This is a genomic window from Pseudomonas sp. F007 (assembly GCF_057814275.1).
Window position 1 is genome coordinate 513,263 of sequence record NZ_JBVATA010000004.1, and the last position, 84,127, is coordinate 597,389.

78 protein-coding genes and 1 tRNA gene (1 of these 79 only partly in view) are annotated in these 84,127 nt (G+C 62.5%); 40 read left to right on the plus strand and 39 right to left on the minus strand.

Annotated features, from left to right (window positions below; translation table 11 throughout):
* The 7 genes from ACZYR5_RS12620 to ACZYR5_RS12650 form a co-directional block, all read left to right on the plus strand.
* A protein-coding gene (locus ACZYR5_RS12620) for a PAS domain S-box protein (protein WP_489089614.1) crosses the window boundary here: on the plus strand, nt 1-2,775 show its 3' portion. Its footprint begins 516 nt before the window's first position; 2,775 of the gene's 3,291 nt are visible here — the last part of the coding sequence; the start codon falls outside the window, past its left edge; the stop codon is at nt 2,773-2,775.
* Nucleotides 2,776-2,978: 203 nt separating this feature from the next.
* A complete protein-coding gene (locus ACZYR5_RS12625) occupies nt 2,979-3,602 on the plus strand; it encodes a CDP-alcohol phosphatidyltransferase family protein (RefSeq protein ID WP_489089613.1) in 624 nt (207 codons plus the stop codon).
* 10 nt (nt 3,603-3,612) lie between these two features.
* A complete protein-coding gene (locus ACZYR5_RS12630; protein WP_489089612.1) occupies nt 3,613-5,370 on the plus strand; it encodes a bifunctional alpha/beta hydrolase/class I SAM-dependent methyltransferase in 1,758 nt (585 codons plus the stop codon).
* A complete protein-coding gene (locus ACZYR5_RS12635) occupies nt 5,367-6,710 on the plus strand; it encodes a phosphatase PAP2/dual specificity phosphatase family protein (protein WP_489089611.1) in 1,344 nt (447 codons plus the stop codon). Before ACZYR5_RS12630 ends, ACZYR5_RS12635 begins: the two co-directional genes overlap by 4 nt.
* Nucleotides 6,700-7,155, plus strand: a complete 456-nt coding sequence (locus ACZYR5_RS12640; RefSeq protein ID WP_489089610.1) for a hypothetical protein — start codon at nt 6,700-6,702, stop codon at nt 7,153-7,155. The genes ACZYR5_RS12635 and ACZYR5_RS12640 overlap by 11 nt, the downstream gene beginning before the upstream one ends.
* Before the next feature lie 9 nt (nt 7,156-7,164).
* A complete protein-coding gene (locus ACZYR5_RS12645; RefSeq protein WP_489089609.1) occupies nt 7,165-7,788 on the plus strand; it encodes a lysophospholipid acyltransferase family protein in 624 nt (207 codons plus the stop codon).
* A gap of 1 nt (nt 7,789) precedes the next feature.
* The gene (locus ACZYR5_RS12650) at nt 7,790-8,722 is read left to right on the plus strand and encodes a phosphatidate cytidylyltransferase (protein ID WP_489089608.1); all 933 of its coding nucleotides are present in this window, start codon (nt 7,790-7,792) and stop codon (nt 8,720-8,722) included.
* Nucleotides 8,723-8,866: 144 nt separating this feature from the next.
* Here ACZYR5_RS12650 and ACZYR5_RS12655 read toward each other — a convergent pair whose 3' ends face one another.
* A complete protein-coding gene (locus ACZYR5_RS12655) occupies nt 8,867-9,538 on the minus strand; it encodes a Bax inhibitor-1/YccA family protein (RefSeq protein ID WP_027620659.1) in 672 nt (223 codons plus the stop codon).
* A gap of 124 nt (nt 9,539-9,662) precedes the next feature.
* Between ACZYR5_RS12655 and ACZYR5_RS12660 the strand changes: the two genes are divergently transcribed.
* From ACZYR5_RS12660 to ACZYR5_RS12685, 6 genes are all read left to right on the plus strand, one after another.
* Nucleotides 9,663-9,750 (plus strand) — tRNA-Ser (locus tag ACZYR5_RS12660).
* A 272-nt stretch (nt 9,751-10,022) separates the two neighbouring features.
* Nucleotides 10,023-11,807, plus strand: coding sequence for a DUF1538 domain-containing protein (locus ACZYR5_RS12665; RefSeq protein ID WP_489089607.1), 1,785 nt, complete (start codon nt 10,023-10,025; stop codon nt 11,805-11,807).
* The gene (locus ACZYR5_RS12670; RefSeq protein ID WP_489089606.1) at nt 11,804-12,166 is read left to right on the plus strand and encodes a P-II family nitrogen regulator; all 363 of its coding nucleotides are present in this window, start codon (nt 11,804-11,806) and stop codon (nt 12,164-12,166) included. The genes ACZYR5_RS12665 and ACZYR5_RS12670 overlap by 4 nt, the downstream gene beginning before the upstream one ends.
* On the plus strand, nt 12,163-12,537 hold the full coding sequence (locus ACZYR5_RS12675; RefSeq protein ID WP_489089605.1) for a hypothetical protein: 375 nt from the start codon (nt 12,163-12,165) through the stop codon (nt 12,535-12,537). The genes ACZYR5_RS12670 and ACZYR5_RS12675 overlap by 4 nt, the downstream gene beginning before the upstream one ends.
* A gap of 84 nt (nt 12,538-12,621) precedes the next feature.
* Nucleotides 12,622-12,945, plus strand: coding sequence for a hypothetical protein (locus ACZYR5_RS12680; protein ID WP_489089604.1), 324 nt, complete (start codon nt 12,622-12,624; stop codon nt 12,943-12,945).
* A 120-nt stretch (nt 12,946-13,065) separates the two neighbouring features.
* Nucleotides 13,066-13,788, plus strand: a complete 723-nt coding sequence (locus tag ACZYR5_RS12685; protein ID WP_489089603.1) for an SOS response-associated peptidase family protein — start codon at nt 13,066-13,068, stop codon at nt 13,786-13,788.
* Here the strand turns inward: ACZYR5_RS12685 and ACZYR5_RS12690 are convergent.
* The gene (locus ACZYR5_RS12690) at nt 13,691-14,140 is read right to left on the minus strand and encodes a GNAT family N-acetyltransferase (protein WP_489089602.1); all 450 of its coding nucleotides are present in this window, start codon (nt 14,138-14,140) and stop codon (nt 13,691-13,693) included. The two genes, ACZYR5_RS12685 and ACZYR5_RS12690, sit on opposite strands and share 98 nt — an antisense overlap.
* Before the next feature lie 145 nt (nt 14,141-14,285).
* On the opposite strand from ACZYR5_RS12690, the gene ACZYR5_RS12695 reads away from it, so the two are divergent.
* Together ACZYR5_RS12695 and ACZYR5_RS12700 are read left to right on the plus strand one after the other, a co-directional pair.
* Nucleotides 14,286-14,999: an SOS response-associated peptidase family protein gene (locus ACZYR5_RS12695; RefSeq protein WP_489089601.1), complete on the plus strand. Its 714-nt coding sequence runs from the start codon at nt 14,286-14,288 to the stop codon at nt 14,997-14,999.
* Between the two features lie 93 nt (nt 15,000-15,092).
* Nucleotides 15,093-15,293 (plus strand): hypothetical protein, encoded by a 201-nt coding sequence (locus ACZYR5_RS12700; RefSeq protein ID WP_489089600.1) that lies wholly within the window; start codon nt 15,093-15,095, stop codon nt 15,291-15,293.
* A 35-nt stretch (nt 15,294-15,328) separates the two neighbouring features.
* Here the strand turns inward: ACZYR5_RS12700 and ACZYR5_RS12705 are convergent, their stop codons facing one another.
* Nucleotides 15,329-15,520, minus strand: coding sequence for a DUF2188 domain-containing protein (locus ACZYR5_RS12705; RefSeq protein ID WP_489089599.1), 192 nt, complete (start codon nt 15,518-15,520; stop codon nt 15,329-15,331).
* Nucleotides 15,521-15,839: 319 nt separating this feature from the next.
* Here ACZYR5_RS12705 and ACZYR5_RS12710 point away from each other — a divergent pair, with 319 nt between their 5' ends.
* Nucleotides 15,840-16,268: a GNAT family N-acetyltransferase gene (locus ACZYR5_RS12710; RefSeq protein ID WP_489089598.1), complete on the plus strand. Its 429-nt coding sequence runs from the start codon at nt 15,840-15,842 to the stop codon at nt 16,266-16,268.
* A gap of 3 nt (nt 16,269-16,271) precedes the next feature.
* On the opposite strand, the gene ACZYR5_RS12715 is transcribed toward ACZYR5_RS12710, so the two are convergent.
* The 7 genes from ACZYR5_RS12715 to ACZYR5_RS12745 form a co-directional block, all read right to left on the minus strand.
* The gene (locus ACZYR5_RS12715; protein WP_489089597.1) at nt 16,272-17,801 is read right to left on the minus strand and encodes a DHA2 family efflux MFS transporter permease subunit; all 1,530 of its coding nucleotides are present in this window, start codon (nt 17,799-17,801) and stop codon (nt 16,272-16,274) included.
* Between the two features lie 66 nt (nt 17,802-17,867).
* Nucleotides 17,868-19,070 carry an EmrA/EmrK family multidrug efflux transporter periplasmic adaptor subunit gene (locus ACZYR5_RS12720; RefSeq protein WP_489089596.1) on the minus strand — a complete coding sequence of 401 codons (1,203 nt, stop codon included), beginning with the start codon at nt 19,068-19,070 and terminating at the stop codon, nt 17,868-17,870.
* Nucleotides 19,071-19,080: 10 nt separating this feature from the next.
* Nucleotides 19,081-20,544, minus strand: coding sequence for an efflux transporter outer membrane subunit (locus ACZYR5_RS12725; RefSeq protein WP_489089595.1), 1,464 nt, complete (start codon nt 20,542-20,544; stop codon nt 19,081-19,083).
* A gap of 2 nt (nt 20,545-20,546) precedes the next feature.
* Complete coding sequence (locus ACZYR5_RS12730; RefSeq protein ID WP_489089594.1) at nt 20,547-21,020, minus strand: MarR family winged helix-turn-helix transcriptional regulator; 474 nt, start codon at nt 21,018-21,020, stop codon at nt 20,547-20,549.
* A 248-nt stretch (nt 21,021-21,268) separates the two neighbouring features.
* Nucleotides 21,269-24,940 (minus strand): translocation/assembly module TamB domain-containing protein, encoded by a 3,672-nt coding sequence (locus ACZYR5_RS12735; protein ID WP_489089593.1) that lies wholly within the window; start codon nt 24,938-24,940, stop codon nt 21,269-21,271.
* Nucleotides 24,937-26,664 (minus strand): autotransporter assembly complex protein TamA, encoded by a 1,728-nt coding sequence (locus ACZYR5_RS12740; RefSeq protein WP_489089592.1) that lies wholly within the window; start codon nt 26,662-26,664, stop codon nt 24,937-24,939. The genes ACZYR5_RS12735 and ACZYR5_RS12740 overlap by 4 nt, the downstream gene beginning before the upstream one ends.
* Before the next feature lie 65 nt (nt 26,665-26,729).
* A complete protein-coding gene (locus tag ACZYR5_RS12745; protein ID WP_489089591.1) occupies nt 26,730-27,380 on the minus strand; it encodes a GNAT family N-acetyltransferase in 651 nt (216 codons plus the stop codon).
* Between the two features lie 293 nt (nt 27,381-27,673).
* Here ACZYR5_RS12745 and xthA point away from each other — a divergent pair, with 293 nt between their 5' ends.
* The 4 genes from xthA (at nt 27,674) to ACZYR5_RS12765 (ending at nt 31,178) form a co-directional block, all read left to right on the plus strand.
* On the plus strand, nt 27,674-28,486 hold the full coding sequence (gene xthA, locus ACZYR5_RS12750) for an exodeoxyribonuclease III (RefSeq protein ID WP_489089590.1): 813 nt from the start codon (nt 27,674-27,676) through the stop codon (nt 28,484-28,486).
* A gap of 94 nt (nt 28,487-28,580) precedes the next feature.
* On the plus strand, nt 28,581-29,927 hold the full coding sequence (locus tag ACZYR5_RS12755) for a substrate-binding domain-containing protein (protein WP_489089589.1): 1,347 nt from the start codon (nt 28,581-28,583) through the stop codon (nt 29,925-29,927).
* A 155-nt stretch (nt 29,928-30,082) separates the two neighbouring features.
* On the plus strand, nt 30,083-30,634 hold the full coding sequence (locus ACZYR5_RS12760; RefSeq protein ID WP_489089588.1) for a chalcone isomerase family protein: 552 nt from the start codon (nt 30,083-30,085) through the stop codon (nt 30,632-30,634).
* Between the two features lie 19 nt (nt 30,635-30,653).
* Nucleotides 30,654-31,178 (plus strand): DUF3833 domain-containing protein, encoded by a 525-nt coding sequence (locus ACZYR5_RS12765; RefSeq protein ID WP_489089587.1) that lies wholly within the window; start codon nt 30,654-30,656, stop codon nt 31,176-31,178.
* 1 nt (nt 31,179) lies between these two features.
* On the opposite strand, the gene ACZYR5_RS12770 is transcribed toward ACZYR5_RS12765, so the two are convergent.
* From ACZYR5_RS12770 to ACZYR5_RS12805, 8 genes are all read right to left on the minus strand, one after another.
* On the minus strand, nt 31,180-31,665 hold the full coding sequence (locus ACZYR5_RS12770; RefSeq protein WP_489089586.1) for a DUF2878 domain-containing protein: 486 nt from the start codon (nt 31,663-31,665) through the stop codon (nt 31,180-31,182).
* A gap of 14 nt (nt 31,666-31,679) precedes the next feature.
* Complete coding sequence (locus tag ACZYR5_RS12775; RefSeq protein WP_489089585.1) at nt 31,680-32,948, minus strand: class I SAM-dependent methyltransferase; 1,269 nt, start codon at nt 32,946-32,948, stop codon at nt 31,680-31,682.
* The gene (locus ACZYR5_RS12780) at nt 32,935-33,726 is read right to left on the minus strand and encodes a DUF1365 domain-containing protein (protein ID WP_489089584.1); all 792 of its coding nucleotides are present in this window, start codon (nt 33,724-33,726) and stop codon (nt 32,935-32,937) included. The genes ACZYR5_RS12775 and ACZYR5_RS12780 overlap by 14 nt, the downstream gene beginning before the upstream one ends.
* On the minus strand, nt 33,723-34,970 hold the full coding sequence (locus ACZYR5_RS12785) for an NAD(P)/FAD-dependent oxidoreductase (protein WP_489089583.1): 1,248 nt from the start codon (nt 34,968-34,970) through the stop codon (nt 33,723-33,725). The genes ACZYR5_RS12780 and ACZYR5_RS12785 overlap by 4 nt, the downstream gene beginning before the upstream one ends.
* Nucleotides 34,967-35,728: an SDR family NAD(P)-dependent oxidoreductase gene (locus tag ACZYR5_RS12790; protein ID WP_489089582.1), complete on the minus strand. Its 762-nt coding sequence runs from the start codon at nt 35,726-35,728 to the stop codon at nt 34,967-34,969. Before ACZYR5_RS12790 ends, ACZYR5_RS12785 begins: the two co-directional genes overlap by 4 nt.
* On the minus strand, nt 35,725-36,147 hold the full coding sequence (locus ACZYR5_RS12795) for a nuclear transport factor 2 family protein (protein WP_489089581.1): 423 nt from the start codon (nt 36,145-36,147) through the stop codon (nt 35,725-35,727). Before ACZYR5_RS12795 ends, ACZYR5_RS12790 begins: the two co-directional genes overlap by 4 nt.
* A gap of 349 nt (nt 36,148-36,496) precedes the next feature.
* Nucleotides 36,497-37,264: a precorrin-6A synthase (deacetylating) gene (cobF, locus tag ACZYR5_RS12800; RefSeq protein ID WP_489089580.1), complete on the minus strand. Its 768-nt coding sequence runs from the start codon at nt 37,262-37,264 to the stop codon at nt 36,497-36,499.
* Nucleotides 37,261-37,848 carry a histidine phosphatase family protein gene (locus tag ACZYR5_RS12805; RefSeq protein WP_489089579.1) on the minus strand — a complete coding sequence of 196 codons (588 nt, stop codon included), beginning with the start codon at nt 37,846-37,848 and terminating at the stop codon, nt 37,261-37,263. Before ACZYR5_RS12805 ends, cobF begins: the two co-directional genes overlap by 4 nt.
* A 198-nt stretch (nt 37,849-38,046) precedes the next feature.
* Between ACZYR5_RS12805 and ACZYR5_RS12810 the strand changes: the two genes are divergently transcribed.
* A complete protein-coding gene (locus ACZYR5_RS12810) occupies nt 38,047-39,063 on the plus strand; it encodes an arginine N-succinyltransferase (protein ID WP_489089578.1) in 1,017 nt (338 codons plus the stop codon).
* Nucleotides 39,060-40,058, plus strand: a complete 999-nt coding sequence (gene astA, locus ACZYR5_RS12815; protein WP_489089577.1) for an arginine N-succinyltransferase — start codon at nt 39,060-39,062, stop codon at nt 40,056-40,058. Before ACZYR5_RS12810 ends, astA begins: the two co-directional genes overlap by 4 nt.
* A gap of 156 nt (nt 40,059-40,214) precedes the next feature.
* Here the strand turns inward: astA and ACZYR5_RS12820 are convergent, their stop codons facing one another.
* Nucleotides 40,215-41,111 (minus strand): LysR family transcriptional regulator, encoded by an 897-nt coding sequence (locus ACZYR5_RS12820; protein ID WP_489089576.1) that lies wholly within the window; start codon nt 41,109-41,111, stop codon nt 40,215-40,217.
* Between the two features lie 150 nt (nt 41,112-41,261).
* On the opposite strand from ACZYR5_RS12820, the gene ACZYR5_RS12825 reads away from it, so the two are divergent.
* The 3 genes from ACZYR5_RS12825 to ACZYR5_RS12835 are packed head-to-tail and all read left to right on the plus strand — an operon-like array spanning nt 41,262 to nt 43,864.
* On the plus strand, nt 41,262-41,960 hold the full coding sequence (locus tag ACZYR5_RS12825) for a CoA transferase subunit A (protein WP_489089575.1): 699 nt from the start codon (nt 41,262-41,264) through the stop codon (nt 41,958-41,960).
* Nucleotides 41,961-41,996: 36 nt separating this feature from the next.
* On the plus strand, nt 41,997-42,656 hold the full coding sequence (locus tag ACZYR5_RS12830) for a CoA transferase subunit B (RefSeq protein ID WP_489089574.1): 660 nt from the start codon (nt 41,997-41,999) through the stop codon (nt 42,654-42,656).
* 26 nt (nt 42,657-42,682) lie between these two features.
* A complete protein-coding gene (locus ACZYR5_RS12835; RefSeq protein ID WP_489089573.1) occupies nt 42,683-43,864 on the plus strand; it encodes an acetyl-CoA C-acetyltransferase in 1,182 nt (393 codons plus the stop codon).
* Nucleotides 43,865-44,097: 233 nt separating this feature from the next.
* On the opposite strand, the gene ACZYR5_RS12840 is transcribed toward ACZYR5_RS12835, so the two are convergent.
* Nucleotides 44,098-44,634, minus strand: a complete 537-nt coding sequence (locus tag ACZYR5_RS12840) for a DUF4174 domain-containing protein (RefSeq protein WP_489089572.1) — start codon at nt 44,632-44,634, stop codon at nt 44,098-44,100.
* Between the two features lie 488 nt (nt 44,635-45,122).
* Between ACZYR5_RS12840 and ACZYR5_RS12845 the strand changes: the two genes are divergently transcribed.
* Nucleotides 45,123-46,169 carry a class I SAM-dependent methyltransferase gene (locus ACZYR5_RS12845; RefSeq protein ID WP_489089571.1) on the plus strand — a complete coding sequence of 349 codons (1,047 nt, stop codon included), beginning with the start codon at nt 45,123-45,125 and terminating at the stop codon, nt 46,167-46,169.
* 43 nt (nt 46,170-46,212) lie between these two features.
* On the opposite strand, the gene ACZYR5_RS12850 is transcribed toward ACZYR5_RS12845, so the two are convergent.
* The 4 genes from ACZYR5_RS12850 to ACZYR5_RS12865 all read right to left on the minus strand — a co-directional run bounded on the left by ACZYR5_RS12850 (nt 46,213) and on the right by ACZYR5_RS12865 (nt 49,066).
* On the minus strand, nt 46,213-46,998 hold the full coding sequence (locus ACZYR5_RS12850) for a sulfite exporter TauE/SafE family protein (RefSeq protein WP_489089570.1): 786 nt from the start codon (nt 46,996-46,998) through the stop codon (nt 46,213-46,215).
* Between the two features lie 262 nt (nt 46,999-47,260).
* Complete coding sequence (locus ACZYR5_RS12855; RefSeq protein WP_489089569.1) at nt 47,261-47,971, minus strand: tellurite resistance TerB family protein; 711 nt, start codon at nt 47,969-47,971, stop codon at nt 47,261-47,263.
* Between the two features lie 85 nt (nt 47,972-48,056).
* Nucleotides 48,057-48,368: an AzlD domain-containing protein gene (locus ACZYR5_RS12860; protein WP_489089960.1), complete on the minus strand. Its 312-nt coding sequence runs from the start codon at nt 48,366-48,368 to the stop codon at nt 48,057-48,059.
* The gene (locus ACZYR5_RS12865) at nt 48,368-49,066 is read right to left on the minus strand and encodes an AzlC family ABC transporter permease (protein WP_489089568.1); all 699 of its coding nucleotides are present in this window, start codon (nt 49,064-49,066) and stop codon (nt 48,368-48,370) included. Before ACZYR5_RS12865 ends, ACZYR5_RS12860 begins: the two co-directional genes overlap by 1 nt.
* A 244-nt stretch (nt 49,067-49,310) precedes the next feature.
* Between ACZYR5_RS12865 and pcsA the strand changes: the two genes are divergently transcribed.
* The gene (pcsA, locus tag ACZYR5_RS12870; protein ID WP_489089567.1) at nt 49,311-50,030 is read left to right on the plus strand and encodes a phosphatidylcholine synthase; all 720 of its coding nucleotides are present in this window, start codon (nt 49,311-49,313) and stop codon (nt 50,028-50,030) included.
* Between the two features lie 6 nt (nt 50,031-50,036).
* Here pcsA and ACZYR5_RS12875 read toward each other — a convergent pair whose 3' ends face one another.
* On the minus strand, nt 50,037-51,608 hold the full coding sequence (locus ACZYR5_RS12875) for a L,D-transpeptidase family protein (RefSeq protein WP_489089566.1): 1,572 nt from the start codon (nt 51,606-51,608) through the stop codon (nt 50,037-50,039).
* A 145-nt stretch (nt 51,609-51,753) separates the two neighbouring features.
* Here ACZYR5_RS12875 and ACZYR5_RS12880 point away from each other — a divergent pair, with 145 nt between their 5' ends.
* The 3 genes from ACZYR5_RS12880 to ppnN all read left to right on the plus strand — a co-directional run bounded on the left by ACZYR5_RS12880 (nt 51,754) and on the right by ppnN (nt 54,420).
* Complete coding sequence (locus ACZYR5_RS12880; protein ID WP_489089565.1) at nt 51,754-52,467, plus strand: murein L,D-transpeptidase catalytic domain family protein; 714 nt, start codon at nt 51,754-51,756, stop codon at nt 52,465-52,467.
* 54 nt (nt 52,468-52,521) lie between these two features.
* Nucleotides 52,522-52,923, plus strand: coding sequence for a hypothetical protein (locus ACZYR5_RS12885; RefSeq protein WP_489089564.1), 402 nt, complete (start codon nt 52,522-52,524; stop codon nt 52,921-52,923).
* 123 nt (nt 52,924-53,046) lie between these two features.
* Nucleotides 53,047-54,420 carry a nucleotide 5'-monophosphate nucleosidase PpnN gene (gene ppnN / locus ACZYR5_RS12890; RefSeq protein WP_489089563.1) on the plus strand — a complete coding sequence of 458 codons (1,374 nt, stop codon included), beginning with the start codon at nt 53,047-53,049 and terminating at the stop codon, nt 54,418-54,420.
* A 46-nt stretch (nt 54,421-54,466) separates the two neighbouring features.
* Here the strand turns inward: ppnN and ACZYR5_RS12895 are convergent, their stop codons facing one another.
* Entirely contained in the window at nt 54,467-55,036 is a 570-nt protein-coding gene (locus ACZYR5_RS12895; protein ID WP_489089562.1) for a YceI family protein, read from the minus strand.
* Between the two features lie 110 nt (nt 55,037-55,146).
* Here ACZYR5_RS12895 and ACZYR5_RS12900 point away from each other — a divergent pair, with 110 nt between their 5' ends.
* Nucleotides 55,147-56,085: a class I SAM-dependent methyltransferase gene (locus ACZYR5_RS12900; RefSeq protein ID WP_489089561.1), complete on the plus strand. Its 939-nt coding sequence runs from the start codon at nt 55,147-55,149 to the stop codon at nt 56,083-56,085.
* Nucleotides 56,086-56,111: 26 nt separating this feature from the next.
* On the opposite strand, the gene ACZYR5_RS12905 is transcribed toward ACZYR5_RS12900, so the two are convergent.
* On the minus strand, nt 56,112-57,314 hold the full coding sequence (locus ACZYR5_RS12905) for an NAD(P)/FAD-dependent oxidoreductase (RefSeq protein ID WP_489089560.1): 1,203 nt from the start codon (nt 57,312-57,314) through the stop codon (nt 56,112-56,114).
* Nucleotides 57,315-57,584: 270 nt separating this feature from the next.
* Between ACZYR5_RS12905 and ACZYR5_RS12910 the strand changes: the two genes are divergently transcribed.
* Nucleotides 57,585-58,154 carry an RrF2 family transcriptional regulator gene (locus ACZYR5_RS12910; protein ID WP_489089559.1) on the plus strand — a complete coding sequence of 190 codons (570 nt, stop codon included), beginning with the start codon at nt 57,585-57,587 and terminating at the stop codon, nt 58,152-58,154.
* Between the two features lie 6 nt (nt 58,155-58,160).
* Here ACZYR5_RS12910 and ACZYR5_RS12915 read toward each other — a convergent pair whose 3' ends face one another.
* The gene (locus tag ACZYR5_RS12915; RefSeq protein ID WP_489089558.1) at nt 58,161-60,725 is read right to left on the minus strand and encodes an EAL domain-containing protein; all 2,565 of its coding nucleotides are present in this window, start codon (nt 60,723-60,725) and stop codon (nt 58,161-58,163) included.
* A 535-nt stretch (nt 60,726-61,260) separates the two neighbouring features.
* Entirely contained in the window at nt 61,261-62,235 is a 975-nt protein-coding gene (locus tag ACZYR5_RS12920; protein WP_489089557.1) for a GlxA family transcriptional regulator, read from the minus strand.
* A 109-nt stretch (nt 62,236-62,344) separates the two neighbouring features.
* Here ACZYR5_RS12920 and inhA point away from each other — a divergent pair, with 109 nt between their 5' ends.
* A complete protein-coding gene (inhA, locus tag ACZYR5_RS12925; protein ID WP_489089556.1) occupies nt 62,345-63,037 on the plus strand; it encodes an isonitrile hydratase in 693 nt (230 codons plus the stop codon).
* A 268-nt stretch (nt 63,038-63,305) separates the two neighbouring features.
* On the opposite strand, the gene ACZYR5_RS12930 is transcribed toward inhA, so the two are convergent.
* Entirely contained in the window at nt 63,306-63,764 is a 459-nt protein-coding gene (locus ACZYR5_RS12930; RefSeq protein ID WP_489089555.1) for an SRPBCC family protein, read from the minus strand.
* A 173-nt stretch (nt 63,765-63,937) separates the two neighbouring features.
* Here ACZYR5_RS12930 and ACZYR5_RS12935 point away from each other — a divergent pair, with 173 nt between their 5' ends.
* Nucleotides 63,938-64,348, plus strand: a complete 411-nt coding sequence (locus tag ACZYR5_RS12935) for a GFA family protein (RefSeq protein WP_489089554.1) — start codon at nt 63,938-63,940, stop codon at nt 64,346-64,348.
* 33 nt (nt 64,349-64,381) lie between these two features.
* Nucleotides 64,382-64,777: a lysozyme inhibitor LprI family protein gene (locus tag ACZYR5_RS12940; protein ID WP_489089553.1), complete on the plus strand. Its 396-nt coding sequence runs from the start codon at nt 64,382-64,384 to the stop codon at nt 64,775-64,777.
* A 39-nt stretch (nt 64,778-64,816) separates the two neighbouring features.
* Here ACZYR5_RS12940 and peaD read toward each other — a convergent pair whose 3' ends face one another.
* From peaD to peaA, 4 genes are all read right to left on the minus strand, one after another.
* On the minus strand, nt 64,817-65,935 hold the full coding sequence (peaD, locus tag ACZYR5_RS12945) for a quinohemoprotein amine dehydrogenase subunit beta (protein WP_489089552.1): 1,119 nt from the start codon (nt 65,933-65,935) through the stop codon (nt 64,817-64,819).
* A 24-nt stretch (nt 65,936-65,959) separates the two neighbouring features.
* Nucleotides 65,960-66,283, minus strand: coding sequence for a quinohemoprotein amine dehydrogenase subunit gamma (gene qhpC, locus ACZYR5_RS12950; protein ID WP_008016081.1), 324 nt, complete (start codon nt 66,281-66,283; stop codon nt 65,960-65,962).
* Between the two features lies 1 nt (nt 66,284).
* A complete protein-coding gene (gene peaB / locus ACZYR5_RS12955; protein ID WP_489089551.1) occupies nt 66,285-67,715 on the minus strand; it encodes a quinohemoprotein amine dehydrogenase maturation protein in 1,431 nt (476 codons plus the stop codon).
* 79 nt (nt 67,716-67,794) lie between these two features.
* The gene (gene peaA, locus ACZYR5_RS12960; RefSeq protein WP_489089550.1) at nt 67,795-69,375 is read right to left on the minus strand and encodes a quinohemoprotein amine dehydrogenase subunit alpha; all 1,581 of its coding nucleotides are present in this window, start codon (nt 69,373-69,375) and stop codon (nt 67,795-67,797) included.
* Nucleotides 69,376-69,688: 313 nt separating this feature from the next.
* Here peaA and ACZYR5_RS12965 point away from each other — a divergent pair, with 313 nt between their 5' ends.
* The 5 genes from ACZYR5_RS12965 (at nt 69,689) to ACZYR5_RS12985 (ending at nt 76,156) form a co-directional block, all read left to right on the plus strand.
* A complete protein-coding gene (locus tag ACZYR5_RS12965) occupies nt 69,689-70,357 on the plus strand; it encodes an HAD family hydrolase (protein WP_489089549.1) in 669 nt (222 codons plus the stop codon).
* Between the two features lie 99 nt (nt 70,358-70,456).
* On the plus strand, nt 70,457-70,978 hold the full coding sequence (locus ACZYR5_RS12970; protein WP_489089548.1) for a sigma-70 family RNA polymerase sigma factor: 522 nt from the start codon (nt 70,457-70,459) through the stop codon (nt 70,976-70,978).
* Nucleotides 70,975-71,940 (plus strand): FecR family protein, encoded by a 966-nt coding sequence (locus ACZYR5_RS12975; RefSeq protein WP_489089547.1) that lies wholly within the window; start codon nt 70,975-70,977, stop codon nt 71,938-71,940. The genes ACZYR5_RS12970 and ACZYR5_RS12975 overlap by 4 nt, the downstream gene beginning before the upstream one ends.
* A gap of 76 nt (nt 71,941-72,016) precedes the next feature.
* The gene (locus ACZYR5_RS12980) at nt 72,017-74,497 is read left to right on the plus strand and encodes a TonB-dependent siderophore receptor (protein WP_489089546.1); all 2,481 of its coding nucleotides are present in this window, start codon (nt 72,017-72,019) and stop codon (nt 74,495-74,497) included.
* A gap of 168 nt (nt 74,498-74,665) precedes the next feature.
* Nucleotides 74,666-76,156 carry an aldehyde dehydrogenase family protein gene (locus ACZYR5_RS12985; RefSeq protein ID WP_489089545.1) on the plus strand — a complete coding sequence of 497 codons (1,491 nt, stop codon included), beginning with the start codon at nt 74,666-74,668 and terminating at the stop codon, nt 76,154-76,156.
* Between the two features lie 37 nt (nt 76,157-76,193).
* Here the strand turns inward: ACZYR5_RS12985 and qhpG are convergent, their stop codons facing one another.
* The 5 genes from qhpG to mrdA form a co-directional block, all read right to left on the minus strand.
* The gene (qhpG, locus tag ACZYR5_RS12990) at nt 76,194-77,489 is read right to left on the minus strand and encodes a flavin-dependent monooxygenase QhpG (RefSeq protein ID WP_489089544.1); all 1,296 of its coding nucleotides are present in this window, start codon (nt 77,487-77,489) and stop codon (nt 76,194-76,196) included.
* Nucleotides 77,486-78,163, minus strand: a complete 678-nt coding sequence (gene qhpE, locus ACZYR5_RS12995) for a subtilisin-like serine protease QhpE (RefSeq protein WP_489089543.1) — start codon at nt 78,161-78,163, stop codon at nt 77,486-77,488. Before qhpE ends, qhpG begins: the two co-directional genes overlap by 4 nt.
* On the minus strand, nt 78,153-79,871 hold the full coding sequence (locus tag ACZYR5_RS13000) for an ABC transporter ATP-binding protein (protein WP_489089542.1): 1,719 nt from the start codon (nt 79,869-79,871) through the stop codon (nt 78,153-78,155). The genes qhpE and ACZYR5_RS13000 overlap by 11 nt, the downstream gene beginning before the upstream one ends.
* Nucleotides 79,871-81,775 (minus strand): sigma-54-dependent Fis family transcriptional regulator, encoded by a 1,905-nt coding sequence (locus ACZYR5_RS13005; RefSeq protein ID WP_489089541.1) that lies wholly within the window; start codon nt 81,773-81,775, stop codon nt 79,871-79,873. Before ACZYR5_RS13005 ends, ACZYR5_RS13000 begins: the two co-directional genes overlap by 1 nt.
* Nucleotides 81,776-81,987: 212 nt before the next feature.
* The gene (gene mrdA / locus ACZYR5_RS13010; RefSeq protein WP_489089540.1) at nt 81,988-83,880 is read right to left on the minus strand and encodes a penicillin-binding protein 2; all 1,893 of its coding nucleotides are present in this window, start codon (nt 83,878-83,880) and stop codon (nt 81,988-81,990) included.
* Nucleotides 83,881-84,127: the final 247 nt, after the last annotated feature.

An 84,127-nucleotide genomic window follows, 5' to 3' on the forward strand; every position in this document is an offset into this window, starting at 1 on the left:
AACATGGTCCTGCTGACGCGCCAGGAAGACGGCCTGATCACCGAAGCCAACCAGTACTTCGAAAGCCTGTTCGGCTGGCCGGTGCAGGACGCCATTGGCCGCACCACCCTGGAACTGGGCCTGTGGGTGCACCCCGAGCAGCGGGCAAAACTGGTCAAGGCGACCAAGGCCAAAGGTGAACTGATCAGCATGGAGGTGCAGTTTCGCGCCAGCAACGGCCAGGTGCATGACGGCATCCTCAGCGCGCAGAAGGTCGAGCTCGAAGGTCAGCCTTACCTGCTCAGCACCTTCCTCGACACCACCGAACGCAAGCTCGCCGAGCACGCGCTCAAGGACAGCCAGGAGCGCCTCGACCTGGCGCTCGACTCGGCCCAACTCGGCACCTGGGACTGGCACATTCCCAGCGGCATGCTCTACGGCTCGGCGCGGGCCGCGCAACTGCATGGCCTGGAACCCATCCCCTTTCATGAATCCTTCGATGAGTTCTTCGAGGGCGTGCCGGGGGAAGAGCGCGACAGCATGCGCGACGCCTACCGCAGCCTGCGCGAAGGCCCGGCCGGCAACTACCAGCTGACCTATCGGGTGCAACTGGCCGACGGCAGCTCACGCTACCTGGAAAGCCGCGCCCGCCTGTACCGCGACGCCGACGGCCTGCCGCTGCGCATGGCCGGGACCTTGCTGGACATCACTGAACAGGTCGAGCGCGAACAGCGCCTGGTGGCCTCCGAAGAGAAGTTCGCCACCCTGTTCCAGGTCAGCCCCGACCCGATCTGCGTGACCCGCCAGGACAGCGGCCAGTTCATCGAAATCAACTCCAGCTTCACTCAGACCTTCGGCTGGAGCGCCGCCGATGTGCTGGGCCGCAGCGCCGACGATATCGGCCTGTGGGACGCCTCGGCGCAAAGCCTGCAGCGGATCGAACAGGTAATCCGCGAACAGGGCCTGAACAATGTCGCACTGCTGGTCCGGCACAAGGACGGACAATCCCTGACCTGCGTGATCTCCAGCCGGCAGATCAACGTCGGCAACCAGCCGTGCATCGTCACCACCTTGCGCGACATTACCCAACAGCAACGCTCGGAAGCCGCACTCAAGGCCAGTGAAGAAAAGTTCGCCAAGGCGTTTCATTCCAGCCCCGATGCGATCACCATCACCGAGCGCGACACCGGGCGCTACCTGGAGGTCAACGACGGATTCTGCCGCCTGACCGGCTATCGCGCCGATGAGGTGGTCGGCAGGACGGTGTATCAGGTCGGTATCTGGGCCGAAGAAAAACAGCGTTCGATGCTGCTCGCCGAATTGCAACTCAAGGGCCGGGTGCACCACCTGGAGATGCTCGGGCGCAATAAAAGCGGGCAACTGCTAACCGTCGAAGTGTCGGTAGAGCCGATTACCCTCAACGAGACCGCCTGCCTGCTGCTGACCGCGCGCGATGTCAGCCTGCTGAAGAACGCCGAAGCGCAGATCCGTCACCTGGCCTACCACGACCCGCTGACCAACCTGCCCAACCGCGCGTTGCTGATGGACCGCCTGAGTCAGCAGATTGCCCTGCTCAAGCGCCACAATCTGCGCGGCGCCCTGCTGTTCCTCGACCTCGACCACTTCAAGCACATCAACGACTCCCTCGGCCATCCGGTCGGCGATACGGTGCTGAAGATCATCACCGCCCGCCTCGAAGCCAGCGTGCGCATGGAAGACACCGTAGCGCGCCTGGGTGGCGACGAATTCGTGGTTCTGCTCAGTGGCCTGGAAGGTTCGCGCAATGAAGTCAGCGAACAGGTTCGGGAGTTGGCCGACACCGTGCGTGAATTGCTCTCGGAACCGATGTTCCTCGATGGCCACCGCCTGCAGGTCACGCCGAGCATCGGCGTGGCGTTGATTCCCGACCACGGCTCGACACCCACCGACCTGCTCAAGCGTGCCGACATTGCCCTGTACCGGGCCAAGGATTCCGGGCGCAACACTACGCAGATGTACCACAACACCATGCAGAAGGCCGCCAGCGAACGCCTGCGCATGGAAACCGACCTGCGCCTGGCCCTGTCCCGGGGCGAGTTTCGCGTGCATTACCAGCCGCAGATCGACGCCCGCGGCGAACGTATCGTCGGCGCCGAGGCCCTGGTGCGCTGGACTCACCCACAACTGGGCGCACAGTCACCCAGCGAGTTCATCAAGGTGCTGGAAGACAGCGGACTGATCCTCGAAGTCGGCACCTGGATCCTCGATGAAGCCTGCCTGGCCTTCAAGCAGCTGATCGCCAAGGGCAAGGTCGACCCGTTGAACTTCAGTCTTTGCGTCAACATCAGCCCACGGCAGTTCCGCCAGAACGACTTTGTCGAGCGCATCGAGCACAGCCTCACCAGCCATGGCCTGCCGTGCTCGCTGCTGAAGCTGGAAATCACCGAAGGCATCGTGATCCAGAACCTCGAAGACACCATCAACAAGATGCGCCGCCTGAAAAAACTGGGTGTCAGCTTCGCCATGGACGACTTCGGCACTGGCTACTCCTCACTGACCTACCTCAAGCGCCTGCCGGTCGACACCCTGAAAATCGACCAGTCGTTCATCCGCGACGCCACCAGCGACCCCAACGACGCCGAAATCATCCGCGCCATCGTCGCCATGGCCCTGAGCCTGGAACTGGAAGTGATCGCCGAGGGCGTGGAAACCGCGGAACAACTGGAGTTCCTGCAGGGGCTGGGCTGTCATTTGTATCAGGGGTATTTGCATAGTCGGCCGTTGCCGGTGGAGGAGTTTCAGTTGTTGCTGATGTGAGGGGCGATGGAATTGCCGCGCTCTTGCGAAATTGACTACAGCCTTTCAGGAAAAGTCTTATTCCCGACGGCATAGGGGCTCGCTAGGCTTCTGCATCCTGCGGCCCCGCCCCCAAGTGGTCCGCCGAGAAGCCATCTACACTGGGAACATCGTCTTTCCCGGCTGTTGAACGGCGCCTATCCATTGGCAGAGAGCACCTCCCCGTGCCCAGCATCTACCAGCTCAAGCCTGCGTTTCAAAATCTCCTGCGTCCATTGGTGCGACGGCTGTTTGCCAATGGCACGACGGCCAACCAGATCACCGTGCTGGCCGGTGTCGGCTCGCTGCTGGTGGGCCTGGTCATCGCCTGCTTCGCCGAGCATGCCTGGGTGTTTGCCCTGGTGCCGCTGTGGATGATCCTGCGCATGGCGCTGAATGCCATCGACGGCATGCTCGCCCGCGAATTCAACCAACAGTCGCAGCTGGGCGCCTACCTCAACGAGCTCTGCGATATCACTGCCGATTGCGCACTGATCCTGCCATTCGCACTCCTTCCCGGCGTCAACCTGTGGCTGGTCCTGCTGCTGACCCTGCTTGCCCTGTTCAGCGAGTACGCCGGCGTGCTGGGCCCGATGGTCGGCGCTTCGCGGCGCTATGACGGCCCCATGGGCAAGAGTGACCGAGCGTTCGCCCTGGGTGTGCTGGCATGCGCTATCGCCCTGGGCTGGATCAGCGCTCTGTGGATCAACGCCATATTGACGGTCATCGCCCTGCTACTCGTGGTCACGCTGTGCAACCGAGTTCGCCAGGGATTGCGCCAGGTACAGGAAAACACCCCATCTGCATAAGGAAGTTGCAATGCGCGAAGCCCAGCCCCAGACCTTCACCACCCACGACGGCGTCCAACTGTTCTATCGCCATTGGCCGGGTACCCCCCCGGCGGGCGAACCCCGCCAGGCCGTAATGCTGTTTCACCGCGGGCACGAACACTCGGCACGGATTGCCCATCTGGTGGATGAGCTGGATCTGCCTGAATTCGACTTCTTTGCCTGGGACGCCCGAGGTCACGGCCTGTCACCGGGCGAACGGGGTGACAGCCCGAGCTTTGCCACCAGCGTGCGCGACGTGCAAACGTTCTGCGATCACTTGCAGCACGAGTACCAGATCGACGAATCGGACATCGCGGTCATTGCCCAGAGCGTTGGCGCGGTGATCGTCGCCACCTGGGTTCACGATTACGCGCCGCACATCCGCTCGCTGGTGCTCGCCTCGCCGGCATTCAAAGTCAAACTCTACGTACCGTTAGCGCGCCAGGGCCTGGCGCTGATGCGCAGGTTTCGCGGCAACTTCTTCGTCAACAGCTACGTCAAGGCGCGCTTCCTCAGCCACGATCCAGAGCGGGTTGCGTCCTATGACAACGACCCACTGATCACCAAGGCCATTTCCGTCAACGTCCTGCTCGGTCTGTACGAGGCCGCCGAACGGGTGGTGGCTGACGCCCAGGCCATCCAGGTCCCGACCCAACTGCTGATTTCTGCGGCAGACTTCGTCGTGCATCGCAAACCCCAGCAACAGTTCTTTGAGCGCCTGGGTAGCCTGCAAAAGGAACAACACCTGCTGCCCGGCTTCTTCCACGACACCCTGGGCGAAAAAAATCGCGCCCACGCGGTCGCCAGCGCCAGGCGGTTTATCCTGCAGAACTTTGCCCAAGCGCCTGAGCGCCCTTCGCTGCTGGCAGCCGATCGCCTGGGCCTGACCTGCGCCGAGTCCGAATCCCTCGCCGCGCCATTGCCGCACAACTCGCTGCGCGATCTTTACTGGCGCATGACCCGCGCCAGCATGCGCCTGGGCAGTCGACTGTCCACCGGGGTCAAGCTGGGCTTCGACACCGGCTTCGATTCCGGCAGCACCCTGGATTACGTCTATCGCAACAACCCGAGCGGCACCTCCGCCATCGGGCGCATGATCGATCGCAATTATCTCGACTCCATTGGCTGGCGTGGGATACGCCAACGCAAGCTGCACGTCGAAGAACTGCTGCGCCTGGCCATGGCACGGTTGCGCGAGCAAGGTCATGAAGTGCGCATCGTCGATATCGCCGCCGGTCACGGCCGCTACATTCTCGAAGCGCTGCAAGGCGTCGACCCACTGCCCGAGTCCATTCTTCTGCGTGACTACAGCGACATCAACGTGCGCGACGGCAGCACATTGATTCGCGAAAAAGGCCTGGAACACATCGCCCGCTTCATCAAGGGCAATGCCTTCGACCGCGATGACCTTGCCGCCCTCGAGCCAAAACCGACGCTGGCAGTGGTTTCGGGGCTATACGAACTGTTCGCCGACAACCGCATAGTCAGCGACTCGCTGGCCGGGCTGGCCGCCGCCGTGGAGCCCGGCGCTTACCTGATCTATACCGGCCAGCCCTGGCACCCGCAACTGGAACTGATCGCCCGCGCCCTGACCAGCCACCGCGAGGGCCAGGCCTGGGTGATGCGCCGGCGCAGCCAGGCAGAAATGGACCAGTTGGTGGCAGCGGCGGGTTTTCGCAAGATCAGCATGCGCGTCGACGAATGGGGGATTTTCAGCGTCAGCCTGGCGCAACGGGTGCCTGAATGAGCCTTGCTGCGACCCAGCCTCGCGAACCCGGTCTGCTGAAGCCGGCGCTGCTGTGGTTGTTGCTGTTGGCGCCGACGTTTTTTGCCACCTACGGTTTTGCCACCTGGGTCACGACTCAGCGCAGCGACGTCGGAACGCTGGTATTCGACTGGGAAAGTCAGCTGCCGTTCTGGGCCTGGACGATCGTGCCCTATTGGTCGATCGATCTGCTGTACGGCCTGTCGCTGCTACTACCCAGCAGTCGCGAAGAGCTCAAGCGCCATGCCTTGCGGCTGCTCACTGCGCAATTGATCGCGGTCAGTTGCTTCCTGATCTGGCCGTTGCGATTCACCTTTGTGCGACCGGAACTGGACGGGCTGTTCGGCTGGCTGTTCGAGGTGCTGGCCGGCTTCGACAAGCCGTTCAACCAGGCGCCATCCCTGCATATTGCGCTGCTGGTGGTGCTCTGGGCCTGTTACCAGCGCCACCTGCAAGGGTTCTGGCGCGGCCTGATGCACCTCTGGTTCACGCTGATCGGCATCTCCGTGCTGACCACCTGGCAACACCACTTCATCGACTTGCCCACGGGTGCGCTGCTGGGTTGCCTGTGCGTCTGGCTCTGGCCGCTGGATCGGCCAAGCCCGCTGCGCAAGGCGCGCCTTACCACCGATCGCAAGCGCTGGAAGCTGGCGCTGTGCTACGCCTTGGGCGCACTCATCGCCAGCCTTCTGGCGGTCGGCTTCAAGGGCATCTGGCTGTGGTTGTTCTGGCCGGCAACTGCGTTGCTGCTGGTGGCCCTGAATTACGCGCTGCTCGGTGCCAGCGGCTTCCAGAAACGTCGCGACGGGCGTCTCTCTGGTGCGGCTCGCTGGTTATTGGCGCCCTACCTCGCCGCCGCCTGGCTCAACTCACGCCTGTGGACGCGCCAGCATCCACAACCCGATCCAGTGCTGGACGGCATCTGGCTCGGACGCATTCCGACCCTCCGTGAACTCAGTGCCAGCCGATTCAAGGCAGTGCTCGACCTGTGCGCCGAGCTGTCACTGGACCCTGACCCGCGTGCCTACCACGCCCTGCCGGTACTCGACCTGATCGCCCCCACACCATCGCAATGCCTGGAAGCCGCGCAGGCCATCGAACGCCTGCGACGCCATGGGCCGCTATTGGTGTGCTGCGCCCTCGGCTATTCGCGCAGCGCCACCGCTGTTGCCGCCTGGCTGCTGCACAGTGGCCGGGTGGCCAACGTCGACCAGGCAATCAGCCAATTGCAGCAGGCCCGCCCGGGTATCGTCCTGCACCCGGCGCATCGAGCTGCCTTGCAAGGACTGATGGCGAACAGGGAGCCCGTGCATGGTCAGTGACATGGAGTTGCACACCACCGCCAGCCTGTTGAGGCGTGGCGCGTCCCTGGACGCTCTCTCCACCGGTATCACCTTATTGGGCGCCGCACTTGGCTTGTGCCAATACCTGTTTACCGGTCTCGGCGGCTGGGCCGTCACCGGCAGCGCTGCCCTGCTGTTGCTGGGCGTACTGCAAAAGTACTGGGCCCTGCGCGTGGCCTTCGATGCCGAGCTGTTCGAGTGTGTCGCCAACCTTGCACTTCCCTTGGCTCAACGCAGTGAAGCGCTGGATCAAGCCTTAGCCGCTCTCGGTCTGCAACCCGAGGAACGCGGTGGTCGCCCATGGCACGAGCGCATTCGCGGCGCCGTCAATCTGCTGCGTCGACAAGCCCTGCTGGTTGGACTCCAGGTGTTGCTGGTGCTGGGTTTGATCCTGGCGGGGCCCTGGCTGACTGTCACTGGATAAGGAGAATTCATGCTCGAACCTCTGGTCGCCACCCTCATCACTTCCGCCGCCCGCCCCCTGACCGGAGCCCGCAGTCTGTGGCTTGGCTGTGCGCCCGAGGCGGTGCAACGCATCTACTACGCCAACCACAGCAGCCACGGAGACTTCGTATTGCTCTGGGCCTCGTTGCCACCGGCCCTGCGCAAGATGACCCGGCCGGTGGCAGGCGCCGATTACTGGCAAACCAGCGCACTGCGGCGCTACATCATCAACCGCGTGTTCAATGGTGTGCTGATCGACCGCGAGCGCAAGGAGTCGAGCGACAACCCCTTGCAGCCGATGCTCGACGCCCTGGGCCATGGCGATTCGCTGATCATCTTTCCAGAAGGCACGCGCAATCTCGAAGAAAGTGGTTTGCTGCCGTTCAAAAGCGGGATCTATCACCTGGCACAGCAGCATCCCGACGTGGAGTTGGTGCCGGTATGGATCGCCAACCTCAATCGCGTCATGCCCAAGGGACGCGTCCTGCCGCTACCGCTGCTGTGCACCACACGTTTCGGCGCGGCCCTGACCCTGGCGCCCGGCGAGAGCAAGGAGCAGTTCCTCCAACGTAGCCGTGCAGCCTTGCTGGAATTAGCCGAGGAGCATTGCTGACATGGACAGACAAACGCTGATGTTGTTCGGCGGGATTGGCGCATTCCTGCTGCTGGCATCCCTGATCGGCTGGCTGCTCAAATGGCGCAGCCGTGGCACCGCCAATCCGGTGATCGACAACCTGAACGCGCGAATCAATGCCTGGTGGGTGATGGTAGCGGTGATCGGCATTGCGTTCTGGCTCGGGACCACTGCAGTGATCCTGCTGTTCTACGCGGTCTCGTTCTACGCCCTGCGGGAATTCATGACCCTCACACCCACCCGGCGCAGCGACTACCCGGCGCTGGTGGCGGCTTTCTACCTGGCGTTACCGCTGCAGTACCTACTGATTTACTACGATTGGTATGGGCTGTTCTCGATCTTCATTCCGGTCTATGTATTCCTGCTGCTGCCGATCCTCGCCTCATTGGGAGGGGACAGCACGCACTTCCTGGAACGCGCCTCCAAGGTCCAGTGGGGATTGATGATCGCGGTGTTCTGCGTGTCCCACGTCCCCGCCCTGTTGACCCTGGACATCAGCGGCTACGAAGGGCGTAACCTGCTTTTGATTGCCTTCCTGGTGATCGTGGTACAGATGTCGGACGTGTTGCAGTACGTGTGCGGCAAACTGTTCGGCAAGCACAAGATCGCGCCCAATCTGTCGCCGTCCAAGACCATCGAAGGCTTCGTTGGCGGCGTACTGCTCGCCTCGCTGATTGGCGCTGCACTGTACTGGATAACCCCGTTCACTGCCGGACAGGCATTCCTGATTGCGCTGTTGATCAATCTGTTGGGATTCGCCGGCGGGATCGTCATGTCCGCCATCAAGCGTGATCGTGAGGTGAAGGATTGGGGACACATGATCGAAGGCCACGGCGGCATGCTCGATCGGCTGGACTCGGTGTGCTTCGCCGCACCGATCTTCTTTCACCTGGTGCGGTATGGCTGGACCTGATTGATATTCAGCCCGGTTGAAAAATCCTGGGTCGCTGTCGGCCATAAAAAAATGCTCCGTACCTTTCGATACGGAGCATTTCCATTTCGCGCCAGGCAGAGTCTGCAGGGCGGCTCTCCTGACTTCTACTTCACGGCGAACCGATCAGTCATCGCGGCCCATGATGCCGAACAGCTGCAGCAGGCTGATGAACAGGTTGTAGATCGATACATACAGGCTGATGGTCGCCATGATGTAGTTACGCTCACCGCCGTGGATGATGGCGCTGGTCTGGAACAGGATGCAGACCGAGGAAAACAGCACGAAGCCCGCGCTGATTGCCAGTTGCAGACCGCTGATCTGGAAGAACATGCTCGCCAGCACCGCGCCCAGCAGGACGAAGAAACCGGCGGTGATGAAGCCACCAAGGAAGCTCATGTCCTTACGGGTGATCAGCACGTAGGCCGACAGGCCGCCGAACACCAGGGCGGTCATGGCGAAGGCCGAGCTGACCACTTCAGCGCCGCCCTGCATGCCCAGGTAACGGTTGAGGATCGGGCCCAGCAGAAAACCCATGAAGCCGGTCAGGGCAAAGGCAGACACCAGGCCCCAGGCCGAATCACGGAGTTTGTTGGTCAGGAAGAACAGACCGTAGAAACCGATCAGCACCACGAAGATATTCGGGTAGCCGACCCGCATCTGCTGAGCAACAAAGGCCATCACCCCACTGAAAGCCAGGGTAAGGGCCAGCAAGCCGTAAGTGTTGCGCAGGACGCGGCTAACCTCTAGCTGCTCGACCTGCACGCTGTTGTTAACTGCGTAATCCTGTTCGCGCATGGCGACACTCCTGTAGTTTTGAAACGTTCAGACGCAAAGATCATAACAGACGCTCTGTAACAAGCTATGCAGAGAGTTTGACAGTGTGTTTCATTCGGGTATTATGGCGCCCGCAAAGCAGTTTGGAAGCGTGGCCGAGTGGTTTAAGGCAACGGTCTTGAAAACCGTCGATGGGCAACTATCCTAGAGTTCGAATCTCTACGCTTCCGCCACATACTTACGTTAGAGCCCTGATTATTCAGGGCTTTTTCGTTTCTGGGGTTTGCCAAAGGCTTCCTCGCAACCGAAGTATTACTACACTTTCCTGCCTCGTCCCCTCCCCGCCACACCCACCTGCCAATACCCTGACAAAACTCAGCATCACGCCTGCCACGGGTTAACTACACTGCATCCGGCTGAGCACGATTAAAGCGATTGACACGTGTCGCGCCAGAACCAGACCACCGCCGCTCATCCATCGATTACCCCCTGAGCACCCGCCCCCATGAAAGAACCCATCCGCTACGCCGACTACCTGCACAAGATTGGTTCCGGTCGCCGCGAGATCCCCATGCGCGACCTGGTTTCAGCACCGGTTCGTGACGCCGATGGCCAGTGGCAGGCCGCGCCGCACAAAGCCGTGAAGTTGCACGCCGGCGAGGTCATGGCGATTCTCAAGCCCTATTTCAGCGCCCGGTTCATGGAGCAATTTCGCGCCGTGGTGCCGCTGGCGTTGTACCTGGCGCTGTTCCAGATTGTCATCCTGCGCCAGTTGGTGGAGGACTCCTGGCTGGTCACAGGTGGCCTGTTCGCCGTGATTGTCGGGCTGATGCTGTTCATGGAGGGCTTGAAACTCGGCTTGATGCCCTTTGGTGAAGTCATCGGCAACAACCTGCCCCGCCGGTTATCGCTGCCGGTGGTGCTGCTGGTGACCTTGCTGCTGGGCATCGGCGTGACCTTTGCCGAACCCGCCATCGGTGCGCTGCGAGCCGCCGGACAGAACGTCTCGGTCGAGCGCGCGCCCTACCTCTGGGCGCTGCTCAACCAGTGGACCAGCGAGCTGATCCTGGTGGTCGGCGTCTGCGTCGGCCTCGCCGCGGTCATCGGCACGCTGCGCTTCCTCTACGGCTGGAGCCTGAAGCCGCTGATCTACCTGTCGCTGGCGCCAGTCCTGTTGCTGACGCTGTATCTGCACAGTGACCCCGAGTTGGCCAAGGTGATCGGCCTGGCCTGGGACGCCGGCGCGGTGACCACTGGACCGGTCACCGTGCCGCTGGTGCTGGCTTTGGGCATCGGTATCGCCGCGGCCGCCGGCAAGGGCGGCTCCGGGTTGTCCGGGTTCGGCATCGTGACCCTGGCCTCGCTGTTCCCGGTGATCGGTGTGATGCTGCTGGGCCTGTATGTGGCGAATGCCTCCTCGCCCGCCGAAATCATCGCCGCCGCGCACGCCGCCAGCGGTGCCGCGCAGACGGCTGCGCAATGGCATGAAGTCAGCCCTGGGCTGGACATTGTCTCGGGGATACGGGCCATCGTGCCGCTGGTGATCTTCCTGCTGATCGTGCTGAAACTGTTGCTACGCCAGAGCCTGCCGCGGCGCCGCGAAATTTTCCTCGGGATTGGCCTGGCCGTGGCCGGCATGTGCGTGTTCAACCTCGGCCTGACCTACGGCCTGTCGAAACTGGGTGGCAGTGCCGGGGAGTTGATTCCAGCGGCGTTCATGCAAACGCCGGGCGTCGCCGAGTCGCCACTCTATCTCTATCAAGTAGGCCTGATCCTGGCTCTGGTCTTCGCCTGGGTGCTCGGCTATGGCGCGACAGTTGCCGAACCGGCACTGAACGCCCTGGGTGTCACTGCTGAAACCCTGACCAATGGCTTCATCCGCAAGCGCAGCCTGATCCGTGCGGTCTCCATCGGCGTCGCCAGCGGGATTGCGGTAGGTGTCGCCAAGCTGGTGTTCGACCTGCCGCTGGTCTGGCTGGTGGTGCCGCCCTACCTGCTCGCGGTGCTGCTGACGGTTTTTTCCAGCGAAGAGTTCGTCAACGTCGCCTGGGACAGCGCGGGTGTCACCACCGGCCCCATCACCGTACCGCTGGTGCTGGCCATGGGCTTGGGGCTGGGTAACGCGACCAACGCGGTCGAGGGCTTCGGCATTTTGTGCATGGCCTCCGTCGGCCCGGTGATTACCGTGATGCTGCTCGGGCAGTGGGCGCGCTTGCGCGTGTGGAAACAGGAGAAGGCCGCCATCGAGCAGCCAGGGACTCAATTAGTGGGCACGGGAGAATCACAATGAGCGCTGAAGGCATCACCTACTTGACTGACGTTGCCCTGATCACCTGCATAGTTGCCGTCGGCCGTGCCGACCTGGTGATCAGCGCGGCCCAGGGCATGGGCGCGCCGGGCGCGATTGTGTATCACGCCCAAGGCCTCGGCCCGCGCGAGCGGCTGGGTCTGCTGAGTATCGCCATCGATGCGGAGAAAGAGGTGGTCAGCCTGCTGGTCGCCGCCGACTATCAGGATGCGGTACTTGAAGCCATCTATCACGCAGCCAATCTGCATGTTCCGGGGGCAGGCATGATCTACGCAACGCCGGTGGAAAAAGTCGCCACCTACATCCCTCGCGAACTGCTCGCACAAGGTAAAACCTCGTGAGCGTGGCGACTGCCGGCATACCCGGCGGCGCGGCCAAGCTGATCACCTGCGTACTGCCCGACGATGGTACCGAGCGCAAGTTACTGCTGCTGTTGCGCGAAACCCATGGCATCACCCGCGTGGACAGTGTCAGTTGCCGTGGCGTGAATGTGCTGCAGGCCGCCAAGGCACCACGCAACCAGGTCCCGGAAGCCGTGCTCTGCCGAGTGGTCAATGTGGTGGTGGATGAGGCCCAGGCAGACGCAGTGTTCGACTTCATCTGCGAACACGCCGGGCTGAGCGGACCGGGCGGCGGATCGGTGTACCGGGTTGCCTTGAATTTCGCGACACCGTTGGCGATGCCGCCGGGGGTCGCGCAGGAACCGGATTAAGCACCCTTTTGCGCAACAGACCTGCTTTCTGCGATCATTGCGCACTGCTCACACTGCAGTGCTTTTGATAAGGAAATCATCAAGTTGCAACCATCAGAAAAACGCTGCCGGTTCTGCGCGGAGAGCATCAAATCTGCCGCTATCCGTTGCAAGCACTGCCAGGCTGACCTGCGACCCAGAGGCAAACGCCTGCTGACCCGACTGGCAGTGACTGCCGCCATCGTGCTGGCAGCCTACCTGCTCTTCGGCGACTCGGATGACAAGGCAGAGACCGCTGCTCTGGCGGACATTGCGGTTTGCCAGGACCAGGGGTCCTCGGTGGCCTCCCCCCTGGCACGCAGCATCATTGCCAACGCCTGTCGTCAGATCGAGGACGATGTGCGCCCGCACACCAGCCCCTTGCCCTAGTGTGCGCTCATACGCACGGTTTCCTGCAAACCTTGGCCCTGGACTTGCATTGCCTGTCACCGACCTGTCGCACAAACACTGTAGGTATCGGGCAGGCAATCACTGACAGGGAGCGGGATTATGTGCGGTCATTTCATTCAAGGCGAAGGGATGGCGGCCTTCATGGCCGAGCTGCAACCGCGAGGAGACTGGCCAACAGGCTATGACACTGGGGCCGCCAGCGCGCTGAGCGTGGTGCCTGCGCACCGTGCGCACATTCTGCACAGCGCTGAGGACGGGCTGCATATTGATGCAGTTCGCTGGGGCTGGGCGCCTTTTGGCGCACAGGGCAAGCAGGCCGATGCCTTGGCGATGCCAGTGGAAACAGTAACCGCGCCGACCCTGTTCAAGTTGCTCTGGCCCAACAGCCGGGCGCTGGTGCCGTGCGACGGCTGGTTCGAGCGGGCCGCCGATACGCAGCTGTACTTCGTGCGTTTGAAAAGCCGCAAGACGATGTTCTTCGCCGCCCTGGCCCATGTTCATCGTGGCACCGCCGCTCAGCTGGGCGGAGGCTTCGTGATCATGACCAGCGCCGCCGAGGGAAAAATGGCCGCGCTGCATGCCCAAAGGCCAGTGGTGCTGACGCCCGAACAGGCCAACGAATGGCTCGACCTGGACCTCTCGCCGCGTCGCGCCGAACAGATCGTCACCCACCTGCGCCTGGACACCACGGCCTTCGAATGGCTCAGGGTCATGCCTGCCGCGACTACAACAACGGCCTGCGTTTCTCGTAGCGCACATCCTGGGTATCGACCCGCTCGGCCACAGTCCAGCCAAGACGCTGGTAAAAGCCATTGGCCCTGATCTCCTGCCGGCCGTCGGTAACCAGCACAATCCGTTCATGGGCCTTGAACAGTTCGGCCTCGGCAGCGGCCATCAACAAACGGCCCAGGCCTCGATTCTCGTAGGCGGGACGCACGAACATGGCAAACACCTCGCCCTCGGCGCGGTCGATCATCGAGAATGCCACCGGTTGCCGGTCGACTTCGGCGATCCAGATGCAAGGCCCCTCATTGATCGCCGATCGCAGCACCTGCGGGGTGATGCCCAGGGCGTCCATCTGCTCGCGGCTGAGGTGGTTCTGCACCACTGAAGTGCGTATTTCGAACAGACTCTCGACATCATCGACCGTGGCCATGCGCAGCGACACACTCATCATTCCAGCTCCCGAAGATCATCGGCCATTGTAGAAAGCCGCGGGCAGGCGAATAAACAGCTCGATTGTTGGAGATCTGTAAGCTGATTCGAAATGGTCCGGGCGCCCGTGGACTAAGCTGAAGGTTCCAGCGGAGGGCTTTCCCATGTGCGGAAGACTTTCACAATACCGAGGCATTCACGACTTCGTCGCGGCCCTGGGCATGCCCAATGCCCTGGTCAACAGCGTCGGTGATGAGCCGCTGGCGCATTACAACGTCGCCCCGACAACCGCGGTCGCATTGATTCACCTCGAAGGCGAAACCCTGCACGCCGACCGAGTTCGCTGGGGCTGGCGTGCGCACTGGTCGACCGATCGCACCCTGCCGATCAATGCCCGGGTCGAGAAAGTCGCCCACGGTTCATACTTTCGCGCCATCTGGCCACATCGCGCCATCGCGGCCGTCGACAACTGGTTCGAATGGGTCTACGAAGGCGGCCCGAACAAGCAGCCTTACCTGATCCGCCGTCGCGACCACGCGCCGATCCTCTGCGCCGCCATCGGCCAATACCCGGCGGGTGGCCGCGAACCTCGGGCCGATGACGGCTTCGTGATCATCACCGCCGACAGTATCGGCGGCCTGCTGGATTTGCATGACCGGCGCCCGGTGGTGCTGGCGCCGGAACTGGCACGCGAATGGCTGAACCTCGGCATGCCCAAGGAACGCGCCGAGCAGATGGTGCTGCACGAGGGCGAGCCGGCCGAGACCTTTGAATGGTTCAAGGTCGACCCTGCTGTCGGCAACGTGCGCCACCAGGATCGGGAATTGATTACGCCTATCGGCAAGATCCGGCGCGGCGACGAAAGGCCCCCCAACTGATCCGTCGTGCCTGGCGAGCGTGGATTTTCTCGACTAGCCTGAGCGCGGCAAGTCACCCGCCCTGCCCTGAAACATCTTGTCTGGGAGACGAAGATGAATCCGATTCAACAGGCTGAACGGACCTACCGCACCTGGTCCAACCCGATCTTGCTGGAGCTCAAGGAACGGCGCCATCAACTAGCCCCCAGCGACCGTCAGGCACTGGAGAACGTACTGCTGGAACGCCGGCTGTTCGACAGCGGCAACCCTTCGGGGCTCGAGCGACGCACCTCGAACGCTGATGAGCCGCTGTAGCGAGAGCGCCTGGCGCCCTCGCCGTATTGCCTCACTTACTGATTGTTGCCAGCCTTTGCAGGCCTGGCCTTGTAGCCCGGCAGCGCTGCCGCAAACGCCAGCGCTTCTTCGCGAGTGGCAAAGGTGCCGTACCGGTCACGCTGGGTACAGACCCGCCACGGGCCGCTGTTCACGCTGACCACGTCATAGCCGTTCATATGCATTTTGTTCAACATCGCAATGCTCATAGCCACCTCCGTCGAAGACGTTAAGCCCAGGCTCAACTTACACCCACTGACCACCCTCCGGGCCACCGAGGGGTGAACGGTCTCCTGGGCCTTGTCGGTTTGATCCGTTGACCGCGCCAAGGTGCGCACGGCTGGACGAACGGCAGATGACAAATCCTTCACTGTGCCGGCGCCACGGAGCCCTTATAGTCACCCCGCTCATTCAAGGAACATTTAGCCCGCACTCCCCGCGCGGGCTTTTTTTTGCCTGGGTTTCTGCAACGTCCAGGCACATCGGTTAATCTCGCGACTCCCCTCAGTCGACACCAGGACGTCGCCCATGCCATTGCGCATCGATCTCACCGAAGACCCGCAACCCGAGGAATACCAGGCCATCCTCGCCCCCCTGCGCGCCCACAACATCGCCAACGCCGGCGATGGCCACTATCAGGAGATCGCCCTGCTGGTGCGTGGCGAAGACAGCGACGAAGTGCTCGGCGGACTGTATGGCAAGTTGTTCTACGAATGGCTGTTCATTGACCTGCTGTCGGTGCAACCCCACTTGCGCGGCCAGGGCATTGGCGAACGCCTGATGCGCATGGCCGAGGAACTGGCGCGGGAAAAAGGCTGCATCGGCATGTACCTCGACACCTTTGAATTCCAGGCGCCGGCGTTCTACAGCAAGCTGGGCTTTGTCGAGGTCGGGCAGATTGCCGACTATCCGCGCGGCAGCAGGCGCTTCTTCATGCAGAAGCGCCTGGCTGCTTAAGCCTTAATGGCCGCTCGCCTCTGGCCCGGCCTTCGCCGCAAACGGTGGCTTGGCCAGCCACACCAGCAGGATCAGGCCGACAAAACCCCAGCCCAGCAGCGTGAAGTAGTCCACGGTGGAGAGCATGTAGGCCTGGCTGGTCAGCACGTGATCGAGCTGGGCGTACGCCGGGGTGCCGGCACCGCCCAGGCTGTTGAGGGCGTCGCGGGTAGCCGGCTCGTAGGTGCTGATGCTTTCGCTCAGATAGGCATGATGCTGGTCGGCGCGGCGAATCCAGATCCAGGTGGTCAGCGACGCCGCGAAGCTGCCGCCCAGGGTCCGCAGGAAAGTCGCCAGTCCGGCGCCATCGGCAATCTGATGGGGCGGCAGGTCGGACATCAGGATGCTCAAGGTCGGCATGAAGAACAGCGCCACGCCAATCCCCATGAACAGTTGCACCAGCGCCACGTGCTGGAAGTCGACCTCGTTGGTGAAACCGGCGCGCATGAAGCAGCTCAAGCCGATCGCCAGGAACGCCAGGCCGGCGAGCAGGCGCAGGTCGATCTTGTGCGCGTACTTGCCGACAAAGGGCGACATCAATACCGGCAGGATGCCGATCGGCGCCACCGCCAGTCCGGCCCAGGTCGCGGTATAGCCCATCTGGGTCTGCAACCACTGCGGCAGGATCAGGTTGATGCCGAAGAACCCGGCGTATCCCAGCACCAGCACGATGGTGCCGATGCGAAAATTACGGTAAGCAAAGAGCCGCAAATTGACCACCGGATGGCGGTCGGTCATTTCCCAGATCACGAAAACGGCCAGGGCAATCACCGAAATTGCCGCCCCCATCAGGATGAAGTTCGATTCGAACCAGTCCAGGTCGTTGCCCTTGTCTAGGATGATCTGCAGCGCGCCGACGCCGACGATCAGGCTGATCAGCCCGACATAGTCCATCGGCTGGCGACTGGTCTCCACTGGCCGCGCCTTGAGCTGTTGCTTGACCACCATCACCGCGAAGATGCCGATGGGCACGTTGATAAAGAAGATCCACGGCCAACTGTAGCTGTCGGTGATCCAGCCGCCGAGGATCGGCCCGGCAATCGGCGCCACCACCGTGACCATCGCCAGCAACGCCAGGGCCATGCCGCGCCTGGCCGGCGGATAGACGGCAATCAGCAGGGTCTGGGTCATTGGATACAGCGGCCCGGCCACCAGGCCCTGGAGCACGCGGAAGCCGATCAGCTCCGGCATCGAGGTGGAAATACCGCAGAGGAACGAGGCCAGCACGAAGAGCATGGTCGCCCAAAGGAACAGTTTCACCTCGCCGAAGCGCCGGCTCAGCCAGCCGGTCAGCGGCAAGGCAATTGCGTTGCTCACGGCAAACGAAGTGATCACCCAGGTGCCCTGCTCCGAACTCACGCCGAGGTTGCCGGAAATGGTCGGCAAGGCGACGTTGGCGATGGTGGTGTCGAGCACTTGCATGAAGGTCGCCAGCGACAGGCCAATAGTGCTGAGCACCAGGCTGGGCGGCGCGAACGAGGCGTTGTTACTCATCGCAAATCCTTGGAAACGAGGCGAGCGTTGCGCCGCTTGCACGGCGCAACGAGCGGATTGGCGAACTCAGCGCTGGGCGGTCTTGCTCAGGGCTGAACTGTTGTCATGGATCAGCCGGGCAATCATCGCGTCGGCGTCGGCCAACTGTCGGTCATAGATGCTGGTGCTGAAGCTGGCCTTCTGCGGCGGCTGCTGGGCCAGCACCGGGCCACTCTGGTCGCGCAGGTCGACATTGACCAGGGTCGACAGGCCGACCCGCAATGGATGCTTGGCCAGTTGCTCGGCGTTGATGTGGATGCGCACCGGCACCCGCTGGACGATCTTGATCCAGTTACCAGTGGCGTTTTGCGCCGGCAACAGGGCGAAGGCGCTGCCGGTACCGGCGCCGAGGCTGTCGATGGTGCCGCTGTACTTCACGGCACTGCCATACAGGTCGGCCTCGATGTCCACCGGCTGGCCGATGCGCATGTCACGCAGCTGGGTTTCCTTGAAGTTGGCGTCGATCCACAACTGATCCAGCGGGATCACCGCCATCAGCGCAGTGCCGGGCTGGACCCGCTGGCCCAGTTGCACGGTGCGCTTGGCGACATAGCCGGTGACCGGTGCGATCAAGGTGCTGCGGGCATTGTTCAGGTAAGCCTGGCGCAACTGCGCGGCGGCGGCCTGGACGTCCGGGTGCGACGACACTTCGGTGTCATCCACCAGCGCGCTGCTGGTCTTGAATTGCTGTTGAGCGTTGGCCAGGGCGTTTTGCGCCGAGGTCAGGTCGTCCCGGGCGTGGGACAGTTCTTCCTGGGAAATCGCCCCACCGGCGGCGAGATTTTTCCGCCGATTGAAGTTTTCCTGGGCCTTCTGCACTTCGGCTTTCTGCGCGTTGACCTGGGCTTTCATGCCATCGACGTTGCTGTACAGACCACGCACCTGGCGCACGGTACGCGCAAGGTTGGCCTGGGCACTCTGCAAGCCGACTTCGGCGTCGTTGGGGTCGAAGTTGACCAGCACCTGGCCTTCCTGGACCAGGTCGCCATCGTCGGCGCCAATGCTCACCACCGTGCCGGTCACCAGCGGGGTGATTTCCACCACGTTGCCGTTGACGTAGGCATCGTCGGTGCTCTCGTTCCAACGCCCGTAAAAATGATGCCAGCCCCAGACGGCGAGGCTCGTGACAATCACCAGGATTGCCAGCAGGGTCAGCATGAACTTGCGTTTGCCGGGATTGCCCGTGTCGGGGGTATTTTCTGTTGTCGAGGTGTTCTGCACGTTGGCCATGACCAATACCTTAATTATGGGTGCGCGTGGCGGGCGCTGGAGATGGGCTGGCCATGGCCAGGTTGTCGCTCTGGAATCCGCCACCCAGGGTCTGCATCAATTGAATCGACAGATCGATCTGCTCGGCGTTCAGACTGGCTAGCTGGCGTTGCGCGCCGAGCAACTGCTGCTCGATGCTCAGCACGTCCAGGTAGTTGCCGACGCCGGAGCCGTAGCGCTCGAGCACGGTGTTGTAGGACGCCTGGGCGATATCGGTGGAATGCTGCTGCGCGACGATCTGCCGACCGACATCACGCAATTGGCCAATGCTGTCGCTGACATCACCCAGGGCCTTGACCAGGCTCTTGTTGTATTGCGCCACCGCCAGGTCGTAATCGGCGTCCTTGGCGTCGAGGTCGGCGCGCAGGCGGCCGCCGTCGAAGATCGGCAGGGAAATGGTCGGCGCGACATTGAAAAAGCGCGAGGTCGAGCCAAATACCGCGCTCCCCATCAGCGACTCGAAACCGGCTGCGGCGCTGAGGTTGAGGTTGGGATAAAAGGTGGTCTTGCCGGCATCGATGCTTTTGCTCGCCGCCTCCACTCGCCAGCGCGCCGCCACCAGGTCCGGGCGACGACCGAGCAACTCGGCGGGCAATACCGAAGGCAGGGCCACGGCGCTGGCTTGCAGGATGTTCGGCCGGGCGATCTCGTTACCGCGATCCGGGCCTTTGCCCAGCAATACCGCAAGGGCAATTTTCGCGCTCTGCAGGTTTTTCTCGGCGTCAATCAACGACGCCTGGGAGCTGGCTTCGAGGCTCTGGTTTTGCTGGTACTGGTAGAGGCTGTCGATGCCCGAACTCAGCCGGCGCTGGCTCAGGCTGAGTAACTGCTGAGTGCGTTTGAGGTCTTCGCTGGCCAGGTCGTGGACGATATAGGCCTGGCCCAGGTTGCTGTAGGCGCGGGCGACATCGGCGGCCAGGGTCAACTGCGCGGCCTGCTGGTCGATCTGCGCCGCGCGGGCCAGGCCCAACGCTGCTTCCCAGGCGTCGCGCTGACCGCCCCACAGGTCAAAGGTGTAGTTGAACGTGGCGCCGATGCTGCGCATGGTGTCGTAACGATCGCCCTGCAAGGTCGGATCCTGGTACTGCGCCAAGCGCTCACGGCGAATTCCGGCGCTGGCATCCAGGGTCGGCATCCGCGCCGCATCGGCGGCACCGGCGGCTGCGCTGGCCTGGTGGGCACGGGCGCTGGCGATCTGCATGTCCGGGCTGTCGCGCAGGGCTTCACGAATCAGGCCGTCGAGCTGCGGGTCGCCAAGGCTGGTCCACCAGTCGCTTTTCGGCCAGGCCGCCGGCGACAGGGTCACGCCATTCAGGGATTGCCCAGCCTGCAGCGATTGCGCCTGCAGGCTCGTGCCCTCGGTGTTCAAGCCGCTGTAGTTGGCGCACCCGGCCAGGCTCATGGCCATCAGCACCAGGCCAAGCCGCGTGGTCATGTTCATTGGTCACCTACCCGCAGCACGGTGATCGGATCGCCGGCGGCCAACAGGATTTTCTTCAGGATCGCTTGCAGGGTCTGCAGCTCCTCGCTGTCGAGGGCTCCGGCCAACTGGTTCATCGCGTTGACGCCGATTTCCGGCAGCTTGTCGGCCAGCGCCTGGCCGTCCTCGGTCAAGGCCAGGCGCACCAGGCGTCGGTCATCCGCGCAACGCTTGCGCAGCAACAGGCCCTTCTGCTCCAGGCGGTCGAGCATGCGGGTCATCGAGCCACTGTCCAGGGACAGGTGACGGCACAGCTCGGCCGGGGTGTCGACGCCAAACTGGGCAATGATGATCATCACCTTGAACTGCGCGGCCGTGATGCCGTGGGGTTCCATGTGGGTGTCGATGATCCGGTCCTTGAGCAAAGCGGCGCGACCCAGCAATAGACCGAGGTGGCAATTTTGAAAGTTGTCCGGCGAGAAATGTTTCATCTGGCGATCCGATAGCTGCCTAGGCAGTGAATGTATGTCGAGATGTTACTGCCTAGGCAGTGAATGTCAAATGAATTAGTTAGCTAGCTTCGTAATTGGCCGACAATCGGCCACACTGAAACGCCAACGGGCCCGGGTTCAATGGAAGGAAGTTCCGTTGAACCAGGGCCCGTTGGGAGTGCATGTAGTCAACACAGGCGCGTTATTGTTGACGATTTTCGCGAGCAAGCTCGCTCCTACGAAAGCCGTTAGAAATCGCGCTTGTAGAAGATATCCAGGGAACTGGCGATGCCGCTGGCAGCCTCCAGGTAGACCTTCTTGCTCAGCTTGTAGCGCAAGGCAATGGTGTTGGCCGGCTCGAAAACCCCAACGCCGTAACGCAGGCTGAGTTTCTCGGTGATCTCACCGCTGGCAACCACGCTGGTGGTGGTGCCGCTGCCTTCGGTGTCGAGCTGGAAGTCCTGGATCCCGAGGTTTTTCGCCAGACTGCCGGTCAGGTCGGAACTGCCCATCAGGCCCAGGCCCAGGGCGGCCTGCGCCAGCATGTTGTTGTCTTCACCGTTGGTGCTCAGCGGACGCCCGAGCACCAGGTACGACAGCGCCTGCTCCTGGCTCATGGCCGGCTCGGAGAAGATCTGCGTGGTCGGCTGTTCGGCACTGCCGCTCAGGCGGATCCCGGCAATCACGTCGTCGGTCTGGCGCACGGCTTCGATGTCGAGGTACGGCTGGTCGATCGGCCCGGCGAACAGCAGCCGCGCGCGACGCACCGTCAGGCGCTGGCCGTAGGCACGATAGCGACCGTCGTTGAGCCACAGCTCGCCACGGGTGTCCATGTTGTCGCCGATGTGCACATGGCCCTGCAGATTGGCGGTGAGACCGAACCCGGCAAAGCTCAGTTTGTCTTCGCCGACTATGACGTCGATGTCCATGGCCATCGCCATCGGCGGCTTGCCCTCCTCGGTCTGGTGACCGACGATCACTGTGTCGTCGGAGACCTTGACCGTCGACGGCGGCAGCTCGCGCACGGTGATCTCGCCCTTGGGCACCTGCACCTTGCCGGTGATTGCCAGCTTGTCTTCCTTGATCGAGATCTTCAGGTCCGGCGCCACTTCCAGGGCGGCGTAGGGTTCGACGCTGACCGGCAACTGCGCGCCCTTGAGGTTCAGGTCCACCACCAGCGCCTGGCCCCAGGCGATGTGACCGTCCAGACTGCCCTGCCCGGTCTTGCCGCCTTTCCAGCCGCCCTTGAGCTGCACGCTTTCGCCGGCGATCTGTGCCTGCAATTGCAAGGCCTCGAAGCGCGTCGGCAGTTGCGGTCCGGAAATTTCACCGTCGCTCAACGCCAGGTTGCCATTGACCTGTGGCGCCAGCAGCCCACCGGACAAGGTGCCACTGCCGTTCAAGTGGCCGGAGAGTTTCTCCACCATCGGCACGAACGGGCGCGCCACCGACAGATCCAGGCCGCTGAGGCGGAACGAGCCGCTCAGGGGTTTGTTCTTCGGCAGCGGATTGATCTGCGCCTGGACCATCAGCTCGCCAAGCTTGCCGCCGACAAATTCCAGCTGGCTGTCGATGCGCTTGGGGTTGAGGGTGCTGCTGAGTTTCAGGGTCTGGTACGGGAAGTCCAGCCACTGGTCCTTTTCCTTGATGCGCAGGGTGCCGCCACTGGCATCCACCAGCACCTGGCCTTTCGGGCCGCTGGCCGGCAAGTCCAGCTGCACGTCGGCGTTGAGCTTGCCCTGCCAGGCGAAATCCTTGGGCAGCCATTGTGCCAGGCTGTCGATGGGGAATTGCTTGAGGTGATAACGCAGTTTCGGCTCGGGCATCAGCCGCTGATCCTCGCCACACAGACTGGCCGCCCCGGACATCCAGCAGTGGGCGCCGAAGGTCAGCTTGCCGTCGGCCAGGCGTTCGATTTTCGCCGGGCCTTGCAGTTGCCAATCCTGGCCACCGGCCTTGATGTCGCCACTGGCCAGGCGCCCGCGCCAGTTACCCTGGTCGAGGCTGCCGTCCAGGCTCAGGGCCAATTGCAGCAACGGGCCTTGCAGGTCCAGTTGCAGCTTCTGGTTCTTCAGCGTGCCCTCACCGCTGGCGGTCAAGGTGCCCAGAGCGTTGTCGCCGACTTCGATGCCGCTGCCCTTGAGCTCGATCTTCGCCCGTTGCGCGCTGTCGAGGGTGGCATCGAGGTTGAGGCTTTTCAGCCGGTTGTCGTCGAATGCCAGTTGCACACCCTGCAGATTGGCCTTGCCCTGGGGCGCTTGCAGCGTGCCGGCGACCTCGACCCGGCCATTGAGTTGGCCGCGCAATTGCGGCCACAACTGACCGAGGCGCGGGGCCTTGATGTCGATCTGGCCGCTGAGTTTGTCTTGCAGGCTGCCGCTGCCATCGATGCGGTTGTCTCCCAGGCGGATCTGCAGCGCGTTGAGGTTCCAGCGTTCGCCGGCACCATCGGCCTTGGCATGCAATACCGCCGGCTGACCGCGCAGCTTGCCCTTGAGATCGAGGTCGGCGTTGAGGCTCAGGCGTTCATTCTTCATTTCACCCTTGCTGCGCAGCGGGCCAGCCAGGGTGCCCGGTAATTCCGCCAGCCAGTACGCCGGGTTGATCGCCGACAGGTCGAGGGCAGTGTCCCAGGCAATGCCGTCGGCAAACTGCACCTTCACATGACCTTCGGCCTTGCCCTGCCCGGCCTCCAGCTTGAACTGCGGGAGGAAGATCTGACCGAGGTCGCCACTGAACGGGCTGCTCAGGCTGAACGCACCGGCGGGACCGTCCAGCGCGGCCTGGAAATTGCCCAGGTAGTTGCCGTCGCGGTAGGACACTTCGCCATTGAAACTGCGCAGCGCCACCTCGGGCTCATCGATCAGCGGATAGAGGCGATGCCAGGGGAAATCCAGCCAATCGATTTTTGCTTCGGCACTCAGGCCTTCGGACCAGTCGAGCTGACCGCTGAGCTTGAGGTTCTGCTTGTCGTTGGCCGTCAGGTCGAGGGCGGCAATCTGCGCGCCCTTGGCGTCGACCTGGCCTTGCAAGAGCAAGGCGACCGGGCCGTCTTCGGCGCGCAGGCTGGCCTTGCCGAGCAGTTGATAGCCGTTTTTCAGGTCGCCATTGCCGGTGAGCTCCAGCTGATTGAGTTGCAGGGTGTCCGGCAGGTCGGCGCTGGCCTTGAAGCCATCGGCGGTGATGCGCACCGTGGCCGGCAGATTGTCCACCAGCGGTTGCAGCTCACCCGTGAGGCGCCCTTGCAGGTAACCGCTGCTGTCGGCCGTCAGGTTGAGGGTTTTCAGCAGGTCGCCGTCGACCTTCAAGGCCAGCGCCCACGGCTGCTCACCCGGTGCTGGCAGCGTCAGCAGGCCGTTGGCGCTGAGGGGCCAGTTGCCGGTGGGTTGCAGCAGGCCGGACAACTCAAGCCTGAGGTCGTCCCGTTGCAGGTGCAGGGATTCGATCTGCAAGCCCTGTGCGGTCCAGTGCGCGGCCAGTTGCAGGTCCTTGAGTTGCTCGCTGCCGTCGAGGCGCAGGCTGCCGATCTGCACTTCACCCAACTCGATGGCCAGCGGCAGTTTCAATTCAGGCAAGCTGATCGGCCCGCTGCTCGACTCCGGGCTCGGGGCGAACTGCAGGATCACCTGCTCGGCTTTCAGCTGTTCGATGCACAGGGCCATGCGCGTCAGGCACAAGGGTGACCAGGCCAGCAGCGGCTTGACCAGCTCGACCCGATCGTCGCCCTGTTGCCACAACAGATGATCGGCGCTCCATTGGCCGGCCAGGCGGCCGTGGAAATTCTCTACCTTGAGGCCCGGCACCTGATTCAACGCCCAGCGACTGCCAGCCTCGGTCCCCAACAAGGCGCCGACGCTCAATACGACCACGACTACCAGCGCAACCAGCGCCAGCAGGGTTATTTTTACAGCACGCTTCACAGCTCAGGCCCCATGGAAAAGTGCAGGCGAATACCGCCGGGATCATCCAGCGCATGGGCCAGGTCAAGACGGATCGGGCCAACCGGGGACACCCAGCGCACCCCCACACCGACCCCGGTCTTGAGGTTCGGCAGTTCGAAAGTGTTGAAGGAATTACCCTGGTCGACGAAGGTTGCCACGCGCCATTTCTCGGCCACCGAGTACTGGTACTCGAGGCTGCCGGAAACCATGTAGCGGCCACCGATGCGATCGCCATCGGAGTTTTCCGGAGACAGGCTCTGGTAGTCGTAGCCGCGCACGCTCTGGTCGCCACCGGCGAAGAAGCGCAACGACGGCGGAATCGACTTGTAGCCGTTGGTGGCCGAGCCGCCGATCTGCGCTCGAGCCAGGAACCGATGCTTGTCCAGCACCGTGGTCAGGCCCTTGGCCAGCGCCGTGCCGTACAACAGGTTGTTGTCCGAACCCAGCCCTTCCTTGGCCACCTTGGTGTCGAATTGCAGGCGGTAGCCGTTGCGCGGATCGATGCGGTTGTCACTGCGCAGGTAGGCGTAGCTGACGCCAGGCATCAGCAGGTTACTGATGCCCGAATCATCGCCGAGGCGATATTCCTCGTGCTGCCATTTCAGCGAGATCACCCGCTGCCAGCCACTGGGCAACTTGCTGTGCCATTCCGGGCCGAGAGTCAGCAGTTTGCTCAGGCTGTCGGTGTTGGCCAGCTCTTCATATTGATAGCCGCCAGCGAAGCGCAGCTTGTCGGTGAGCGGCGGATCCATTGGCACGTCGTACCACAGACCGACGTTCTGCCGTGGCGCCGACAGTTCCGCCTCCCAGCCATAACTGTGGCCTTCGGGATTGACCCAGTGGCGCGTCCAGTTGGCCTTGACCCGCGGCCCTACGTCAGTGGAATAACCGAGGCCCAGGCCCATGGTCCGCGGCTTGCGGGTATCGAGGGTGACCGCCACCGGAATCACGTCGTTGGCAGCACTGGTGGGCACTGCATCGACCCGCACCGACTCGAAATAGCCGCTCGATTGCAGCGCCTGGTTGAGTTCGGCGATCAACTCGGAATCGTAGGGTGCGCCGCTCTTGAACGGCACCATGCGTTGCAGCAGGTCGTCGTCAAAGGGCGTATCGCCGGTAAAACTGACCTTGCCCAGCGCATAGCGCGGGCCGCTGTCGTACACCAGGTCGATGTCGGCGACACCGGCGCGCGGGTCGACCGAGAGTTTCTGGCTGGTAAACCGGCCACTGAAGAAGCCAAAGCGCGAGGCCTGGTTCTGGATCAGCCGTTTGGCGTCGTCGTAGTGACCGTGGTTGAGCACCGCACCAGGCATCAGCACGCTGCTCTGGGGAATGCGAAAGGATTTGAGGGAGGCCGCCGGCCCGGTGACACGAATATTGACGTTGCGCAGGCGCACCGGCTCGCCGGGGTCGATGTTCAGCACCAGGCGCGGCGACTTGCCGTCCTTGACCGTGCTTTCGATTTGCGGCTGGTAGTAGCCCAGGGCCTGGGCGGCCTTGCGCGCCTGCTCCTCGGCTCCGCGACTGAAACGCAGCAGCGCTTGTTCATCGCGGTCGCCGAGGTCGCCGATATAGCCCTCGATATTGGCTTTTAGCTCGTCGTTGGACGGTTTGATCCTGACGTCCAATTCACTTTGAGCCAGGGCGGCTGCGCTGCTGATGAGCACGAGCACGCCACTGGTAAATCTTCCTGGAAACTTCATAGTCGCGGATGCTATCACGAGCGTGGGAGCGTGATAGAGCGATCAAGCCGAAGAAAAGTTCGGCGTTATCCCGTTGCGCTATGTAACACCTGCGGATTGGCGTGAAAAAATACGTGCTCACGCACCGGGCCCACCGCCACCTCACCGATCTCCTCGTAGCCCTGACGCTGGTAGAACGCCAGGTAACGCGGGTTGCCGGTGTCGAGCACGACGCCTTGGGAATGCTCGTCCACCGCGCACCAGTTATGCACCGCCTGCAGCAGTTGCTCGCCGTAATGCTGGCCCTGGAATTGCGGGTGGATGCCCAGCAATGGCAGGACATGCACTGAATCCGAGGGCACGCAGGCAGCGACCGCAGCGTGATACTCGAGGTAGCGTCGGGTGCAACGAAAACCGGTGCTGAGCACCATGCGCAGGCGCCAGGCCCAGCTTTCGGTGATCCCCAGGCGGCGTTGCGGTGGCGCGATCAGGGCGATGCCGATCAACCGGTCGTTGACCAGCAGGCCAATGGCCGGCAGGTCCTGCAGGAAATGCTGCTTGACCAGCTCACGCACCGTGGCCCGCACGCGTTGTTCATAGCCGGGACGTTCCGCTTCGAACAGGAACTTGAACGTTGGCTCGTGGCGGTAAGCGTGGTAGAGCAAGGAACGCGCTTCGCGCGAATAGCCGCTGTCGAGCCGATGGATATCAGCGATGGCAGTCGAGGTTTCAGGCATGACGGTTGATCTCCCCTGGCGCGGCTCAAAGGGCCCCGCTCTTGTTGGTACGAACCCGGCACTGCAGTGATCGTTCCCATGCCCGGAAACATTAGCAGGGCATTGGCGGGGCTGCCATGAGGGGCTGTAGGAGCGGGCTTGCCCGCGAAGGCGGCGTCACGGCCTCCATCGCCATCGCGGGCAAGCCCGCTCCCACAGGTTCACCTCCCCCATAGCCGCTGCCTGTAAGCACCCACCACTGGCCCCCGCCCCCCATGTCGGCTAGCATCGCAGTTTTGCCAGGACTGCCGACCATGAAGATCGTCTCGTTCAACATCAATGGCCTGCGCGCTCGCCCTCATCAACTGGCGGCACTGATCGAGAAGCATCAACCGGATGTCATCGGCCTGCAGGAAACCAAGGTGCATGACGACCAGTTCCCGCTGGCCGAAGTCCAGGCGCTGGGTTATCACGTGTACTACCACGGGCAGAAAGGCCACTACGGTGTCGCCATGCTGTCGCGCCAGGAACCGCTGGCCATCCACAAGGGCTTCGCCAGCGATGAAGAAGACGCCCAGCGTCGCTTCATCTGGGGCACATTCGCCGACGCCAATGGCACCCCGATCACCATCATGAACGGCTATTTCCCACAGGGCGAAAGCCGCGACCACCCGACCAAGTTCCCGGCCAAGGCGCGCTTCTACAGCGATTTGCAAAACCTCCTGGAAAGCCAGTTCAGCAACGACCAGCCACTGGTGGTGATGGGCGATGTCAACATTTCTCCGCAGGACTGCGACATCGGCATCGGCCCGGACAACATGAAACGCTGGCTTAAAACCGGCAAGTGCAGCTTCCTGCCGGAAGAGCGCGAGTGGATGGAACGCTTGAAGAACTGGGGCCTGGTGGACAGCTTCCGTCATCTCAATCCGGACGTCGCCGATCGCTTCAGCTGGTTCGACTACCGCAGCCGCGGCTTTGAAGACGAGCCCAAGCGCGGCCTGCGCATCGACCTGATCCTCACGTCCAGGGCCTTGGTGCCGCGAATCAAGGATGCTGGCGTTGACTACGAACTGCGTGGCCTGGAAAAACCCTCGGATCACGCACCGATCTGGCTGGAACTGAGCTGATCCGACGCGGCGAGTCACGGGTAAACCGTCATATTTCAGTAACCTGAATGTCTTATGGTCCCGGCACCTTCATTGCCCGCCAAGGTGCCGGCCCATGTTGCGCTTCCTCTGCTCGCTGCTGCTGTGCAGCCCCTTGGCCGCCGTGGCCACGCCATTGCCCATTCCCGTCGACGGTACCGTTCTGCGCATCCAGGGCTCCAACACCATTGGCGCGGCGCTGGGGCCGGCGCTGGCCACAGGCCTGATGCTCGACCAAGGCCTGCTCAAGGTGCACAGCGTGCCCGGGGGCAATGCCAACGAACAACAGGTGATCGGCGAGACCGCCCAGGGCCAGGCGGTGATCATCGAGATTGCCGCCCATGGTTCAAGTACCGGGTTCACTGCGCTGAAAAATGCCAGTGCCGACCTGGCCGCCTCGTCGCGACCGATCAAGGACAGCGAACTGGTCGACCTCGATGCGCTCGGCGACCTGAACAGCCTGGGCGCCGAACAGGTGATCGCCATCGACGGCCTGGCAATCATCCTGCACCCGCAAAATCCCCTGAATCAGCTGAACACCGAGCAATTGGCGAGGATTTTCAGCGGCGAAATCAGCACCTGGGAACAACTCGGCGGGATCGGCGGCGCAATCCACCTGTATGCGCGGGATGATCAATCCGGCACCTTCGACACCTTCAGGGAACTGGTGCTGAAAACCCGTGGCAAGACCCTGGCCAACACGGCCAGGCGTTTCGAGTCCAGCGAACAACTGTCTGACGCCGTCAGCCATGATCCCCAGGGCATCGGCTTCATCGGCCTGCCCTACGTTCGTCAGGCCAAGGCCGCGGCGATTGCCGACGGTGCCGCGCAACCGATGCTGCCACTGAGCCGGCTGATCGCCACCGAAGACTATCCGCTGTCACGCCGGCTGTACCTGTATTTGCCGCCGAGCAACGACAATCCCTGGGCGCAAGCCCTGGTGCAATTCGCACAGAGCCCGCAAGGCCAGGCAACAGTCGCAGCCAATGGCTTTGTCGCGCAGACCGTCCAGGCCATGAGCGTGACGCCCAGCCGGCAGATGCCAGAGGGCTATCAGGCGCTCAGTGCCGAGGCAAAGCGGCTGACGGTGAATTTTCGTTTCGACGAAGGCAGCGCCAATCTGGACAACAAGGCGCGCCAGGATCTGACGCGGGTCCTCGACTACTTGCAGCAACACCACAAGCTCGACCGGCAAGTGACGCTGGTGGGTTTCGGCGATGCCAAGGCCGATCCCGCACGTGCCGACCTGCTGTCGAAGCTGCGGGCCATGGCGGTGCGTCGCGAACTGGTGAAAAGCGGCGTGGTGTTGCGCGAGATTCGCGGTTTTGGCGCCGAGATGCCGGTCGCCGCCAACAATGACGACGAAGGCCGGATCAAGAACCGCCGGGTCGAGGTCTGGGTTTACGCAGACGCGGGGCAGTGACATTCGAGAATCAAGACTGTCGCAACAGTCAAAATCGGTGCAGCGAGAAAAAGCTCCAGCGAATGGGAACCCTCACGCCCCAGACGTTAGCTGTACAAAATTATTATTTGGTATAACTTTTAAAGACGTCGATTGAGTGTTGTCGAGGTCTTTGCATGGCTATGCAGACGGGCCGCTTAAGCTCGCACCTTATCTGTCTTGTGCTGATGCTCCAGAGTGCAGAGCTATTGGCTGATTGGCGCGAGGCCATACCCGATGCTCGTCGGCTGGGCAGCGGGGAGATGCGCGTCTTCGGGTTCTCCATCTACAGCGCACAGTTCTGGAGCCAACACCTGATTGCCGGTAACCCGCTGGATTCTGAGGCGCCCTTTGCCCTGGAGCTGACCTACAGCCGGGCTGTGAGTCGCGATGATCTGGTTGCGGCCAGCCTCAAGGAAATCCGTCGCCTGTCGCCCAACTCCCCGAGTACCGAGCTGATGACCCGCTGGGAGCGGGAGATGCAGCAGGCGTTTGTCGATGTGCGGGCCGGTGACCGCATCACCGGAGTCTACCTGCCTGGCGAGGGCGCTCGTTTTTACGTCGGCGAGAACCTGCAGCATGTGGTCAGGGATGAGGCGTTCGCCAAAGCCTTTTTTGCCATCTGGCTTGACCCCCGAACACGCAACCCGGAGCTGCGCGCCCAATTGCTGGGTGCTGCCAAACCCTGAGACCGTCGAGGACATGCACATGTTGAAGATCGGACTAATGCTGCTTTGCCTTGGCCTGGCAAGTTGCAGTCGGGTGGATGTGCACACCTACAGCCAGGAGACACCCACGCTTGAGTTGCGCGAATTCTTCGAGGGCCGCGTCATGGCCTGGGGGATGTTTCAAAAGCGTTCAGGTGAGGTCACCAAGCGCTTCCACGTGGAGATCAATGGCCACTCCGAGGGTGACAGGCTGATCCTCGACGAATCATTTGCCTACAGCGACGGTACCCGGCAAAAACGGGTGTGGACGCTCACCCCGGTGGGTGCCAGTCAATGGCGCGGAACCGCCGGCGACGTGGTGGGTGAGGCGCGTGGTGAGGTGGCCGGCAATGCACTGCGCTGGAAATATGTACTGAGCCTGCCGGTGGATGGCAAGGAGTATCAGGTCGACCTGGACGACTGGATGTACCTGATGGACAAAGACACGATGATCAATCGCTCGTTCATGAGCAAGTTCGGGGTAGAGGTCGGCCAGATCACCTTGTTCTTTCGCAAGCAGTCTTGATTCACCGCGCAGGCTGTCCGGCGAGACGGTGCAGTGCCGGCATCAATATCGTCCATATCAATGCGAGCAGCAGCATGCTCGGCCAGGTACCGAGCGGCAGGCCCACGCCGGCCAACTGGGCGCCCCCCCAATAGGAGAGAGGCCCGCCAAAGGCCCCTAGCAGACTTCCCACCCACCAGGGTCGCTTAGTCCAGCTCAGACTGTGACGCAAGGTGCTGGCGAAAAGAAGCCAAAGTAGTGCCAGCCAAAGCGGCAGACCCCAAGTGGCGCCGGAAAAGTCGAATAACCCGACATGAAAAAGCGCACTGTCCAGCACCCAACCGCAAGCGGCTAGCCGTAACAGACTGCGCCACTCATCCAGGTCGTTGGCAATCCAAAGCAGGTGTATCGCCAGGCAGGCAATTGCAATCAGCAACAGCCACGGCCGTTGCGCACCCAACACGCAGGCGAACCAGCCGAGTTGGAAAAGCCCGGCGTTGAGCAACAACCGGGCCCGTCTGCTCACGCCTTTAGCCCGAAGGGCTGCGGCCGCGCCCCGGGTTTGGCGAGCAATAGATGCGCAGTACCGATGCTTCGCTCAAGGAAGCCGCCTTCGCAGTAGCACAGGTAGAACTCCCAGAGGCGATAGAACGTCTGATCGTAGCCCAGTGCTTCCAGGTTGTGCCGGCTGCGCCGCAAGTTGTCGTGCCACAGGCGAAGCGTGCGTGCGTAGTGAAGGCCGAAGTCCTCCATGTGGTGAAGGTTCAGGTCAGTGTCGCGACTGATGGTGTGCAGCATCGCACTCACCGAAGGCAAGGCGCCTCCCGGAAAAATGTAGCGCTGGATGAAGTCGACGGTTTTTTTCGCCTGCTCATAACGCTGGTCCCGAATGGTGATGGCCTGCAAAAGCATAAGACCGTGCTCTTTGAGCAGATGGGCGCATTGTTTGAAGTAAGTGGGCAGGAAGCGGTGTCCGACGGCCTCTATCATCTCGATCGAAACGAGCTTGTCGTATTGGCCCGTCAGGTCACGATAGTCCTGCAACAGAAGGGTAACGCGGTCTTGCAGGCACTGTTCCTCGATTCGGCGCTGGGTGTATGCAAATTGCTCACGCGACAGCGTGGTCGTCGTGACCTTGCAGCCGTAGTGGGTGGCCGCATACAGCGCCATACTCCCCCAGCCAGTACCGATCTCCAGCAAGTGGTCACTGGGTTTGAGATCGAGCTTTTGGCAGATGCACTCCAGCTTATACAGTTGAGCCTGTTCGAGGCTGTCGCTGCTGGAGCGGAACATGGCTGAGGAATACATCATGGTGGGGTCCAGCAGTTGTTCAAACAGCGCGTTGCCCAGGTCGTAGTGCGCTGAAATGTTGCGCTGCGAGCCTTGACGCGTATTGCGGTTGAGCCAGTGCAGGGCTTTAGACAGTGGCCGGCGTATACGTGCCAGACCGCGCTCCATGCCATCCAGCACATCGAGGTTGGCAACGAAAATGCGCACCACCGCCGTCAGATCGGGACTGCTCCAGTAGCCCTGGATATAGGCCTCACCTGCGCCAATCGAGCCATTCGCCGCGACCATCGGCCAGAGCGCCGCATCAAGCACTTCGATCTCGCCATGCAGCACGTGGCCCGGCTGGCCGAAGCTCAAGGGCTCACCGTCGACAATGACCACCAAGTGTCCGTGACGCAGCTTTGCCAACTGCCGTAAAACCAGTTTCTTTAACAGGCGGGCGCCGACTCCGTTGGCCGCAGAGCCACAGGTGCGGATGGGGTTCAGGCTAGGGTTTGTCATGGCGAGACTCCAGATTCGCAGTGCGGTATTCACCGCTGGCGGCTCCATGGGAAAACAGTGGCAGACGCTTGAGCAGCAAGCGCAGGGCCTGCCAGTAAATGCCGAGCAGGGTCTTGCCCGTCATCCAGGGAAATGCCAGCAAGTGGCGGTGCAGGCTTTGGCGCGTCAGCTCGATGCGCTCCAGGCCCAGGCCGGCTTCAAAGATCTTTTGTTCGCCCTGCCAGTCCTGCAGGGTGACGTGCAGCTTCTGGTCAGGAGCAGAGAAACGCATGCGGTATTCCAGATCGCGAGGCAGGAAGGGCGAGACGTGAAAGCTCTTGGCCACCCTATGGCATGACTCACCCGTCGCGTGGGTCGGCAGTACGTAGTGATAACGCTCTCGCCAAGGGGTATTGCTGACTTCGCAGAGGATGGCGGCCAGACTGCCGTCGGATTCGAAGCAATAAAACAGACTGATGGGATTGAAGGACAGCCCCCAACTGCGCGGCTGGGTGAGCAGGCAGATCCGTCCCTGGGGAGCATGGCCGAGGGCCTGCTCCACGCGCTGACGTACGGCATCGCTCAGCGTTATGCCCTGGCGGGTGAAAAGCGGCAGGTAGTCGGTCTCGCGGAAGGCGAAGGCGGCCCAGCGCGAATGTCCGGCGAGCCACGATAAGCCCAGCACCTGGGATTGTTCCGCAAGATCCAGGTAGAGCATGCCCATGCGGTAGCGAAACCCATGCACGCGCGGCAGCAACCGGCGGTGGCTGACCCAGCCGCGGTAGAGCGCGCTGTTCACAGGTGTTCTCCGAAAGCAGCCGCCACGCGCAAGGCGCTCACCACACCATCTTCATGGAAACCGTTGGCCCAGTAGGCGCCGCAGTAGTAGCTGTTTTGAGCCCCCTGTAACTCTTGCCAGCGCGCCTGTGCGAGCAGGCCTGCCTGACTGTATTGCGGATGGGCGTAGCGAAAGCGCTTGAGGATTTTGTCCGGGTCAATGTCCGCGGTCTGGTTCAGGCTGACGCAGAAGGTGGTTTCGCTCTGGAGCCCTTGCAGGATGTTCATGTTGTAGGTGACCGCGGCCGGTTGCCGGGCTGAGCCACCGAGGCGGTAGTTCCAGCTCGCCCAAGCCAGGCGACGCTCCGGCAGCAGACGAGTGTCGCGGTGCAGCACCACGTCGTTCTCGGCGTAACTCAGTGCGCCGAGGATTTCCCGCTCGGCTTGGCTGGGCGCCGCCAGCAGGTGTAATGCCTGGTCGCTGTGGCAGGCGAACACCACGCTGTCAAAGCGCTCGATGCCGGCGCCGCTGTGCAGGTTCACGCCAGCGCTGTCACGTTCGACTCGATACACCGGGCAATTGAGGCGGATGTGCTCGACAAAGCCGGCGCTCAACGCTTCTACATAAGTGCGCGAGCCACCGCTGACCACTCGCCACTGTGGCCGATGGGTGATCGACAGCAGCCCATGGTTTTTACAGAAACGCACGAAGAACTGAAGCGGAAAATGATGCATGTCGCCCAGTGACATCGACCAGATCGCCGAGCCCATCGGGACGATGTAATGCTCGATGAAACGCTGACCGTAGACGTTTTGCCGCAGGTAGGCCCCGAGGGTGGTATCGGCGGCTATGCGTTGTTCCTCAAGGTCACGCAATGCTTCGCGGTTGAAGCGCACGATGTCGCGCAACATGCCCCAGAACCCGGGTGAGAGCAGGTTGCGACGCTGGGCAAAAAGGCTGTTGAGGTTGTTGCCGTTGTACTCAGTGCCCGTCTGCGGATCCTGAACCGAGAAACTCATCTCGGTGGGTTGCGAGGTCACGCCCAGTTGATCCAGCAGCCGGATAAAGTTGGGGTAGGTCCAGTCATTGAAGACAATGAAACCCGTATCGATGGCAAAACGTTCACCCTTTACTTCAACGTCAACCGTATGGGTATGGCCGCCAATCCAGTCACTCGACTCGAATACGGTGACCTCGTGCTGACGGTTGAGCAGGTAGGCGCAGGTCAGCCCGGAGATACCGCTACCGATGATGGCTACTTTCATGAAGATTCTTCCGTGACGGGACGCGCCATGCGTTTGCCCAGTGCCAGTTGCAGGCGTTGAGGCAATACCGCTAACAGGCGCAGTGCGGCGATGAATGGCCCGGGAAAGGCGATCTCCAACGGTCGTCGTTCCAGCCGGATGGTTATGTAGACGGCAGCCTTGCTCACTGGCCAACGCATCGGCATCGGGAAATCGTTCTGTTGCGTGAGCGGCGTATCGACGAAGCCCGGGCTGACCAGAGTGACGTCGATGCCCTCGTGTGCCACGTCGATCCGCAGCGATTGAAACAGGTAACGCATCGCCGCCTTGGAGGCGCCATACGCGCCGGCCCGAGGCAATGGCAGGTAAGTGACCGAGCTGCATACCGCCACCAGGTGCGGTCTCTGCGCCTTGCGCAACAGCGGCAGGGCTGCTTCCACGCAGTAGGCCGCGGAAAACACATTGGCCCGCATCACGCGTTCAACCATGTTGGCTTCGAAGGCGCTGACGTCCAGGTACTCGCAGGTCCCAGCGTTGAGGATGGCTTGATCCAGGTGGCCCCAAACCTGCTCGATTCGCTCGCCCATGGCTCGAACTTCGCCTGGATCGGTCAGGTCGCCTGGCAGCAGAAGCACCTGTTGTGGGTACTCCCTGTGTAATTTTTCCAGGGCTTGAACATTGCGCGCGCTGACGGCCAGGAGATGGCCCTGGCTCAATAGAATGTCCGCCATTGCAGCGCCGATGCCGCTGCTGGCGCCGGTGAGCCAGATGCGCTTCATGCCAGCCTCCCCTTCAACCAGCCAATGGCGGTCCCCATCAATGGCAGGTGCTCATAGAGCAGAGCGCCGGCATCGAAGTAATCACGATGCTGGTACACCTTCTCGTGCCACAGCAAATGCGAGCAGCCTTCAACCTCAATCAGTTGGCCGCGGCGCAGGCGAGGATGGCGATAGTGCATAGTCCAACGCAGGTAACCGGCATGGTCTTGCACCTGGTCGTAGCCGTGAAATCTGAAACCCAGATGGCTGACGTTGGCGTACAGCTGTGTGAAGTAGTCTTGCAGCGCGGTCAGGCCCTGGATCTCATGAAGCGGATCACTGAAGCGCACATCGTGACTGTACAGCTCCTGGAGATTGTGCAAATGACTGGCGTCCAGCGTTGCGAATTCATGGGCGAAGCGGCGCAGGAAGTCAGACATGTCGCGTCTCCAGTGTGGCCAGGCTCTTGGGCAAGTTCAGCGGCCGCTGGCACCTGTGGTGGCGACCAATGCTCCGCGTCTTTTCTTGTACAATTTCGTTAGTCTTGTATAGCTTTTTAAGGATAAGACGAATGCTGTACAAGTCAAATTTCTTGTACAACTATTTCTGCAATGTGTTGAGCCACACATGCTCAAAAGGAGCGGCTTCATTTCTACGGGAGAGCGAGTACTTCTCTGGAGCGTTGCGCTCTGGGGGGGGCCAGCCTGGTTTAGCGGGTCAGCGACGGTCATTGAGCCCCGGCACCCGTGCAACGGCCGGAGTGCGGTATTCCTCAAAAAAACTACCCGGTCACGGCGTCGAGTCAGGCTTGCGGATCAGATAGGTGTCCATGATCCAGCCGTGGGCCAGGCGCGCGGCCGTCCTTGTGCGCTGGATTTCCTCGGCCACATCCTTGAGCTTGCCGGCGATGAGGATTTCATCCGGGGTGCCCAGGTAAGCCCCCCAGTAGATGTACTGCTCCTGATCGGCGACCTGGCGGTAAGCATCCTCGGCATCGAGCATCACCACCAGGCTGTCGGCATCACTCACCTGCCCCGCCACCAGCCGGCGCCCGGTGGTGATTTCCACCGAGCGCCCAATCCGATTCAAGGCCACCTGGTGCTGCGCCGCCAATGCCTGGACGCTGCTGATTCCGGGAATCACCTCGACCTCGAAGGCGCAGCGACCGCCGTCGAGAATCGCCTGGAGAATGCGCAACGTGCTGTCGTACAGCCCCGGATCGCCCCAGACCAGAAACGCCGCGCACTCGTTGTCGGACATTTCCTGGTTGATCAGGCGCTCGAAGGTCTGCTGTTTGTTCTGGTTCAACGCCAGCACGCTGGCCTGGTAGTCGACGTCGCCGCGAATCCGCTCCGGGCTTGGCGCTTCGACAATGCGGTAGCCGGGCTCGGTGATATAGCGCTGGCAGATGTCCCGGCGCAGGTCGATCAGGCTGTCCTTGCTCGGCCCTTTGTCCATCAGGAAAAACACGTCGACCCGGTTCAGCGCCTTGATCGCCTGCATCGTCAGGTAGTCGGGGTCGCCAGCACCGATGCCGATCACCAGCACTCGCTTCATGGCTGCCGCGCCTCGGCGAGCGCGCCGCTGTCCATCAGGCGCAAGCGCCAGCAGCCGTTGTGGCGCAGTTCGGTGGCGGACAGCGGCTCGATATCGATCAGCTGAAACGCCGTCGGCGGACACTGCAGCACGTGCATCAGCGCCGCGCGAATCACCAGCGGATGGGTGATCGCCAGAAAATGGCCGGGGCTGCCGGCGAGGCTGTCGAGCCAGTGCCCGACCCGCTGGCGCAACTGGCTCAGCGATTCACCGCCGTGGGGGGTGGCGTCGGGATCGCTGAGCCAGGCGTGCAACGCTTCGGGTTCATCCCGTTGCAGGTCATCGATACGCCTACCGTGCCAGCGTCCGTAATCGTATTCATCCAGGGCCGGCACATGCAGCAGCTCGCCGCCGAACAATTCAGCGGTCTGGCGGATGCGCAGTTCAGCGCCACCGAGTAACTGCGGGGCGCGCTTGAAAGCTGCGGCGCGACTGCCCCTGGCGGCCTGCCAAGCGATTTCCAGCGGCTCGTCCTGGGGAAACTGCGCGAGTTTCTGCGCGACGGTGCGGGCGTGGCAAATCAGGGTCAATCGGGTTACCGGCACACGGGCTCACTCTTGGGCAGGGACAGGAAAAACTCGCCAAACGGCTAGCATAGTGCTGCGCCACCCGGTGATGTTCAACTACTATGGCACTCGGCCAGCGGAGCTTGGTCGAATGCAACTGCTACGCGTGGAAGTCGACAGTGATAGTCGCCCCTGGTGCCCTGAACCAGGTTTTTGTTTCGATACAGGAGTGTCTCCATGCTGGTCCTACGCCCGGTCGCGCTGGACGACCTGCCCCAACTGCAGCAATTGGCGCGTGACAGCCTGATCGGTGTCACCTCGTTGCCCGACGACACTGATTGCCTGCGTCGGAAAATTCTTGATTCCGTCACCTCCTTTGCCAGTGACGCACAGGCCAGCGGCCCTGAAAGTTACTGTTTCGTCCTTGAAGACGTACCCGGTTCGCGCCTGTTGGGCTGTGCGGAAATCGTCGCCAGCGCCGGCGCGCGGCAACCGTTCTACAGCTTTCGCAACCGGCCCTATGTCAGTGCCTCGCGGGAACTGAACATCCACCATGGTGTGCCGGCGCTGTCGCTGTGCCAGGACCTGGGCGGCTTCACCCAACTGCGCGGCTTTCACATCGACAACGAACTGGCAGGCAGTGCGTTTGCCCTACTGCTGTCGCGTGCCCGCCTGCTGTTTATCGCCGCACATCCGCAGCGCTTTGGCGATGGGGTATTCAGCGAGAGTGTCGGCTACAGCGACGCACAGGCTCAGTCGCCGTTCTGGGAGGCGCTGGGCAGTCATTTTTTCAACCTCAGCTATGCCGAGGCGGAACATTTGCGCGGTACCCAGGACCGTACCCTGCTGGCCGAAATGATGCCGCACTATCCAATCTACGTACCGATGCTGACCGCGCAGGCCCAGGCGTGTATTGGCCGGGTGCATCCCGATGGCCAGGAAGCCTTCGACATCCTTGTACACGAGGGCTTTGAAACCAATGGCTATGTCGATTTGTTCGACGCCGGGCCGACCCTGTTTGCGCGCACGCCGAGCATCCGTTCGATTGCCCGGAGCCAGGTCGCCGTGGCTCGGACAGGAAGCGCCGAGGGCGGCCGGACGCCCTATCTGGTCAGCAACGACGCCATGGAGAATTTCCGCGCCATGCTCGTCGAACTGGACTGGAGCGCCGACCAGCCGGTGATCTTCGACGCTGCCACGCTGAGCGCTCTGGGCCTGCAGGATGGCAGCGCAGTACGGTTGGTTGCCCTGTGATTGTGCGTCCCGTGCAAGGCAGCGATCTGCCCGCCCTGATGACCCTGGCCCGACGCGCCGGCCCGGGGTTCACCAGCCTGCCGGCCAACGAAGCACGTCTGGCCCACCGCATCCGTTGGGCGCAGCGCACCTTTGCCGGCCAGGTGGAGCGGGCGGACGCCGACTATCTGTTTGTCCTCGAAGATGCCGACCAACAAGTGATCGGCGTCAGCGCCCTGGGCGGCGCCGTGGGCCTGCGCGAACCTTGGTACAACTACCGAGTAGGCATGGAACGGCACGTCCAGACGCTGTGCCTGAGCAATGAAATGACCGGGCAATCGGAAGTCTGCTCGTTGTTCCTGCGTCCCGACCAACGCCAGGGCCACAACGGCCGGTTGCTGTCGGTGGCGCGCTTGCTGTTCGTCGCCGAGTACCCACACTTGTTCGGCGACAAGCTGATCGCCGAGTTGCGCGGCAGTGCCGACGAACATGGCTGCTCGCCGTTCTGGGACAGCCTGGGCCGGCACTTCTTCAAGCGCGACTTCAGCCACGCCGATCACCTCTCGGGCTTGGGCAACAAAGCCCTGATCGCCGAACTGCTGCCGCGCCAGCCGCTGTACACCTGCCTGCTCTCCGCGCAGGCCCGGGCGGTCATCGGAGCGGCCCATGAAAAGTCCGAACCGGCGCGGCGGATCCTCTGCGCCGAAGGCTTCAGGCATCAGGGCTATGTGGATATTTTTGATGCTGGACCGGTGATTGAAGCACCTGTCCCGCAGATCCGCGCCGTACGCGACAGCCTGACGCTGAACCTGGAGTTTGGCTCAGTTGGTGCTGGCGAGGGGTTGATCTGGCTGCTGCACAACCGGCGCAGGGAGGGCTGCCGCATCACCACCGCCCTCGCCCACCGTCATGGCCACAGCTTGATGGTCGATCGGCTGACGGCCAAGCGGCTGCAGGTACAAGCGGGTGACAGGGTGCGTGCAGTGCCGCTGTTCCCATCACCGGGGATTTTTTGACAGACAACAAAAAGCCCGCATCTGACGGGCTTTGTGTCTATGGGGTCAAGTCCTTTTGTGTGTTCAATTTGCACCTTCAAATGTGAGAATTTCGTGAAACAACCCACGCCATCTGGAAAAAAGACAGGCGGCCGTAGTGGCATTTTTCCACCTTCGCTAGCGATGCGCGGTGGGCAGGCGCACCTCGTCCCTGAGGATCTCGAACAGCGCCTGCGCCGCCGCTGACAACTCATGCCCCGGCTTGGTCAGCACTCCGATGGCGCGCTCCACCGATTCGCTGAGAGGGATGCACTGCGCCCCCAGTTCGCGCATCTGCCCGGCGCACAATGCCGGCACCGCGCTGACTCCCAGGCCGCTGGCGACCATGCGTCCGACCGTTGCCAGTTGATGGCTCTCGAAGGCCACCGGCAATCGGGTCTGCCGAGCCTGCAGGTGATCCTCCAGCATCACCCGCACCGTGGACGGTCGCTGCAAGGTGATGAAGGGCTGTTCCAGCAGGGTCTGCCAGTCGATCTCGGCCAAGCCTGCCAGCGGCGAATCGCTGGGCACGATGGCGACGAAGCGGTCGAGGTAGAGCGCGGTGAACTGCAATGACGAACTCTGCATCGGCTCGAATGCCACCCCCAGTTCGACCTGGCCGTCGCGCACCATTTCCAGGACCTGCTCGTTGATCACGTCGTGCACCGTGACGTTGACTTTGGGGTAACGCGCGCGGAAGGTCTTGAGGATCGGCGGCAGCAGGTTGCCGGCAAACGAGGGCATCGCCGCCAGGGTCACGCGGCCGCGTTGCAGGGTGAAGCGCTGGCGCATCTCGTCCTCGGCGTTGTCCCAGTCGGCAATCAGCCGGCGGGCCAGCGGCAGCAGCGACTCGCCTTCCGGGGTCAGGGCAACGTTACGGGTGGTACGGCTGAACAGGCGTCCGCCAAGGCTTTCTTCAAGGGCCTTGATCGTCAGGCTCAGGGCCGACTGCGACAGGTGCAGGCGCTCGCAGGCCACGGCAAAGCTCAGGCTTTGGGCCACGGCGAGAAACGCGCGGATCTGCTTGACGGTCATAACGGCTACGCTCCAGTGCAATGCGGCAGGCAATTAATGAGCTTTACCAATTAATATAATCTAAAAATCAATTTAACAAATATATCCAACGGCGTGAAACTGCTTCCCATACGGCTAGCCAGCCGCCCACAAAGAATACAAGAGGTGCATATGGCAGGTTTCGACAAGCGCGTGAGTTCCTACGAAGAGGCCCTGGCCGGGCTTGAAGACGGCATGACCGTGATCGCCGGCGGTTTCGGCCTGTGCGGTATTCCGGAAAACCTGATCAACGAGATCAAGCGCAAGGGCACTCGCGACCTGACCGTGGTTTCCAACAACTGCGGCGTCGACGGCTTTGGCCTGGGCGTGCTGCTGACCGATCGGCAGATCAGCAAAGTGGTGGCCTCCTACGTTGGCGAGAACAAGCTGTTCGAAGAGCAACTGCTCAAGGGCGAAATCGAAGTCATCCTGACTCCGCAAGGCACCCTCGCCGAAAAAATGCGCGCTGGCGGCGCTGGCATTCCAGCGTTCTTCACCGCCACCGGCGTCGGCACCCCGGTTGCCGAAGGCAAGGAAGTGCGCGAATTCAATGGCCGCAAATACCTGATGGAAGAGTCCATCACCGGTGACTTCGCCATCGTCAAGGGCTGGAAAGCCGACCACTTCGGCAACGTGGTCTATCGCCACACCGCGCAGAACTTCAACCCGCTGGCGGCCACCGCCGGCAAGATCACCGTGGTCGAAGTCGAAGAAATCGTCGAACCCGGCGAGCTGGACCCAACGCAGATCCACACCCCTGGCATCTACGTCGACCGGATCATCTGCGGCACGTTCGAAAAACGCATCGAACAACGCACCGTACGCAAGTGATCCCCTGCCCCCGGACCGAATGAAGGAATAACAACAATGGCTCTTTCCCGCGAACAAATGGCTCAACGCGTCGCCCGTGAAATGCAGGACGGCTTCTACGTGAACCTGGGTATCGGCATTCCGACCCTGGTTGCCAACTACATTCCCGAAGGCATGGAAGTCATGCTGCAATCGGAAAACGGCCTGCTGGGCATGGGACCGTTTCCTACCGAAGAAACCATCGATGCCGACATGATCAACGCCGGCAAGCAAACCGTGACCGCGCGCACCGGCGCGTCGATCTTTTCCTCGGCCGAATCCTTCGCGATGATTCGCGGCGGGCACGTCGACCTGACCGTGCTGGGCGCCTTCGAAGTGGATGTGCAGGGCAACATCGCTTCGTGGATGATCCCAGGCAAACTGGTCAAGGGCATGGGCGGCGCCATGGACCTGGTGGCCGGTGCCGAGAACATCATCGTGATCATGACCCACGCCTCCAAGGACGGCGAGTCCAAGCTGCTGGACCACTGCAGTCTGCCGCTGACCGGCGCCAACTGCATCAAGCGCGTGCTGACCGACCTCGCCTACCTGGAAATCAAGGACGGCGCCTTCATCCTCAAGGAACGCGCGCCTGGCGTCAGCGTCGAGGAGATTGTCAGCAAGACCGCCGGTAAACTGATCGTTCCCGAACACGTGCCGGAAATGCAGTTCGCCTGAACCGCATGCCGCCGAGGAGAAATTCGATGCAAGAAGTCGTGATTGTCGCCGCAACCCGTACCGCCATTGGCAGCTTCCAGGGTTCGCTGGCGAACATCCCGGCGCCGGAACTCGGTGCCGCGGTGATTCGCCAATTGCTGGCCCAGACCGGTCTGGACCCGGCACAAGTGGATGAGGTGCTGCTCGGCCAGGTGCTGACCGCCGGTTCGGGGCAGAACCCCGCGCGCCAGGCGGCGATCCTCGCCGGCCTGCCCCACGCCGTGCCGGCCATGACCCTGAACAAGGTCTGCGGCTCGGGCCTCAAGGCCCTGCACCTGGGCGCCCAGGCGATTCGCTGCGGCGACGCCGAGGTGATCATCGCCGGTGGCATGGAAAACATGAGCCTGGCCCCGTACGTGTTGCCGGCCGCCCGCACCGGCCTGCGCATGGGCCATGCAAAGATGATCGACAGCATGATCACCGACGGCCTGTGGGACGCGTTCAACGACTACCACATGGGCATCACCGCCGAGAACCTGGTGGACAAGTACAACCTGAGCCGTGAAGACCAGGATGCGTTCGCCGCCGCCTCTCAACAGAAAGCCGCAGCCGCGATCGAGGCCGGGCGCTTTGCCGATGAGATCACGCCGATCCTGATTCCCCAGCGCAAGGGCGATCCGCTGACCTTCGCCGTGGATGAACAACCCCGCGGCGAAACCACGGCGGCGTCCCTGGCCAAACTCAAGCCGGCATTCAAGAAAGACGGCAGCGTCACCGCTGGCAACGCTTCTTCGCTCAACGACGGAGCAGCGGCCGTGCTGCTGATGAGTGCCGAAAAAGCCCAGCAACTCGGCCTGCCGGTACTGGCGAAAATCGCTGCCTACGCCAATGCCGGCGTCGACCCGGCGATCATGGGCATCGGCCCGGTGTCGGCGACCCGTCGCTGCCTGGATAAAGCGGGCTGGAGCCTGGAGCAACTGGACCTGATCGAAGCCAACGAGGCTTTCGCCGCGCAGTCACTGGCGGTGGGCAAAGAGCTGAAATGGGACGCGAGCAAGGTCAACGTCAACGGCGGCGCCATCGCCCTCGGCCACCCCATCGGCGCCTCGGGTTGCCGGGTGCTGGTGTCGTTGCTGCACGAGATGATCAAGCGTGACGCGAAAAAAGGCCTGGCCACCCTGTGCATCGGTGGCGGTCAGGGCGTGGCCCTGGCCATCGAACGGGCCTGAATACACCTGAGCATCAAGGTCAGCGAACGGACCCACGATATCCGCGCGCTGACTGACACCCCACCCGGCGCGACTTTGGTTGCGCCGGGTGTTTTTTTGTCTGAATCGCGTCAGGGCGGTTTTCTGTAGGAGCGAGCTTGCTCGCGATGGCGGTGTATCAGTCAACAGCGATGCTGAATGTGCTTACCACATCGCGAGCAGGCTCGCTCCTACAGGTGCTGTGTCCAGGGCCATCAATCATCCAGCGGCTGTGGCGGCTTCGCCGGTTTGGCTGGCTTGGTGGCCTTGGCGCCCTTGGCCGGCGGTGTTTCGGCTACAGGCGGCGCAGGTGGGGCGACTTCTTTTTCGGCAGCCGGCAACTGGTCGACGGTGTCGAATATCGTCTTCGCTACGATTGGACCGTCAAGCAAGGGTTTCTTCTCTCCGTCCTTGCCCACCAGCACTACGTTGGTGTCCTTGCTCGCCCCCAGCTTCAGCTCACGAATCAGCGCCATGGTGTCTTGCGTGCCCATGTCCTTGCCATCGCGCTGCCCCGTCAACCCGACCACGGTGAACAACACGATGTTGCGTTCCTGGACCGCTTTTTTGTTGTCCGGCTCATCCAGGGACTTTTTCAGATTGACCAATGTCGGGTCGGCACTGCTGGGCGCGATGACAATAAGTGGGCGAGTCTTGCCGCGTTCCTGGGCCAATGGCGAGTCACTGTCGGCGGCCAATACGGGACCAACGACAGCGAGCAGAGTAGCGAGGGTCAGTGACCGAATGAGCATGCGCATCTCCTTGTGATATCGACGCTTATGATTGCGCATCAAGGCGAAAGATCCAGTTTTGTTGTCGGAAATTTCAATCACCATGTTGCCAAGCTTAGGTCAGCAGGACTGATTCGCCACTGGCCCGCGCCTTGAAATACCCCGCCGTCTAGCGCAGACCAACGGCCATGCACAGGCTTGAAATGGGAACTACACTCACAGAGTTCCCAGTAGGGGGACGTAGCCAAATCCGCGTCCGTCAGTAGCGTGCCTGCCCATTACCACGCTCACGACGCTGGAACCAATGGCCACTTCGTAAGCGTCCTGTGGGGCCCTGCCCCACAGCGACATACCTGCAGGACGACGACTTCGCGTCCAAACCGCCCGGACATGGTTTATGCCCGGGCATTCGCGTGCGGCGCGTTCCTGCCCGATCGCTCCGATCATCCACCCGACCACCGCCCGAGCGGCCGCACCGCCCCGCGCTGGCCCTTCCAGGAGGCGCGGCTATGCACGAAGGCAAACTGCAGGACTTCATGGGCAAGCTGGTGACCGACATGGGCGGCGCAGCGATGCTCGCCAACGTGATTGTCGGCGAAGAACTGGGCCTGTACCGGGCCATGGCCGACAGCCAGCCGATCACCCCCGAGGCGCTGGCCGCCAAGACCGGCTGCAATGCCCGGCTGCTGCGCGAATGGCTCAGCGCCCATGCCGCCTCGGGCTACATGGAGCACAGCGATGGGCTGTTTCGTTTGCCCGAGGAGCAGGCCATGGCGCTGGCCATCGAAGAGTCACCGGTGTACGTCGCCGGCGGTGCCGGAGTGATTGCCGCGCTGTACCACGACAAGGACAAACTGGTCGCGGCGATGCGCGGCAATGGCGCGCTGGCCTGGGGCGACCACCATCACTGCATGTTCAGCGGCACCGAACGCTTCTTCCGGCCCGGCTACCGCGCACACCTGGTGGCCGAGTGGCTGCCGGCGCTGGACGGCGTGGTCGAGAAACTGCAGGCCGGGGCCAAGGTCGCGGATATCGGCTGCGGTCATGGCGCGTCGACCGTGGTCATGGCCCAGGCCTTCCCGGCCTCGACCTTCGTCGGCTTCGACTACCACGCCCCCTCCATCAGCACCGCCAACCAGCGCGCCGTAGAAGGTGGCGTGGCCGAGCGTGCGCAGTTCTTCGAGGGCAGCGCGAAAAACTACCCGGGCAATGACTACGATCTGGTGTGTTATTTCGACTGCCTGCACGACATGGGCGACCCGGTAGGTGCCGCCCGGCACGCCTATCAATCCCTCAAGCCGGATGGCACGGTGCTGTTGGTCGAGCCTTTCGCCAACGACCAACTGGAACAGAACGGCACGCCAGTCGGGCGCCTGTTCTATGCCGCCTCGACCTTCATCTGCACACCCAATTCGCTGTCACAAGAGGTGGGGCTGGGGCTCGGTGCGCAGGCGGGAGAAGCGCGTTTGCGCGAGGTGTTCAGCGAGGCCGGCTTCGGGCATTTCCGGCGTGCTGCCGAAACTCCGTTCAACCTGATTCTGGAGGCGCGCAAATAGATGCCAAATGTGGGGCCGGATGCTGTCCGGCCCGAGCGGCAAATCAGAATGCCAGCTTGTAGCCGATGAACAGCAGCATCGCCGCCAGGCAAGGCCGCAGCACGCCATCGGAGACTTTGCCGGTCAGGTGGCTGCCGATGTAGATGCCGGGCAGCGAGCCCATCAGCAGGAAGCCCAGCAGGTGCCAGTCCATGTTGCCCATGCTGGCGTGGCCGAGGCCTGCCACCAGGGTCAAGGGGACGGCGTGGGCAATCTCGGTGCCGACAAGACGCTTGGTGGCCAGGAACGGATAGAGCAGGAACAGCGCCACGGTGCCCAGGGCGCCGGCGCCAATCGAGGTCAATGCCACCATCACCCCGAGCAGCGCACCGGTGGCCACGGTCAGCGAATTGAGCTTGCGGTCGCTCAGGTGGTAATGATCGCCGGCGTGTTTACTGGCAAACGCCAGCAGTTGTTTCTTGAACAGAATCGCCAGCGCGGTAAGCAGCAAGACAAAACCCAGGGCCTGCTTGATGATCGCATTGGTGGCCTGGGCATCGTTATCGATGTACTTGAGAAACAGCAGGGTCACGGCCACCGCCGGCACACTGCCCGCGGTCAGCCAACCGGTGATTTTCCAGTCGATGTTGCGGTTCTTCTGGTGAACCAGCACCCCACCGGATTTGGTGATCGCCGCGTACAGCAAATCGGTACCGACCGCCGTGGCCGGGTTGATGCCGAACCACAGCAGGATCGGCGTCATCAACGAACCGCCGCCAATCCCGGTCATGCCAACAATGAATCCGACAACCAAGCCTGCAACCACAAAACCCAAATTACCGAATTCCATTGCCATACCTTACAGAGCCAGCGTGACGAGCAAAAACTGGCAGGCAGGATAGCGACATTTCTTATAACCACTTATACCAATGTGATCTGACTTTATAACTGATCGTGCAGTCACCCCTGGCTTATTGCTGTTCAATCAGGCGCATGGGGACCTAGTAGGAGCGAGCCTGCTCGCGAAAAACTTCAGGCCGCCGCGTTCATTCAGAATGTACGCGTTATCGTTGACGTTTTTCGCGAGCAGGCTCGCTCCTACAACAACCTGTTCAGCCTTTAGCTTGTTGCTCCAAATGTAGCTGCAACTGCGGATCGAGATTCAGCGCAGCGGCCAACTCATCGAGGTAAGCGCGCTCGGCGTCCTGCTGATCGTCCACCAGCATCACGCTGGCCAGGTACATTTCCGCAGCGATTGCCGGGTCGGTGGCGGACTGGGCCACTTCATTCGGATCCAGCGGCTTGGCGACCTCATCGTCGAGCCACTGCTGCAAACCGGGGTCATCAGTGTGACGGCCGATCTCAGTGCTGATCATCTGTCTTTCCTGATCATCGATGCGCCCATCGGCCTTGGCGGCGGCGATCAGTGCACGCAGCACTGCATGGCTGTGGGCTTCGATTTCGGGACCGGCAAGCAACTGGTCGACGGTCTGCGGTGTCTGTTGCGGGGCAGAGGCCTGGTTGCGCTGCCAGGCCTGGTACGCCTGGAACGCCATCATCCCCAGCGAGGCAAGCGCCGCGTAATTGGTACCGCTGGAGCGCCCCTGCTGCGTCGTTCCGCCCGCGCCCGCTCCGCCCAACATCCCACCCAACCCACCGAGCAAACCTCCGAGGCCACCGGCACCGCCGCTGCCTGCGCCACCGCCCAGCAAGCCACCAAGCAGACCGCCCAGGTCACCGAGGCCGCCTTGCCCTGCCCCCTGTTGCGTCGCCGAACCCTGGCCGGCGCGCAGCAATTGTTCCAGCAGATCACTGGTGTTCATGACGACATCCTCCTCGGTAGCCGTTATTCAGTCAGGCAACGATAGCCCCGCCGAGTAATTGCGCCATGACCGTTGGGCTGACGCCCTACAGCCACCAACGCAACAGAAAGAAGAACGCCATGCTCAGCAACATGCTGATCAACGTGCTGCGGGTATAGAGCACCAGGCCGATGGCCACCAGTGAACTGAGCAGGTACGGGTTGTCCCACTGCAGGTTCAATTGCTGGTCGGGCATGAACACGATCGGCCCGCAGATCGCAGTCAGCATGCCCGGTACGGCGAAGCCGAGAAACTGCCGCGCATTACTGCTCAGGCGCACCGGCAGGCGCGGCTCGAGAAACACGTAGCGGTTGAGAAACACCAGCAAGCCCATGCCGACAATCACTGCCCAGACCATCATGTGCGCTCTCCGGAAAACTTGTTGCAGATAAAACCGGCAGTCATCCCCAGCAAGCCGGCCAGGACCAGTCCCGAGCCGAGCTGCCAGTAATGGAACAGCACCGAGAAAAACAACGAGACCGCGACACACACCACCGTCGGGATATTGCGCACCACCGGGGTGATCAGGGCGATAAAGGTCGCGGCAATCGAGAAGTCCAGCCCCAGGTGCTCAAGCCCGGGGATGCTGCTGCCGAGGACGATGCCGGCCAGGGTGAACAGGTTCCACGCCACGTAGAACGTCAGCCCGACCCCCAGGGCATACCAGCGATTGAACTGCTGGCGGTCGAACTGGCTGGTCAGGGCGAACAGTTCGTCGGTGAGCAAAAAGCCCAGGCCAACCCGCCAGCGCCCCGGCAACGGTGAAACCACCGGGCGCATGCTCATGCCGTACAGCAGGTGTTGTGAGGTCAGGAGCAAGGTGGTCAGCAGGATCGAGAAAATCCCCGCGCCGCCCTTGAGCATGCCGATCGCCACCAATTGCGCCGCGCCGGCGAAGACGATACTGGACAGGCCCTGGCCCTGAAGCGGGGTCAGGTTGGCTTCGATCGCCATGGAACCGGCCAGCAGGCCCCACGGCGCCGTCGCCAGGGATAGCGGCATTACCGCCGCAGCACCGCGCAGGAAAGCACTGCGCGGTAAAAGAATCTCGGACATGGTGCTCTACAACAGGAAAAAGGGCTGCTGAATGTGCCAGCCCGCTCGCTGGCAGTCTTGTACGATCTTGCGCACTTGGGCGGCGAAGCGGCGGTCCCTCGGCAGATGAACTATTTTTACTGGAGCAGCGAGGTCGCCGCAGACCTCGACCGGTGAACCTTCTCGTGCAGCTTCCGGTCGATACGTTCAACCCACCTCGGGTTAGCGGTCGTTGCTGGTCCGTTTCATTTGCTGGAGAACGCCCTTGATCTCGACTCGACACATGGCCACGCTCAAAGCCTGGGGTGCCCATGGTTTCACCGCGACCGGCGTGGTCACCGCGTTCCTCGCCACCCTGGCGTTGTTCGACAACCAGCCCAAGGCCTGCCTGTTGTGGCTGGGGGTGGCGCTGATCGTCGATGGCGTGGATGGCTCGCTGGCGCGCAAGGTCAATGTGTCGACGGTGCTGCCGCAGTTCGACGGCTCGGTGCTGGACCTGGTGATCGATTACCTGACCTACGTGTTCATCCCGGCGCTGTTCATCTATCGCTATATCGACCTGCCCGCCTACACCCCGCTGCTGATGACGTCGGTGATCCTGGTGTCGTCGCTGTACTGCTTCTGCAACGTCAACATGAAGAGCAAGGACAATTACTTCGTCGGCTTTCCCGCCGCCTGGAACGTGGTCGCCCTGAGCCTGTACATCATCGCCCCGTCCGCCTGGATCACCCTGCTGAGCATCATCGCCCTGGCCTTGTTGACGGTGACCCGGATGAAATTCCTCCACCCGTTCCGCGTGCGTCGCTTCATGCCGATCAACATCGCCGTGACCGCCATCTGGCTGCTGTGCAGCCTGTCACTGGTGCTCGGCCATCCGGGTCTCAATCCCTGGGTGATGGGGCTGTGGCTGGCGATGTCGGCCTATTTCCTCGGCATCTGCATCTGGCGCACCCTCGCCGACGCGTTCGATCACCAGCGCCGCTGATCGCACCTACAAAGTGATGCCCAGCGCATTGAGCAGCACCGGGTCGCGACTGTAGATGTCCGGGGCATACAGCAGCCGGCCATGGCTGTCGGCCTGCACTGTCCAGTAACCGAGCAGGATCGGCACCGGTGCCGACAAGCGGAATTCATGGGTGCGACCGGTGGCCAACAGCTCGTCGGTGCGCACCCGCTCGGCGGGACTCACCAGCATGTCGCGCAGTTGCAAGGCATGCTCGACCCGCACACAACCTGAACTGAACGCCCGTGGGCCTTTCTGGAACAGCGCCTGGCTGGGCGTATCGTGCAGGTACACCGAGAACGGGTTGGGAAACCGCACCGCCATCTGCCCCAGCGGATTGCGCGGCCCGGCGCTCTGGCGCAGGAGGATGTTGCCCGGGTTGTCCCAATCGACCTCGTCGGCCGACAGCGGATTGCCGTTGCGGTCCAGCACCTGCAGGTCGCCCCGGCTGAGGTAGGACTGGTCACGGCGAATCTGCGGCAGCTTGTCTTCGCGCATGATGGTCGGCGGTATGGTCCAGGTCGGGTTCAGGGTCAGGCGTGTGACGTGGGACTTGAGCAGCGGCGTTTGCCGCTCGGCACGGCCGACCTGGGTGCGCGTCTGCCACACCGGCACACCGCCCTGCAGCACCGTCAACTGCGCCGCGGCGACGTTCACCAGCAGGCCGTCGGGCTCCATGTCCGGGGCCATCCAACGGAAGCGCTCGAGGTTGATCCGCAGTTGCTCGCGACGCAGCGCCGGGCTGATGTTCAGCTCGGCCAGGGTGCCGGCGCCGATCACGCCATCGGCTTGCAGGGAATGGTCGAGCTGGAAGCTTTTCACCGCGCTGGCCAGTTGCGGGTTGTACTCGGTGCCGACCTTGGCCGGCAGCTTCGTCAGGTAACCTTCATTGAACAGGCGCTGGGCCAGGCCGGGAACCCGCGCGTCCTGCATGCCCGGGCGCAACAGCGGGCCGTCCGGCAGCAACGGCCAGTGCGGCAACTGTTGCAGGCGCTGCCCGGCATACACCTGGCGCAGGCTGCGGTATTGCTCCAGGTGCGGTCGCGCGGCTTCGAAGGCGGCCGCCAGGTCATGCAGGCCCGGACCGGCAATCGCCAGCAGCTCGGCATTGCGATCCAGCGCCGGTGGTTGCGCATGCCACAGCGGTTCGAAGCGGCTTTGCTGCAGGCGGCCGTAGCGCAATTCACGCAGCGCCTGCAGGTAACGCAGGCTGATGCCGATGTCGCTGCACAGCGGACCGCCCACCGGATCGGCTGGCGGCAAGCGGTAGCGCTCGGGATCGAGACCGTCATCCACCAGCAACTGGAACTGCCCGAGCAATGCCTTGACCCGCGCTTCGTCGGTCCACACCGGGAGATTGTCTTGCTGCTGGTAGAACGCCTGCAGGAGAGTCTGCGCCGAGGCATCCGGACGCAGCTTGAGGCCCGGGCAATCGACCTGCACCTGGCTGGCCGCCAATGCCAAAGGGCTGGCGTGGTCAGCCAGCTCATTCTGGGCAGTCGCGACCAATGGCACTGCGAGCAGATAAAGGCTCAAGTAATATGCGTGCTTTTTGAACAACTGCTTTACTCCAATCCATGGCCGTCACGATTTGACGGTCGACCCCTGCACCCGCGGCGGCAAGCCTTCAGGCTAGCCCATATCGGGGTGGCCGGGGGGCGACAGGAAGTCGGGAGCCAACGATAGTATTGAGGACTCTCTACGCATGCTTACCCTTTTGCGCCGGCTTTGCCTGGCCCTGACCACTCTGGGCGCCCTCAGCGCTCCAGCATTCGCCGCCAGCACCAGCAACCAGGCGTTATACAACAGCCTCGCCCACGCAGCCCCGGAACTCAATCCCCAAGCACTAAAAAGCGCCCTGAGCGCCATGCAATGTGCGGTCAACGGCGGTGCCCAGCGCGCCGAACACCTGGCCGTCATCGATTACTCGCAGCCTTCAACTGCACGCCGCCTGTGGATCTTCGACCTGCGTAAAAAGTCCCTGGTGCTGCGCGACCTGGTGGCCCACGGGCAGATGTCCGGGGAGAACTTCGCCACCCAATTCTCCAACCGCGTGGGCAGCTACCAGTCGAGCCTGGGCCTGTTCCGCACCCAGGAAAGCTACCAGGGTGCCCACGGCTATTCGTTGCGCATGGACGGCCTGGAACCCGGTTTCAACGATCTGGCGCGGGACCGGGCGATCGTGATCCATGCCGCAGACTACGTGAATCCGTTGTGGAGCGAACGCCAGGGCCGCATTGGTCGCAGCCAGGGTTGCCCGGCAGTGCGTCCACAAGTGGCGCGCCAGGTGATCGACAAGCTCAAGGACGGCCAGTTCATGTTTTCCTGGTACCCGGACCAGCGCTGGCTGAAATCCTCGGCCTACCTCAACTGCCAGCCGCGCCAGGTGGCCAGCATCCTCAACGCCAACAAAGGCTAGGCATTCGCCGGGCAAGGCAAGCAAAAGCGCCCCGCGCTGGCTATGCTCAAGGGCATGACTGCTTCCTTGCCGATTCGCCAACCCTGCCCCCCCGGCGCCTGTGATTGCGGACGCGAGTCGTTGCTCGATCTGCCCGGCGCCGACCCGCGCATCCTCTACCTGACTCGCCAGGAGGAAAAGCGCCTGCTCGAGCGCCTGGAAAACCTCAAGAGCCTGGGCGACCTCGAGCACCTGCAACAGCGCATGCGCGAACAGTTGGGCATAGGCGTGGAAATCACCCCCAGCTTCCACGAAGTGAAGAGCATGCGCGGCATCGGCATCCGCCTGCTGGACCAGCCGGGACTGTGCCGCAAGACCCGCCAGGCGATTCCCGCAGCGATTCGCCGAGGCCTGGAAAACCATCCGCAAATCGCCTACGAGCTGCTCAACGCCCACGACTTGCTGCGCGACGCATGACGCGCAGATTTGCATTCACCCCCGTGCGTCTGGAAGATGGCGCAGCACGATCGCTTCGGCGCTGACTATCCTGATGTTATTGAGCCCGGCGGGCTCGCGATCATCGTTCTCAGGGAATTTAGAATGACAGCAAGACAAGTAATCAATGCATCGGTGAGCCCGAAAGGCAGCCTGGAAACACTGTCCCAACGCGAAGTCCAACAGCTGAGCGCCGCAGGTTCAGGCAGCATCTACTCGCTTTTTCGCCAGTGCGCCCTGGCCATCCTCAATACCGGCGCCCACGTCGACAACGCCAAGACCATCCTCGAAGCCTACCGCGACTTCGAAATCCGCATTCACCAGCAGGACCGCGGCGTACGCCTGGAACTGCTGAACGCTCCGGCCGACGCCTTCGTCGACGGTGAAATGATCGCCAGTACCCGCGAGATGCTGTTCAGCGCCCTGCGCGACATCGTCTACACCGAGAACGAGCTGGACAGCCAGCGCATCGACCTGAGCAACTCCCAGGGCATCAGCGACTACGTGTTCCACTTGCTGCGCAACGCACGCACCCTGCGCCCGGGCGTCGAACCGAAGATCGTGGTCTGCTGGGGCGGTCACTCGATCAGCTCCGAGGAATACCAGTACACCAAGAAAGTCGGCCACGAACTGGGCCTGCGCAGTCTCGATGTCTGCACCGGTTGCGGCCCTGGCGTGATGAAAGGCCCGATGAAGGGCGCGACCATTTCCCACGCCAAGCAGCGCATCACCAACGGCCGCTACCTGGGCCTGACGGAGCCGGGGATCATTGCCGCCGAGGCACCCAACCCGATCGTCAACGAGCTGGTGATCCTGCCGGACATCGAGAAGCGCCTGGAAGCCTTCGTCCGGGTCGGGCACGGCATCATCATCTTCCCGGGCGGCGCCGGTACTGCCGAAGAGTTCCTCTATCTGTTGGGGATCCTCATGCACCCGGACAACCGCGACCTGCCGTTCCCGGTGGTGTTGACCGGCCCGCGCAGTGCCGAGCCCTACCTGCAGCAATTGCACACCTTCATCGGTGCGACATTGGGCGAGGAAGCGCAGAAACACTACGAGATCATCATCGACGACCCGGCTCAGGTGGCCCGGCAGATGGTCGCCGGGCTCAAGGCGGTCAAGCAGTTCCGCCGCGAGCGCAACGACGCGTTCCACTTCAACTGGCTGCTGAAAATCGACGAGGGTTTCCAGCGTCCATTCGATCCGACCCACGAAAACATGGCCAGCCTGCAACTGCGCCGCGACATGCCGGCCCACGAACTGGCGTCCAACCTGCGCCGGGCGTTTTCCGGGATTGTCGCCGGCAACGTCAAGGACAAGGGCATTCGCCTGATCGAGGAACACGGCCCGTACGAGATCCACGGCGATGCGGCGATCCTGCAACCGCTGGACAAACTGCTGCAGGCGTTTGTCGCCCAGCACCGCATGAAGCTGCCAGGCGGCGCGGCCTACGTGCCGTGCTACCGGGTCATCAGCTAGCGCTCAACGCTGAAACCGCTCGGGTCCACTCGGACCCGAGCCTCCATCACTGCTCGGGTGCGACCACCCGAAAGTGAATATTGATCTCGTTCGACACCATGCCATCGGCCCACGCGCCGTCACCAATCTTGAAGTCGCCGCGCTTGAGCACCAGTTGGCCATTGAACACGCCAATGCCGCTCTCGGCCTTCAGGCTCATCTCGGCTTCGATGTCGCGCGTCACGCCTTTCAACGTCAGGCGCCCCTCCACGTGATAACGCTCATCGCCCAACGCGGTGATCTTGCTCGACTCGAATCGCGCCTGGGGAAAGGTCTCGGTGTTGAACCAGGCCGCGGTTTTCAACTCATCGGTGGCGTCCTGGCTGCCGGCGTCGACGCTGTCCAGTTCGATGGTGATCTCGGTGTGGGCCGCCGCGACGTTGGCGCTGTCGAAATCGAGCCTGGCCTTGAACTCGCCGAACGTGCCATACACCCGCGAACCCATCTGGTTGTAGGTGAAGTCGATCTTGCTCGCGGCTGGATTGACCAATTTGTATTGAGCCCCATGGGCATCGCTCAAATTGCCAAGGGCCAACACGGCGACCAGCAAGGGCATGACGGGGTTTCGCAGATTCATGACAGGCTCCGGCCGGCGACCGATGACGGGGATGAAGCTTGAGTGTTGTTCGGCACCGGCTGTTGCGCAAATGCTAAACTCGCGCCCCCTTGAATGACCGGCCCCGCTTGATGACCCCTGATGCCCTCGCCACCCTGCACGCTCACCTGTTGACCGCGCTGGCAACGCCCCCCACTGAAACCCGTCGCCTGTTCCACGGACGCGGCCGCTGCTGGCCGGGGCTGGAGCAACTGACGGTCGATTGGTTGCAAGGCATTGTGCTGGTGGCGGTGTTCAAGGAGCCGGAACCCGAACAGTTGCAGGCCCTGCAGCAGCGACTCATCGAGATCAGCCAGTCCGCCGAATGGCAGGCCAGCGGCGCCCACAGCCTGTTGCTGCAACACCGTTACCTGCCGCAAAGCACCACCGAGTGGCTGTTGGGCGAGGAAGTCGAGGACTGGACGCTGACCGAGGGTGGTCTGCGCTACCTCATCGACCTGGGCAAGAAACAGAACGCCGGGCTGTTTCTCGACATGCGTTATGGCCGCAACTGGGTGCGCGACAACGCCCGGGGCAAACGGGTGTTGAACCTGTTCGCCTACACCTGCGGGTTCTCGGTGGCCGCCATCGAGGGCGGCGCGGAAAAGGTGGTCAATCTCGACATGTCCCGTGCAGCCTTGAGTCGCGGGCGTGACAACCATCGCCTCAATGGCCACGACCTGAGCAAGGTCAGCTTTCTCGGCCATGACCTGTTCAAGTCCTGGGGCAAGGTGATCAACAGCGGGCCCTACGACCTGGTGATCATCGATCCGCCGTCGTTCCAGAAAGGCAGTTTCCTGCTGACCAAGGACTACCAGCGCGTGCTGCGCCGCCTGCCGGAATTGCTCACGCCCCAAGGCACGGTACTGGCCTGCATGAACGACCCGGCGTTCGGCCCGGACTTCCTGATCGAGGGCGTTACCCGCGAAGCGCCGAGCCTGCGTTTTGTCGAGCGCCTGGACAATCCACCAGAGTTTCCCGACATCGATGCGCAAAGCGGGCTCAAGGCCCTGGTGTTCGCCAGCGAGTAAGCACGCTTACTCGCGGGTGATCAGCCTCAAGCAACCGGAATCAGCGGATCCGCTGCTGCCCAGGCCGCTTCACGGTTGGCCGCCGGCGGGTAGATCCACTGGGTGTTGATCTGGGTTTTCAGCGCCTTGCCCTCCTCGCGCACCAGCTTGACCTGGCGATCCCAGCCTTCGGTGTAGACCGCGCCCCAGGCACCGAGGTCCAGGCAGGTCACGTACTTGGGCTGACTGTAGGGCATCGGCGCGACCCCGAGCATCTGCGCCGCGACATTGTTGCCGGCGTGGCGGCCGAGGGAGATGGCGTGCTGGCAGGTCATCAGCGCGTGGTTGCCGATCTCATCGCTGGCGGCATACGCCACGTCGCCGGTGGCGAAGATATCGGGCTGGCCGAGCACTTGCAGGTGCGCGTCAACGTGCAGGCGGCCCAGGTGATCGCGTTCAGCAGGAATCTGCTCGGTCAACGAGCTGGCGCGCACCCCGGTGGTCCAGACCACGGTGCTGGCTTCGATACGCTGACCATCGGCCAGGGTCACGCCCTGCTCATCGACGGCCACCACCGACGAACTCAACTGCCAGCGCACCCCCAGCTCTTCGCTGGCCTCGGCAATCGAGCGGGCGATTTCCGCGCCCATGGAGCCGCCAACCTTGTCGCCGCGATCAACGATGACCACTTCAATATCGGCCTGCTCGCCGAAAATCGACCGCAACCGCGCCGGCATTTCCGTGGCGGTCTCGATCCCGGTGAAACCGCCACCGGCCACCACCACGGTGTTGCGCGCCTTGCTCTGGGGACGCGCGGCCAGGGATTTCAGGTGATTTTCCAGACGCACCGCCTGCTCGATCTGATCGACATCAAACGCATGCTCAGCGACGCCCGGGGTGTTCGGCAGCGCCAGGCCACTGCCGGTCGCCAGTACCAGCTTGTCGTAGTTGCAGGTTTGCGGCGAGCCGCTGGCGTCGCGGTAGGTCACCTGCTTTTGCGCCACGTCGATGGTCTGCGCGGCGCCCTTGATGAAGTTTACCCCCACTGCATCGAACAGCTCGCCCAGCGGCGCGGCCAATTGGTGGGCGTTGGGCTCGTAGAAGCGCGGACGAACCCGCAACTCGGCCTGGGGCGCCAGCACGGTGACGGCAACGTCACGCTGACCATGCAGATCGAACAGGCGGGTAGCGCTGAGCGCCGTCCACAGCCCACCAAAACCAGCGCCGATAACCAGGATGTGTTGTTTCATTGTGAGCTCCAGGTGTGAATCAAGGGATAAAGGGGTTCGAGTCGCCCCGATAACTACGACTGTATTAGTCGTAGTTAATCTTGAATAGTCACCTTTCTCGATGATTCGCATCGAAAACCTTGATCAATCCACCGCAGAGGCTCTAACCCTTGAACGACAGAGGTTCACGGAGAATCCGCGATTGCCGTCTGACGTTGAAGTCAATCCGCTTGATTGCATAAGCCCACCCTCGCCCGCTAAAATTTACGACTCATTCAGTCGGAGATGGTGATGTCCCTTTACAGTGCGGGCGTGGAATATGGCATTCATTGCCTGTTGTTCCTGGTGGGCGATGGTGGGGATAGTCGCGAGGCCAGCGTGCGCGATCTCGCCGAGTTGCAGGGCGTGCCCCAGGACTATCTGGCAAAAATCTTCACCAAGCTGGCCAAGGCCAAACTGGTGATGGCGACCGAAGGGGTGCGCGGCGGTTTCAAGCTGGCGCGCCCGGCCGACGAAATCAGCATCCTGGACATCGTCAACGCCATCGACGGTAAAAAACTGATTTTCGATTGCCGGGAAATCCGCGGGCGCTGTGCGCTGTTCGAAGAAGCGCCACCGGCCTGGGCGCTGGAAGGCACCTGTGCGGTACATGGGGTGATGCTCACCGCGCAGAAGCGCATGGAGGAAGCCCTCGCCCAGCAGACCATTCTTGATCTGGCCCGGCGCTTCGGGCGCAAGGCACCGGCCGAGTTCGGTGCGCAGGTCAATCACTGGATGAACGAACGCCGCGAGAAGAAAGGCGCCGCCAACCCTCAGCCTGGCGACGGGCAGCACATCGCGCTGACCGATATCAGCGACTAGAAGCAGCTAGTCCAGCGCCGCTTGCACAGGCTCGGCAGCGGCAGCCTGGAGCTGGCGCTGATGCGCCAACAACCACTGCATGAACGCTGTGCACGACAGCGGCAGTGAAAAGAAATAGCCCTGCCCCACTTCGTAGCCTTGCGCCTTGAGAATCTCGCACTGGCCCGCGTGCTCGATGCCCTCGGCCACCACCAGCAACGACAAGCCCCGGCCGATGCCGATCACCGACTCGCTGAGGGCTCGGCAGGACGCGTCGCGCTCCAGGTCATCGACAAAACTCTTGTCCAGTTTCAGCTCACTGATGGGCAGATGGCGCAAGTATCCAAGGCTGGAATAACCGGTGCCAAAGTCATCGATGGCCAGGCGCACGCCCAGTTCATGCAACTGCGCGAGGGTGTGTTCGGTACCTGGACTGTTGGACAGCAACACCCCTTCGGTGACCTCGATGCACAGGTCCGCGGCCCGCAGCTCATGGCGCTGCAACTGCTGGGCGATCTGCGTCGCGAGGTTGACGCTGTGAAAATTGAGCGGCGACAAATTGATCGACAAGGACGGTACGACCAGGCCTTGCAGACGCCAGGCGGCCAGTTGCCCACAGGCAGTCTGCAGCACCCATTGGCTCAGTTCATTGATCAGCCCGCACTCCTCGGCCAGCGGGATGAATCGCTCAGGCGAGATCACCCCGAGGCTCGGATGCTCCCAGCGCGCCAGCGCCTCGACACCGGCAAGGGCCCCGCTGTGCAGGTTGATCTGCGGCTGATACACCAGCTCCAGGCCGTCGCCGGCCAGCGCCATGCGCAGCGCCGTTTCCAGGACCAGGCGCTCCTGGGCGATCTGGTTCATCTGTTCCAGATAGAAACGGCAACTGCCGCGCTCGACCCGCTTGGCCTGGAACATCGCAATGTCGGCGCATTGCAGCAGGCTTTCCATGTCCTGGCCGTCAGCGGGATAGAGGCTGATGCCGATGCTCGCCGACAACACTACCGAAGTGCCGGCAATGCTGACCGGGAAACTCAGGACCCGTTGCAGGCGCTCAAGCTCGCGAGTGACCTCGGTGGCATTGCGCCTGGGCAATACCAGCACGAACTCGTCACCGGACAGGCGCCCGGCAATATCACCCTCGCGCATCACGCTGCGCAGACGCTGCGCCATGGCCTGCAACAACTCGTCTCCGGCCCCATGGCCGAGGGCATCGTTGACCTGTTTGAAGCGGTCCAGGTCGATGAACAGCACCGCCAACTCGGCCTGCTCCTGCGCCACGTCGAACAGCACACGCTGGGCCTTGCCGAGCAGAAAGCTGCGGTTGGGCAAGCCGGTCAGGCTGTCGTAGAAAGCCATCTTGCGAATCGCCTGGCGCGCCTGTTCCCGCTCCAGCGCCAGCATGCACAGGTGCGTACCGGCCGTGACCAGGTGCGCATGCAGGGGATCGGGGCCACGGCTTTCGCGAAAGTACAGGGCAAAGGTCGCGGCAACCCGGCCAGCGTTGTTGCGCACCGGGATCGACCAGCAGGCGCGCAAGCCGGATTGCTCGGCCAACGCCCGGTAGTCCGCCCACAGCGGATCATGCTCGATGTCAGTGACCAGCACCGGTTCGCCACGATAGGCCGCGGTGCCACAGGAGCCGGCAAGCGGCCCGATCGACAGGCCCTCGATGGCCTGCGAATACGCGGCGGGCAAGCCGGGGCTGGCCAGCGGATGGAGGATGCCGTTGGGATCGACGCTGAGGATCGACACAATGACTTCCGGGGCAATGCGCTCGATTTCCCGGCACATCAGGCTCAGCACATTTTCCAGGGACTGCTCGTTCAACAGCGCACCGACCACCTTGTCCTGCAGCACTTCGTGCAGTTTCGAGCGGGTAATATCGGTCAACACCATCACACTGTTGTCGAGTTGACCCTGGTCGTCGAAGACCGGGGTCGAGGACACATGCACCCACAGCCGCTGGCCGTTGCGCTTGCAAATCAGCGCGCTGATTTCATGGGGCGTGTCACCCAGCATCTGTGCCAGCTCCGGCAGTGCCTGGGCCCCGGGCTGGCCATCGCGGACGAAAAACATCAGTGGCGATTGCCCCAGCACCTCTTCGCGCGCGTAGCCAAGCAACTGCACCAGCCCGTCGTTGACATACACCAGGCGTGCATGGGCATCGACGATACAGGTGGCAGAACAACTGGCATTGATCGACCTCGACAGCAGGCGATGCTCGCGGTCCTGCTGGCGGGTGTGGGTAATGTCCCTGAGACAGGCCGCGTAAAGCACAGTGCCCTGCAAGGTGATGGTCGACAGCGACATTGCGCCCCAGCGCTCCTCACCGTCGTCGCGCACAATCGCCCACTCGCTCGGGCTGACGCTGTCGACATGGCGGCTCAGGGCCTGGGGTAGTAGCGCATCGACGTGGCGACCCAGCACCGCCTGTCGAGGGCAACCCCACAACTGTTCGGCGGCAGCGTTGAAAAAGCGCACCAGGCCCTGGTCGTCGACCAGCACCACGGCATCGACCCACTGCTCCAGGGTCTGCACGCAAAAATCCTGCGCAGTGATGCGCCCCGCTCGTCCGGCTCTGGTGTCCATTGCTGTCACTTGTCCACTGCCACCACCGCCCAGCCTCCCTGGCCGTGAGTGAGGCGCCAAAAGAACCCTCGGAACCGGAAGGACCCACACTCGACGTCACGCTATAGGCAGCAGAAGGATAGCGATGAACGACTGTTATGCACTTTGACTGCAGCGTTGCCCGCTGCCTGCAACCTGAGAATAGACGCGAAGTGCCGGCGCCATGAAAATTTGCACGAGCGCGATCACGACCCGGTGTCAGCTCGCCTGCAGCATGCGACTAGCGGTACTTGAGTGTGACCAGCCACCTTCCTACGATGAATTCACGCGCCTGCCTGTTTGCTCCAGCAGACGCGTGAGCGGCGGGTGTTCTGAACCCCAATCAAGCTCGCCGCTGGCTCTACGTGCATCTTGAGCCTCAACGGCTCTACTTTCTCCCCATCAAAGGGCTTTGAGGCTCTTTTTTAAAACGGCGAACCCGCCACGCACGTTCAAGCCCGACCTTAGACCACAATGCCTTTTGCCCTTGGCAAATGGCATTGTGCTCCTGTATGTCCTACACAGCCTCACGGGAAAACCGTTCGCGGTAGACCTGCGGGACCACACCCATGGCCCGCAGGAAACTGCGACGCAGGGTTTCTTCGCTGCCGAAACCACATTGCACGGCGATGCGCTTGATCGGCACGCCGGTATCACTGAGCAAACGGCGCGCGGTTTCGACGCGGATTCGCTCGATGGCGCGAGCCGGGGTCTGGCCAGTGTCGGCGCGGTAGTGGCGGATGAAACTGCGCTCGCTCATGCCGGCCTGCAGCGCCAGCGCCGCGATCCCCAGATCCAGGTGCAGGTTCTCGGCGATCCAGGCGTGCAGGTCGTCGAAACGCTTGCCTTGATGCTGCAGGTCGAGGGTCACGCTGAACTGCGACTGACCGCCCGGCCGCTTGAGGAACACCACCAACTGGCGCGCCACCTCCAGCGCCATGGCGCGGCCCAGGTCAGCCTCCACCAGCGCCAGCGACAGGTCGATGCCCGCAGTGACCCCGGCCGACGTCCAGACCGGCCCATCGTTGATAAAGATCGGATTCGGCTCCACGCGCAGTTGCGGGTGCTGCTGCGCCAACTGCTCGCAGCGGCTCCAGTGGGTGACCACCCGCCGCCCGTCGAGCCAACCACTGGCTGCCAGCAGGAACGCCCCGGTGCACACCGAGGCCACCCGCCGCGAGCGCGCGGCCTGCTGGCGCACCCAGTCGACCAACTGCGGGTTTTGCGCGGCAGCGTAGACACCCCAGCCACCGGAGATGATCAGCGTATCGGACGGCGTGTCCGGCAGCGGATCGGCGAGCATTGCCAACCCGGCCGAAGACAGCACCGCGCCCCCGCCCTCGGCGATCACCCGCGGCTGGTAAGGTGCCGGCAGCCCGCGATGGGCGGCAATGTCGTTGGCCGAAGCAAAGACTTGCAACGGCCCGGTGACATCCAGCAGTTGCGCATCGGCAAAGGCCAGGACGTGAATGGTTTTCGCGGTCGTCGACATGTTTGGCGGAATTCGAGGGCTGATTGGCGTGTACGCCAAATCCTAGAGGCATACAGTCAAGGCGTCCACCCACTTCGGGTGCCTACAGGCGAACGCAGGAGCGCGTGTCATGACCTTGCAGATTGGTTTTCTGGTATTCCCCCAGGTGCAGCAATTGGACCTGACGGGCCCTTATGACGTGCTGGCGTCGCTGCCGGAGGTGAAGGTGCATCTGGTCTGGAAGGAATTGGTCCCGGTCAACGCCAGCACCGGCCTGATCCTCCAGCCGACCACCACCTTTGCCGACTGCCCCGACCTCGACGTGCTGTGCGTCCCCGGTGGCAGCGGCGTCGGGCCCTTGATGGAAGACCCACAGACCCTGGCCTTCCTCCAGGCCAAGGCCGCCAAGGCGCGCTACGTCACCTCGGTCTGCACCGGCGCCCTGGTACTCGGCGCCGCCGGCCTGCTCCAGGGCAAACGGGCGACCACCCACTGGGCGTACCACGAATTGTTGAGCCTGCAAGGGGCGATCCCGGTGCAGGAGCGTGTGGTGCGCGACGGCAACCTGCTGACCGGCGGCGGGATCACCGCCGGTATCGACTTCGCGCTGACCCTGGCGGCCGAGTTGTATGGCGATGACGTCGCGCAGTTGGTGCAATTACAACTCGAGTACGCGCCGGCACCGCCGTTTGTCGCAGGTGATCCGCGCACGGCCCCCGCTTCTGTCCTGCAGCAGGCAAAGCTGAAGGCTGCCGACTCGCTCAAGCAGCGCACGCTGGTTACCGAACGAGCCGCTGCCCGCCTCGCCGGGGCCCGGGACTGATATCGCACGCATAAAAAAACCCGCCGAAGCGGGTTTTTCAAGACCATGACGACATCCTGTCGCTGCACTCCCTGCAAATGGCCGATCATCCATGATCCTGAGCACATCCTGTGCTCAGTTGATGGGTGTAGATTACGCATCGGATCCAATCTGCAACAGAAGACATTGCTACCAGCGCGTGTAAGACATTCGCTATAGCAATGCCTGTCAAACGCCCGGGGGAAACCCACCCTCCAGTGCTCACACATTCAGCACTCGAAACAACGGCTCAGGATTTACTCAGGAAATTCTCGATGTTGTTCATCTGCTCATCCCAGCCGCGACTGTTCATGCGAAACGCTTTAAGGCGCCGGCTTTCGGGAATGTTGTCAAAGCCGGACTCGACAACCTTCAGCAAAGTGCCGCCGTCCATATCCTCCAACTCGAACAGCACCAGGGTGGTGGGCTCTGCGCAATAGTCAACTTTCGGGTCCACCGCATACGGATGCCAGCGAAAGGCAAACACCCGCTCCGGCTCGACCCGCATCACTTGAACGTCCCACACCAGATGCTTGTAACCCTCAAAGGTAATCTGCCCCTGAGTGCGCTCACCCGCGACAAAACGCTTGCCCTCCAGCGCCACGCCAAACCATTGGCCGAAGGCTTCGGCATTGGCCACCACCCGCCACACGGTTGAGCGCGGTACCTTGAGCAGGATCTTTCTTTCGATACGATCTGAACTGTGCATGGGGCACCTCCTGTGGTGAACACTAGGCGCGGACAACGGAACCGGCAATCCTGTCGCTGCATCCACCCCATGTGACTCAGCGCGGCGCGGTTCGTTCCAGCCTGCCCGGCGCCCCGCCAACAGTGGTAACGTCGACCTTTGACCGCTGGTCAGCCCTGTGAAGGAATACACCCATGAGTACGCTGCGCGGCAGTTGCCTGTGCCAGGCCATTGCCTACGAAGTCGATCAGCTCGACATGCCCATCAGCCATTGTCATTGCCACACCTGCCGCAAGGCCCATGCCGCGGCGTTTGCCTCGACCGCCGGGGTAATGCGTGAACATTTTCGCTGGACCCGCGGTGAGGAACTGCTGGCCTCCTTTGAATCCTCGCCCGGCAAACTGCGACATTTCTGCCCACGCTGTGGCAGCCACCTGGTCGCCGAGCGCCCGGCCCAGCCCCATGTGATTGTCCGCGTGGCGACCCTGGATGACGACCCTGGCGCTACGCCCGAGGCCCACATCTGGATGTCCCATGCCGTGCCGTGGCTGGCCGACCGGGATCTACTCGAATGCGCGCAGTGGCAACCGAAGCCCGGTAGCTGAAACCTGATCTTCAACTCCCAAGCGAGTGTTTTTATGCGACTACCCTATTTCCTGGCCCTGGCCCCGTTGCTGCTCAGTGCTGTTGCCCAGGCCGATGACTGCGCCAACGCCACTACCCAGAGCGCAATGAATGAATGCGCGGCAAAGCAGTACAAACAGGCCGACAGCCAGCTCAACGCTTTGTACAAGCAGCTCAACAGCCGTTTGCAGGACAACCCGGACAGCAAAAAGCGCCTGGTCAGCGCCCAGCGTGCCTGGGTGGCTTTTCGTGATGCAGAGTGCACATTCGCCGCCTCAGGAGTCGAAGGCGGCAGCGGTTATCCGATGATCTACAGCGGCTGCCTGGCCGACCTCACGGAAAAGCGCGTGGCGGCATTCAAAAGCTATCTCGATTGCCAGGAAGGTGACCTGAGCTGCCCGGTGCGCTGAATAGCCGGCCGGGGCAGCCCAGGGGTCGTTGCGCAGCAATCAGCGGGTAAAAATCTGCGCCGTGGTGATCGCCATGTCGCCGCCCGGCAGCTTGATGCTGCCGATCTGCTTCATGGTCTCGGGATCGAAGATCGCCACGTCGTTGAACGTCCCGGCCAGGTAGATCTTGCTGCCGTCCTTGTTGAAGGAAATGCAGTAGTAGGAGTGATCGAGGGTCGCCGCCCCGAGCATCTTTTTCTCCTTGATGTCGTATTTGGCCAGGCGGTTGAGCACCCCGAACATCAGGTTCGGATCCTTTGGCGAGCGCATGCCGCTGAAGTAGATTTCGGTCAGCGGGCCGAAGTCGGTGGTCTCGGTCTTGCCGGTTTTCAGGTCGACGCTGAACAGCCCGTAAAGGTATTCGGCGGTGGCCGGGTCCTGCTTCTTGTCCTTGAATTTCGCGGCGGTGTAGAGCAGCGAGAAGTCATGGCGATAGGTCTGCTGGTTCCACACATAGAGCACGTCCGGGGCGCTGTAGTTCGGGCGCTTCCAGTGGCGGCTGGGGATCAGCACGTCAAACTTGCCGGACTTCACATCGACCTTGTAGACATCCGCCCCGGCCACATACAGGGTCCCATCGTCGCCGCTCTGCATGATGGTCAACTGGCGTGGCGCCGGGAAACTGCGCAGCGGCTTGGCGTCCTGGCCGGCGTCGGTGGCGTAGACATCAAGGCGTGGCGCCTGGACTTCGTAGCGGTCGTTGAGCATGCGCGTCGGGTTGGCGATGGTGTACAGCTCCTTGCCGTCGTGACTGACGGTAAAGGCAAACATCGACCGCGCCTTTTCCCCTGGCTGCTGAGTGATGCTTGCATGGAACACCTGCTTGCAGCTGTCCAGCTCGACGCCGTAGACATCGGCATAGTGGTTGTTCAACACGTAGGCGGTCCTGCGGTCCGGCGACAGCTGGATGGTCCCCGGGCCGAACGCGTCCGCCAGCTTGCAGGTCTTGTACAGGGTGTCGGTCTGCAGGTCGATGACGTGCAGGTTGTTCGGGTAATTGGTGGTCACCATGTATTCGTGACCGGCGTTGAGCGCGAGGTTTTCATCGGCCAGAACACTGAGCGAACAGCTGCTCAGGAGGGCAAACGCGGCCAGGCCGCAGGCTTTGATGCTGTGCATGCTGGAATCCTTCTTGTTATCTGATCACTTGTCTTTCGGGAAGACAGTGCCGAGGTTGCGCCAGTTGTCATTGGACGCCTGGGCATCCTTGTTCCAGTCCGGGTAGGTGCTCATCATGTCCGGCACCTGGGCCGGCCACCAGCAAGGGTCGGAGCAGCCATAAAGGTCGGCCTCCATCGGCTGGCACAGCGACGACACGCCACCGAACGCATCGATCTCCCAACCCGGGTCAGTGGTCGAGGCGCAGCCCGCCACGGAACTCATGGCCACCACTTCTTCGATGCGGTTCTCGTCCGCGGCCTGATCCAGCTTCAACGCTTTGTTATTGATTGCCTTGAGATGTTTCATATCAGTGAGCCTTGCGCGGAGTGATGTAGCTGCTGATGAAGGCAGGGTTATTGGCCATGATCCGGGTGTAGACCTCGATGCCGAAGTCGACCCAGTCACGCATCAGTTCGCAGTAGTGGTAGGTCGGGTGCGTCGGATCGCCGTAGCGCGCGTAGCTCTCGTGATAGCAGCCACCGGAACACAGGTTGCGGATGTTGCAGTCGTTGCATCCGGTGTTGGTGCGGTCCAGGCGCTCGGACAGGAAGTCGTTCAACTCCATCTGTTTCACGCCGCTGTGGACGTTGCCAAAAGTCGGCAAGGTTGAGCCGGTGAAACGGTGGCAAAGGTTGAGTTCACCCTTGTGATCCACCGCCAGCATTTTCAGCCCGGCACCACACGGCAGGGCTTTTTTGTGGCCCTCGTGGATGTCGGTGATCAACTGGTGCAAGTTGGAGAATCCGATGTTGCGATGCTCCAGCGCGGCTTCCAGGTAGCGTCGACCGAGGGCCTTCATGTTGGCGAAGACCTGCACCAGTTCTTCGCTGCTGAGGTTGAAGCTGCTGATGTCGCCGGAGGTCACCGGGGCGAAACCGACTTCGGCAAAACCCAGTTCGTTGAACAGGTGGTCCCAGATGGTCTCGACGTCGGTGACGCCGGTGGTCAGGGTCACGCGAGCGCCCACCGGGCGACTGTTGTAGCGCGACAGGAGCATCTCGGCCTTGCGCCGCACCACGTCATAGGTGCCCTGCCCACCCACGGTGATGCGGTTGCGGTCGTGCACGGTTTTTGGCCCGTCGATGCTCACCGACAAACCGAAGCGGTGGGCATTCAGGTAGTCCACCGTCTCTTCGGTGAGCAGCGTGGCGTTGGTGGTCATGACGAATTCGACGAACTTGCCGGCCTCGCGAAAACGCTTCTCGCAATAGTCGACCATGTACTCGATCAGCTTGCGATTGCTCAGTGGTTCACCACCGAAAAACACCACAGTAAAGCGCTCTTCGTCCGGCGATTCGCGCAGGAGCATTTCCACCGAGGCGATGGCGGTTTCCACGTCCATCTTCTTGCCGGCCGAGGGCTTGTCGAGGTCTTCCTTGTAGCAGTAGGTGCAGCTCAGGTTGCAGCCGGTGTTGACGTTGAGCACCACGGTGTTGATGGCGGTGCGCTCGACCCGTTTGGTGGCGATATCCGGGGTCAGGGGCGAGCCGTCGCTGACCAGCTCCAGGGCCATCAGCTCGCGCAGGGTTTCGCTGATTTCCTCGCCGTTGAAGCGTGCGCCGAGGCGCTGGATCAGTTCGTCCGTCGAGCAGCCCGGGCCGCGCAACGTATCGATGATGGTGCCCGTCAGTTCATCGCTGGCGAACAGCGAACTGCTGGGAATGTGAAACAGCATGCGGTCGGCATCGACCTGCACTTCGTGCAGGTTGCGTTCGACCAGATTCAAGATAGCGCCCATCGCAAACCTCCTGTGCAAGCCCCTTTGTGCGGGGCTTGCGGTCATTCCGAAAAGTGTCTGAAACCGTGTCGGGCCAGCCTTACGGAATGGGTGGATTGTTCCAGCGTTGCACGGTGACGATCATGTGGCCTTCGCCGGTCAGGGACTTGCCTGCATCGTCGACGGCGGCAATCACCTTGAGGTTGCCGGCATTGTTGGTGGACATTTTGCGCGCCGGATTCGGCCCGGCATCGCCCGGGGTGAACACGCCGCTGTCGGCCTGCATGGTGCCGGCGAACTTGACGTCTTCGTCCTCTTTGGCACGCTCATCGAAGGCCTCGACCGTCCACTGCGCCGGGAACACGCCGATGCGATACGGCTTGCCGTCGGCACCCTTGCCCCAGGCTTCGGCATCGAAACGGCCCTGGACTTTCGGCGTCGAACCGCCGCCTTCACCGATCCGCGCCACGGAGAACGCGGGCACGACCTTGACCTCGGCGATGCTGCTGTAGACCGACAGGCTCGGTCCTTTCAGCGCGCCGACGCTGACGGTTCGCAGCCCCGGCCTGGCATCGCTGGCGGCCTTGAGTTTGACCTTGATCTGCTCAGGGCTTTGCGCGATGACTTCCAGCACTTCGACGCCTTTGCCGAAGTCCGGCTTGCCTTGCAGGCCCGCGCCGATCAGGGTCACTTCAGTCTCGGTGCCGGCCTTGAGGTACCCCGGCTGCACCGCCAGCAACTGGCTGGAACCGTGCTTGGCAGCACTGAAATCGAGGCCGCGCTCATCGTGCTCGGCCTCGAACATCCGCCCTTGCAGTTGCGTGCCCTTGGCCGCCAGCACCTGGCGCATGACCACGCCATCGATGGTCACGTTGCCGCGCCATTCGTAACCACTGTAGAGGATCGCGCTACCGTCGCCATTGAACGGACTGCCATCGGCGTACTGACCCTTGACCGTGACCTTGAACTGATCGTTGCCCTCGCTGCTGACGCTCATCACGCCCGCCAGTCCACCCTTGCCCGGCAAGTGGCCGCTGAAGCTCCAGTCGCCAGCCAGGGTCTCGGCCTTGGGCGCGGTTTTCTGCCAGGTTTTCCACGCCGGGTTATCCAGCGGATAACGCTTGGCCAGCAACGGCACCATCTCTTTGCGCGCCAGGTCGAACCAGTCGCGATCACGGGACAGTGCCTGGTATTCCAGGGACGGCCATTGACCGAGGTGGAAGTTCACCAAGCGCTCCCATTCCTGTGCCGGGCGGCGTTGCAGGGCCACCCGCGCACCGGAGTGGCAGCGACCGCACATCTGGCTGGTCTGCTCATCGAACTGCTCGACCGTATTCAGCCGGCGCTCGAGGGCGTAACGCACGCCGTCGGTTTCGCTCGGCGCCAGGCCCTGGGTATCGGCCAGGTACTTGACCAGGGTGCGGCGGTCGTCATCGCTGATCTGCAGGCCATGCATGGTCTGCATCCGCGCAATGCTCATCAGCCAGCCCTCGGGAGTCTTGCGCTGGTGGCTGATGCGGCTCAGGGCGTTGTCGGCTTCAGGGGTATGACAGCCCTGGCAGGTTTCCTTGAGGATGCTCTGGGCATCACGCGCGGCCATGCTTTGCGGCGCATGCAGGGCGGCACACGCGGCAAGCGCCAGGAGACTGGCGCTCATGCCTGATCGGAGTTTTCTCTTCATCAACGTCGAACCTCGCACGGTGCTTTCTTATTGTTGGAATGGTCGTTTTTATGGTTTCTACCGCCAGCGAGCGAATCGCCGGCGAAGGCAAGAGAAACGTCTGCAACGAGCAATACACAGAGCGTGCCAGCTTGTGAATACCTCAATAAATCAACGTTTTGTGGGGACGACACGGCGTTTTGAAGGGATTGCTGCACAGCGGTGGCGTTTAATTTCGCGACAGCTGTTGCACTCTGAGACGAGCATAGATGAGCCGTCCTCGTATAGGATGGGCGCCAACCCGCTTAACCGCTTCAGCTAAAGGACTCGCGCCATGCTCACTGCGTTGCTCTTCGACCTCGACGGCACCCTCACCGACACCGATGCCCTGCACCTGCAGGCCGTTCAGGAGCTGTTGCTGGAGGAAGACGGGCGTACCTTCAGCAAAGCCGAGTTCGAAGCCCACGTCAGCGGTCAGGCCAACGCCAACATGTGCCGCTACCTGTTCCCCGAGCGTTCGCTGGCCGAACACGAAGCCTTTGCCGAGCGCAAGGAGGCGCGCTTTCGCCAGTTGTCGACGCACTTGAAGCCAATTGCCGGACTGCAGCGCCTGCTGGACTTCGCCAAGGCGCAAGCGATTGGCGTGGCGGTAGTGACCAATGCCCCCCGGGCCAACGCCGAGCACATGCTCGAGGCCCTGGGTCTGCAAGCGCGCTTCGAGCAGGTGGTGGTGGCCGAGGAACTGCCACGCGCCAAGCCCGATCCCCTGCCCTACCTGACCGGCCTGGCGCACTTGAACGCGACTGCCGACGTCAGCCTGGCGTTCGAGGATTCGATCCCGGGCCTGACCGCGGCGGTCAACGCCGGGATCTTCACCGTCGGCCTGGTCACCAGCCAGCGCCGCGAAACGCTGTTGGCGGCGGGCGCACACCTGGCGATTGAAGACTTCAACGACCCGCAGTTATGGGCGGTGATCGATCGCATGCTGAGCGCCGGTCAGTAATAGCGGCAATCCGCGCCCCCTGCTCATCCGAAAGCCACTCGTTGCGAGGAAACGAATATTTCGCATAACATGTAATCATTCTCATTAGCAAAAATACCCATGAAGCCTAGAACACCCGCATCGGCCGACACGCTGGACGCTCTGTACCAAGGCCATCATGGGTGGCTGTTGAACTGGTTGCGGCGCCGCCTGCACTGTCCGCACAACGCCGCCGACCTGGCCCAGGACACCTTCGTCCGCGTCCTCTGCACCGGCCCCTACGTCGTGCCCCGTGAACCCCGGGCGTTCCTGGCGACGGTGGCACGCCGCTTGATCATCGACAACAGCCGGCGCAAGCGCCTGGAAAAAGCCTACCTCGACGAACTGCAACTGTGGGCTGCGCACCTCGACCAGGCGCCCTCCCCCGAGCAGATCTTCGAAGCCGTGCGGGTGCTCGAAGGCATCGACCGGGCGCTGTCGCGCATGTCTACCCGGGTGCGCGAAGCGTTCATCCTGCGGCACATGGAAGGCTTGAATCAGACCCAGATTGCCACGCGCCTGGGCGTCTCCTTGCGAACCGTGCAAATGGACTTGGTGCTGGCCCTGGAAGCCTGCGATGACGCTGCCGGAACCGGGTCATGAACAGTCCACTGCCCGCCTCTATCCGCCGCCAGGCCGCCGAATGGCTGGTACGCCTCGACCATCAACCAGACGCCGAAACCCGCCAGGCCTTCACTGAATGGCTGGCGCTCGACCCGCAACATGCCAACGCTGTCGCACGCCTGCGACGCCATCTCGAGCCCCTGCAAACACTGCCCGCACAACCCGCCACGGCCACCTTGCGCGGTGCCGCACGCAGCCAGCGCCATGGCCGTTCCATCGCCTCGCTGGCCCTGCTGGCGGTGCTCGGCGCATCGGCCTTGCTGGGCAGCTACTCGATGCAACAGGGGCTGATGCTTGCCGATCTGCGGAGCGCCAGCGGCGAACGCCAGCATCAACGGCTGGCCGATGGCAGCCAGATCGACCTGGACAGCGACTCCGCCGTCGACCTCGACTTCGACCCGCAACAACGGCGGGTCAAGCTGCTGCGCGGTGAGATTCTGGTGGAGGTGGCCAAGGACCCGGCGCGTCCGTTCTACGTGGTGACGGCGCAAGGCAGCATTCGCGCGCTGGGTACGCGTTTTCTCGTCGAGCAACTGGACGCCGCCACCCAGGTGACCATGCTCGAATCCGCCACCCGCATCGACGCCGGCGGACGCAGCCTGACCCTCAACGCCGGCCAGCGCCTGCGTTTCGATGCCAGCGGGCCGGGCACGGTGGAACAGGTCGACAGCCAAGCTCTGCAACATGCCTGGGAGGACCGGCAGTTGCTGGCCTACAACCAGCCCCTGACCGACGTTCTCGAACGCCTGTCACGGCACCGCAAAGGCCTGGTGCTGTTCGACAGACAGGCGCTGGCGGCGCTGCGGGTCACGGTGATGCTGCCCACCGATGACAGCGATCGCGCCTTGCGTTTGCTGGCCCGGACGTTGCCGATCGAAATCAGCCACTACACGCCCTGGCTGACCCGAGTGACGTTGGTCACCGAGCAGAAAAACAACTAATTTTCATTCTCATTGCGTGTTTTCGAAAATCATCCGTCCTCCCCAATGCCAACAAAATGAACGGAGATTCGCAAACATGACTTCCCCTTACCGCCTGCTGCTGGCGAGCCGCCTGAGCCTGTGCGCCTTGCCGCTGGTGTTGCCGACCCTGGCCTATGCCGAGAAAGCGGTGCAGGCCTACCACATTCCGGCCGGGCCACTGGAGCAGGTACTGGGACGCTATGCCCAAGCCGCCGGTGCGCCGATTTCCCTGCAAAGCCAGCAGTTGAGCGGTTTGACCAGCCCGGGGGTCGACGGTACCTACACCGTCTTGGAGGGTTTCGCCCAGGTCCTGCGCGGCACTGGCCTGACCGTGCACAACAGTGACGACGGCTACTTGCTGCAAAAGGTCCCGGTCAGCGCTGGCGCACTGGAACTGGATGCGACCACTATTTCCGCGGCGGTGCTGGGGAGCACCACCGAGGGCACCGGCTCGTACACCACCGGCGAGACCGCTGCGGCCACCCGCATGAACCTGAGCCTGCGCCGCACTCCGCAGTCAGTGAGCGTGGTCACCCGCCAGCAAATGGATGACCAGAATCTGCAAAGCATTTCGCAAGTGCTGCAGCAAACGCCGGGCATCATCGTCAACCAGGAAAGCTCCGAGGCCTACACCTTCTACGCCCGTGGCTTCAAACTGGAAAACTTCCAGTTCGACGGCGTGCCCAGCCTGTCCTCGGACGGCGGCTCGCTGCGGGACAACTACAGCATCGGCAACAGCCTGATTTACGATCGCGTCGAAGTGCTCAAGGGCGCGACCGGGCTGGTCAACGGTTCCGGTTATCCGTCCGGGGTAATCAACCTGGTGCGCAAGCGGCCGACCGATAAATTCCAGGGCAGTGTCAGCGCGGGCGCTGGCTCCTGGGACAAGTACAACGCAGACATCGACCTGTCCGGCCCGCTGACCGACAGCGGCAATATCCGCGGGCGCATGGTCGCGGGCACCCAGTCCCAGCACAGCTACGTCGACTACCTGACCGGCGAGCAGAACACCTTCTACGGCGTGCTCGAAGCAGACCTGAGCGACAGCACCGTGCTCACCGTCGGCTATGACGTGCAGAAGAACTACGACAACGGCAGCACCACCGGCGCCCTGCCCGCGTTCTATCAGGACGGACGCACCGTCAAGTTCGACCGCGACACCAACGCCGCCGACCGCTGGACCTGGCGCAACCAGGAAACCCAGCGCGCATTTGTCGAACTGGCCCATACCTTCGACAACGAGTGGGTGCTCAAGGGTGTGCTGAGCAACCGCGACTACCGCACCCGCGAGCTGATCTCGGGGATCAGCAGCGAGCCGGTGCAAGCCAATGGCAGCATTTCCCATGGCTTTATCGGCGGCAACATCGACCCGGTCAGCGGCGCAGTGAACAACGAGGGCACCGCGACCAAATTCAACACCACCAGCCAGGAGCAGGACTTCGACCTCTACGCTCGGGGGCCATTTACCCTCGGCGGACGGGTGCATGAAGCGGTGTTTGGCTACAGCATGGCCCACACCGAAGCCACCTCCAAACGCTACGACGGCGTGACCAACGGGGTGATAGACGACGTATTCCAGTGGGACGGTTATGGCGACCGGCCGCGCAACTTCGAATGGTGGTCGACCTTCGATATCGAGGCCCGGCAGAAGGTCGGCTTCGCCGCCACCATCCTCAAGCCGACCGACGCCATGGCGCTGATTTTCGGCGCGCGGATCGTCGACCACAAATGGGACATCGACACCATCAACGGCAGGGGCCGACGCTTCCCCGCCAGCGCGACCAACTCCAGCGAAATCGTGCCGTACACCGGCATCACCTACGACCTGGACCAGCACCACACGGTCTACGCCAGCTACACCGACATCTTCAAACCCCAGGCCTACAGCCTCGGCACCGATGGCAAGCCGATCGATCCGCTGACCGGGCAAAGTTATGAAATCGGCATCAAGGGCGCTTACTTCGAGGAGCGCCTGAACGCCAGCCTGGCCCTGTTCGAACTGCAGCAGGACAACTTCGCCATTCTCACCGGTGGCACCACACCTTCCGGCGGCGATGCCTACCGCGCCGCGCAAGGGGTCACCACCCGTGGCGTCGAAATGGAAATGTCGGGCGAGGTGATGAAGGACCTGCAACTGATGGCCGGCTACACCTTTGCCGAGTCCCACGACGCTGACGACCAGCGTGTCGCGACCAACCAGCCGCAACACCTGTTCAAGCTGGCGACCAATTACCGCCTGCCGGAGGAATGGCGCAAGGTCACGGTGGGCGGCAACCTCTACTGGCAGAGTTCGAGCTTCTTCAAACCAAGCGACGAAGACTGGTACTCGATCGATGATCCAAGCGCCAAGTTCGAACAGAAATCCTACGCACTGGTAGGGCTGGTGGGTGGCTACGACTTCGCCGAAAACCTCAAGGCGACGGTCAACGTCAACAACCTGTTCGACAAGCATTACTACAGCGGTATCGGCAACTACGGCACGGTGTTCTGGGGGGCGCCACGCAACCTGATGGTCAACGTCAAATACAGTTTCTGATCCGTTGCGCCCGTGATTGGCGCGTCTCAAGCGTTGTCGCAATGTGCGACAGCGCGGCGCTTTCGGCACCCTCGTTTTTGCCCTGGGAGCCCGGTAAATCCGGGCTTCGAGGAAACTGGCACAGGCGTTGCGAACAACCTCGCCACACGAACAAGACGAGGTTCCAACATGTCGCTTCCCACTCTGCTTCCCGCCGTTTCGGCCTTCATCCAACGCGCCCCGCGCATGCTGGTCGGCGCCGCGTGGGTCGAGGCCGCCGACGGCCAGACCATGCCCCTGCACAACCCGGCCACCGGTGAGGTGTTGTGTGTGGTGCCCAAGGCCACGCCCGAGGATGTCGACCGTGCGGTGCTCGCCGCGCGCCAGGCGTTTGATGACTCGGCCTGGACCCGCACCCGCCCGCGTGAACGGCAGAATCTGCTGTGGAAACTTGCCGACCTGATGCAGCGCGATGCGCAAATCCTCGCGCAACTGGAATGCCTGAACAACGGCAAGAGCGCCGCCGTGGCCCAGGTCATGGACGTGCAACTGTCGATCGATTTCCTGCGCTACATGGCCGGCTGGGCCACCAAGATCGAAGGTTCCAGCGTTGAAGTCTCGTTGCCCTTGATGCCCAACGACCAGTTCCACAGTTTTATCCGCCGCGAAGCCGTGGGCGTGGTCGGCGCCATCGTCGCCTGGAACTTCCCGCTCTTGCTGGCCTGCTGGAAACTCGGCCCGGCCCTGGCCACCGGCTGCACCGTGGTGCTCAAGCCGGCGGATGAAACCCCGCTGAGCGCCCTCAAACTGGCCGAACTGGTGCTCGAAGCCGGCTACCCCGAGGGCGTGTTCAACGTAGTCACCGGCACCGGCATCACCGCAGGCGCTGCCCTGACCCACAACCCGTTGGTGGACAAGCTGACCTTCACCGGCTCGACCGCCGTGGGCAAACAGATCGGCAAGATCGCCATGGACTCGATGACCCGGGTCACTCTGGAACTGGGTGGTAAATCCCCCACCATCGTCATGGCCGATGCCGACCTCAACAGCGCCGCTGCCGGAGCCGCCAGCGCGATTTTCTTCAACCAGGGCCAGGTCTGCTGCGCCGGCTCGCGGCTCTATGTTCAGCGCAAGCACTTCGACAACGTAGTCGCCGACATCGCCGGTATAGCCAACGCCATGAAGCTCGGTAACGGCCTCGACCCGAGCGTCGAGATGGGCCCGCTGATCTCCGCTCGGCAGCAGGAGCGCGTCTACGGCTACATCGAACAAGGCCGGCAAAGCGGCGCCACCATTGCTTGCGGCGGTGAGCAGTTCGGCCCGGGGTTCTTCGTCAAGCCGACGGTGATTGTCGACGTCGATCAAAAGCACTCGCTGGTCCAGGAAGAAATTTTCGGCCCGGTACTGGTGGCGATTCCGTTCGACGACGAAGCCGATGCCTTGCGCATGGCCAATGACAGTCCCTATGGACTGGGTGCGAGTATCTGGTCCAACGACCTGGCAGCCGTGCATCGAATGATCCCGCGAATCAAGTCGGGTTCAGTCTGGGTCAATTGCCACAGCGCGCTGGATCCGGCACTGCCCTTTGGCGGCTACAAGATGTCAGGGGTTGGCCGGGAGATGGGCTACGCGGCCATCGAGCATTACACCGAGCTGAAATCGGTGCTGATCAAGTTGTGACCCTCACCCGGCGGGCGTCGAACGGCGTCCGCCGGACTCAGGGTTTATAACCCTGGGCCAACAACCAACTCCTGACCACCCGCCCCTGCTCCGCATCCAGGCCGGCCAACGCCTGCCAGGCCGGTTCGCTGCGTAATCGGCGCAGCAAGGGCGCCAGTTCGATGCCCTGCACATGCCAGATGCCCAGCGGCTGATCGGCCGTAATCACCACCTCGGCCTCGTCGACAAAACCGTCCCGGAGCACCGGCGCCGACTCGATGCGCAACGCATTGAAATCCGCCTGCGCATGGGCCACCTCGGCGTCTGGCCAATGGCGCCGAGCCTGCCAGAACGGCTGCTGCAACCAGCGTTGTTCATCGGCATAGAAGTCCCGGCCGATTCGCGCAAACCTCAGGAACAACTGCTCCACCCGCTGCTCATGAAAGCGTTGCGCCAGGGCCGCGCGCTCGGGTTTGCGCAACAGGGTGTTGATCACCACCGGCGCCTGCAACGCTGACGACAGCGACTGGAAAATCCCGTTGCCCGAGAGCGGATCGACCGCCATTGCCGCATCGCCGACGCGAATCCAGTTACTGCCACACAGTTGTGGACTGAGGATCGCGGTGCTGCTGCGCGCGTGCAGTTGCAGGTCGACTTCCTCATCCGCACCGAACAGTTCGGCAGCCAATTCAGAGGTGCGTCGTCGTGCTCGGCAGTAGTCGAGCAGGTGCGCCTTGCCGGGCAGCTCGGCGCTGGCGACGTCGACGGTCAGTTGCCAGTAACACTGGCCGTCGGCGCGCCGAGCCATCCACGCCCAGCCGTCCTCCAGGCTTTGCACCGCACTGGCAGTGCTGGCGGGAGCGCCTTGCCAACGGTTGAGCAGGCTGACCGTCTCTGGCCCGCGTCGGCCCTTGCCCATGGCCGGCGCCTGACGCCCACGGGCCTCCACCAGGAAATCTGCGCTCAGCAGACCTTGGCCTTCAACCTCGACCCGATGTCCGCTGGCATTCGACTGCACCGTCAGTACCCGGCCCTCGATCAGCTCGACCCCGGCCTGGCGTAAATCCTCGCGCAGGCCTCGATCAAAGCTCGGGCGATCGAGGAGAAATTCGACGTTCTGCGCATGTTGCTGGCCGTTCCACAACACCTGGCGCTGGGACGGCAAGGTCGCATTCGCCAGTGCCTGATGCAGACCGGCGCCGCGCAACGCCTCCAGCACCCGTTGTGAAACGCCCTCAAGGGCAGAGAAGCGACGCCAGTCACTGACCAGCGTCACCCCATAGCCCATGCGCCGCAGCCCCAACGCCACCGCCGCCCCTGCCGGTCCGGCACCAAGGATAAGGATATCAGTCATGCTGGGGTCCACCGCTCGCGACCGCGGTAGTGCGCGTTGTCCCGTAGCCATTGAATGATTTCGTCGTTGCTCGCATCGCGCCTTGTATCGAGAAAGCGGGCGATATGCCCGGTCAATGCTGCACACCCCAGACTGGCGCCGGATTGCCCCGCACCCGAACCACGCACGCAGGCGGCGAAATCCGCTTGCGGGCTGTCGAGCCAGGTCCATTGCTGCGCGTCGCAACGGGCGTCACCGGTCACCCGCACGACTCCGGGATAATTCGCCGGGTAGACGCCCTCGCCCTGGGCCGGGCTGGACGCACATAACAGCACACCCCGCGCCGTCGCTGCGGCACAGGCTTCGCGCAATAGGCTGCGGTCCTGGCGCAAGCCAAGGCTGAGGTTGATCACTCGCACCTGCTGTGCCACCAGCCAGTCAATCGCCGCGGCAATCTGCAGGGCGCTGGTGATGCCGCGTCGGTCAAACACCTGGGCGACATAGAAATGTGCTGCGGGAGCACGATGGTGAATCGCCTCAAACACCGCCGTGCCATGGCCCAGGGGGTCATCGATCAACGCATCCGCAGCGAACCCCTGCTCCAGCAGGTAAAAGCGCCTGCCTGCATCGACCTGCGCACCTTGGGCCGGCGCATGACCGCTGTCGACCAGGCCAATGCGCAACTCAGGCGTCATGCGGCACCCGCACTGGCGTCAGCACGCCGTCCAGCAATTCGAAACGCAGGTCGGCATCGGCCAGGGTCGACGGCCGATGGCTGATGAGGATCCGTGTGCGCGTGGCAAACAAGCGGTCGATGGCCTCGATGACTTCGCGCTCGGTGGCTTCGTCGACCGCCGAGGTGGCTTCGTCGAGCACCAGGATCATCGGGTCCTGCAGCAGGGCCCGGGCGATGGCGATCCGCTGTTTCTGCCCGCCGGACAATTGCTGGCCACGTTCGCCCAGCGGACTGTCGAGACCCTCGGGCAAGGACTCGATCAGACTGTCCAATTGCGCCAGGCGTGCGACCTGCGCCACCGCTTCGCGACTGGCATCGGGCACCGCGTAGGCGAGGTTGTCCGCCAGGCTGCCACGAAACAACACGATGTCCTGGCTGACCACGGCGATGCGCTGGCGCAGTTGGTAAAGGTCCAACTCACGCAGGTCGACACCACCGAGCAGAATACGTCCGGACTGCGGATCGTGATGCCGTTGCAGCAGGTCGATCAGGGTCGACTTGCCGACACCCGAACCACCGCTGAGGGCGACTTTCAGGCCGTGGGGAATGCTTGCCTCGATGCCGCGCAAGGTACTTGCGCGGCCGGGATGGCTGAAGTGCACATTGTCGAATCGCAACTCGCCGCTGGCGGGCATCGGCTGCGCAGCGACCGGCGTGGTCACCGTCGCCGGTTCGCCGCGCAGCTCCATGACCCGGCCCAGGCTGACGGTCATGCGCTGGATCGCCACGTACAAACCCAGCAGGCTCTGCACCGGCCCGACCGCCATGCCCAGATAGGTAGAAAACGCGATCAGCGCCCCCAATTGCCAGGTGCCCTGCACCACCCAATAGCCGCCGATCAGGAACGCGCAGGCGCGGGACAACGAGGTCAGGGTGCCAGGCACGGCCTGGGTGAAGAACTCGGTGACTTGCAGGCGCAGCAACTGGCTCATGTAGCCCTGCCCGAGGTTCTCCAGGCGCCGCGCTTCACGCTGTTGCTGGCCGGCCGACTGGATGAACTTCATCACCGGCAGGGTTTCGACCATGAACGACGACATATCCGCAGAACGCTCGCGCAGTTGCCGCACATCACGCTCGACCTTGCGCCGCATCCAACGCAACCAGATGACGTCCAGCGGGATCAGCACCAGGGCCAGCAATGACAGCTTCCACGACAGGGTCAGCAGCATCGCCACCGCGCACACCAGGCCGATGATGCTCGACACCGCGGAGAACAGCGAGTCCACGGCAAAGCGCTGGATCTCGGCGACGTCCCCGTCCAGGCGCGACATCAGGTCGCCGATCCGCCGCTGCCCATAGAAGCCCGGCGACAGGGTTTGCAGGTGTCGGTACAGGTCGTCACGCAAAGCAAACAGAATCCGCCCGGAAAGCCGCGTATGCAGGTAGCGGTTGATGCCCGACAAGCCGGTGCCAAGCAGACCGGCGACAATCATCAGCCCGGCGATCAGCACCAGCATGGAAAAATTCTTCGCCAGCAAGCCGTCGTCGATCAGCAGCTTGGTCAGCCAGGGCTGGACCAGTACCAGCAGCGACGCGCAGACCGACAACCCGAGCAGCCCGGCAATCGCCAGGCGGTGCGGACGCACAAAGCCATATAGCCAGGCGAGCGCGGCATCCAGCGCCTGCGGGTTGGGGCTGTCGACCAGCCTGACAATCAAGCGCCGCATCAACTGCGCAACTGTTTGAGCTTGCGGTACAAGGTCGCGCGGCTGATTCCCAGCGCGTCGGCCGCCGCCGAGACATTGCCCTGATGGTTGTCGAGGGACTGGCGAATCAGTTCCAGTTCGTTCTGGCGGATGCTGCCAGTGGACGCGCGTTCGCCGGTATTGAGTTCATCGAGCATGCTGTCCGGCAGGTGGTCGAGGTCGAGGATCGTTTCGCCCGGTTCACGCATCGCCAGGGCGGTACGCAGAACCATCTCCAGTTGCCGGATGTTGCCCGGCCAGTGGTAAGCAGCGAGCAGTTGGCTGAGGTCGGACTTGAGCGTCACGCTCGGAGCGTCGAGCTTGATCAACAGGCGCTTGAGCAATTCGCTGAAATCCTCGCGCTCACGCAGCGCCGGGAGCATGACGCTGATGCCGTTGACCCGGTAGAACAGGTCCTCGCGAAAATGCTTGTCCTCCACCAGGCGCTTGAGGTCACGGTGGGTGGCGCAGATCAGCGCGACGTCGATGTCCTGTTCTTCGCCAGCGCCCAGTGGCGCGACCTTGCGGTCTTGCAGCACACGCAACAGGCGCGCTTGCAGGGCCAGCGGCATGTCGCCGATTTCATCGAGGAACAGCGTACCGCCATGGGCCTGCTGCAGGCGACCGATCATCCCGCCGCGCCGCGAACCGGTGAACGCACCTTCGCGGTAGCCGAACAGCTCCGACTCGATCAGCCCTTCGGGAATCGCCGCACAGTTGACCGCAATAAAGGGTTTGTCGCAGCGACTGCCCGCCAGGTGCAGCGCCCGTGCTACCACTTCCTTGCCGGTCCCGGTCTCCCCCAGCAACAACACCGGCAGCTCATTGGCCAGGCCTTGCCGGGCCATGCGCAACGCCCTGGCATAGCGGCTGTTGCTGCCGGCGAGCGTATCGAGATCGGGCGCAGCTTTAGTGGTTTTTGCAGCCGGGCGCGGCGCTGTGCCGACATTCAGCGAACGTTGCGGCGCACGCAGGGCCTTATAGAAAAATTCGCCCTTGGCCGTTTGCAGGCTGCCAACTGCGCCTTGTTGCAAACGCGCGAGCAGCTGCACGCCATCGACCCCGAGAAACGCTTCGCAGCGCTGCCCTACCAGTGCTGCTCGTTCGGCATTGAGCAATTGGCAGGCCTGGGCGCTGACCGCGAGGATCTGTCCGCCCAGGCTCACGGCCAACAGCCCCTGCCACGGCGACTCCAGGTACTGGCGGCGACTGTGGAACGCCAATACGATCTGATCGGCGAAGCTGGCGTTGAATACTCGGCTCTCGATCTGGCTGACCGCCATGGCCAGCAAGGCGGTGCTGTCGTGGACCCGGCCCAACGGGCCTTCGCGCGTCAGGTCGAGCACCCCAAGAATGTCGCCCTGGGGGCAATGAATGGGAACAGAGGTGCAGGAAAAGTCGCTGAGGCGATCCAGATAATGTTCGCCGCAGTCGATCAACGTTGGCCGCGCCTCGACCAATGCCGTGCCCAGCGCATTGGTGCCCCGGACAGCCTCGCTCCAGCAGGCGCCGAGGGTAATGTCCTGCAGGCCACTGCCCTTGAGTCGGTCAGCGCGGCCCTCAACAGCGAGAATGGTGGCGTCGGCGTTGGCCAGAATGATCAAGCCTTCCTTGCCTTGGCGGGCCGCCAGGTAGTCGATGGCCGGTAGCGCGGCGTCGATCAGCAGGCGATTGCTGGCCAGCAGCACCTCAAGGCTGGCACTCGTTTCCAGCGCCAGTTCATGCTTGCCATTGAAGTGCACCCCGTGACTGAGGCTGCGCCGCCATGAAGCGTCGATTTCGGCGCGCAACACACCGTCGGGAACTTCGCCTTCCAGGTGCAGTTTCTCCCGGGCCAACCGGGCTTCGTGGGGCAACTGTGCAATTGTTGTTTTTATAGGGCTCATCAAGCGCTCCGGATCAGTCCGTCCAGCACCTTGCGGGGTCGTGTCCATGCTTGCGACGCGGCACGCGCGTCATGAGCAAATGTCTACACCCGGTACAGAGGGCAGTAAAGGGAAGTTTGTCCTTCCCTCAAGCAAAAGCTGCGCCATGGATCTGCGGCGCCTGCGCCTATGTTTACGTTAACGTAAAGCAACTGGCAAGTGGCTGTCAGGCTTCAGACGTGGGGGTCGCCCGGGGTTTTACTCGGACTGGCATATTGCGGCTTCAAATGCCCTTGGTCATCCAGCAGCCAGGCATCCATGATCTGCCGCACCACAGGCCCTGCGACACGACCGCCCGCCTCGCCATTTTCGATCATCACCGAAATCACGATCTGCGGATGTTCCGCCGGAGCAAAGCCGACGAACAAGGCGTTATCGCGGTTGCGTTCACGGGTCTTCAAGCGGTCGTAGCGCTCGCCTTGCTTGATCGCCACCACTTGCGCAGTACCACTCTTGCCGGCAATCCGGTATTGCGCACCGGCGGCCGCCGCACGGGCAATGCCGCGCGGATCGTGCATGACCATCTGCATGCCATGATTGACCTGCTCCCAATCCCGGGGATTTTTCAGCAGGATGTTGGGCATCGGGTGTTCATCCACCGGGGCAACGCCATCCACGGTTTTCGCCAGGTGCGGACGGTTCCACACCCCCTTGTTGGCGATCAGCGCCGTGGCCTGGGCCAGTTGCAGCGGCGTGACCTGCATGTAGCCCTGACCGATGCCAAGGATCACCGTCTCGCCGGGAAACCAGGGTTGGCGGCGGGTGGCACGCTTCCAGGCCTGGGATGGCATCAGGCCTGCAGACTCCTCGAACATGTCCATCGAGACTTTCTCGCCTAGGCCGAACATCGCCATGTAGTCGTGCAGGCGATCAATCCCCAGCTTGTGGGCCAGGTCATAGAAGTAGGTGTCATTGGAACGCATGATCGCCGCGTCCATGTCGACCCACCCGTCACCGCTGTGATTCCAGTTACGGTACTTGTGATCGAAATCCGGCAGTTGGTAATAGCCCGGATCGAAGACCCGGGTTTGCGCAGTGACTACACCGGTGTCGAGGCCGGCGATGGCCACCTCGGGCTTGATGGTTGATCCAGGCGCGTACAGGCCGCGCAGCACGCGGTTGAACAAGGGCCGGTCAATGGAGTCATGCAGCGCGGCATACTCCTTGAAGCTGATGCCAGTGACGAACAGGTTGGGATCGAAGCTGGGTTTGCTGACCATGGCCAGGACTTCGCCGGTTGCCGGATCGAGGGCGACCACCGAACCACGGCGATCACCCAAGGCCGCTTCGGCTGCTTCCTGAAGTTTTACATCGAGGCTCAGGACGATGTTCTTTCCCGGGATCGGGTCGGTGTGCTTGAGCACGCGCAACACTCGGCCTTGGGCGTTGGTCTCGACTTCCTCATACCCCACGTGCCCATGGAGCTCGGCTTCGTAGAATTTTTCGACGCCGGTTTTGCCAATGGACTGAGTGCCGCGGTACTCCACTGAGTCGAGGACTTTCGATTCTTTTTCATTGATCCGGCCGACGTAGCCAATCGAGTGGGCAAAGTGCGCGCCCAGGGGGTAGTTGCGGACGAACTGCGGCTCGACGTCGATGCCCGGCAAACGAAACTCGTTGACGGCGAGAATGGCGATTTGCTCTTCGGTCAGCTCGTAGAACAGGGTGACGGGAACAAAGGGATGGCGCGCCTGCTTCATCGCCTTGTCGAACACCGCGCGATCTTCGGCAGGCAGATGCAACAGGCTGATGATCGAATCCAGTTCGCCTTTAATGTCAGTCGCGCGTTCGCGGGTGATGGTCAGGTTGTAGCTGGGCCGATTGTCGGCCAACAACACGCCGTTGCGGTCATAGATCAGGCCACGGGTCGGCGTGATCGGCAGTACGTGGACCCGATTGTTTTCGGAAATGGTCGAGTGATAGTCAAATTCGACGACTTGCAGGATGTACAGGCGGACAACCAGTGCGCAGCTAATAGCCGCCACGAGCAACGCGCAGGCCAACAACCGTTTGTTGACCATGCGTTTTTCGTTTTCGTGATCCTTGATGTGAATCGGTTCCGGCATTGCTACAGCCTTGAAAAAAGAGCTGCACCATAGCAAAACAGCGCGTCCGTATCAGGGCAAATCCCCCGAATGGTGCCCCTTGAACATGAAGATTAAGTCAGGTTACGCAGCTGGCTTTCCCGCGCGCAAAAACAAAACCCCTACCTGCATACGCAGATAGGGGTTTCGGAATTTAATCTTGACGATGACCTACTCTCACATGGGGAAACCCCACACTACCATCGGCGATGCATCGTTTCACTGCTGA

Bases quoted from the DNA above. Each gene is read 5' to 3' on its own strand.
- ACZYR5_RS12630 (WP_489089612.1), top strand. From the start codon at position 3,613: ATGCGCGAAGCCCAGCCCCAGACCTTCACCACCCACGACGGCGTCCAA.
- ACZYR5_RS12635 (WP_489089611.1), top strand. From the start codon at position 5,367: ATGAGCCTTGCTGCGACCCAGCCTCGCGAACCCGGTCTGCTGAAGCCG.
- ACZYR5_RS12640 (WP_489089610.1), top strand. From the start codon at position 6,700: ATGGTCAGTGACATGGAGTTGCACACCACCGCCAGCCTGTTGAGGCGT.
- ACZYR5_RS12645 (WP_489089609.1), top strand. From the start codon at position 7,165: ATGCTCGAACCTCTGGTCGCCACCCTCATCACTTCCGCCGCCCGCCCC.
- ACZYR5_RS12650 (WP_489089608.1), top strand. From the start codon at position 7,790: ATGGACAGACAAACGCTGATGTTGTTCGGCGGGATTGGCGCATTCCTG.
- ACZYR5_RS12655 (WP_027620659.1), bottom strand. From the start codon at position 9,538: ATGCGCGAACAGGATTACGCAGTTAACAACAGCGTGCAGGTCGAGCAG.
- ACZYR5_RS12665 (WP_489089607.1), top strand. From the start codon at position 10,023: ATGAAAGAACCCATCCGCTACGCCGACTACCTGCACAAGATTGGTTCC.
- ACZYR5_RS12670 (WP_489089606.1), top strand. From the start codon at position 11,804: ATGAGCGCTGAAGGCATCACCTACTTGACTGACGTTGCCCTGATCACC.
- ACZYR5_RS12685 (WP_489089603.1), top strand. From the start codon at position 13,066: ATGTGCGGTCATTTCATTCAAGGCGAAGGGATGGCGGCCTTCATGGCC.
- ACZYR5_RS12690 (WP_489089602.1), bottom strand. From the start codon at position 14,140: ATGAGTGTGTCGCTGCGCATGGCCACGGTCGATGATGTCGAGAGTCTG.
- ACZYR5_RS12695 (WP_489089601.1), top strand. From the start codon at position 14,286: ATGTGCGGAAGACTTTCACAATACCGAGGCATTCACGACTTCGTCGCG.
- ACZYR5_RS12700 (WP_489089600.1), top strand. From the start codon at position 15,093: ATGAATCCGATTCAACAGGCTGAACGGACCTACCGCACCTGGTCCAAC.
- ACZYR5_RS12705 (WP_489089599.1), bottom strand. From the start codon at position 15,520: ATGAGCATTGCGATGTTGAACAAAATGCATATGAACGGCTATGACGTG.
- ACZYR5_RS12710 (WP_489089598.1), top strand. From the start codon at position 15,840: ATGCCATTGCGCATCGATCTCACCGAAGACCCGCAACCCGAGGAATAC.
- ACZYR5_RS12715 (WP_489089597.1), bottom strand. From the start codon at position 17,801: ATGAGTAACAACGCCTCGTTCGCGCCGCCCAGCCTGGTGCTCAGCACT.
- ACZYR5_RS12720 (WP_489089596.1), bottom strand. From the start codon at position 19,070: ATGGCCAACGTGCAGAACACCTCGACAACAGAAAATACCCCCGACACG.
- ACZYR5_RS12725 (WP_489089595.1), bottom strand. From the start codon at position 20,544: ATGACCACGCGGCTTGGCCTGGTGCTGATGGCCATGAGCCTGGCCGGG.
- ACZYR5_RS12730 (WP_489089594.1), bottom strand. From the start codon at position 21,020: ATGAAACATTTCTCGCCGGACAACTTTCAAAATTGCCACCTCGGTCTA.
- ACZYR5_RS12740 (WP_489089592.1), bottom strand. From the start codon at position 26,664: ATGAAGTTTCCAGGAAGATTTACCAGTGGCGTGCTCGTGCTCATCAGC.
- ACZYR5_RS12745 (WP_489089591.1), bottom strand. From the start codon at position 27,380: ATGCCTGAAACCTCGACTGCCATCGCTGATATCCATCGGCTCGACAGC.
- xthA (WP_489089590.1), top strand. From the start codon at position 27,674: ATGAAGATCGTCTCGTTCAACATCAATGGCCTGCGCGCTCGCCCTCAT.
- ACZYR5_RS12755 (WP_489089589.1), top strand. From the start codon at position 28,581: ATGTTGCGCTTCCTCTGCTCGCTGCTGCTGTGCAGCCCCTTGGCCGCC.
- ACZYR5_RS12760 (WP_489089588.1), top strand. From the start codon at position 30,083: ATGGCTATGCAGACGGGCCGCTTAAGCTCGCACCTTATCTGTCTTGTG.
- ACZYR5_RS12765 (WP_489089587.1), top strand. From the start codon at position 30,654: ATGTTGAAGATCGGACTAATGCTGCTTTGCCTTGGCCTGGCAAGTTGC.
- ACZYR5_RS12775 (WP_489089585.1), bottom strand. From the start codon at position 32,948: ATGACAAACCCTAGCCTGAACCCCATCCGCACCTGTGGCTCTGCGGCC.
- ACZYR5_RS12785 (WP_489089583.1), bottom strand. From the start codon at position 34,970: ATGAAAGTAGCCATCATCGGTAGCGGTATCTCCGGGCTGACCTGCGCC.
- ACZYR5_RS12790 (WP_489089582.1), bottom strand. From the start codon at position 35,728: ATGAAGCGCATCTGGCTCACCGGCGCCAGCAGCGGCATCGGCGCTGCA.
- ACZYR5_RS12795 (WP_489089581.1), bottom strand. From the start codon at position 36,147: ATGTCTGACTTCCTGCGCCGCTTCGCCCATGAATTCGCAACGCTGGAC.
- cobF (WP_489089580.1), bottom strand. From the start codon at position 37,264: ATGAAGCGAGTGCTGGTGATCGGCATCGGTGCTGGCGACCCCGACTAC.
- ACZYR5_RS12810 (WP_489089578.1), top strand. From the start codon at position 38,047: ATGCTGGTCCTACGCCCGGTCGCGCTGGACGACCTGCCCCAACTGCAG.
- ACZYR5_RS12820 (WP_489089576.1), bottom strand. From the start codon at position 41,111: ATGACCGTCAAGCAGATCCGCGCGTTTCTCGCCGTGGCCCAAAGCCTG.
- ACZYR5_RS12825 (WP_489089575.1), top strand. From the start codon at position 41,262: ATGGCAGGTTTCGACAAGCGCGTGAGTTCCTACGAAGAGGCCCTGGCC.
- ACZYR5_RS12830 (WP_489089574.1), top strand. From the start codon at position 41,997: ATGGCTCTTTCCCGCGAACAAATGGCTCAACGCGTCGCCCGTGAAATG.
- ACZYR5_RS12835 (WP_489089573.1), top strand. From the start codon at position 42,683: ATGCAAGAAGTCGTGATTGTCGCCGCAACCCGTACCGCCATTGGCAGC.
- ACZYR5_RS12840 (WP_489089572.1), bottom strand. From the start codon at position 44,634: ATGCTCATTCGGTCACTGACCCTCGCTACTCTGCTCGCTGTCGTTGGT.
- ACZYR5_RS12845 (WP_489089571.1), top strand. From the start codon at position 45,123: ATGCACGAAGGCAAACTGCAGGACTTCATGGGCAAGCTGGTGACCGAC.
- ACZYR5_RS12850 (WP_489089570.1), bottom strand. From the start codon at position 46,998: ATGGAATTCGGTAATTTGGGTTTTGTGGTTGCAGGCTTGGTTGTCGGA.
- ACZYR5_RS12855 (WP_489089569.1), bottom strand. From the start codon at position 47,971: ATGAACACCAGTGATCTGCTGGAACAATTGCTGCGCGCCGGCCAGGGT.
- ACZYR5_RS12860 (WP_489089960.1), bottom strand. From the start codon at position 48,368: ATGGTCTGGGCAGTGATTGTCGGCATGGGCTTGCTGGTGTTTCTCAAC.
- ACZYR5_RS12865 (WP_489089568.1), bottom strand. From the start codon at position 49,066: ATGTCCGAGATTCTTTTACCGCGCAGTGCTTTCCTGCGCGGTGCTGCG.
- ACZYR5_RS12880 (WP_489089565.1), top strand. From the start codon at position 51,754: ATGCTTACCCTTTTGCGCCGGCTTTGCCTGGCCCTGACCACTCTGGGC.
- ACZYR5_RS12885 (WP_489089564.1), top strand. From the start codon at position 52,522: ATGACTGCTTCCTTGCCGATTCGCCAACCCTGCCCCCCCGGCGCCTGT.
- ppnN (WP_489089563.1), top strand. From the start codon at position 53,047: ATGACAGCAAGACAAGTAATCAATGCATCGGTGAGCCCGAAAGGCAGC.
- ACZYR5_RS12895 (WP_489089562.1), bottom strand. From the start codon at position 55,036: ATGAATCTGCGAAACCCCGTCATGCCCTTGCTGGTCGCCGTGTTGGCC.
- ACZYR5_RS12900 (WP_489089561.1), top strand. From the start codon at position 55,147: ATGACCCCTGATGCCCTCGCCACCCTGCACGCTCACCTGTTGACCGCG.
- ACZYR5_RS12905 (WP_489089560.1), bottom strand. From the start codon at position 57,314: ATGAAACAACACATCCTGGTTATCGGCGCTGGTTTTGGTGGGCTGTGG.
- ACZYR5_RS12910 (WP_489089559.1), top strand. From the start codon at position 57,585: ATGTCCCTTTACAGTGCGGGCGTGGAATATGGCATTCATTGCCTGTTG.
- ACZYR5_RS12915 (WP_489089558.1), bottom strand. From the start codon at position 60,725: ATGGACACCAGAGCCGGACGAGCGGGGCGCATCACTGCGCAGGATTTT.
- ACZYR5_RS12920 (WP_489089557.1), bottom strand. From the start codon at position 62,235: ATGTCGACGACCGCGAAAACCATTCACGTCCTGGCCTTTGCCGATGCG.
- inhA (WP_489089556.1), top strand. From the start codon at position 62,345: ATGACCTTGCAGATTGGTTTTCTGGTATTCCCCCAGGTGCAGCAATTG.
- ACZYR5_RS12930 (WP_489089555.1), bottom strand. From the start codon at position 63,764: ATGCACAGTTCAGATCGTATCGAAAGAAAGATCCTGCTCAAGGTACCG.
- ACZYR5_RS12935 (WP_489089554.1), top strand. From the start codon at position 63,938: ATGAGTACGCTGCGCGGCAGTTGCCTGTGCCAGGCCATTGCCTACGAA.
- ACZYR5_RS12940 (WP_489089553.1), top strand. From the start codon at position 64,382: ATGCGACTACCCTATTTCCTGGCCCTGGCCCCGTTGCTGCTCAGTGCT.
- peaD (WP_489089552.1), bottom strand. From the start codon at position 65,935: ATGCACAGCATCAAAGCCTGCGGCCTGGCCGCGTTTGCCCTCCTGAGC.
- qhpC (WP_008016081.1), bottom strand. From the start codon at position 66,283: ATGAAACATCTCAAGGCAATCAATAACAAAGCGTTGAAGCTGGATCAG.
- peaB (WP_489089551.1), bottom strand. From the start codon at position 67,715: ATGGGCGCTATCTTGAATCTGGTCGAACGCAACCTGCACGAAGTGCAG.
- peaA (WP_489089550.1), bottom strand. From the start codon at position 69,375: ATGAAGAGAAAACTCCGATCAGGCATGAGCGCCAGTCTCCTGGCGCTT.
- ACZYR5_RS12965 (WP_489089549.1), top strand. From the start codon at position 69,689: ATGCTCACTGCGTTGCTCTTCGACCTCGACGGCACCCTCACCGACACC.
- ACZYR5_RS12970 (WP_489089548.1), top strand. From the start codon at position 70,457: ATGAAGCCTAGAACACCCGCATCGGCCGACACGCTGGACGCTCTGTAC.
- ACZYR5_RS12975 (WP_489089547.1), top strand. From the start codon at position 70,975: ATGAACAGTCCACTGCCCGCCTCTATCCGCCGCCAGGCCGCCGAATGG.
- ACZYR5_RS12980 (WP_489089546.1), top strand. From the start codon at position 72,017: ATGACTTCCCCTTACCGCCTGCTGCTGGCGAGCCGCCTGAGCCTGTGC.
- ACZYR5_RS12985 (WP_489089545.1), top strand. From the start codon at position 74,666: ATGTCGCTTCCCACTCTGCTTCCCGCCGTTTCGGCCTTCATCCAACGC.
- qhpG (WP_489089544.1), bottom strand. From the start codon at position 77,489: ATGACTGATATCCTTATCCTTGGTGCCGGACCGGCAGGGGCGGCGGTG.
- qhpE (WP_489089543.1), bottom strand. From the start codon at position 78,163: ATGACGCCTGAGTTGCGCATTGGCCTGGTCGACAGCGGTCATGCGCCG.
- ACZYR5_RS13000 (WP_489089542.1), bottom strand. From the start codon at position 79,871: ATGCGGCGCTTGATTGTCAGGCTGGTCGACAGCCCCAACCCGCAGGCG.
- ACZYR5_RS13005 (WP_489089541.1), bottom strand. From the start codon at position 81,775: ATGAGCCCTATAAAAACAACAATTGCACAGTTGCCCCACGAAGCCCGG.
- mrdA (WP_489089540.1), bottom strand. From the start codon at position 83,880: ATGCCGGAACCGATTCACATCAAGGATCACGAAAACGAAAAACGCATG.